The organism is Streptomyces sp. NPDC045967 (assembly GCF_056430495.1).
This window is the reverse complement of the sequence record NZ_JBWKLE010000008.1, coordinates 112,370-225,050: the sequence shown is the minus strand read 5'-3', so window position 1 is coordinate 225,050 and position 112,681 is coordinate 112,370. Positions and strand designations below refer to the sequence as shown.

Annotated in this window: 106 protein-coding genes, 7 tRNA genes and 1 pseudogene (1 of these 114 only partly in view); 85 read left to right on the top strand and 29 right to left on the bottom strand. The window is 73.0% G+C overall.

Annotated features, from left to right (window positions below):
• Positions 1-636: the 3' portion of an SseB family protein gene (locus tag AC07FY_RS18780; RefSeq protein ID WP_479007531.1), read on the top strand. 105 nt of this gene lie to the left of the window's left edge; only the last 636 of its 741 coding nucleotides appear in the window; its start codon lies off the left edge, out of view; it ends in the stop codon at positions 634-636.
• A gap of 79 nt (positions 637-715) precedes the next feature.
• Here the strand turns inward: AC07FY_RS18780 and AC07FY_RS18775 are convergent, their stop codons facing one another.
• Positions 716-1,102: a DUF1844 domain-containing protein gene (locus AC07FY_RS18775; protein WP_479007529.1), complete on the bottom strand. Its 387-nt coding sequence runs from the start codon at positions 1,100-1,102 to the stop codon at positions 716-718.
• A 355-nt stretch (positions 1,103-1,457) separates the two neighbouring features.
• Here AC07FY_RS18775 and infC point away from each other — a divergent pair, with 355 nt between their 5' ends.
• The 9 genes from infC to AC07FY_RS18730 all read left to right on the top strand — a co-directional run bounded on the left by infC (position 1,458) and on the right by AC07FY_RS18730 (position 11,461).
• On the top strand, positions 1,458-2,168 hold the full coding sequence (gene infC, locus AC07FY_RS18770; protein WP_479007527.1) for a translation initiation factor IF-3: 711 nt from the start codon (positions 1,458-1,460) through the stop codon (positions 2,166-2,168).
• Positions 2,169-2,272: 104 nt separating this feature from the next.
• Positions 2,273-2,467 carry a 50S ribosomal protein L35 gene (rpmI, locus tag AC07FY_RS18765; RefSeq protein ID WP_069919538.1) on the top strand — a complete coding sequence of 65 codons (195 nt, stop codon included), beginning with the start codon at positions 2,273-2,275 and terminating at the stop codon, positions 2,465-2,467.
• A 104-nt stretch (positions 2,468-2,571) separates the two neighbouring features.
• Entirely contained in the window at positions 2,572-2,958 is a 387-nt protein-coding gene (rplT, locus tag AC07FY_RS18760; protein WP_007263143.1) for a 50S ribosomal protein L20, read from the top strand.
• A 194-nt stretch (positions 2,959-3,152) separates the two neighbouring features.
• Complete coding sequence (locus AC07FY_RS18755) at positions 3,153-4,010, top strand: TrmH family RNA methyltransferase (protein ID WP_479007617.1); 858 nt, start codon at positions 3,153-3,155, stop codon at positions 4,008-4,010.
• A 55-nt stretch (positions 4,011-4,065) separates the two neighbouring features.
• Positions 4,066-5,340, top strand: a complete 1,275-nt coding sequence (locus AC07FY_RS18750; RefSeq protein ID WP_479007525.1) for a sensor histidine kinase — start codon at positions 4,066-4,068, stop codon at positions 5,338-5,340.
• 150 nt (positions 5,341-5,490) lie between these two features.
• Entirely contained in the window at positions 5,491-6,618 is a 1,128-nt protein-coding gene (gene pheS, locus AC07FY_RS18745; RefSeq protein WP_479007523.1) for a phenylalanine--tRNA ligase subunit alpha, read from the top strand.
• The gene (gene pheT / locus AC07FY_RS18740) at positions 6,618-9,146 is read left to right on the top strand and encodes a phenylalanine--tRNA ligase subunit beta (RefSeq protein WP_479007521.1); all 2,529 of its coding nucleotides are present in this window, start codon (positions 6,618-6,620) and stop codon (positions 9,144-9,146) included. The genes pheS and pheT overlap by 1 nt, the downstream gene beginning before the upstream one ends.
• Before the next feature lie 384 nt (positions 9,147-9,530).
• Positions 9,531-10,871 carry a transcriptional regulator gene (locus AC07FY_RS18735; RefSeq protein WP_479007519.1) on the top strand — a complete coding sequence of 447 codons (1,341 nt, stop codon included), beginning with the start codon at positions 9,531-9,533 and terminating at the stop codon, positions 10,869-10,871.
• 53 nt (positions 10,872-10,924) lie between these two features.
• Positions 10,925-11,461, top strand: coding sequence for an NUDIX hydrolase (locus AC07FY_RS18730; protein ID WP_479007517.1), 537 nt, complete (start codon positions 10,925-10,927; stop codon positions 11,459-11,461).
• 49 nt (positions 11,462-11,510) lie between these two features.
• Here the strand turns inward: AC07FY_RS18730 and AC07FY_RS18725 are convergent, their stop codons facing one another.
• Positions 11,511-12,413, bottom strand: coding sequence for a 3-hydroxybutyryl-CoA dehydrogenase (locus AC07FY_RS18725; RefSeq protein WP_479007515.1), 903 nt, complete (start codon positions 12,411-12,413; stop codon positions 11,511-11,513).
• A gap of 151 nt (positions 12,414-12,564) precedes the next feature.
• On the opposite strand from AC07FY_RS18725, the gene AC07FY_RS18720 reads away from it, so the two are divergent.
• Positions 12,565-13,806, top strand: coding sequence for a glycoside hydrolase family 10-like protein (locus tag AC07FY_RS18720; protein ID WP_479007513.1), 1,242 nt, complete (start codon positions 12,565-12,567; stop codon positions 13,804-13,806).
• Between the two features lies 1 nt (position 13,807).
• Here the strand turns inward: AC07FY_RS18720 and AC07FY_RS18715 are convergent, their stop codons facing one another.
• Positions 13,808-14,005 carry a DUF1918 domain-containing protein gene (locus AC07FY_RS18715; protein ID WP_479007511.1) on the bottom strand — a complete coding sequence of 66 codons (198 nt, stop codon included), beginning with the start codon at positions 14,003-14,005 and terminating at the stop codon, positions 13,808-13,810.
• A gap of 57 nt (positions 14,006-14,062) precedes the next feature.
• Positions 14,063-14,977, bottom strand: a complete 915-nt coding sequence (locus tag AC07FY_RS18710) for a DMT family transporter (RefSeq protein ID WP_479007509.1) — start codon at positions 14,975-14,977, stop codon at positions 14,063-14,065.
• Between AC07FY_RS18710 and AC07FY_RS18705 the strand changes: the two genes are divergently transcribed.
• From AC07FY_RS18705 to AC07FY_RS18675, 7 genes are all read left to right on the top strand, one after another.
• Entirely contained in the window at positions 14,976-16,403 is a 1,428-nt protein-coding gene (locus AC07FY_RS18705; RefSeq protein WP_479007507.1) for an aminotransferase-like domain-containing protein, read from the top strand. The two genes, AC07FY_RS18710 and AC07FY_RS18705, sit on opposite strands and share 2 nt — an antisense overlap.
• A 90-nt stretch (positions 16,404-16,493) precedes the next feature.
• Positions 16,494-17,069: a histidine phosphatase family protein gene (locus AC07FY_RS18700; protein WP_479007505.1), complete on the top strand. Its 576-nt coding sequence runs from the start codon at positions 16,494-16,496 to the stop codon at positions 17,067-17,069.
• Between the two features lie 90 nt (positions 17,070-17,159).
• Entirely contained in the window at positions 17,160-18,188 is a 1,029-nt protein-coding gene (argC, locus tag AC07FY_RS18695) for an N-acetyl-gamma-glutamyl-phosphate reductase (RefSeq protein WP_479007503.1), read from the top strand.
• Positions 18,185-19,342: a bifunctional glutamate N-acetyltransferase/amino-acid acetyltransferase ArgJ gene (gene argJ, locus AC07FY_RS18690; RefSeq protein WP_479007501.1), complete on the top strand. Its 1,158-nt coding sequence runs from the start codon at positions 18,185-18,187 to the stop codon at positions 19,340-19,342. The genes argC and argJ overlap by 4 nt, the downstream gene beginning before the upstream one ends.
• Positions 19,339-20,277: an acetylglutamate kinase gene (argB, locus tag AC07FY_RS18685; protein ID WP_479007499.1), complete on the top strand. Its 939-nt coding sequence runs from the start codon at positions 19,339-19,341 to the stop codon at positions 20,275-20,277. Before argJ ends, argB begins: the two co-directional genes overlap by 4 nt.
• A complete protein-coding gene (locus AC07FY_RS18680) occupies positions 20,274-21,473 on the top strand; it encodes an acetylornithine transaminase (protein ID WP_479007497.1) in 1,200 nt (399 codons plus the stop codon). Before argB ends, AC07FY_RS18680 begins: the two co-directional genes overlap by 4 nt.
• A gap of 7 nt (positions 21,474-21,480) precedes the next feature.
• Positions 21,481-22,017, top strand: coding sequence for an arginine repressor (locus tag AC07FY_RS18675; RefSeq protein WP_073920362.1), 537 nt, complete (start codon positions 21,481-21,483; stop codon positions 22,015-22,017).
• A gap of 13 nt (positions 22,018-22,030) precedes the next feature.
• Here the strand turns inward: AC07FY_RS18675 and AC07FY_RS18670 are convergent, their stop codons facing one another.
• From AC07FY_RS18670 to AC07FY_RS18660, 3 genes are read right to left on the bottom strand one after another with little or no spacing between them, the layout of a single operon-like run.
• Positions 22,031-22,726 (bottom strand): L,D-transpeptidase family protein, encoded by a 696-nt coding sequence (locus AC07FY_RS18670; protein ID WP_479007615.1) that lies wholly within the window; start codon positions 22,724-22,726, stop codon positions 22,031-22,033.
• Positions 22,727-22,732: 6 nt separating this feature from the next.
• The gene (locus AC07FY_RS18665; protein ID WP_479007495.1) at positions 22,733-23,314 is read right to left on the bottom strand and encodes a pyridoxamine 5'-phosphate oxidase family protein; all 582 of its coding nucleotides are present in this window, start codon (positions 23,312-23,314) and stop codon (positions 22,733-22,735) included.
• A gap of 5 nt (positions 23,315-23,319) precedes the next feature.
• Entirely contained in the window at positions 23,320-24,840 is a 1,521-nt protein-coding gene (locus tag AC07FY_RS18660) for a hypothetical protein (protein WP_479007493.1), read from the bottom strand.
• Between the two features lie 329 nt (positions 24,841-25,169).
• On the opposite strand from AC07FY_RS18660, the gene argH reads away from it, so the two are divergent.
• Both argH and bla read left to right on the top strand, forming a co-directional pair.
• The gene (gene argH, locus AC07FY_RS18655; protein ID WP_479007491.1) at positions 25,170-26,597 is read left to right on the top strand and encodes an argininosuccinate lyase; all 1,428 of its coding nucleotides are present in this window, start codon (positions 25,170-25,172) and stop codon (positions 26,595-26,597) included.
• 104 nt (positions 26,598-26,701) lie between these two features.
• Positions 26,702-27,628, top strand: a complete 927-nt coding sequence (bla, locus tag AC07FY_RS18650; protein ID WP_479007489.1) for a class A beta-lactamase — start codon at positions 26,702-26,704, stop codon at positions 27,626-27,628.
• A gap of 48 nt (positions 27,629-27,676) precedes the next feature.
• Here bla and AC07FY_RS18645 read toward each other — a convergent pair.
• Positions 27,677-28,180 (bottom strand): annotated as a pseudogene (locus AC07FY_RS18645) (HAD domain-containing protein); the annotation flags it as partial.
• A 149-nt stretch (positions 28,181-28,329) separates the two neighbouring features.
• Between AC07FY_RS18645 and AC07FY_RS18640 the strand changes: the two are divergent.
• The 4 genes from AC07FY_RS18640 (at position 28,330) to AC07FY_RS18625 (ending at position 33,417) form a co-directional block, all read left to right on the top strand.
• Positions 28,330-29,709: a phthiocerol/phthiodiolone dimycocerosyl transferase family protein gene (locus AC07FY_RS18640; protein ID WP_479007487.1), complete on the top strand. Its 1,380-nt coding sequence runs from the start codon at positions 28,330-28,332 to the stop codon at positions 29,707-29,709.
• 50 nt (positions 29,710-29,759) lie between these two features.
• Positions 29,760-30,311 carry a TetR/AcrR family transcriptional regulator gene (locus AC07FY_RS18635; RefSeq protein ID WP_479007485.1) on the top strand — a complete coding sequence of 184 codons (552 nt, stop codon included), beginning with the start codon at positions 29,760-29,762 and terminating at the stop codon, positions 30,309-30,311.
• Positions 30,308-31,852, top strand: coding sequence for an MFS transporter (locus AC07FY_RS18630; RefSeq protein WP_479007483.1), 1,545 nt, complete (start codon positions 30,308-30,310; stop codon positions 31,850-31,852). Before AC07FY_RS18635 ends, AC07FY_RS18630 begins: the two co-directional genes overlap by 4 nt.
• Positions 31,853-31,941: 89 nt before the next feature.
• Entirely contained in the window at positions 31,942-33,417 is a 1,476-nt protein-coding gene (locus AC07FY_RS18625; protein ID WP_479007481.1) for a membrane-associated oxidoreductase, read from the top strand.
• A 9-nt stretch (positions 33,418-33,426) separates the two neighbouring features.
• Here AC07FY_RS18625 and AC07FY_RS18620 read toward each other — a convergent pair whose 3' ends face one another.
• On the bottom strand, positions 33,427-34,194 hold the full coding sequence (locus AC07FY_RS18620; RefSeq protein ID WP_479007479.1) for a lysophospholipid acyltransferase family protein: 768 nt from the start codon (positions 34,192-34,194) through the stop codon (positions 33,427-33,429).
• 134 nt (positions 34,195-34,328) lie between these two features.
• Between AC07FY_RS18620 and AC07FY_RS18615 the strand changes: the two genes are divergently transcribed.
• The 3 genes from AC07FY_RS18615 to AC07FY_RS18605 all read left to right on the top strand — a co-directional run bounded on the left by AC07FY_RS18615 (position 34,329) and on the right by AC07FY_RS18605 (position 36,667).
• Complete coding sequence (locus AC07FY_RS18615) at positions 34,329-35,498, top strand: glycerophosphodiester phosphodiesterase (protein WP_479007477.1); 1,170 nt, start codon at positions 34,329-34,331, stop codon at positions 35,496-35,498.
• A 73-nt stretch (positions 35,499-35,571) separates the two neighbouring features.
• Positions 35,572-36,123, top strand: coding sequence for a sigma-70 family RNA polymerase sigma factor (locus tag AC07FY_RS18610; RefSeq protein WP_479007475.1), 552 nt, complete (start codon positions 35,572-35,574; stop codon positions 36,121-36,123).
• A 37-nt stretch (positions 36,124-36,160) separates the two neighbouring features.
• Positions 36,161-36,667 carry a GNAT family N-acetyltransferase gene (locus AC07FY_RS18605; protein ID WP_479007474.1) on the top strand — a complete coding sequence of 169 codons (507 nt, stop codon included), beginning with the start codon at positions 36,161-36,163 and terminating at the stop codon, positions 36,665-36,667.
• A 45-nt stretch (positions 36,668-36,712) separates the two neighbouring features.
• Here the strand turns inward: AC07FY_RS18605 and AC07FY_RS18600 are convergent, their stop codons facing one another.
• A complete protein-coding gene (locus AC07FY_RS18600) occupies positions 36,713-37,135 on the bottom strand; it encodes a hypothetical protein (protein ID WP_479007472.1) in 423 nt (140 codons plus the stop codon).
• The gene (locus AC07FY_RS18595) at positions 37,128-37,496 is read right to left on the bottom strand and encodes a hypothetical protein (RefSeq protein WP_479007470.1); all 369 of its coding nucleotides are present in this window, start codon (positions 37,494-37,496) and stop codon (positions 37,128-37,130) included. The genes AC07FY_RS18600 and AC07FY_RS18595 overlap by 8 nt, the downstream gene beginning before the upstream one ends.
• Positions 37,497-38,137: 641 nt before the next feature.
• Between AC07FY_RS18595 and AC07FY_RS18590 the strand changes: the two genes are divergently transcribed.
• The 8 genes from AC07FY_RS18590 to AC07FY_RS18555 all read left to right on the top strand — a co-directional run bounded on the left by AC07FY_RS18590 (position 38,138) and on the right by AC07FY_RS18555 (position 49,113).
• A complete protein-coding gene (locus AC07FY_RS18590) occupies positions 38,138-39,211 on the top strand; it encodes a methionine ABC transporter ATP-binding protein (RefSeq protein WP_479007468.1) in 1,074 nt (357 codons plus the stop codon).
• A complete protein-coding gene (locus AC07FY_RS18585; protein WP_479007466.1) occupies positions 39,208-39,876 on the top strand; it encodes a methionine ABC transporter permease in 669 nt (222 codons plus the stop codon). The genes AC07FY_RS18590 and AC07FY_RS18585 overlap by 4 nt, the downstream gene beginning before the upstream one ends.
• Positions 39,877-39,968: 92 nt before the next feature.
• Positions 39,969-40,832: a MetQ/NlpA family ABC transporter substrate-binding protein gene (locus tag AC07FY_RS18580; protein ID WP_479007464.1), complete on the top strand. Its 864-nt coding sequence runs from the start codon at positions 39,969-39,971 to the stop codon at positions 40,830-40,832.
• Positions 40,833-41,002: 170 nt separating this feature from the next.
• Positions 41,003-41,767, top strand: coding sequence for a GNAT family N-acetyltransferase (locus tag AC07FY_RS18575; protein WP_479007462.1), 765 nt, complete (start codon positions 41,003-41,005; stop codon positions 41,765-41,767).
• Positions 41,768-41,856: 89 nt separating this feature from the next.
• Positions 41,857-43,071, top strand: coding sequence for a precorrin-6y C5,15-methyltransferase (decarboxylating) subunit CbiE (cbiE, locus tag AC07FY_RS18570; protein WP_479007460.1), 1,215 nt, complete (start codon positions 41,857-41,859; stop codon positions 43,069-43,071).
• A gap of 274 nt (positions 43,072-43,345) precedes the next feature.
• Complete coding sequence (gene cobT, locus AC07FY_RS18565; RefSeq protein ID WP_479007458.1) at positions 43,346-46,594, top strand: nicotinate-nucleotide--dimethylbenzimidazole phosphoribosyltransferase; 3,249 nt, start codon at positions 43,346-43,348, stop codon at positions 46,592-46,594.
• A gap of 424 nt (positions 46,595-47,018) precedes the next feature.
• The gene (gene cobA, locus AC07FY_RS18560; protein ID WP_479007456.1) at positions 47,019-48,254 is read left to right on the top strand and encodes a uroporphyrinogen-III C-methyltransferase; all 1,236 of its coding nucleotides are present in this window, start codon (positions 47,019-47,021) and stop codon (positions 48,252-48,254) included.
• A gap of 40 nt (positions 48,255-48,294) precedes the next feature.
• The gene (locus AC07FY_RS18555) at positions 48,295-49,113 is read left to right on the top strand and encodes a TrmH family RNA methyltransferase (protein WP_479007454.1); all 819 of its coding nucleotides are present in this window, start codon (positions 48,295-48,297) and stop codon (positions 49,111-49,113) included.
• 41 nt (positions 49,114-49,154) lie between these two features.
• Here the strand turns inward: AC07FY_RS18555 and AC07FY_RS18550 are convergent, their stop codons facing one another.
• Complete coding sequence (locus AC07FY_RS18550) at positions 49,155-50,345, bottom strand: serine/threonine-protein kinase (protein ID WP_479007452.1); 1,191 nt, start codon at positions 50,343-50,345, stop codon at positions 49,155-49,157.
• Between the two features lie 550 nt (positions 50,346-50,895).
• On the opposite strand from AC07FY_RS18550, the gene AC07FY_RS18545 reads away from it, so the two are divergent.
• From AC07FY_RS18545 to AC07FY_RS18535, 3 genes are all read left to right on the top strand, one after another.
• On the top strand, positions 50,896-51,081 hold the full coding sequence (locus AC07FY_RS18545) for a hypothetical protein (protein WP_479007450.1): 186 nt from the start codon (positions 50,896-50,898) through the stop codon (positions 51,079-51,081).
• Positions 51,082-51,306: 225 nt separating this feature from the next.
• Positions 51,307-52,281 carry a phosphotransferase family protein gene (locus AC07FY_RS18540; RefSeq protein WP_479007448.1) on the top strand — a complete coding sequence of 325 codons (975 nt, stop codon included), beginning with the start codon at positions 51,307-51,309 and terminating at the stop codon, positions 52,279-52,281.
• Between the two features lie 64 nt (positions 52,282-52,345).
• Entirely contained in the window at positions 52,346-52,648 is a 303-nt protein-coding gene (locus AC07FY_RS18535; RefSeq protein ID WP_479007446.1) for a TFIIB-type zinc ribbon-containing protein, read from the top strand.
• 88 nt (positions 52,649-52,736) lie between these two features.
• Here the strand turns inward: AC07FY_RS18535 and AC07FY_RS18530 are convergent.
• The 5 genes from AC07FY_RS18530 to AC07FY_RS18510 form a co-directional block, all read right to left on the bottom strand.
• Positions 52,737-52,808, bottom strand: a tRNA-Val gene (locus AC07FY_RS18530).
• A gap of 50 nt (positions 52,809-52,858) precedes the next feature.
• A tRNA-Val gene (locus AC07FY_RS18525) sits at positions 52,859-52,930 on the bottom strand.
• Positions 52,931-52,949: 19 nt separating this feature from the next.
• A tRNA-Val gene (locus AC07FY_RS18520) sits at positions 52,950-53,021 on the bottom strand.
• Between the two features lies 1 nt (position 53,022).
• Positions 53,023-53,096, bottom strand: a tRNA-Cys gene (locus tag AC07FY_RS18515).
• Between the two features lie 41 nt (positions 53,097-53,137).
• A tRNA-Gly gene (locus tag AC07FY_RS18510) sits at positions 53,138-53,210 on the bottom strand.
• Between the two features lie 180 nt (positions 53,211-53,390).
• Here AC07FY_RS18510 and AC07FY_RS18505 point away from each other — a divergent pair.
• Genes AC07FY_RS18505 through AC07FY_RS18495 form a run of 3 tightly spaced genes read left to right on the top strand, consistent with a single transcriptional unit; the run spans position 53,391 to position 56,178 of the window.
• Complete coding sequence (locus AC07FY_RS18505; protein WP_479007444.1) at positions 53,391-54,443, top strand: chorismate-binding protein; 1,053 nt, start codon at positions 53,391-53,393, stop codon at positions 54,441-54,443.
• A 25-nt stretch (positions 54,444-54,468) separates the two neighbouring features.
• The gene (locus tag AC07FY_RS18500) at positions 54,469-55,290 is read left to right on the top strand and encodes an aminotransferase class IV (protein ID WP_479007443.1); all 822 of its coding nucleotides are present in this window, start codon (positions 54,469-54,471) and stop codon (positions 55,288-55,290) included.
• Positions 55,291-55,332: 42 nt separating this feature from the next.
• Positions 55,333-56,178, top strand: coding sequence for a GNAT family N-acetyltransferase (locus tag AC07FY_RS18495; protein WP_479007441.1), 846 nt, complete (start codon positions 55,333-55,335; stop codon positions 56,176-56,178).
• Positions 56,179-56,184: 6 nt separating this feature from the next.
• Here the strand turns inward: AC07FY_RS18495 and AC07FY_RS18490 are convergent, their stop codons facing one another.
• Positions 56,185-56,679, bottom strand: a complete 495-nt coding sequence (locus AC07FY_RS18490) for a DsbA family protein (RefSeq protein WP_479007439.1) — start codon at positions 56,677-56,679, stop codon at positions 56,185-56,187.
• Positions 56,680-56,856: 177 nt separating this feature from the next.
• Here AC07FY_RS18490 and AC07FY_RS18485 point away from each other — a divergent pair, with 177 nt between their 5' ends.
• Both AC07FY_RS18485 and AC07FY_RS18480 read left to right on the top strand, forming a co-directional pair.
• Positions 56,857-57,306 carry a hypothetical protein gene (locus tag AC07FY_RS18485; protein ID WP_479007437.1) on the top strand — a complete coding sequence of 150 codons (450 nt, stop codon included), beginning with the start codon at positions 56,857-56,859 and terminating at the stop codon, positions 57,304-57,306.
• A 132-nt stretch (positions 57,307-57,438) separates the two neighbouring features.
• The gene (locus AC07FY_RS18480; protein WP_479007435.1) at positions 57,439-57,612 is read left to right on the top strand and encodes a hypothetical protein; all 174 of its coding nucleotides are present in this window, start codon (positions 57,439-57,441) and stop codon (positions 57,610-57,612) included.
• Here AC07FY_RS18480 and AC07FY_RS18475 read toward each other — a convergent pair.
• Both AC07FY_RS18475 and AC07FY_RS18470 read right to left on the bottom strand, forming a co-directional pair.
• Entirely contained in the window at positions 57,577-58,173 is a 597-nt protein-coding gene (locus tag AC07FY_RS18475; RefSeq protein WP_479007433.1) for a CGNR zinc finger domain-containing protein, read from the bottom strand. The two genes, AC07FY_RS18480 and AC07FY_RS18475, sit on opposite strands and share 36 nt — an antisense overlap.
• 212 nt (positions 58,174-58,385) lie before the next feature.
• Complete coding sequence (locus tag AC07FY_RS18470; protein ID WP_030011909.1) at positions 58,386-58,799, bottom strand: SsgA family sporulation/cell division regulator; 414 nt, start codon at positions 58,797-58,799, stop codon at positions 58,386-58,388.
• A gap of 177 nt (positions 58,800-58,976) precedes the next feature.
• Here AC07FY_RS18470 and AC07FY_RS18465 point away from each other — a divergent pair, with 177 nt between their 5' ends.
• Positions 58,977-59,411 (top strand): TIGR02611 family protein, encoded by a 435-nt coding sequence (locus AC07FY_RS18465; protein WP_479007431.1) that lies wholly within the window; start codon positions 58,977-58,979, stop codon positions 59,409-59,411.
• A gap of 69 nt (positions 59,412-59,480) precedes the next feature.
• Positions 59,481-59,552: transfer RNA gene (locus AC07FY_RS18460), tRNA-Val, on the top strand.
• Between the two features lie 91 nt (positions 59,553-59,643).
• Here the strand turns inward: AC07FY_RS18460 and AC07FY_RS18455 are convergent.
• Positions 59,644-61,980, bottom strand: a complete 2,337-nt coding sequence (locus AC07FY_RS18455) for an SCO7613 C-terminal domain-containing membrane protein (protein WP_479007429.1) — start codon at positions 61,978-61,980, stop codon at positions 59,644-59,646.
• Positions 61,981-62,127: 147 nt separating this feature from the next.
• Between AC07FY_RS18455 and AC07FY_RS18450 the strand changes: the two genes are divergently transcribed.
• Both AC07FY_RS18450 and AC07FY_RS18445 read left to right on the top strand, forming a co-directional pair.
• A complete protein-coding gene (locus AC07FY_RS18450; RefSeq protein WP_479007427.1) occupies positions 62,128-62,616 on the top strand; it encodes an SRPBCC family protein in 489 nt (162 codons plus the stop codon).
• Positions 62,617-62,654: 38 nt separating this feature from the next.
• Positions 62,655-62,726 (top strand) — tRNA-Val (locus tag AC07FY_RS18445).
• A gap of 253 nt (positions 62,727-62,979) precedes the next feature.
• On the opposite strand, the gene AC07FY_RS18440 is transcribed toward AC07FY_RS18445, so the two are convergent.
• The gene (locus AC07FY_RS18440) at positions 62,980-63,705 is read right to left on the bottom strand and encodes an exonuclease domain-containing protein (RefSeq protein ID WP_479007425.1); all 726 of its coding nucleotides are present in this window, start codon (positions 63,703-63,705) and stop codon (positions 62,980-62,982) included.
• Between the two features lie 206 nt (positions 63,706-63,911).
• Here AC07FY_RS18440 and AC07FY_RS18435 point away from each other — a divergent pair, with 206 nt between their 5' ends.
• Both AC07FY_RS18435 and AC07FY_RS18430 read left to right on the top strand, forming a co-directional pair.
• Positions 63,912-64,514 carry a DUF4365 domain-containing protein gene (locus tag AC07FY_RS18435; RefSeq protein ID WP_479007423.1) on the top strand — a complete coding sequence of 201 codons (603 nt, stop codon included), beginning with the start codon at positions 63,912-63,914 and terminating at the stop codon, positions 64,512-64,514.
• Complete coding sequence (locus AC07FY_RS18430) at positions 64,514-65,734, top strand: hypothetical protein (protein ID WP_479007421.1); 1,221 nt, start codon at positions 64,514-64,516, stop codon at positions 65,732-65,734. Before AC07FY_RS18435 ends, AC07FY_RS18430 begins: the two co-directional genes overlap by 1 nt.
• Positions 65,735-65,791: 57 nt before the next feature.
• Here the strand turns inward: AC07FY_RS18430 and AC07FY_RS18425 are convergent, their stop codons facing one another.
• Positions 65,792-66,271, bottom strand: a complete 480-nt coding sequence (locus AC07FY_RS18425; RefSeq protein WP_479007419.1) for a GNAT family N-acetyltransferase — start codon at positions 66,269-66,271, stop codon at positions 65,792-65,794.
• Between the two features lie 174 nt (positions 66,272-66,445).
• Between AC07FY_RS18425 and thrS the strand changes: the two genes are divergently transcribed.
• The gene (gene thrS / locus AC07FY_RS18420) at positions 66,446-68,422 is read left to right on the top strand and encodes a threonine--tRNA ligase (protein ID WP_479007417.1); all 1,977 of its coding nucleotides are present in this window, start codon (positions 66,446-66,448) and stop codon (positions 68,420-68,422) included.
• Positions 68,423-68,521: 99 nt separating this feature from the next.
• Positions 68,522-69,082 (top strand): HIT family protein, encoded by a 561-nt coding sequence (locus AC07FY_RS18415; protein ID WP_479007415.1) that lies wholly within the window; start codon positions 68,522-68,524, stop codon positions 69,080-69,082.
• A gap of 39 nt (positions 69,083-69,121) precedes the next feature.
• Here AC07FY_RS18415 and AC07FY_RS18410 read toward each other — a convergent pair whose 3' ends face one another.
• Both AC07FY_RS18410 and AC07FY_RS18405 read right to left on the bottom strand, forming a co-directional pair.
• On the bottom strand, positions 69,122-70,789 hold the full coding sequence (locus AC07FY_RS18410; RefSeq protein ID WP_479007413.1) for a hypothetical protein: 1,668 nt from the start codon (positions 70,787-70,789) through the stop codon (positions 69,122-69,124).
• A gap of 140 nt (positions 70,790-70,929) precedes the next feature.
• The gene (locus tag AC07FY_RS18405; RefSeq protein WP_479007411.1) at positions 70,930-73,125 is read right to left on the bottom strand and encodes an elongation factor G-like protein EF-G2; all 2,196 of its coding nucleotides are present in this window, start codon (positions 73,123-73,125) and stop codon (positions 70,930-70,932) included.
• A gap of 373 nt (positions 73,126-73,498) precedes the next feature.
• On the opposite strand from AC07FY_RS18405, the gene pgsA reads away from it, so the two are divergent.
• The 15 genes from pgsA to AC07FY_RS18330 all read left to right on the top strand — a co-directional run bounded on the left by pgsA (position 73,499) and on the right by AC07FY_RS18330 (position 88,840).
• Positions 73,499-74,164, top strand: coding sequence for a phosphatidylinositol phosphate synthase (gene pgsA / locus AC07FY_RS18400; RefSeq protein WP_479007410.1), 666 nt, complete (start codon positions 73,499-73,501; stop codon positions 74,162-74,164).
• Positions 74,164-75,075 (top strand): phosphatidylinositol mannoside acyltransferase, encoded by a 912-nt coding sequence (locus tag AC07FY_RS18395; RefSeq protein ID WP_479007408.1) that lies wholly within the window; start codon positions 74,164-74,166, stop codon positions 75,073-75,075. The genes pgsA and AC07FY_RS18395 overlap by 1 nt, the downstream gene beginning before the upstream one ends.
• Entirely contained in the window at positions 75,075-76,244 is a 1,170-nt protein-coding gene (locus AC07FY_RS18390; protein WP_479007406.1) for a glycosyltransferase family 4 protein, read from the top strand. Before AC07FY_RS18395 ends, AC07FY_RS18390 begins: the two co-directional genes overlap by 1 nt.
• Positions 76,245-76,378: 134 nt before the next feature.
• On the top strand, positions 76,379-76,921 hold the full coding sequence (locus AC07FY_RS18385) for a LemA family protein (RefSeq protein ID WP_479007404.1): 543 nt from the start codon (positions 76,379-76,381) through the stop codon (positions 76,919-76,921).
• Between the two features lie 155 nt (positions 76,922-77,076).
• A complete protein-coding gene (gene pdxS / locus AC07FY_RS18380; protein WP_030706266.1) occupies positions 77,077-77,994 on the top strand; it encodes a pyridoxal 5'-phosphate synthase lyase subunit PdxS in 918 nt (305 codons plus the stop codon).
• Between the two features lie 8 nt (positions 77,995-78,002).
• Positions 78,003-78,593 carry a pyridoxal 5'-phosphate synthase glutaminase subunit PdxT gene (gene pdxT / locus AC07FY_RS18375; protein ID WP_479007402.1) on the top strand — a complete coding sequence of 197 codons (591 nt, stop codon included), beginning with the start codon at positions 78,003-78,005 and terminating at the stop codon, positions 78,591-78,593.
• Between the two features lie 57 nt (positions 78,594-78,650).
• Positions 78,651-79,403 (top strand): YebC/PmpR family DNA-binding transcriptional regulator, encoded by a 753-nt coding sequence (locus tag AC07FY_RS18370; protein WP_362297910.1) that lies wholly within the window; start codon positions 78,651-78,653, stop codon positions 79,401-79,403.
• Positions 79,404-79,533: 130 nt separating this feature from the next.
• Positions 79,534-80,070, top strand: a complete 537-nt coding sequence (ruvC, locus tag AC07FY_RS18365) for a crossover junction endodeoxyribonuclease RuvC (protein WP_479007401.1) — start codon at positions 79,534-79,536, stop codon at positions 80,068-80,070.
• A complete protein-coding gene (gene ruvA / locus AC07FY_RS18360) occupies positions 80,067-80,699 on the top strand; it encodes a Holliday junction branch migration protein RuvA (protein ID WP_479007400.1) in 633 nt (210 codons plus the stop codon). The genes ruvC and ruvA overlap by 4 nt, the downstream gene beginning before the upstream one ends.
• 185 nt (positions 80,700-80,884) lie before the next feature.
• A complete protein-coding gene (gene ruvB / locus AC07FY_RS18355) occupies positions 80,885-81,958 on the top strand; it encodes a Holliday junction branch migration DNA helicase RuvB (protein ID WP_479007399.1) in 1,074 nt (357 codons plus the stop codon).
• Between the two features lie 165 nt (positions 81,959-82,123).
• On the top strand, positions 82,124-82,585 hold the full coding sequence (yajC, locus tag AC07FY_RS18350; RefSeq protein ID WP_479007398.1) for a preprotein translocase subunit YajC: 462 nt from the start codon (positions 82,124-82,126) through the stop codon (positions 82,583-82,585).
• 156 nt (positions 82,586-82,741) lie between these two features.
• Positions 82,742-84,550: a protein translocase subunit SecD gene (secD, locus tag AC07FY_RS18345; protein ID WP_479007397.1), complete on the top strand. Its 1,809-nt coding sequence runs from the start codon at positions 82,742-82,744 to the stop codon at positions 84,548-84,550.
• Positions 84,551-84,553: 3 nt separating this feature from the next.
• A complete protein-coding gene (secF, locus tag AC07FY_RS18340; protein ID WP_479007396.1) occupies positions 84,554-85,609 on the top strand; it encodes a protein translocase subunit SecF in 1,056 nt (351 codons plus the stop codon).
• Complete coding sequence (locus tag AC07FY_RS18335) at positions 85,606-86,163, top strand: adenine phosphoribosyltransferase (protein WP_479007395.1); 558 nt, start codon at positions 85,606-85,608, stop codon at positions 86,161-86,163. Before secF ends, AC07FY_RS18335 begins: the two co-directional genes overlap by 4 nt.
• Before the next feature lie 253 nt (positions 86,164-86,416).
• Positions 86,417-88,840 carry a RelA/SpoT family protein gene (locus AC07FY_RS18330; protein WP_479007393.1) on the top strand — a complete coding sequence of 808 codons (2,424 nt, stop codon included), beginning with the start codon at positions 86,417-86,419 and terminating at the stop codon, positions 88,838-88,840.
• 72 nt (positions 88,841-88,912) lie between these two features.
• Here the strand turns inward: AC07FY_RS18330 and AC07FY_RS18325 are convergent, their stop codons facing one another.
• Both AC07FY_RS18325 and AC07FY_RS18320 read right to left on the bottom strand, forming a co-directional pair.
• Positions 88,913-90,142: a DUF349 domain-containing protein gene (locus tag AC07FY_RS18325; RefSeq protein ID WP_479007392.1), complete on the bottom strand. Its 1,230-nt coding sequence runs from the start codon at positions 90,140-90,142 to the stop codon at positions 88,913-88,915.
• A gap of 193 nt (positions 90,143-90,335) precedes the next feature.
• A complete protein-coding gene (locus AC07FY_RS18320; RefSeq protein ID WP_479007390.1) occupies positions 90,336-91,121 on the bottom strand; it encodes a peptidylprolyl isomerase in 786 nt (261 codons plus the stop codon).
• Between the two features lie 153 nt (positions 91,122-91,274).
• On the opposite strand from AC07FY_RS18320, the gene AC07FY_RS18315 reads away from it, so the two are divergent.
• The 4 genes from AC07FY_RS18315 (at position 91,275) to AC07FY_RS18300 (ending at position 95,476) form a co-directional block, all read left to right on the top strand.
• Entirely contained in the window at positions 91,275-91,988 is a 714-nt protein-coding gene (locus AC07FY_RS18315; protein ID WP_479007388.1) for an MBL fold metallo-hydrolase, read from the top strand.
• Positions 91,989-91,998: 10 nt separating this feature from the next.
• On the top strand, positions 91,999-93,258 hold the full coding sequence (gene hisS / locus AC07FY_RS18310; protein ID WP_479007386.1) for a histidine--tRNA ligase: 1,260 nt from the start codon (positions 91,999-92,001) through the stop codon (positions 93,256-93,258).
• Positions 93,259-93,451: 193 nt separating this feature from the next.
• Entirely contained in the window at positions 93,452-94,069 is a 618-nt protein-coding gene (locus AC07FY_RS18305) for a vitamin K epoxide reductase family protein (protein ID WP_479007384.1), read from the top strand.
• Between the two features lie 54 nt (positions 94,070-94,123).
• A complete protein-coding gene (locus AC07FY_RS18300) occupies positions 94,124-95,476 on the top strand; it encodes a replication-associated recombination protein A (RefSeq protein WP_479007382.1) in 1,353 nt (450 codons plus the stop codon).
• 48 nt (positions 95,477-95,524) lie between these two features.
• Here AC07FY_RS18300 and AC07FY_RS18295 read toward each other — a convergent pair whose 3' ends face one another.
• Positions 95,525-96,409 (bottom strand): DUF2470 domain-containing protein, encoded by an 885-nt coding sequence (locus AC07FY_RS18295; RefSeq protein WP_479007380.1) that lies wholly within the window; start codon positions 96,407-96,409, stop codon positions 95,525-95,527.
• A 55-nt stretch (positions 96,410-96,464) separates the two neighbouring features.
• On the opposite strand from AC07FY_RS18295, the gene rpsD reads away from it, so the two are divergent.
• Positions 96,465-97,076 (top strand): 30S ribosomal protein S4, encoded by a 612-nt coding sequence (rpsD, locus tag AC07FY_RS18290; RefSeq protein ID WP_384537663.1) that lies wholly within the window; start codon positions 96,465-96,467, stop codon positions 97,074-97,076.
• 13 nt (positions 97,077-97,089) lie between these two features.
• On the opposite strand, the gene AC07FY_RS18285 is transcribed toward rpsD, so the two are convergent.
• Complete coding sequence (locus AC07FY_RS18285; protein ID WP_479007378.1) at positions 97,090-99,279, bottom strand: ATP-binding protein; 2,190 nt, start codon at positions 99,277-99,279, stop codon at positions 97,090-97,092.
• 146 nt (positions 99,280-99,425) lie between these two features.
• Here AC07FY_RS18285 and AC07FY_RS18280 point away from each other — a divergent pair, with 146 nt between their 5' ends.
• From AC07FY_RS18280 to nusB, 14 genes are all read left to right on the top strand, one after another.
• Entirely contained in the window at positions 99,426-99,854 is a 429-nt protein-coding gene (locus AC07FY_RS18280) for a DUF948 domain-containing protein (RefSeq protein ID WP_479007376.1), read from the top strand.
• Positions 99,855-99,862: 8 nt separating this feature from the next.
• A complete protein-coding gene (locus tag AC07FY_RS18275) occupies positions 99,863-100,216 on the top strand; it encodes a hypothetical protein (protein ID WP_479007375.1) in 354 nt (117 codons plus the stop codon).
• The gene (gene alaS / locus AC07FY_RS18270) at positions 100,216-102,885 is read left to right on the top strand and encodes an alanine--tRNA ligase (RefSeq protein ID WP_479007373.1); all 2,670 of its coding nucleotides are present in this window, start codon (positions 100,216-100,218) and stop codon (positions 102,883-102,885) included. The genes AC07FY_RS18275 and alaS overlap by 1 nt, the downstream gene beginning before the upstream one ends.
• 2 nt (positions 102,886-102,887) lie before the next feature.
• Positions 102,888-103,358, top strand: a complete 471-nt coding sequence (gene ruvX / locus AC07FY_RS18265; RefSeq protein ID WP_479007371.1) for a Holliday junction resolvase RuvX — start codon at positions 102,888-102,890, stop codon at positions 103,356-103,358.
• A 78-nt stretch (positions 103,359-103,436) separates the two neighbouring features.
• Positions 103,437-105,191 carry an endolytic transglycosylase MltG gene (mltG, locus tag AC07FY_RS18260; RefSeq protein ID WP_479007369.1) on the top strand — a complete coding sequence of 585 codons (1,755 nt, stop codon included), beginning with the start codon at positions 103,437-103,439 and terminating at the stop codon, positions 105,189-105,191.
• A gap of 7 nt (positions 105,192-105,198) precedes the next feature.
• Entirely contained in the window at positions 105,199-106,023 is an 825-nt protein-coding gene (locus AC07FY_RS18255; protein WP_479007367.1) for a shikimate dehydrogenase, read from the top strand.
• A 212-nt stretch (positions 106,024-106,235) separates the two neighbouring features.
• The gene (gene aroC / locus AC07FY_RS18250; protein ID WP_479007366.1) at positions 106,236-107,420 is read left to right on the top strand and encodes a chorismate synthase; all 1,185 of its coding nucleotides are present in this window, start codon (positions 106,236-106,238) and stop codon (positions 107,418-107,420) included.
• A gap of 50 nt (positions 107,421-107,470) precedes the next feature.
• Complete coding sequence (locus AC07FY_RS18245) at positions 107,471-107,953, top strand: shikimate kinase (RefSeq protein ID WP_479007613.1); 483 nt, start codon at positions 107,471-107,473, stop codon at positions 107,951-107,953.
• Entirely contained in the window at positions 107,950-109,038 is a 1,089-nt protein-coding gene (gene aroB / locus AC07FY_RS18240; RefSeq protein ID WP_479007364.1) for a 3-dehydroquinate synthase, read from the top strand. Before AC07FY_RS18245 ends, aroB begins: the two co-directional genes overlap by 4 nt.
• The gene (gene aroQ, locus AC07FY_RS18235; RefSeq protein ID WP_479007362.1) at positions 109,035-109,481 is read left to right on the top strand and encodes a type II 3-dehydroquinate dehydratase; all 447 of its coding nucleotides are present in this window, start codon (positions 109,035-109,037) and stop codon (positions 109,479-109,481) included. The genes aroB and aroQ overlap by 4 nt, the downstream gene beginning before the upstream one ends.
• 42 nt (positions 109,482-109,523) lie before the next feature.
• On the top strand, positions 109,524-110,291 hold the full coding sequence (locus AC07FY_RS18230) for an AAA family ATPase (protein ID WP_479007360.1): 768 nt from the start codon (positions 109,524-109,526) through the stop codon (positions 110,289-110,291).
• 111 nt (positions 110,292-110,402) lie between these two features.
• On the top strand, positions 110,403-111,509 hold the full coding sequence (locus tag AC07FY_RS18225) for an aminopeptidase P family protein (RefSeq protein ID WP_479007358.1): 1,107 nt from the start codon (positions 110,403-110,405) through the stop codon (positions 111,507-111,509).
• Between the two features lie 57 nt (positions 111,510-111,566).
• Entirely contained in the window at positions 111,567-112,133 is a 567-nt protein-coding gene (gene efp / locus AC07FY_RS18220) for an elongation factor P (RefSeq protein WP_479007356.1), read from the top strand.
• Between the two features lie 2 nt (positions 112,134-112,135).
• Positions 112,136-112,564: a transcription antitermination factor NusB gene (gene nusB, locus AC07FY_RS18215; RefSeq protein WP_479007354.1), complete on the top strand. Its 429-nt coding sequence runs from the start codon at positions 112,136-112,138 to the stop codon at positions 112,562-112,564.
• Positions 112,565-112,681 lie beyond the last annotated feature (117 nt).

Below are 112,681 nucleotides of genomic sequence, written 5' to 3'. Positions count from 1 at the left end.
GAGCCGGAGGTGCTCGCGGCCCTGCGCGACGCCCGTCTGCTGGTCCCCGTCGTCGCCGTCCTCGGCGAGGTGGAGACCGACCCGCAGACGGGGCTGAAGCGGGAGAAGACCAGCGACATGGCCGTCCCGACGCTGCGCGCGGGCGACCGGCGGGCGCTGCCCGCCTTCACCTCCACCGCCTCGCTCGCGCTGTGGGACCCGGCGGCCCGGCCGGTGGCGGTGCCGCTGCACCAGGCGCTCGCGGCGGCCGCGCACGAGAAGGCCGACACCGTGGTCCTGGACCTGGCCGGCCCGGTCACCTACCAGCTGACCGGCTCCGCCCTGCTCGCGCTGGCCGAGGGCCGCACCCGGGCCGACCCGCTGTCCGACCCCGCCGTACGGGAGGCCGTACGGGCCGCCGTCGCGGCGGAGGAAGCCGTCCTGCGCGCCTACCTCGGTCCCGGCGGCGCCGACTCCGACGGCACCCTCGCGATCGTCCCGGCCGACGCCGGCCGGGCGCAGTCGGCGGCCCGCCGGGTCGCCGAGGCGCTGGCGGCGGACCCGACCCTGCGGGCCCGGCTGGTGCGCGGACTGGACCTGGCGCTGCTGCCGCCGGACGCCCCGGCCCCGCCGGGCGAGCCGCTGTTCACCCGCTGAACGGCCCGCCTGAACGGCGAAGGGGCGGGGCTCCGGGAACGCGTCCCGGAGCCCCGCCCCTTTCCCGTACGGCGGCGGCTCAGCCGAAGACGGGACCGGTGAACTTCTCGCCCGGCCCCTGGCCCGGCTCGTCCGGGACGAGCGAGGCCTCGCGGAAGGCGAGCTGGAGCGACTTCAGGCCGTCGCGCAGCGGGGCCGCGTGGAAGGAGCTGATCTCGGTGGCGCTCGCGGTGACCAGGCCGGCCAGGGCGGTGATCAGCTTGCGGGCCTCGTCCAGGTCCTTGTGCTCGGAATCGGGCTTGTCCAGGCCCAGGTTGACCGCCGCGGCGCTCAGCAGGTGCACGGCCACCGTGGTGATCACCTCGACGGCCGGGACGTCCGCGATGTCGCGGGTCATGGCGTCGTAGTCGGGCGATTCGGGTGCGGTGTCGGCAGCGTGGTCGGCGGGGAGGCTCGCGTCAGTCATGCTCCACACGATAAGCCGGGCGCGGCGGACGCCCGACCGGAGCACCGGGTGAGCGGCTCTGGCGCGGAATGCTATATTGGGCTACGACCGGCCGGAGACCTGTGTCCCCGGCCCACAAGTGGAGGCTCCGATTCTCCCACCCGACCACCCTCCGGGGCGGCGGGTCACCGGTCAGGCGGTATCCATCGTTCCGTACGGACGATGGAAAGCTGCCCGAGTTGCGCCCCGCGGTTCGCACGCGGCGGTGCTCCGGTCGTTTTGGAGCCCCTGCCTGTGCCCGGCGGGGCTTTTTTCATTCTCCCCGCCGCGGTCGGTCTGACGGAAATACACGTCAGCGGCTGCCTGCCAGGCAGTCGTGTGGTGCTACCGAGGAGGATCCATCAGCACCGAGCCCCGCATCAACGACCGGATTCGCGTTCCCGAGGTACGACTCGTCGGTCCCAGCGGCGAGCAGGTCGGCATCGTGCCGCTTGCCAAGGCGCTTGAGCTCGCGCAGGAGTACGACCTCGACCTGGTCGAGGTCGCGGCGTCCGCACGCCCGCCGGTCTGCAAGCTCATGGACTACGGCAAGTTCAAGTACGAGTCGGCCATGAAGGCCCGTGAGGCGCGCAAGAACCAGGCGCACACGGTCATCAAGGAAATGAAGCTCCGGCCGAAGATCGACCCGCACGACTATGACACCAAGAAGGGTCACGTCGTTCGGTTCCTCAAGCAGGGCGACAAGGTCAAGATCACGATCATGTTCCGTGGTCGCGAGCAGTCCAGGCCGGAACTCGGCTACCGACTGCTGCAGCGGCTGGCTTCGGACGTCGAGGACCTCGGGTTCATCGAGTCGAACCCGAAGCAGGACGGCCGAAACATGATCATGGTCCTCGGTCCGCACAAGAAGAAGACCGAGGCGATGGCCGAAGCCCGCGAGGCGCAGGCCGCCCGCAAGGCGGAGCGCCAGGGTGTGGCCGCCACCGACGAGGAGGCCCCCTCCGGGGAGACCGCCGAAGTCGAGGCGGGCGCCGAGGATGCCGACGTCACCGAGGCCGCCGCCGACGAGGCGAACGCCGAGGCCTGATTCCGAGGCAGCCCGCCTCGAATCACCGACACAACATGACGCTCCCGTCACCCGGTCCGCACCCGGACCGGGGGGAGCGCCACCGACGAGGAGATAACGGCGCTATGCCGAAGAACAAGACGCACAGCGGGACCAAGAAGCGCTTCAAGATCACCGGCTCCGGCAAGGTGCTCCGCGAGCGCGCCGGCAAGCGCCACCTGCTCGAGCACAAGTCGTCCCGCATCACCCGTCGCCTCACCGGCAACGCGGAGATGGCCCCGGGCGACGCCGCGAAGATCAAGAAGCTTCTCGGCAAGTGACGTTCTCCGCTCCCGCGCCGGGAGCGGATGAGCGTCAGGACCGGGATCCCATCGAATTCGGGCCGTGTGAAGACACCCGCGGCCCCGCTACAAGGAGTTAAAAAGTGGCACGCGTCAAGCGGGCAGTAAACGCCCACAAGAAGCGCCGGGCAATCCTCGAGGCGGCCTCCGGCTACCGCGGTCAGCGTTCGCGCCTGTACCGCAAGGCCAAGGAGCAGGTCACCCACTCGCTGGTCTACAACTTCAACGACCGCAAGAAGCGCAAGGGCGACTTCCGTCAGCTGTGGATCCAGCGCATCAACGCCGCTGCCCGCCAGAACGGCATGACGTACAACCGCCTCATCCAGGGTCTGAAGGCCGCCAACATCGAGGTGGACCGCAAGATCCTCGCCGAGCTGGCCGTCAACGACGCCAACGCGTTCGCCGCGCTGGTCGAGGTCGCCCAGAAGGCCCTCCCGGCCGACGTCAACGCCCCCAAGGCTGCTGCGTAAGGCCTGGCCGGCCGCGTGAGCGGTCGGCACCCTCGGACCCGCAGGCGATGCGCCTGCGGGTCCGAGTGCTTTCCCCGTCCGGCCGGGGCGGCCCGCGCACCGCACAGGACCGCCCGCCGCACCGCCCGCCGCCGCACCGTCCGCGCCCCGTGCGCCCGGACCCCCGAGAGAGAACCGCAGAGACCATGGCTGACCTGGGTCACCACGAGCTGATCTCCCCCCGATCCCCGCGGGTGGCCGCCGCCCGGCGACTGGCTCGGCGCAATTTCCGCACCAAGGAGCGCCGGTTCATCGCCGAAGGCCCGCAGGCGGTCCGCGAGGCCGTCGAGCACCGCGGGGCGGAGGGGGCCTCGACCCTGATCGAGCTGTTCGCCACCGTCGAGGCCGCCGAGCGCCACCCCGAGATCATCGCCGCCGCGCTGGCCGCCGGGGCCCGGGTCCACCACGCCTCCGACGAGGTGCTCGCCGAGGTCTCCCAGACCGTCACCCCGCAGGGCCTGGTCGGCGTCTGCCACTTCCTGGACTCCCCCTTCGAGGAGATCCTGGCGGCCCGGCCCCGGCTCGTCGCCGTGCTCGCGCACGTCCGCGACCCCGGCAACGCCGGTACGGTGCTGCGCTGCGCCGACGCCGCCGGCGCCGACGCGGTGGTGCTCACCGACGCTTCGGTGGACCTGTACAACCCCAAGTCCGTACGGGCCTCCGTGGGCTCCCTCTTCCACCTCCCGGTCGCGGTCGGCGTCCCGGTGGAGCAGGCCGTCGAGGGCCTGCGCGCGGCCGGCGTACGGATCCTCGCGGCCGACGGGGCCGGGGAGGACGACCTCGACGCCGAACTCGACGCGGGCACCATGGGCGGCCCCTCCGCCTGGGTCTTCGGCAACGAGGCATGGGGCCTGCCCGAGGAGACCCGGGCCCTCGCGGACGCCGTCGTACGGGTCCCGATCCACGGCAAGGCGGAGAGCCTGAACCTCGCCACCGCCGCCGCCGTGTGCCTCTACGCCTCCGCGCGAGCACAGCGGGCGCCCGGAGGGTGCCGCTGTGTGACCCCCAGCTAGTAATGTGGCGGCCCGGGGGCCCACTGCGCTACTCGGAGATGTGGGGTACGGGGACATGACCGTCGGTACGAACAGCTCACCGGGGGCCGCGGACGCGGCCGAGGAGCGGTTCCGGGGCGCCCCCGAAGCCCCCGCCCCGGCCCTCGCCGCCCACGGCCTGCGCGGCGTCCCCGGGCAGGCGGCCGGAAACGGGCGCGGCCCGCTGGCCGCCGGCCGCCCGGCCGGCCGGGCGCCCGAGCGGGAGGGCGGGGGATCCGGCGACGCCGGGTCCGAGGCCGACCCGGGCGCCGGTTTCGGCGTCGACGCCGACGACCTGCCCGACGGGCTCGTCGTCGCCGACGGCACCGGGCGCGTGATCTGCTTCAACGCGGCCGCCGCACGGCTCACCGCGCTCGCGGCGGACAAGGCGCTGGGCACCCCCATCGACCGCGCGCTGCCGCTGGAGGACCTCGAGGGCCGCCGCTGGTGGACGCTGACCGACCCCTACGGTGGCCTGGCCATCCGGCGCGGGCAGCCCGAGCGGAACCTGCTGCTCCCCGGCGGCCGCGAGGTGCTCGTCTCCGCGAGCTACATCCGCACCCGCCCCACCGGCCCCCTGCGCCGCCTCGTCGTCACCCTGCGCGGCACGGAAGCCCGGCGGCGCACCGAGCGCAGCCACGCCGAGCTGATCGCCACGGTGGCGCACGAGCTGCGTTCCCCGCTGACCTCCGTCAAGGGCTTCACCGCGACCCTGCTCGCCAAGTGGGAGCGGTTCACCGACGACCAGAAGCGGCTGATGCTGGAGACCGTCGACGCGGACGCCAACCGGGTCACCCGGCTCATCGCCGAGCTCCTCGACATCTCCCGCATCGACTCCGGCCGGCTGGAGGTCCGCCGCCAGCCCGTGGACATCGCCACCGCCGTCTGCCGCCACGTCCAGGCCCTCACCGCCAACGGCCAGGCCCCCGAGCGGTTCCTCGTACGGGTGAGCCGGCCCCTCCCCGATCTGTGGGCCGACCCGGACAAGATCGACCAGATCCTCGGCAACCTCCTGGAAAATGCGGTGCGCCACGGTGACGGAACGGTCACCATCGACGTGTCGCCGCACGAGAAGGGAACCGCCGTCACCGTGACCGACGAAGGCCCCGGGATCCCCGAGGAGTCGATGGGCCGCGTCTTCACCCGCTTCTGGCGGGGGAGCAAGCGCGGCGGAACCGGCCTGGGCCTGTACATCGTCAAGGGCATCGTCGAGGCCCACGGCGGCACCATCACGGTCGGCCGCGGCCCCGGCGGCGGCGCCGAGTTCCGATTTATCCTGCCCGTGAGCGCCCCGGCCTACCTCACGCAGTAGCCCTGCTGAGCGTCTTGCCGGGCGGCCCACGGGCTCCTCCACCCCCGGCGGCCTTTAGACTCGTCCTTTGGCACCTTTGTGTCTCTGTGTCGATCGGTCCGATCGTGCCGTACGGGGACCACCAGCCAGCCATCGGAAGTACGGGAAGAGATGTCGGCACCGAACAAGTCGTACGACCCTGTCGAGGTCGAGGCACTGAAACCGGAAGAGATCGAGCGCATGCGGGACGAGGCGCTCGCCGCCTTCGCGTCCGCCGGCGACCTCGACGCGCTGCGCGAGGCGAAGACCGCGCACATGGGCGACCGCTCGCCCCTGGCGCTCGCCAACCGCGAGATCGGCGCCCTGCCCCCGCAGGCCAAGGCCGAGGCGGGCAAGCGCGTGGGCCAGGCCCGCGGGGCCGTGAACAAGGCCTTCGGGGCCCGCACGGTCGCGCTCGAAGCCGAGCGGGACGAGCGGGTGCTGGTCGAGGAGGCGGTGGACGTCACCCTGCCCTACGACCGCGTCACCGCCGGCGCCCGGCATCCCCTGACCACGCTGATGGACCGCATCGCGGACATCTTCACGGCCATGGGGTACGAGGTCGCGGAGGGCCCCGAGGTCGAGGCGGAGTGGTTCAACTTCGACGCCCTCAACTTCACGCCCGACCACCCGGCGCGCCAGATGCAGGACACCTTCTTCGTCCGGGGGCCGGAAGGCACCGAGGGCGACGAGTCCGGTGTCGTGCTGCGCACCCACACCTCCCCGGTGCAGGCGCGCTCGCTGCTGGAGCGCAAGCCGCCCGTCTACATCGTCTGCCCGGGCCGCGTGTACCGCACCGACGAGCTCGACGCGACGCACACCCCGGTGTTCCACCAGGTCGAGCTGCTCGCCGTGGACGAGGGCCTGACCATGGCCGACCTCAAGGGCACCATGGACCACATGGTCCAGGAGCTGTTCGGGGAGGGCACGACCACGCGCCTGCGCCCGCACTTCTTCCCGTTCACCGAGCCGTCCGCCGAGATGGACATGCAGTGCTACGTGTGCCGGGGCGCATCGGTGGGCAACCCCGACCGCCCGTGCCGCACCTGCTCCAGCGAGGGCTGGATCGAGCTCGGCGGCTGCGGCATGGTCAACCCCAAGGTGCTCGTCGCCTGCGGCGTGGACCCCGAGAAGTACAGCGGGTTCGCCTTCGGCTTCGGCATCGAGCGGATGCTGATGTTCCGCCACAACGTAGAAGACATGCGAGACATGGTCGAGGGTGACGTCCGTTTCACCCGGCCGTTCGGGATGGAGATCTGATGCGGGTCCCGCTTTCCTGGCTGCGGGAGTACGTCGACCTCCCCGCGGGTACCACCGGCCGTGACGTGGCCGCCAAGCTGGTCGACGCCGGCCTCGAGGTCGAGACCGTCGAGCAGCTCGGCGGCGGGCTCAAGGGCCCGCTCGTCGTCGGCCAGGTGCTGACCATCGAGGAGCTCGAGGGCTTCCGCAAGCCGATCCGCTTCTGCACGGTCGACGTCGGCCGGGCCAACGGCACCGGCGAGCCGCAGGAGATCGTCTGCGGCGCCCGGAACTTCTCCGTCGGCGACAAGGTCGTCGTGGTCCTGCCCGGCGCCGTGCTGCCCGGCGACTTCGCCATCGCCTCGCGCAAGACGTACGGCAAGACCTCCCACGGCATGATCTGCTCCGGCGAGGAGCTGGGCATGGGCGACGACGGCACGCACGGCATCATCGTGCTGCCGCCGGAGCACGAGGTCGGCACCGACGCGATCGAGCTCCTCGAGCTCGTCGACGAGGTCCTCGACATCGACATCACCCCGGACCGCGGCTACTGCATGTCGCTGCGCGGCGTCGCCCGCGAGGCCGCCACCGCGTACGGCCTGCCGCTGCGCGACCCGGCGCTGCTCGACGTCCCGGCGCCGAACTCCTACGGCTACCCGGTCAAGGTCGACGACCCGGCCGGCTGCGACCGCTTCACCGCCCGCACGGTGAGCGGCCTCGACCCGGAGGCGCGCTCCCCGATCTGGCTGACCCGCCGCCTGCAGAAGGCGGGCATGCGCCCGATCTCGCTCGCCGTCGACATCACCAACTACGTGATGCTCGAGCTCGGCCAGCCGCTGCACGCCTACGACCGCTCGCGGATCGAGGGCGCCATCGGTGTCCGCCGTGCCGAGCAGGGCGAGAAGTTCACCACGCTCGACGGGGTCAAGCGGACGCTCGACGCCGAGGACCTGGTCATCACCGACAACAGCGGGCCGATCGGCCTGGCCGGTGTCATGGGAGGCGCCAACACCGAGATCGCCGACTCCGTCACCGACCCGGAGACGGGCGCCGTCACCGGCACGACCGCCGTGGTCATCGAGGCCGCGCACTTCGACTCCGTGTCGATCTCGCGGACCGCCCGGCGCCTGAAGCTCTCCTCGGAGGCTTCCAAGCGCTTCGAGCGGGGCGTCGACCCGCTGGCCGCCGCCGCGGCCGCGCAGCGCACCGTCGACCTGCTCGTGCTCCTCGCGGGCGGTACCGCCGAGGCGGGCGTCACCGAGTTCCTCGCCCCGGGCGCCCCGCGCACCATCGCGATGCGCGCGGACCACCCGGACCGGGTCGCGGGCATGGAGTACGGCCGCGAGACCGTCGTGCGCCGCCTCCAGGAGGTCGGCTGCGACGTCTACGGCCAGGACGAACTCGTCGTCACCGTCCCCTCGTGGCGGCCCGACCTCGCCGCGCCCAACGACCTCGCCGAAGAGGTCATCCGGCTGGAGGGCTACGGGAACCTTCCCTCGACCCTCCCGCAGGTGCCGTCCGGCCGCGGTCTGACCGCCCGGCAGCAGCTGCACCGCAGGGTCGGCCGCGCGCTGGCCGGCGCCGGCTACGTCGAGGCGTTGAGCTACCCGTTCCTCGGCGAGGCCGTCTTCGACCAGCTCCAGCTCCCCGCGGACGACGCGGCCCGCCGGGTCGTCAAGCTGGTCAACCCGATCTCCGACGAGGAGCCGGCGCTGCGCACCACGCTGCTGCCGGGTCTGCTCGGCGCGCTGCGCCGCAACGACAGCCGGGGCAGCCACGACCTCGCGCTCTTCGAGACCGGCTCGGTCTTCCTGGCCGCCGCGCAGCCGGGCGTCGCCGTCCGGCTGCCGGTCGACCGCCGTCCCACGGACGAGGAGATCGCCACCCTCGACGCGGCGCTGCCCGCGCAGCCGCGGTACGCCGCGGTCGTGCTGGCCGGTGCGCGCGAGCAGGCCGGCTGGTGGGGCAAGGGGCGCCCCGCCGACTGGGCGGACGCCGTCCAGGCCGCGCGGTCGCTGGCCGTCGAGGCCGGCGCCGAGCTCGTCGTCCGCCAGGGCCGGTACGGCCCCTGGCACCCGGGCCGCTGCGCCGAGCTCGTCGTCACCCTCGACGGCGCCGAGCAGGTCATCGGCCACGCCGGTGAACTGCACCCGCGCGTGGTCAAGGCGATGGGCCTGCCGGCCCGCACCAGCGCGATGGAGCTCGACCTCGACCGCCTCGCGGCGGCCGGCGGCGAGGCCCTCCAGGCGCCCCGGATCTCCTCCTTCCCGGTGGCGACCCAGGACGTCGCGCTGATCGTGGACGCGTCGGTCCCCGCCGCGGATGTGGAGGCCGCGCTGCGCCAGGGCGCGGGCGGACTCCTCGAATCGCTGCGGCTGTTCGACGTGTTCACCGGTGAGCAGGTCGGGGCGGGCAAGAAGTCCCTGGCGTACGCGCTGCGCTTCCGCGCGGCCGACCGCACGCTGACCGCGGAGGAGTCCACGGCCGCGCGCGACGCGGCGGTGGCGCTCGCGGGCGAGCGGACCGGGGCGGTGCTGCGCGGCGCCTAGGTCCTGCTGGTGACGGGGCCGTACGGCTGGTCGAGGGGCGCGTCCGGAGCACCGGGCGCGCCCTTCGCCGTCCGGTGCCACGGGCGCGGCCAGGCCGGTTCCGCCGGGGGCCCGGCGACCAACCGGGCGTCGGCGGAACCGGCACGCCGCCCGCCTGCCGTGGAGTGTCGGGCAGACAACAGGACGGGCGGCGCGGTGACGGGTCGTCGCACTGTTCGAGGGGGAGCCGACGACCCGGGCTGCCTCGTGGCGAGGCCCTTAAGTGAAGCGCTCCCGGGCCTCCCGGCGGCAGGGCGCGCATCGCATTTATGCGCGTACTCGGTTCACACCCCGTGTGAACGACGCAGCCACTAGCCTGGGTCCGACGAGCCCTGGGAGCGGCCCATGCAGCCCAATGTCCTGCTCGACGCCCTCCTCGCCGAGGCGGGCATGTCACACGCCGGACTCGCCGCGTACGTGAACCAGGCGGGCCGCACCCGCGGACTCGCCCTGCGCTACGAACACACCGCCGTGGCCCGGTGGTTGAAGGGCCAGCGCCCCCGCGGGCAGGTCCCCGACCTGATCTGCGAGGTACTGGGCGGCCGGCTGCGGCGGCCCCTCGGACTGGACGACATCGGTCTCGGCGTCCCGGGTCTGCCCGCCTCCCCGCACGCCTCCCCGCTGAGCGGGTTCGTGGACCGCGCCGCGGCCCTGTGGCGCGCCGACGGCCAGGCCCGGCCGCAGCTCCTCACGGCGCGGGCCGTCACCGGGACGCCCGCGGTGATCCCGGTCTGGGAGTGGGAGAACCCGCCCGAGGACGCCGACGTCTCGCGCGAGGGGCCGGACCGGATCGGGCCCGAGCACATCGAGATCCTGCGGGCCGCCCGCGCCCACTACGAGCTGATGTACCGCCGGGCCGGCGGGGTGGCCACCCGGGACCGGATCGTCCGCTTCCTCGGCACGCAGACGGCGCCCATGCTGCGGGGCGGCTATCCCGACACCGTCGGCCGCCCCCTGCACCGGGCCACCGGCTCGCTGGTGGCGGTGGCGGGGATCTGCGCGTACGACTCGGACGCCCACGGCCTCGCGCAGCGCTACTTCCACCAGGCCCTGCGCCTGGCCAAGGCGAGCGGCGACCGCGGCCTGGGGGCCTACGTCATCGCCCTGCTCGTCAACCAGTCCCTGCACCTGGGCGAGTACCGGCAGGCGGTCGCCTTCGCCGAGGCCGCCCTGCGCGCCGCGGGCCGGCACACCACCCCGGCCCTGACGGCCGACCTGTACGCGATGCAGGCCAAGGCCTATGCCCGGCTCGGCGACACCGGGGCCGCGTTGTCCTGCATCCGGCACGCCGAGGCGGCGGCCGAGCGGATCAGCCCGGGCGCCGAACCGGACGAGACGGACTACGTGCAGCCGGGTCTGGTCAACGTCCAGGTCGCCGAGGCGCTGCTCGGTCTGGGGGACCTCACCGCCGCGCACGAGCAGGCGGCCGCGGCCGTCGGCACCCCCGCTCACGACCGCGGCCGGGTGCACCGGCTGGCGATGCTGTGCGAGATCCAGCTGCGCCAGGGAGAGGTGGACCGGGCGGTGGTGGCCGCGGCCGAGATGGCCGAGCGGGCCAGGGGGATGGAGTCCCTGCGACTGCGCGACCGACTGCGCGCGGTCCGCGACCGGCTGCTGACCAGCGGTTGTTCGGACGCGCGGGAGACGGCCCAACTCATCGACGGGGCGCTGCGCGTTCCGCTGTGACGGCTTCAACTGCTGCCATGTTGCCACCGATCCGAACGGAAGGCGGCACAACCGTGCAGTGGACGAACCTGAGTGAGCAGACCGTGTACAAGAACCGCTGGTTCGATGTGAACCTCGCCGATGTGGAACTTCCCGACGGCCGGCATCTGGACCACTTCGTGATCCGGCTGCGCCCGGTCGCCGTCGCCACGGCCGTCAACGAGGCCAACGAGGTGCTCCTGCTGTGGCGGCACCGCTTCATCACCGACAGCTGGGGCTGGGAACTGCCCGCCGGGGTGGTCGAGGACGGGGAGTCCGTCGAGAGCGCGGCGGCGCGGGAGATGGAGGAGGAGTCGGGCTGGCGGCCCGGCCCGCTGCGGCACCTGATGACCGTGGAGCCCTCCAACGGGCTGACCGACGCCCGCCACCACCTGTACTGGTCCGAGGGGGCGACCTACACCGGCCACCCGCAGGACGGTTTCGAGTCCTCGCGCCGGGAGTGGGTCCCGCTCAAGCTGGTGCCCGATCTGATCGCGCGCGGGGAGGTCCCGGCCGCCAACACGGCGGCCGGGCTGCTCCTGCTGCACCACCTCAGGCTCGGGCAGTGCTGAGGCGCGGCGGCCGGATCCCGCCGGGCGGACGGCGGCCCCGGCCGGGGTGTCATCCGTACGGGTAGAAGCCCGAGCCGGTCTTGCGGCCGAGGCGGCCCGCGTCGACCATCCGCTGGAGCAGCGGGGGAGCGGCGTACAGCGGCTCCTTGTACTCCGCGTACATGCTGTCGGCCACCGAGGCCACGGTGTCCAGGCCGATGAGGTCCGCGAGCTTCAGCGGGCCCATCGGGTGGGCGCAGCCCAGCTCCATGCCGTTGTCGATGTCCTCGCGGCTGGCGATGCCGGACTCGAACATCCGGATCGCCGACAGCAGGTAGGGGATGAGCAGCGCGTTGACCACGAAGCCGGACCGGTCCTGGGCGCGGATCGCGTGCTTGCCCAGCACGTCGCGCACCAGGGCCTCGGAGCGCTTGACGGTCTCGTCGCCCGTGGTCAGTGCCGGGATCAGCTCGACGAGGTCCTGCACCGGGGCCGGGTTGAAGAAGTGGATGCCGATGACCTGGTCCGGGCGCGAGGTGGCGACGGCCAGCTTGACCAGCGGGATCGAGGAGGTGTTGGAGGCCAGGATCGCGTCCGGCCGGGTGATCACCTGGTCGAGGACCTGGAAGATCTCGGTCTTGACCTGCTCGTTCTCGACGACGGCCTCGATCACGAGGTCGCGGTCGGCGAACTCGCCGAGGTCGGTGGTGAAGCTGAGGCGGGCCAGGGTGGCGTCCCGCTCGTCCTCGCTGATCTTGCCGCGTTCGGCGGCCTTGGTCAGGGAGTTGTGCAGCCGGGTGCGACCGATCTCCAGGGCCTCGCCCGTGGTCTCGGCGACCTTCACCTCGAGGCCGCTGCGGGCGCACACCTCGGCGATGCCCGCGCCCATCTGGCCGCAGCCCACTACGCCGACGCGGGTGATGTCGGCCGGGAGGGTAGAGAGGTCCGTCACTTCGTGCCTTTCGCTGCTCATCCAAGCGGGTCCCCCGGGCCGCAGTGGTCACTGCTCTCCGGCGCCCGCCACGCCCCCCGACGTTACCCCCGAGCTTCACCCCGGTAGCGGGCCGGGGCGGGCATGCTGGGCGCACACAACGGAAAGTAACGAAACGGAACGGAGTCGTCACATGGCGCACATCGGGCGTCGGGGAGTGCTGGCGGGAGCCGCGTGGGCGCTGGCGGCGGCCACGGGCGCGGGGCCGGCCCGGGCGGCGGGCGGCCCGCCGTCCCGCCGTGCCGCGGCCGCGGAGTTCCGGGGCATGTGGATCGCGTCGGTGTCGAACGTGGACTGGCCCTCCCGCAGCGGGCTCTCGGCCGCCGAGCAGCGCAGGCAGCTGATCGGGCTTCTCGACGCCGCGGTGCGGCGGCGCCTGAACGCGGTAATCCTCCAGGTCCGGCCGGCGGCCGACGCGCTGTGGCCCTCGCCGCTGGAACCCTGGTCGCAGTGGCTGACGGGGCAGCAGGGGATGGATCCGGGCTGGGACCCGCTGGGCACGGCCGTCGCGGAGGCGCACGCCCGCGGGCTGGAGCTGCACGCCTGGTTCAACCCCTATCGCGTGGCCAACCACGCCGACCCCGACCGGCTCGTTCCCGGGCACCCCGCCCGCGTCAACCCCGAGTGGACGGTGGAGTACGGCGGCAAGCTCTTCTACAACCCCGGGCTGCCCGAGGTGCGGCTCTTCGTCCAGGAGGCGATGCTCGACGCCGTCGCCCGCTACCCGGTGGACGCCGTGCACTGGGACGACTACTTCTACCCCTACCCCGTGCCGGGGGAGGAGTTCGACGACGACGCGGCCTACGACGAGTACGGCGGGGAGTTCGCCTCCCGGGCCGACTGGCGCCGCCACAACACCGACACCCTGGTCCGGGAGATGTCGGAGCGGCTGCGGGAGGTCCGGCCGGCCGCCCGGTTCGGCGTCAGTCCCTTCGCGGTCTGGCGCAACTCCGACCGTGATCCGGCCGGTTCGCCGACGCGGGCGGGCGTGGCCACGTACGACGACCTGTACGCCGACACCCGCAAGTGGGTCACCGAGGGCTGGATCGACTACATCGCGCCGCAGGCCTACTGGCACATCGGGCACCCCACCGCGGACTACGCGGACGTCGTGCCGTGGTGGGCCCGGACGGTGGCGGGCACGGACGTGCAGCTGTACGTGGGGGAGGCGCTCTACCGCTGCGACGCGGACAGCGACACCGCGGCCTGGCGGGACCCGCGCGAACTGTCCCGCCACCTCACCTTCGCCCGCCGGTACCCGCAGGTCCGCGGGCACGCGTTCTTCTCCGCGAAGTACGTGGCCGCGGACCCCAACGGGGCGATGGCCCGGGTGGTCGCCGACCACTACGGGTCGGTGGCGCAGGTCCCGCGCTGAGTCAGTGCTCGGGCTCCTCGGGGTGGCGGACCACGCAGTCGGGACCGGGGGCCATCAGGGCCTCGTGCCCGTCCTGGAAGCGGACCCGGTAGGGAGGGGTCCCGTCGTCGCCCAGCACCTGGGTGATCTCGCCCACCTTGTCGTGCTGTCCGACGATCCTGCCGTGCTGCACCAGCTGGTCGCCCTTGGTCGCGCGCATAACTGACCTCCTCGGTGGCAGTCCGGTCCGGTGCTAGCAGTTTAGGTCGTTTCGCGGCTATTTGACCCGTTGGGTCACGGCAATGCAGACGAGCACCGCGCAGGCGGCCACCGGCGCGGCGGGCGTCAGCCGCTCGCCGAGCAGGGCCACCGACCACACCAGGGTCAGCAGTGGCTGGGCGAGCTGGAGCTGGCTCGCCCGGGGTGCGCCGATCTCGGCCATCCCGCGGTACCAGACGTACAGCCCGAGGAAGGTGGAGCCGGCCGCCGCCCAGACCAGCCCGGCCAGGCCGTGCCCGGTGAGGCGGACCGGTTCGTAAGCGAGCCCCAGGGCGGAGCCGGCCAGGCTGAGCGGCAGGCACAGCACCAGCGCCCAGCCGACCACCTGCCAGCCGGGCAGCGTCCGGGCCAGCCGGCCGCCCTCGGTGTAGCCGGCGGCGCACACCAGCAGGGCGCCGAACAGGTAGGCGTCCCCGGCCGACAGCGAACCGCCGCTCTGGGCCGCCGTGAACGCCAGGACCACGGCGGCGCCCGCCAGCGCCGCGGCCCAGAACCGGCGCGAGGGCCGGGCCCCGGTGCGCAGCGCGGACAGCGCGGCCGTGGTCAGCGGCAGCAGCCCGACCACCACGGCGGCGTGCGACGTCGTCGAGGTGGTCAGCGCGAGGGTGGTGAGCAGGGGGAACCCGACGACCACTCCGGCGGCCACCACGGCCAGTCCCGCCCAGTGCTCGCGGGCGGGCAGCGGCACTCGCCGGGCCAGCAGGAAGACGCCGGCGAGGGCGGCGGCCAGGACGCTGCGCAGGGCGACCAGGGACCACGGCCCGAAGCTCTCCAGTCCCCACGCGGTCGCGGGAAAGGTCAGCGAGAAGGCGACCACGCCCAGCGAGGCGAGCGCGGTACCGGTCGCAGCGCCGCGGGACGGGCCGGACACCGCTATCGTGGCGGGAAGGGTAGCGCTATTGTGTGCTGTCATGTATGAGCGTAGCAGCGTGGCGGAGCTGGCCGAATCCCTCCGGGGCGAACTGGACCGCTACTCGGTCGGTGGAAAGCTGCCGTCGAGTCGTGCCCTGGTCGAGCGCTACCGGGTCAGCCCGGTCACCGTCTCCCGGGCGCTCGCGCTGCTCGCCGCCGAGGGCCTGGTCGTCACCCGTCCCGGCGCGGGGGTCTTCCGCGCCCGGCCGCGGGCGACGGCCTCGGTGGTCGGGGACACCTCCTGGCAGGAGGTCGCCCTCAGCGCCGAGGGGGCCGGGGAGATCGTCCCGCGCTCCGTGGACGCCACCGGGGTGCTGAGCTCGCTGACCACCCCGCCGCCCGGCGTGATCGAGCTCAACGGCGGCTATCTGCACCCCTCCCTCCAGCCCGAGCGGGCCATGGGGGCCGCGCTGGCCCGGGCCGGCCGGCGGCCGGGGGCCTGGGCGAGGCCGCCCGTCGAAGGGCTGCCCGAGCTGCGGGACTGGTTCGCCCGGGAGATCGGCGGAGCCCTCGGGGCGGCCGACGTGCTCGTCACCGCGGGCGGGCAGAGCGCACTGGCCACCGCCCTTCGGGCGCTGGCCCCGCCCGGCGCCCCGATCCTGGTCGAGTCGCCCACCTACCCCGGACTGCTGGCCCTCGCCCGCGCCTCGGGCTGCCGGCCCGTGCCCGTCCCGGTCGACGCCGAGGGGGTACGCCCCGAACTGCTGGCCGCGGCCTTCGACGCCACGGGGGCGCGGGTGTTCGTATGCCAGCCGCTGTTCCAGAACCCGACCGGGGCGGTGCTGGCCGCCGGGCGCCGGGCCCAGGTGCTGCGGACCGCCCGCGCCGCGGGCGCCTTCGTCGTCGAGGACGACTACGCCCGGGCCCTGGCGCACGAGGACTGCGGGCCGCTGCCCGCCACGCTCGCCGCCGAGGACCCCGACGGGGTGGTGGTGCACGTCCGGTCCCTGACCAAGGCGACCTCACCCAGCCTGCGGGTGGGTGCCCTGGCCGCCCGGGGCCCGGTCGTGGACCGGCTGCGCGCCATCCAGGTCGTCGACAGCTTCTTCGTGCCCCGCCCGCTCCAGGAGGCCGCCCTGGAACTGGTCGGCGCGCCCGCCTGGCCGCGCCACCTGCGGACCGTGGCCGCCGAGCTGCGCCACCGGCGCGACGTGCTGGCCGGGGCGCTGCGCCGGGAACTGCCGGAGCTCGGGCTGCCGCACGTGCCGTCGGGCGGCTACCAGCTGTGGGTGCGGCCGGGCGGCGGCGGAGACGACGCCGGGTTCGCGGCGGCCGCCCTGCGGGCCGGGGTCGCGGTCGCTCCCGGCCGCCCCTACTTCTGTGCGGAGCCGCCCGGTCCGCACGTCCGGCTCAGCTTCGCCGGGGTGTCGGGTCCCGGAGAACTGCTCGAGGCCGTCCGGCGGCTGCGGGCGGGCCCGGCGCTGTGACCCGGGGGTCCGCCGGCCCGGCCGGGACACCGTCCGCCGTGCTCCGCCCGGACGCTTGACCCCGTGCGGCGCACGGCTCACCATCGCCGCATGCATGTTCGGGTTTCGCTCGTCGCCGCGGCCCGTAGTTGCCCGCTGCTCACCGAGCGCTTCGATGACGACCGCCCGCTGGACGGGGCCGGCCGGCACGCCCTGGAGTCCGCCGCTCCCGCTCTCGTCCCGCTCGGCGCCGCCGGGTTGCGCTACTGCTCGCCCACCCCGCGCAGCAGGGCCACCGGAGAGGCGCTCGGGTACGGGCCCCTCGCCCAGCCGGCGCTGCGCGAGTGCGACATGGGCCGCTGGCGCGGGCTGACCCTCGCGGAGGTGACCGCGCGCGAACCGGGCGCGGTGGACCTCTGGCTCACCGATCCGCGCGCGGCCCCGCACGGCGGCGAGTCGCTGCTCGCCTTCATCGGGCGGATCGGCGGCTGGCTCGACACCAGGCCCGCCGACGACGGGGGCGCCATCGTGGCGGTGGCGGAGCCGTCGGTGGTCCGGGCGGCCCTGGTCTACGCCCTGAAGGCGCCGCCGCTGACCTACTGGCACCTGGACGTGCGCCCGCTGTCCACGACGACCCTGACCGGCTGGTCGGGCCGCTGGTACCTCTCCTTGCAGGCACCGGTGTAGACCGCTCTGCCCCGCCCGCGCCCTGCCGTACATCGCATTGCATAAAACTGCGTAGCTACGTATAGTCATGCCATCGACGAGGAGGGTCCGATGGCGGTACGTGTAGCGGTGGCCGGAGCGAGCGGGTACGCGGGCGGTGAAGTCCTGCGCCTGCTGCTGTCGCACCCCGAGGTCGAGATCGGCGCGCTGACCGGCCACTCCAACGCCGGGGAGTCCTTCGCCACCCTGCAACCGCACCTCGTGCCGCTCGCCGGGCGGACACTGGAGGCGACCACCCCCGAGGTCCTGGCCGGCCACGACGTCGTCTTCCTCGCGCTCCCGCACGGCCAGTCCGCCGCCGTCGCGGCCCGGCTCGGCGAGGACGTGCTCGTGGTCGACATGGGCGCCGACCACCGGCTGCGGGACGCGGCCGACTGGGACCGGTTCTACGGCGCCCCGCACGCGGGCACCTGGCCGTACGGACTGCCCGAGCTGCCCGGCGGGCGCGCCGCGCTCGAAGGGGCCCGGCGCATCGCCGTCCCCGGCTGCTTCCCCACCGCCGTCTCCCTCGCGCTGTTCCCGGCCTACCAGGCCCAGCTGGCCGAGCCGGAGGCCGTGGTCGTCGCCGCCACCGGAACCTCCGGCGCGGGCAAGGCGCTCAAGGCGCACCTGCTCGGCGCCGAGGTGATGGGCAGCGTCACCCCGTACGGCGTGGGCGGATCCCACCGGCACACGCCCGAGATGGTGCAGAACCTGTCCCCGCTCGCGGGCACCCGGGTCTCGGTCTCCTTCACCCCGACCCTCGTCCCGATGGCGCGCGGCATCCTCGCCACCTGCTCCGCCAAAGCCCTGCCCGGCACCACCGCCGAGTCGCTGCGCGCCGCCTACGAGAAGGCGTACGCCGACGAGCCCTTCGTGCACCTGCTGCCCGAGGGCCGGTGGCCGTCCACCAAGTCCGTGCACGGCTCCAACGCCGTCCACGTCCAGGTCGCCCACGACGAGTCCGCCCAGCGCGTCATCGCCGTCAGCGCCATCGACAACCTGACCAAGGGCACCGCCGGCGGCGCGGTGCAGAGCATGAACATCGCCCTCGGCCTTGCCGAGGGAACGGGTCTTTCCACGATCGGAGTCGCACCGTGAGCGTCACGGCAGCACAGGGATTCACGGCGGCGGGCGTCGCCGCCGGGATCAAGGCGAACGGCAACCCGGACCTGGCCCTCGTGGTCAACCGCGGACCGCGCCTCGCGGCGGCGGGCGTCTTCACCTCCAACCGCGTCAAGGCCGCGCCCGTGCACTGGTCCGAGCAGGTCCTGCGCGGCGGCCTCGTCAGCGCGGTCGTGCTGAACTCCGGCGGCGCCAACGCCTGCACCGGCCCCAAGGGCTTCCAGGACACCCACGCCACCGCCGAGAAGGTCGCGGAGGTCCTGGGCGGGGAGTTCAACGCCGGTGAGATCGCCGTCGCCTCCACCGGCCTGATCGGCGTCCCGCTCCCCATGGACAAGCTGCTGCCGGGCATCGAGACCGCCGCCGCGGCCCTGTCCGAGGACGGCGGCGAGGCCGCGGCCGTCGCCATCAAGACCACCGACACCGTGCACAAGACGGCCGCGGTCACGCACGACGGCTGGACCGTGGGCGGCATGGCCAAGGGCGCGGGCATGCTCGCCCCGGGCCTGGCCACCATGCTCGTCGTCCTCACCACCGACGCCGACGTGGACGCCGCGACCCTCGACCGGGCGCTGCGCGCCGCCACCCGCACCACCTTCGACCGGGTCGACTCCGACGGCTGCATGTCCACCAACGACACCGTGCTGCTGCTGGCCTCCGGCGCCTCCGGGGAGGTGCCCGCGTACGAGCCGTTCGCCGAGGCCGTGCGGACCGTCTGCGACGACCTGGCCCGCCAGCTGATCGGCGACGCCGAGGGCGCAAGCAAGGACATCCGCATCGAGGTCGTCGGCGCGGCCAGCGAGGACGACGCGGTCGAGGTCGGCCGCTCCATCGCCCGCAACAACCTGCTCAAGTGCGCCATCCACGGCGAGGACCCCAACTGGGGCCGGGTGCTCTCCGCCATCGGCACCACCCGGGCGGCCTTCGACCCGGACCGGCTGAACGTGGCCATCAACGGGGTCTGGGTCTGCAAGAACGGCTCCGTCGGCGAGGACCGCGACCTGGTGAGCATGAAGGACCGCGAGGTCCGCATCACCGCCGACCTGTCCACGGGCGGGGAGTCGGCCGTCATCTGGGCCAACGACCTGACCGCCGAGTACGTCCACGAGAACAGCGCCTACAGCTCATGAGCGACGCGAAGGCCGGGCAGCCCGGCACCGGAACGGCGCGCAAGCACACCGCGCTGCCCAAGGCGCAGATCCTCATCGAGGCCCTGCCCTGGCTCACCCGCCACAACGGCAAGATCGTCGTCATCAAGTTCGGCGGCAACGCCATGGTCGACGAGGACCTCAAGGCCGCCTTCGCCCAGGACGTCGTCTTCCTGCGGCAGGCCGGCCTCAAGCCGGTCGTGGTGCACGGCGGCGGCCCCCAGATCAACGCCCAGCTCGACAAGCAGGGCCTGGTCAGCGAGTTCAAGGCGGGCCTGCGCGTCACCACTCCGGAGGCCATGGACGTCGTACGGATGGTCCTCGCGGGCCAGGTCCAGCGCGAGCTGGTCGGGCTGCTCAACCAGCACGGGCCGCTCGCGGTGGGCATGACCGGCGAGGACGCCCACACCATCACCGCCACCAAGCACACCCCCGAGATCGCGGGCGAACTCGTCGACATCGGGAGGGTCGGCGAGATCACCTCCATCGACACCGGCGCGATCGAGGCGCTGCTGGCGGACGGCCGGATCCCGGTGATCTCCTCCATCGCGCGCAGCTCCGACGACCACCACGTGTACAACGTGAACGCCGACACCGCGGCGGCGGCGCTCGCCGCCGCGCTGGGCGCCGAGACCCTGATGGTCCTCACCGACGTCGAGGGCCTCTACGCGGACTGGCCGCACAGCGACGAGGTCATCAGCCGGCTCACCGTAAGCCAGCTGGAGAAGCTGCTGCCCGAGCTGTCCAGCGGCATGGTGCCCAAGATGGAGGGCTGCCTGCACGCCGTGCGCGGCGGGGTCACCACCGCCCGCGTGATCGACGGCCGGGTCCCGCACTCGATCCTGCTCGAGATCTTCACGGACGAGGGAATCGGCACGATGGTCGTGCCCGACGCACAGGGAGGGGAGCCCCGGTGAGCACCGGCAACGAGCAGTACCGCACCCGGTGGAAGGGTGCGCTGACCGACAACTACGGCACCCCCGCACTGGCGCTCGTACGCGGCGAGGGCGCGCAGGTCTGGGACGCGGACGGCAAGCGGTACACGGACTTCGTCGGCGGCATCGCGGTCAACGCACTCGGCCACGCGCACCCGGCGGTCGTCGCGGCCGTCACCGGCCAGATCCAGACCCTGGGCCACGTCTCCAACTTCTACGCCTCCGAACCGGTCATCGCGCTCGGGGAGCGGCTGCTGCAGCTCTTCGGCCGCCCCGGCAAGGTGTTCTTCTGCAACTCGGGCGCGGAGGCCGTCGAAGCCGCCTTCAAGATCGGCCGGCTGACCGGGCGGACCCACATGGTCGCCACCACGGGCGGCTTCCACGGCCGGACCATGGGCGCCCTCGCCCTCACCGGCCAGCCGGCGAAGCAGGACCCCTTCCTGCCGCTGCCCGGCGACGTCACGCACGTGCCGTACGGGGACGTCGAGGCGCTGCGGGCCGCGGTCACCGACCGGACCGCGCTGGTGGTCCTCGAACCGGTGCAGGGCGAGAACGGCGTCGTCGTGCCGCCCGCCGGTTACCTGACGGCCGCCCGGGAGATCACCCGCGCCACCGGCACCCTGCTGGTCCTCGACGAGGTGCAGACCGGCATCGGCCGGTGCGGCCAGTGGTTCGAGCACCAGGCGCACGAAGGCGTCGAGCCGGACCTCGTCACGCTCGCCAAGGGCCTGGGCGGCGGGCTGCCCATCGGTGCCGTCGCCGCCTTCGGCGCGGCGGCCGACCTGCTCCGGCCCGGCCAGCACGGCACCACCTTCGGCGGGAACCCGGTCGCCTGCGCCGCCGGACTCGCCGTCATCGACACCATCCACACCGAGGGCCTGCTCGACCAGGTCAAGGCGCGGGGGGAGCGGCTGCGCTCCGGAATCGAAGCCTCCGGGCACCCGCTCGTCTCCCACGTCCGCGGTGCCGGGCTGCTGCTGGGTATCGTGCTGACCGAGCCCCTCGCACCCCGGGTGCAGCAGGCGGCTCAGGATGCCGGTTACCTGGTCAACGCGCCCGCCCCCGACGTCGTACGGCTCATGCCGCCGTACGTCCTGTCCCCGGAGGAGGCGGACGCGTTCCTCCGGGACCTCCCCGGCATCCTCGACGCGGCCCACGGGGACGGATCCGGAGAATGAGACGACGATGAGTCAGGCGCAGGACAACGAAAACGGGGGCCAGGCCGTCCCGCAGACCCGCACCGCCCGCCACCGCCGGATCGTGGACATCCTCAACCGGCAGCCGGTCCGCTCGCAGAGCCAGCTGGCCAAGCTGCTCGCCGACGACGGGCTGAGCGTCACCCAGGCGACGCTCTCCCGCGACCTGGACGAGCTGGGCGCGGTGAAGATCCGCAACACCGGCGGTGAGCTGATCTACGCGGTGCCCAGCGAGGGCGGTTTCCGCACCCCGCAGGCCCCGCTCGGCGAGTCGGCCAAGGAGGAGCGCATGCGGCGGCTCTCCGGGGAACTGCTCATCTCCGCGGAGGCCTCCGCCAACCTCGTGGTCCTGCGCACCCCGCCGGGTGCGGCGCAGTTCCTCGCCTCGGCCATCGACCAGGCCGAACTCCGGGAGATCCTCGGCACGATCGCGGGCGACGACACGCTGATGCTGATCAGCCGCGACCCGGCGGGCGGCCAGGCCCTGGCCGACCACCTGCTGCGCCTGGCGCAGAAGGAGGGCTAGACCCGGGCGCGGGCTAGTAGCGGGTGACCGCCAGGTCACCCGACTCGGTGCCGATCGCGATGTGGGGGCGGCGGGCCGGGTCGGCCCAGCGGAGGATCTCCCGCATCGCCCTCCGGGGCACGGACACGCAACCGGCCGTGGCGCCCTTGCCGTTGACGTGCAGGAAGATCCCGGCGCCCCGGCCGCGGACCGGCCGGGCGTAGTTGAAGCCGATGACCAGCGCGTGGGCGTACTGGGCCGCGTACGTCACCAGGTGCTCCGCCTCGCCCGGCGCGCAGTGCGCGGGCCGGGGCTCCACCCAGCGGTTGTAGTCGGGGGAGGCGTTGTCCTGGCACCACCACGCGTCGCGCGTCACCCGCCGGTATGCGTACTCCGTACCCGCCGGCGCCCGCCGGATCCCGAAGGCGAACGGGAGGTCGTAGAGCCCGGTCGGGGTGGTGTTCGTGCCCTGGGTTCGGGTCGCGCCCTCGGTCAGCCCCTTCGCCCCGAAGCGGGCCTGCGCGCTCCCGGCCGCGTACCAGCGCCCCGCCCGCCGGTCCCACCAGGTCAGGAGCCCGGTCGTGGAACCGGCGGCGGGAGCGACGGCCGTGATCAGCTGGCTTCCGCCGCCGGTGTCGGCGAGCCGGTCCGGCAGCGGGTCCCGGCCCTGGGAGCCCTGCGGCAGCAGGCTGGTGACGATCAGTGAGGCGAGGACGAGAGCGGTACGCAGCACATGTCAGACGGTACGGGGCGGAAGGGGCAGGGGCAGCGCAGGCAGGCCGTCGAGGCTCGTCCCGATGTGGTCCTTCCTCTCGCAGTACGCGGCGAACTCCTCGTCGGTCTTGCGGCCGAAGTACTCCGCGTGGAGGGTGCGCTCGCCCTCGTACCCCATGAACGGCACGGCGTACCCGCACGTGTCGGAGATCCGGCGGGCGCGGACGAGGATGACCGCCCGCGCCGACGGCCCGTCCGCGTCGCCGAACAGGCCGATCAGCTCGCCCCAGCGCGGGTCGTCGCGGAAGACCGCCTCGCCGTCGCCGTGCACCCGCACGATGTTCGGCGGTCCGCTGAAGGCACACCACATCAGGGTGATCCGGCCGTTCTCACGGACGTGCGCGATGGTCTCGGCGCCGCTGCCGCCGAAGTCGAGGTAGGCCAGCGTCTGCTCGTCGATGACGACGAGGGTCCCGGCGCGGCCCTTGGGGGACAGGTTGACGTGACCGTCGCCCGCGAGCGGTGCGGTGGCCGTGAAGAAGACCGGCTGCTCCTCGATGAAGGCGCGCAGCCGGCCGTCTATGCGTGTGTAGAGCTTTCCCATGCGGATCATTGTCCGTTGGGGCCGGACGACCCCGGGGCGATTCCGAGCCGCGCGCGCATCCGCCGGATGACGTGGTCGCTGAAGAGTCCGGTGCAGCGGTCCAGCAGCGCGCCGACCTCCGGGTCGCGCAGCGGCAGCGGGGGCGGGCGTTCGGGGGACCACAGGCTCTGCACGCGCTGGGCGGCGAGCCGCCGCAGCGCCGGATCGGGGTCGCCGAGCAGTTCCACGGAGGCCCGCAGCCCGTCGATCCCGCCGCGCGCGTGCAGCACCCGGTACGCGGCCCGGCGCGTGTGCGCGGGCAGCCCGGGCGCGATCCGGGACAGCAGCCACGCGGCGGGCAGCCCGGCCGCGAGGGGGACCAGACCCAGCGACGCCTCGCGGGCGACCGCGGGGGAGGGGTCGTCGAGCAGCGGCCGCAGCAGGTCCGCGTCGGCGGCGTCGAGCGTGCGCAGCCCCGCGACGGCTGCCGCCCGTACGGCGTCGCCGCCGCGTCCGGGCCGCTCCACCAGCGCGCGCAGCAGCGGTGCGTCCGCCCGCGGGGCGCACTCGGCGAAGCCGGTCACGGCGTGCGGGGACACCCCGGCAGGGTCCTCGACCAGCCTGCGGCAGAGGGCGTACGGATCCCCGCCGTCCTGCCGGACCAGCCACCGGGCGCAGGCCCGGACCAGCCCGGAGCGGTCGGCCAGGTGAGTCACGGCCTCGGCGGCGCGCCCGGCCCGGCGCAGGGCGGTGACCCCGCCGGCGCGCACCGTCGGGACGTGCCCGCGCAGGAGGTCGTCGATCGCCTCGTCGTCCGGCCCGTCGGCGGCGAGAGCCGCCAGGGCGGCCTCGCCCCAGAGCAGCGCGGTGGCCGGATCCCGCTCCACACGGGCCCGGCGGGCGAGCTCCCGCACGCCGAACACTCCGGAGTCGAGGGTGAGCCGGGTGGCGAACCGCCGGGTCGGCAGGTCGCCGCTGCGGCGGAGCCAGGCCAGGACGGTGTCGGGCTCCTCTCCGGTCATGGTGCGCGCGGCGCGCGCCGGGCGCCACCACCGCCCGGGACGCGCGGGGCGCCACCAGGGCGCCGGCACCGGATCCGCAGCACGCAGGGCGTCCTCGAACAGGTCGCGGGCCCAGGCGCCGCGCTCGCGCCCGGCCAGCCGGAGGACGAGTGGGGTCAGTTCGACCAGGGTGGGGGCCGGGTCGGCCGTCAGGGCCGCGGAGAGCACCTGCCGGGCGCGCTCGGCCACCGCCGGGACCCAGTCGGCGCACCGGATGGCGACGAGCGGCAGCGGCGCACCCGGAGCGTCGAGCGCCGCCGCGCGGACCCGGCCGTCGGGGTGGCAGAGGCGGATCTCGATGCGGTCGACGGCGGGGGAGCCCAGGTGCCAGGAGGAGTGGGCCCGGCGGACCTCCGCGTCGAAGGCGATCCAGGACAGCGGCAGGGTGGGGCGGTGTGCACCGGCCCACCCGGGGCGCCCGCCGCGCAGCAGGGCCGCGGCCGCCGCCCTGCCCTCCGCTGCCTGCCGCCGCGTCTCCGCTCCCATGCCTGCTCCCCGTCCTCTGCGTTCGCCGCGACGCCGCGACCGCCGCGACCGCCGCGACCGTTCCGTTCTCGGTGTTCTCCGCGTTCTCCCGTCCGGCGCGGACTGCCGATCGTAGGCTCGGGCGACGCCCCGGCGCCGCTGATATTCGCCCTGGTCGGCGGGACGGGGCAGGAGATCGATTGACGAAACATACGAGAGAGTGCATAGTTATGCCATTGCGGCGCCTCGCTCGGGGCCTCGCGCCCAGCCGAACGGACCGCCTCCCGCCACCTCCGCGACCGGGAGCCGGTTGCACCATCCACCCCGTGCAGTCTTGAGGAGCAGCAGCTGTGAGCAGCAACAACGGTGACGTCCGGCTCTGGGGCGGCCGCTTCGCCGACGGGCCCGCCGAGGCCCTCGCGAAGCTGTCCGCGTCGGTCCACTTCGACTGGCGCCTCGCGCCGTACGACATCGCCGGCTCCCGCGCCCACGCCCGGGTGCTGCACAAGGCCGGGCTCCTCACGGCCGACGAACTCGAGCGCATGATCGCGGGGCTCGACCACCTCGAAGCCGACGTGGCCGCGGGCACCTTCACCGGCACCATCGCCGACGAGGACGTGCACACCGCACTGGAGCGCGGCCTGCTCGAGCGGCTCGGTGCCGACCTCGGCGGCAAGCTGCGGGCCGGCCGGTCCCGCAACGACCAGGTCGCCACGCTCTTCAGGATGTACCTGCGCGACCACGCCCGGATCATCGGCGGTCTCGTCGCCGACCTCCAGGACGCGCTGATCGGTCTCGCCGAGACGCACGCGGACGTGGCGATGCCCGGCCGGACCCACCTCCAGCACGCCCAGCCGGTGCTCTTCGCCCACCACGTGCTGGCCCACGTGCAGGCGCTGTCCCGGGACGCGGAGCGGCTGCGGCAGTGGGACACCCGGACCGCGGTCTCCCCCTACGGCTCGGGGGCGCTGGCCGGCTCCTCCCTCGGCCTGGACCCGGAGGCGGTGGCCGCCGAACTGGGCTTCGAGCGCGGTTCCGTCGGCAACTCCATCGACGGCACGGCCTCGCGCGACTTCGTCGCCGAGTTCGCCTTCGTCACCGCGATGATCGGGATCAACCTGTCCCGGATCGCGGAGGAGATCATCATCTGGAACACGAAGGAGTTCTCCTTCGTCACCCTGCACGACGCCTTCTCCACCGGGTCGTCGATCATGCCGCAGAAGAAGAACCCCGACATCGCGGAGCTGGCGCGCGGCAAGTCGGGCCGCCTCATCGGCAACCTGACCGGCCTCCTCGCGACGCTCAAGGCGCTGCCGCTGGCCTACAACCGCGACCTCCAGGAGGACAAGGAGCCGGTCTTCGACTCCTGCGACACCCTCGAGGTCCTGCTCCCGGCGTTCACCGGCATGATGGCCACCCTCACGGTCAACCGGGAGCGGATGGAGGAGCTCGCTCCGGCCGGTTTCTCCCTCGCCACCGACATCGCCGAGTGGCTGGTCAAGCAGGGCGTGCCGTTCCGCGTCGCCCACGAGGTGGCCGGCGAGTGCGTCAAGGAGTGCGAGGCGCTCGGCATCGAACTGGACGGGCTCACGGACGAGCAGTTCGCCAAGATCTCGGAGCACCTGACCCCCGAGGTCCGCTCGGTCCTCAACGTGCCCGGCGCCCTGGCCTCGCGGAGCGGCCGCGGCGGCACCGCGCCGTCGGCGGTCGCCGTCCAGCTGACCGAGCTGAAGGCCGACCTGGTCATCCAGCACGCCTGGGCCGTGCACAAGCGGTAGCGGTTCGGCGCTTCCGCTCCGCGGCCTCGCGCCAGGAGGGAACCGTCCGGCCCGCGCGGCGCGTGTCGGACAGTGTCCCGATCATGTGAGGCGAGGAGACGACGGTGGATGTCCAAGGAGCCGGGCCGTCCCGGCGCGCCCTGCTGGCCCTCGGTACGGGGACCGCGCTGCTGACCGGCCTCGCCGCGGCGGCCGGGAGCCCGGCGCACGCAGCGGAGCGGGCGGGTTCGGTGACCCGGCGGCTGAGGGAGCTGGAGCGGGAGCACGCGGCCCGGTTGGGGGTGTTCGCCCGGCACACGGCCACCGGCAGGACGGTGGTGCACCGGGCGGACGAGCTGTTCCCGATGTGCTCGGTCTTCAAGGGGCTCGCGGCCGCGGCCGTGCTGCGCGACCTCGATGAGGACGGCGAGTTCCTCGCCCGGCGGATCCGCTACACGCCGGAGTACGTCGAGAAGGCGGGCTACGGCCCGGAGACCGGCAAGCCGGAGAACGTGGCCGGCGGCATGACGGTCGAGGCGCTGTGCTCCGCCTCGGTCGCCCAGAGCGACAACGCGGCCGCCAACCTGCTCCTCGAAGCACTCGGCGGCCCCACCGCGATCACCCGCTTCTGCCGCTCGCTGGGGGACCGGACCACCCGGCTGGACCGCTGGGAACCCGAACTGAACTCGGCGGAGCCCGGCCGGGTCACCGACACCACCAGTCCCCGGGCCATCGGGAGGACCTACGCGCGCCTGCTCCTCGGGGACGCGCTGCCGTCCCGGGACCGCGCGCGGCTCACCGGCTGGCTGGTCGCCAACACGACCAACACCGGCCGCTTCCGGGCCGGGCTCCCCGCCGACTGGATCCTCGCGGACAAGACCGGCGGCGGGAACGAGTACGGCGTGGCCAACGACGTGGGCGTGGTCTGGCCGCCGGACGGTGCGCCGATCGTCATGGCCGTGCTCACGACCAAGCCGGGCTCACCGGCCGGCCCCAGGGACGACGAACTGGTCGCGAAGACGGCCCGCCTGCTGGCCGCGGCCCTCACGTGACGCCGCACCCGCCCGGGGCCGGCGGGACTCTGACGACAGGGTTGAGGGCGCCCAGTCGCGCAGTGCGTCGAAATCGGCCCGTGTCAGCCCGACCCGCTCGTCGACGCGCATCAGGAGTGCGTGCCGGGGATGGTGCCGGGCGACGTACTCGCGGTCCAGGTCCGTGATGTCGTCGTCGATCCATGCGAACGGCCGGGCTGCCGCGTATTCGAGGATGTACTGGGTCTTCCAGAAGGTCCCGCGCGGCGCCCGGCCGTGCATCACCGGCCAGTCGATGAACGGCAGCCTGGGCAGGCCCAGATGCGGGCCGATCCAGTCGTTCGCCTCGTCCTTCCAGGTGGTGGCCCAGACCAGCTCGTAGGCCCCCGCCAGCGCGAGCAGCTCCGCACCGTGGCCGTGGTTCAGCCAGACCCGCAGGGGTTTCGCGCTCTCGGCGCCCGTCCATCCCGTCGGGCGCATGCGGTGGGTGGTGTAGCCCTCGGGGCGGCGCTGCGCCTTCGCGGCGTAGGGGTTGAGCGGGCCGTCGACGTCGATCAGCAGCAGGGGCTTCATGGGTGCAGGATTCCTCTCCGGCTGCCGGAGGGCAGCTCGTTTTCCGGGGGGACGGGACTCGACGGCCGCTCGGGGCCGCTTGCCCCGGCGCGCGCCGAGCAGGTTTGATCTCCCGTTCGCACGCCGTGCGCCCAGGGAAGGGGAGCTCCATGACCAGGTCCGCGGTGATCCGCCCGCTGGCCCCGAGCGAGGTGACGTTCGCGCGAGCGGGCGTGTACATGGGCTATGCGGTCCGGGTGTCCGGCGCCTTGGACCCGGCGGCGCTCGCCGCGGCCTACGAAGCCGTTGTCCGCGCGTGGCCGGTGCTCGGCGCGCGGCTGGAGCCGGGGGCCGACGGCGGCTTCGACCTCGTCGCCGGTACGGCGGGCGCGGCGACCGCCTCGGTGGTGGACGGCGACCCCGACGGACCGGTCCGCGGCCTGGAGTTGGATCAGCGTACGGTGCTCAGCCGGGTGTCCGTCGTGCGCGACGGCGACACCGCCGGCGTGACGCTGTTCACCCATCACGGCATCGCGGACGCCTACCACTCGCTGGCCGTCCTGGACGAACTGTGGTCCTGCTACACCGACGTGGTGTCGGGGCGTTCGCCCGAGCGCGAGGTGCGCCCGTACCCGGTGTCGGTCGAGGACGCGCTCGCGGCACGCGGCATCGAGAAGGGGCCGGACCCATGGGCGGTGCGGCCGGAGGGCGACGCCGAACCGGCGGCCGGTGAACCGACGGCGGTCGAATCCGCGGCTCCCGCTCCGACTGCTGCCGAGCCCGCGGCGCCCGCTCCGACTGCCGCCGGTCCCGCGGCGCCCGCCTCCGCCGCCGTCGAGCCCGCGGCGGCCGGCCCCACCGCCGCCGAAGCCGCGGCAGCCGCACCTGCCGTCCCCGGTCCGCGTACCGCCCCGCTGGTCGCGCGGCGCCGCCTGTCGGCCTCCGAGACCGCCGCCCTGGTCGAGCTCGGGCACCGGGAGGGCGTCACCGTCAACGGTCTGGTGTCGGCCGCGCTGCTGCTCGCCGACGCCGAGCTCCGCGGGCTTGCGCTGACCGAGATGACGTACCTCTACCCGGTCGACCTGCGCACGCGCCTCACGCCGCAGCTCGGCAGGACCGACGGCACCAACCTGCTCGGCTCCGCCCGCTACCGGCCGGGAACGGAGGCGCCCGGGCTCGTCGAGCTGGCCCGCGGCATCTGCACCTCGCTCGCGGCGGACATCGCAGACGGGGTCGTGCAGCAGTCACCGCTGCACGACCCGCGCAGCGGCCCGGCCGCGGCGCCGCCCCCGGGCCTGCTGGTCGCCACCAACTGGGGCCGGGTGGCGGCGCCGCGGCTGCCGGAGGGGCTGCGGATCACCGACTTCCGCTCCGTCCTGGTCTCGGCGCCGGGCCCGCACCACCCGAGCGGCGGCGCGTGCGTCATCAGCACCTTCGGCGGCCGCCTGGGCATCGAGATCCACCACGCCGCAGCGGTCGCCGAGGAGCAGCGCCGCCGCGCCGACGGCATCGCGGCCCGCCTCCGCGCGGCCGCCGCCCTCCCCGCGTGAGACGGCCCCCGAGTGAGACATGCCCGTCTCATTCGGGGTATGCTTGTCTCATGGCCATGGATCGTGACCAGGTGCTCCGCGACGCGGCGGCCCTGCTCTCCCGCAAATCGACCGCCACGATGGACGAGGTCGCCCGCGCCGCAGGCATCGGCCGCGCGACCCTCCACCGGCACTTCGCCGGTCGCGACGCCCTCGTACGGGCCCTGGAGGAACTCGGCATCCGCGAGTTCGAGGTGGCCTTCGACCGCGCCCGCCCCGAGGAGGGCACGGCCGTCGATGCCCTGAAACGGCTCGTCGCCGAGATCGAGCCCAACGCCCAGTTGCTGGCCTTCCTCGTCACCGAGAACCAGCTCTTCGAGGGCGACCAGGTCAACGAGGGCTGGGCCCGCCTCGACGCCCGCGTCGGAGCGCTTTTCCGCCGCGGCCAGGCCGAGGGCGACATCCGGATCGACCTCAGCCCCGCCTGGCTCACCGAGGCCCTCTACGGCCTCATCGGCACCTGCGCCTGGGCCGTCATGGACGGCCGGGTCGCGGGCAAGGACTTCCAGTACATGATCACCGAGCTGCTGCTCGGCGGCGCCCGACGGAGTGTGGAGAAATGACCGGAACCAAGCAGCTGGGCCCGACGGCGGAGGCGGAGGTCAAGAGCCCCGGGCGCTGGCTCGCGCTGTCCGTGCTCGTCCTGGCCGTGCTGCTGGTGGCGGTGGACGCCACCGTGCTCGGTCTGGCCACGCCCGCCCTCAGCGAGGACCTCAAGCCCTCCGGCACCCAGCTGCTGTGGATCGGCGACATCTACTCCTTCGTGATCGCCGGACTGCTCGTCTCCATGGGCTCCCTCGGCGACCGCATAGGCCGCAAGAAGCTGCTGCTGGTCGGCGCCACCGCGTTCGGCGCGATGTCCGTCCTCAACGCCTACGCGACCAGCCCCGAGATGATGATCGTCGCCCGCGCCCTGCTCGGCGTGGCCGGCGCGACCCTGATGCCGTCCACCCTCGCGCTGATCCGCAACATCTTCCACGACCCCAGGGAGCGCAGCCTCGCCATCGGCATCTGGGGCGCCACCGCCTCGGCCGGCGCGGCCGTCGGCCCCGTCGTCGGCGGAGCCCTGCTCCAGCACTTCTACTGGGGCTCGGTCTTCCTCATCAACCTCCCCGTGATGCTCGTCCTGGTCGTCGTCGGCATCAAGCTGCTGCCCGAGTCCAAGAACCCGGTGGCCGGCCCCTGGGACCTGTTCAGCGTCGCCCTCTCGCTCGTGGGCGTCATCGGCGTCGTCTACGCCGTCAAGGAAGTCGCCACCCACGGCATGACCTGGTGGGTGTGGGCCGCCGCCGTCCTCGGCGCGGGTGCCCTCCACGCCTTCGTACGCCGCCAGTTCAGCCTGCCGTCCCCGCTGCTCGACATGCGGCTCTTCCAGCACCGCGGCTTCTCCGGCGCGGTCCTCGCCGACCTGCTCACCGTCTTCGGGCTCTCCGGACTGGTCTTCTTCCTCTCCCAGTTCCTCCAGCTCGTCCAGGGCCGCGACCCCCTGGAGGCGGGTCTGGCCGAACTGCCCGCCGCCATCGGCGCGGTGGTTACCGGACTGGTCGCGGGCCGGTACGCCCGCCGGTACTCCGTGCGCTCGATCGTCGCCGGCGGCCTGGCCGCCATCGGCCTCGCCCTCGCCGTGCTCACCGTCATCCACAAGGAGACCGGCTACCCGCTGCTCGGTGCGGCCCTGCTCGTCGTCGGCCTCGGCGCCGGGTTCTCCTTCACCGTCACCGCCGACGTGATCCTCTCCAGCGTGCCCAAGGAGCAGGCCGGTTCGGCCTCGGCCGTCTCCGAGACGGCGTACGAACTGGGCGCCGCCCTCGGGATCGCCCTGCTCGGCTCCGTCGTGACCGGCGTCTACCAGGGCTTCACCGCCCCCGCCTCGGTCCCCGCGCCCGTGGCCGACGCCGCGCACGAATCCCTCGGCGGGGCCGTCGAGGCCGCCAGGACGCTGGACCCGCAGACGGCCGGGCACCTGGTGGGAGCCGCGCAGGAGGCGTTCGTGGACGGGCTGCGGCTGGCCTCCGGTGTCGGCGCCGCCGTCCTGCTGGCGACGGCCGCGGCCGCCTGGTTCCTGCTGAAGGGCCAGAAACTCCAGGACGGCGTCGAGCACTGACGTCCCGCCCCAAGGCGCCCGTGCCCGCCGACGCGGCCGGGATCCGGCCGAGTTGACAGCCCGTCGAGCCGCGGGACACGATCCCGGCGATGGAGATCAACGACCTGACCCCGGCCGAACGCCGCATCTGGCACGCGTTCCCGCGCGGTGACGGCGTCGACTTCCGGCAGCACCCCGAGGACAGCTCCGTGGACGGGGCCGAGTGGGGGCCGGAGCGCACGGTGCGCGCCGAGGTGCTGCGGGCCCTCCTGCTCGGCGCGGCTCCGGCGATGGAGGGCCGGGTCGCGGGGCTCAAGATCAAGGGCGCGAAGATCGTCGGCAAGCTCGACCTGCGCTACGCGGCCGTCGACCATCCGATACGGATGCGCGACTGCTGGTTCGAGCGGAAACCCCTGCTGTACGGCGCCCAGCTGAAAGCCCTCGTCCTCGGCTACTCCACGCTGCCCGGCCTGACCGCGGCCACCCTGCGCGTGGACGTGGTCCTGCGGCTCTCCTGCTGCCGGATCACCGGGCCCGTTCGCCTGCAGGGCGCCAGGATCGCCGGCGGGATCTTCCTCCAGGGAGCCGTCATAGGGCCGCCCTCCGGGGAGGAGGCGGGAGAGGCCGCGCTCCAGCTCAACCACGCCGAGATCGGTACCGACGTCATCGCCAACGACCTGACGGTCCACGGCCAACTACGGCTCAACGGCGCCACGGTGGGCGGACAGGTGCAGCTCGACGGGGCCCGACTGCTGAGCCCCGGCGGCATAGCCCTGCACGCCGAGACCCTGACCGTGGGCACCGACCTGCGCGCACACCGGTTGCAGGCCCGCGGCATGGTCAACCTCACCGGCTCGCGCATCCCCGGTCAGGCCATGTTCAGCCGCGCCGATCTCGCCCATCCCGGCGGAACGGCGCTGCGCGCCTCCAGCTGCGCCATAGGAGAGCTGTGGCTGCGCCGGTGCCCGACGATCCGGGGGGACGTGAACCTGCGCCGGTCCACCGTCGACCTGCTGCACATAGACCCCGCCGTCTGGCCCGACCGTATCGCCATCGACGGCCTGACCTACCGCACCCTCGCTCCGCACCTTCCGGCCGAGGAGCGGCTGCCCGCGCTGGAGCGGGAGGGCTCGGGGTACCTGCCGTACGCCTACGAACAGCTCGCGGCGGCCTACCGTACCGCCGGGGACGAGGTGGCGGCCCGGTCGGTACAGCTCGCCAAGCTGCGCCGGCACCGGCGTACCCGGCCCCGGCACGAGCAGGTCTGGGGCCTGGTCCAGGACGCCACCGTCGGGTACGGCTTCCGGCCGCTCCGGGCGACGGGCTGGCTGCTGGCCCTGCTGGTGACCGGAGCGGTCGCCTACGGAACACGGCCGCCCCGCCCGGTCAAGGCCGGAGAGGCCCCGGACTTCAACGCGGTGTTCTACACGATCGATCTGCTGGTGCCCATCATCAGCTTCGGGCAGGAGTCCGCCTACGCGCCGAGCGGCCGGTACCAGTGGCTGTCGTACCTGCTGATCGTCACCGGCTGGATCCTCGCCACCACGACGGCGGCGGGCATCAGCCGGTCCCTGCGCCGTCAGTGAGCACGTGTCCTAGGCGGCCTTCGCCTTGGTCGCGTACATGTCCACGTACTCCTGGCCCGACAGCCGCATGACCTCGGCCATCACCGAGTCCGTCACCGCGCGCAGCACGTACCGGTCGCGGTCCATGCCCTCGTAGCGGGAGAACTCCATCGGCTCGCCGAAGCGCACGGTGACCCGGCCCGGGCGCGGCATCCCCGCGCCGCCCGGCTGGAGCTTGTCGGTGCCGATCATCGCGAACGGGACCACCGGGGCGCCCGTCATCAGGGTCAGGCGGGCGATGCCGGTGCGGCCGCGGTAGAGGCGGCCGTCGGGGGAGCGGGTGCCCTCCGGGTAGATGCCGAAGATCTTGCCCTCTTCGAGGATCCTGCGGCCGGTCATCAGCGCCGCGACCCCGCCGTTCGCCCCGTCCCGGTCGACCGGGATCATGCCGGAGCCGGTGAAGAACCAGGCCATGGCGCGGCCCTTGAGCCCCTTGCCCGTCACGTACTCGTCCTTGCCGATGAAGTGGACCGTCCGGTCGCACACCAGCGGAAGGATCATGGAGTCGATGAACGTGAGGTGGTTTCCCGCCAGAATCACGGCTCCGGTACCGGGGATGTTCTCGAGGCCCTCCACGCGGGTGCGGAACATCAGGCGCATGACCGGTCCGACAGTGGCTTTGATGAGGCGCGTACGGAACAACGTGGGCCCTCCGGCATCGAAAAGCGGTTCTCGCACCCACCACACGGCGGTAGTGCAGGTGAGGACGATACTCGCGGGTCGGCTCTGATCGCACATCGGGTTCACGGAGCGGATACGCGTTGTTGACGTACGTTTCCGCCGTGTTCCGACATGACACCCTTGCCGGATACCCCCTCCCGCCTACCATCGGCACGCCGATTCGGGCAATTTCGCGAGGGGGAGTGGCATCCATGGCACAGGGCGGGGCAGCACGGCGCACGGTCATCGGCGCGGCGGTACTGGCGGCCGGCACGGGCATCACCGCACTCGGGGCGGGACCCGCCGCGGCCTCCGCCGCGGGCGGCGGGCACGGCGGGGGAGGGTTCCGGGACCTCCCCCACCCGACGGTGATCGGCCACCGCGGAGCCAGCGGCTACCGGCCCGAGCACACGCTCGGCTCCTACCAGCTCGCGCTCGACCTGGGCGCCGACGTCATCGAGCAGGACCTCGTCCCGACCCGGGACGGGCACCTGGTGTGCCGTCACGAGAACGAGATCGGCGGCACCACGGACGTCGCCGACCACCCGCAGTTCGCGGCGCGCCGGACCACCAGGTCCGTCGACGGGGTGCCCGTCACGGGCTGGTTCACCGAGGACTTCACCCTCGCCGAGCTGAAGACGCTGCGCGCGAAGGAACGCATCCCCGCCGTCCGCCAGCGCAACACCCTCTACGACGGCCGGTGGGAGGTGCCCACCTTCGAGGAGGTCCTGCGCTGGGCCGACCGGGAGGGCCGCCGACGCGGCAAGCGGGTCTGGCTGCACGTGGAGACCAAGCACCCCAGCCACTTCCGTGCGCTCGGCCTGGGGCTGGAGGAGCCGCTGGCCAGGCTGCTGCGCCGGTACGGACGCGACCGCCGCGACTCGGCCGTCTTCCTCCAGTCCTTCGAACCCTCCAGCATCCAGCGGCTCTCCCGGCTGGTCTCGGTGCCCCGCGTCGTCCTGCTCTCCGCGGCCGGAACCCGCCCCTGGGACTTCGAACTGGCCAAGGACCCGCGCACGGTCGCGGACCTGGTCACACCGGAGGGCCTGCGGTGGCTGGCCGGCTTCGCCCAGGGCATCGGCCCGACCATGGACCTGATCCTCCCGCGCGACGCGGCCGGCAGGCTCGGCACGCCGACCACCCTGGTCCGGGACGCCCACGCCCAAGGGCTGCTGCTGCACCCCTACACCGCGCGGAACGAGAACAGCTTCCTGCCGGCCGAGTTCCGCAAGGGCGCCGATCCGGCCGCGTACGGCGACGCCTTCGGCGCCTTCCGTGCGTACTTCGAACAGGGCATCGACGGCATCTTCACCGACAACCCGGACACCGGACTCCTCGCGGCCGAGACCTTCCGTCCGGGCCGACGCCCCGTCAACAGCTGAACACGGCTTCCCGTACGGGTGGGACGCGTCCGGCGGCGAAACCGCCGGGCGCGCACCGCTCGTCCCGCCCGGCATGGACCTGCTGAAGGCTGACCTCTTCGAGAAGCTCCGCCCACTGCTCTCCGCCGAGGCGGCGGCGGAGGCCCCGGGTGCCGGAGTCGAGGCGGCCGACCTGGAACAAGCCGTCTGGGTCAGGCTGCTGGAGAGCGGCCCGCGCGCCCCCGGCCCCACCGGCCGCGCGCGCTGGCTGCGCCGGGCGGTGCGCGCCGAGGCCCGGCTCGCCCGGAGGCGGGCGCGCCGGGAGATCCCCTACGACCACCGCCGGCACTCCGCGGACGAGCGCCGACCCCACCCGGTGGACGCGGGCGGCGCACCGGAGGAGGTCCTCATGAACGGCGAGGAGACCCGGGCGCTGCGGTCGGCGGTCGCCCGACTGCCCGGACGCTGCCCGGAGCTCATGCAGGCGCTTCTTTCGCCCAGAGACCTCACCTACCGTGAAATCGCAGGAGAGTTGGGTATCTCACAAGGAAGTTTGGGGCCCGTGCGTTCCCGTTGCCTGGGATGTCTGCGCAGAATGCTGGCTGCAGAGGTTGCGGCTCCTCGCCCGCGGGGAAAGGAGCGGTAGACCTACGGGCTACCAGGTGAGCGGGAGGCATGCGCACATGGGCATGAGCGTGACGATTTCGGCGGCGGCTGCCGAGGATGCCGAGCAGATCTTCAAACTCCAGTACCTGGCCTTCCAGCGCGAGGCCGAGCTCTACGGCAACTACCTCATCCAGCCCCTCACCCAGTCCCTGGACTCCCTCAAGGCGGAGCTGGCGGCGGACACCGTGCTGGTGGCCCGGCTCGGCGACGAGGTCGTCGGCACCGTCCGCGGGAGCGTCGACGCCGACGGCACCGGGAAGATCGCCAAGCTGTGCGTCCACCCGCGACTGCAGGGCCACGGACTCGGCGCCCGGCTGCTGCGCGCCGTCGAGGAGGCCCTCGCGGGGCAGGGCGCGACCACCCGCTTCCGCCTGCACACCGGCCACAAGAGCGAGTCCAACCTGCGGCTCTACCGCAAGGCCGGCTACACCCAGGTCGGCGGCCGCACGGCCTCGGACGGCGTACGTCTGGTGATCCTGGAGAAGGAGTCGAAGGACGCCACCGACTTCGCGGTCAGCGCCTAGCGCTCACTCCGCACGCTGCCGGCCGTCGCCTCACGCCTCCAGCCCTCACGCCGCACGCTTCGCGCGGAGCCAGAGCATCCCGGTGATCGGCAGGATCACCGGGATGAACAGGTAGCCCATCCCGAACTGCGACCACACGGTGGCGTCGGGGAAGGAGTCGGGCCGCAGCAGTGTCCACGTGCCGACGGTCAGTACGCCGACCAGCTCGGCGGCGCAGCACAGCAGCGCCGCCTTGCGCGCCCGCTCGCCGCCGCGCACCAGCGAGTACGTGATGAAGGCGTAGGCCAGGGCGGCCGCGGCGGACAGGGTGTAGGCCAGCGGTGCCCGGTCGAACTCGGTGGAGATCTGGTAGGCCGACCGCGACACCGCCCCGACCACCATCACCCCGTACAGCCACACCAGGAGCAGCCCCGGCCCCGAGACGAGCCGGGTGCGCCCGGCGGGTGTGTCGGTCGTCGCGTCAGGCACCGGTGGTTCCCCAGATGTCGTAGAGCCGTACTTCGAGGACGGCGAGGACGACCGCGCCGGCGGCCACCGTCACCGAACCCCACTTGGTCCGCTCGGTCAGCGAGAGCATCCCGGCGGCCGGTACCGCCGCGAAGGCGCCCAGCAGGTACGCCACGAAGATCACCCCGCCCTCGTCGGGCTTCTCGCCCCGGGCCAGCATGACCAGGCCGATCACCAGCTGCGCCAGGACCAGTACGGTCACCACGGCCATGCCGATGAAGTGCCAGTCCTTGGTCGGCTGGTCCCGCCATGCGGCGTGGCCGCACCAGGCGGCGAGGGCGAGTGCGGCCACACCGATGGCGACCGTCAGGGCGTCGAGCATGCTGCGAGGGTATTACGGGCCGAAAGACCCGATGCGCTCACCCCTGGGCGGTGCTCTGCTCGCCGCCCGGCCTTCCCGATGCGGACCCGGTCCGCTGTGGTCTGCGAGGACGCGGCCATGGGACCGGCGGCGGGCGCGGCCGGTGTGCGGACCGTGGCCTTGACCACACCGCACCCCGCCGCGGACGCCGTGCGGACGGGGTCGTACGGGACCTCTCGGCCGTGTCGGTGCAGGTCGGGGAGACGGCTCCGGCCCTCGGGACCGACGGCTGGGGACGACCGGAGTCGTCCGGTATGTGGCTGCTTTCCGTCCGCTATGCGGACATCTTTGATCGGTAAAGCGACATGTCTGGTTTACTGGGGCCCATGACCACGACGAGCAGCCGCACCCTTGCGACCGAGGCGACGATGACGCCCGGTGCTCGTTGTATGTGTCGAATGCGCGCCTTCTGAGGGCCCCTTCCGCACGCCTCGCGCCCCGAAGCGAGACCGGCCGAGCCCGTCCGACCCCGGACCGCTCCTGCCCCGCGCACGCGTCGACGCCATCCCCTTCGTGACGGTTCGACCCGTAGCGCGCGTCCCCAGATGTTTGCCCCGTGCCCGGCTCCCGCACGCCGTGCACTCGACAGCGACGGAAATCCTGTGATCACCACATCGGGCCTCACGAAGGTCTACCAGTCCCGTGGCCGAGAGGTCACCGCCCTCAACGGCGTGGACCTCCACGTCCGCGAGGGCGAGGTCTACGGAGTCATCGGCCAGAGCGGCGCCGGCAAGTCCTCCCTGATCCGCTGCGTGAACCTGCTCGAGCGCCCCACCGCGGGCACCGTGCACGTCGACGGCACCGACCTCACGGCGCTCGCCGGCCGCGGCCGGCGCGCCGGCCGGGAGCTGCGCGAGGCGCGCAGCCGCATCGGCATGGTCTTCCAGCACTTCAACCTGCTGTCCTCGCGCACCGTCCAGGGCAATGTCGAGCTGCCCCTGGAGATCCTCGGCGTCTCCGGTCGCGAGCGCTCCCGCAAGGCCCTGGAACTCCTCGACCTGGTCGGCCTCGCCGACAAGGCCAGGGCCTACCCCGTCCAGCTCTCCGGCGGCCAGAAGCAGCGCGTCGGCATCGCCCGCGCCCTGGCCGGCGACCCCAAGGTGCTGCTGTCCGACGAGGCCACCAGCGCCCTGGACCCCGAGACCACCCGCTCCATCCTGAAGCTGCTGCGCGACCTCAACCAGCAGCTCGGCCTCACCGTGCTGCTCATCACGCACGAGATGGACGTGGTCAAGTCCGTCTGCGACTCGGCCGCCCTGATGCAGCGCGGCAAGATCGTGGAGTCCGGTACCGTCGCCCAGCTGCTCGCCACCCCCGGCTCCGCCCTCGCTGACGCGCTCTTCCCCGTCACCGGCGGGGCGACCGGCCCCGACCGCACGGTCGTGGACGTCACCTTCCACGGCGAAGCAGCCGCCCAGCCGGTCGTCTCGCAGCTCTCGCGCACGTACAACATCGACATCTCGATCCTCGGCGCCGCGATGGACACCGTCGCCGGACGCCAGATCGGCCGCATGCGCATCGAGCTCCCCGGCCGCTTCGAGGACAACGTCGTCCCCGTGGGCTTCCTGCGCGAGCAGGGCCTCCAGGTCGACGTCGTCGACGGGGCCGGCCCGGGCGACGACGTCGAGGCGATGGACGACGAACTGGCCGCGCTGGTCAAGGATGGTGCGAAGTGACCTGGTCCGAGATGCAGCCCCTGCTCACCCAGGGCACCTACGACACCCTCTACATGGTGCTGTGGTCCACCCTGGTGACCGTCCTGGGCGGACTGCCCGTCGGCCTCCTGCTGGTCCTCACCGACAAGGGCGGCCTCCTGCAGAACCGGCCGGTCAACAAGGTGCTCGGCGTGATCGTGAACATAGGCCGCTCGCTGCCGTTCATCATCCTGCTGATCTTCCTGATCCCGGTCACCACCGCCGTCGTGGGCACCTTCATCGGCCCCACCGCCATGATCGTCCCGCTCGCCATCGGCGCCATCCCCTTCTTCGCGCGGCTCGTCGAGACCGCCGTCCGCGAGGTGGACCACGGACTGGTCGAGGCCGTGGAGTCCATGGGCGGCGGCCTGCCCACGCTGGTCGGCAAGGTGCTCCTGCCGCAGGCCCTGCCCTCCCTGGTCGCCGCCGTCACCACCACCGTCATCACCCTGGTCGGCTACTCCGCCATGGCCGGCGCCGTCGGCGGCGAAGGGCTCGGATCCAAGGCCATCACCTACGGCTTCCAGCGCTTCGAGACCGGGTTCATGGTCGCCACGGTCGTCGTCCTGATCGCCGTCGTCACGGTGATCCAGCTGATCGGAGACGGCGTGGTCCGCCTCCTGGCCCGCCGCGGCCGAACAGCCTGAGCAATCCGGGCCGTCACGACTTTCCCACCCCCCAAGAGCCCGCACTTGTCGTGCTTGGGCCGTCACCGCACCATGCAAGAAAGGCACTCTTCGTGCGCAAGAACATCAAGCTCACCGCCCTCACCGCCACCGCCGGCGCGCTCGCCCTCGGCCTCACCGCCTGCGGCAGCTCCTCGGACCCGTCCTCCGCCAAGGCCGACGGCGGCAAGGCCGACGAGAGCAAGCCCCTCGTCATCGCGGCCTCCCCGAGCCCGCACGCCGACATCCTGAACTTCGTCAGGGACGAGCTCGCGGCCAAGGAGGGCCTGAAGCTCGAGGTGAAGGAGTTCACGGACTACGTCCTGCCGAACACCGCCACCGAGCAGGGCCAGGTCGACGGCAACTACTTCCAGCACAAGCCGTACCTCGACGACTTCAACAAGAAGAACGGCACGCACGTCGTGCCCGTCGTGAACGTGCACCTCGAGCCCCTCGGCCTCTACTCCAAGAAGGTCAAGAGCCTCGCGGACATCAAGGCCGGCCAGACCGTCGCCGTCCCCAACGACACCACCAACGAGGGCCGCGCGCTCCAGCTCCTCGCGGTGAACAACCTGATCACCCTCAAGGAGGGTGTCGGCACCAGCGCCAAGCTGTCCGACATCACCGACAAGAAGGGGCTGGAGTTCAAGGAGCTGGAGGCCGCCACCGTCCCCCGCGCCCTGAACGACGTCGACGCCGCCGTCATCAACGGCAACTACGCCATCGAGGCCGACCTCTCGCCCGCCAAGGACGCGCTGGTCCTGGAGAAGGCTGACGGCAACCCGTACGCGAACTTCCTCGCCGTCAAGGAGGGCAGGCAGGACGACCCGCGCGTCCAGAAGCTCGCCAAGCTCCTGAACTCCGACGAGGTCAAGAAGTTCATCGAGGAGAAGTACCAGGGCTCGGTCGTCCCGGCCTTCGGAACCCCCGCCTCCTGAACCCGCCGATCAGGCATCTCGGCCCCGCACGCTCCTGACGGCGTGCGGGGCCGAGCCCTGCCCGCTTCCGGGCAGTCCCGGCCCTGCACTTCCCCCGGTCGATGCTGCATGCTGTGGCCTACGACCCGCACAAACGGTCCCGCACCACGGTCTCAGGCATGGAGCTGCGCATGACTACCACCTTCCCGGACGTCACCATCAGCACGGACCGGCTGGTGCTGCGCCCCTTCGAGGAGGAGGACGTCACCGCGCTCACCGAGATGATGAACGACGAGGGCGTCACCGCCTGGACCTCGGTACCGCACCCCTACACGCGGGCCGACGCCCGCGACTGGGCCACCCGCCTCTCCCACGCCGAACGCACCGAGGGCCGGGGCATCGTCTTCGCCGTCACCGAGTTCCTCACCCACCGCCTCGTCGGCATCGTGCACCTCCAGAACACCAACTGGCGCACCCGCGCGACCGAGGTCGGCTACGTCACCGCCCCTTGGGCCCGCGGCGAGGGCTACGCCAGCGAGTCCGTACTCGCCGTGACCCGCTGGCTCTTCCGCGACCAGGGCTTCGAACGCCTCGAACTGCGCACGCCCGCCGACAACACCGCCTCCCAGCAGGTGGCCCAGAAGATCGGCTGCATCAGCGAGGGCGTCCTGCGCAACGCCTGGATCGTGCGTACCCAGTCCGCGGACGGCAGCTGGAGCGACACCCGCACCGACCTCATCGTCTGGAGCCTCGTCCCCGAGGACCTCGACGACCCGGACGGCATGGACGGGTACGGCGACTACAACGGATACGACGGATACGACGGATACGACGCGTACTCCGTCGACAGGGCGGACAGAGCGGACAGAGCCCACAGCGCCGACGGGGTCGACAGAGCCGACAGGGTCGACAGCGCCGACAGGGTCGACGGCGCCGACCGGGAACTGACCCGATGAACGGGTAGTCTCACCGTGCCCGCCCCCCGACGAACTCCAGCCTCCCCCGCCCGCCTGGGGGTCCCTCCGACACCAGGAGACAGACGACGATGGCCGACCGGGTCACGGTGATCGGCTGGGACGGCTCGCCCCTGACCTCGGCCGCCCGGTCCGCACTCTCCGCCGCAACGCTGGTGGCCGGCGCCGCCCACCACCTCGAGCTCCCCGAGGTCCCGCCCGGCGCGGAGCGCATCCGCCTCGGCAGCCTCGGTCTCGCCGCCCGCCGCATCGCCGGCCACCGCGGCACGGCCGTCGTCTTCGCCGACGGCGACCCCGGCTTCTTCGGCGTCGTACGCACCCTGCGCGCCCCCGAGCACGGCCTGGAGGTCGAGGTCGTCCCGGCCGTCTCCTCCGTCGCCGCCGCCTTCGCCCGCGCCGGGATGCCCTGGGACGACGCCCAGGTCGTGGTCGCCCACCCCCGCACCCTGCGCCGCGCCGTCAACGTCATCCGTGCCCACGGCAAGGTCGCCGTCCTCACCTCGCCCGGCGCCGGCCCGGCCGAACTCGCCCTGCTCCTCGACGGAGTCCACCGCACATTCGTCATCTGCGAGGAACTGGGCACCGAACGGGAGCAGGTGAGCGTCCTCACCTCCGACAAGGCCGCCGACCACACCTGGCGCGACCCGAACGTCGTCATCGTCATCGGCGGCGGAGGCACCGGACAGGCCCTGGACGCCGAACCCGGCTGGCTGCTCGGCCAGAGCCCGGACCGCAACCGCTCCGGTGACCGCGGCTGGGCCCGCCCCCGGGCGGACACCGGGGAAGGGGAGTCCGCGCAGCTGCGCGCCGCACAGCTCGCCCGGCTCGGCCCCCGCTCCGGCGACCTCCTCTGGGACATCGGAACGGGCTCCGGCTGGGTCGCCGTGGACGCCGCGGCACTCGGCGCCGCCGTCATCGCCGTCGACGCCGACCCGCAGGCATGCGACCGGGCAACCGCCGCCGCCCGCACGCGCGGAGTGCAGCTCCAGGTCGTCGCCGGGCGCGCCCCGCACGTCCTGGAGAACCTGCCCGAGCCCGACGTCGTACGCGTGGGCGGCGGGGGAGCGGAGGTCGTCGCCGCCGTCGCCGACCGGCGTCCCGAACGGATCGTCAGCCACGCCTCCACGCGCGACGAAGCCGAGGCCATCGGCCGCGCCCTCACCGAACACGGGTACGCCGTCGAGTGCGCCCTCCTCCAGTCCGTGGGCCTGGACACCCGCACCTGGACCGAACAGGAGCGCTCCGTCGTCTTCCTGCTGGCAGCCGAGCGCCCCAGGACCCGCTGAGGTCGGGGCCGGGGTAGGCTGGCCGATCGTCGTACCGCCCGGGACGATCCGGGCATCACGGCACCGGACGGCGCGCGACGTGGCGCAGTCCACAGCGGACCGCGGCGGTTATGGCCGCCGCGGTGGCGAACGGGCGCGACAATGCTTAGTGGTTGTCGCGCAGGCGCACGTGCGGCAAGGGCGCCGCACGGCAACCCCGCACGGTCAACCGTCGGGGCGGCCTCGTGGGCGACCGGGCGATCGAAGAGGCAGAACCGATGGGCGAGGGGTACGCATGACTGACACCGGCCAGGTCCCGGGCGAGGGTCACCCGGACAACGCGGGCATGGTGGATCAGCAGGGCATCCCCGCTCCGGTCCAGCTGCCGCCGCCGCTGCCCGCCGGCTACGCCTTCCAGGACCTCGTGGACGATCCGGCCGCGGCCGAGGACGAGGAACTGCTGCTGATGCCCAGCGGCCAGGGTGCGTGGAGCGACCCGCAGGTCGTCCCGCCGGCCCCCGCCTTTCCCGTCGAGCCCTCCCCCTACGCGCAGGCGCCCTACGGCACCGAGCCGTCGTACCAGGAGGCCCCGGCCTACCACGAGCCGGCCGCGTACCCCGAGTTCCCCTCCTACGGCGCGGGCGCCCACGAGGCGGGCGGCCGCGACTCCGGCGCGCTCGACCTCGGCGGCCTCGTCCCCCCGCCCGCCGCCCCGGCGCAGGCCGCCGCCCAGGCCGCCCCGGTCCGGCGTCCGCTGCACATGGGCCCGCCCGTGCCCGAGGCCAACGGCGGAGTCGTGCGGTCCCTCGCGGACCGGGGTCCCGCCGCAGCGCCGGCCCCGATGCGCCGCTCCGGGCCGCCGACCGGGGGTCTGGAGTACCTGGACGCCCCCGCGCACGCCGCGCCGCAGCCGGGCGACATCCCGCCGCAGGCCGGCGCCCCGTGGAACCCCGAGCCGGTGGCCGAGCCGGCCCCCGCGGCCGCCGAGCCGGCCCCCGCGGCCGCCGAGCCGGCCCCCGCGGCCGCCGAGCCGGCCCCCGCGGCCGCCGAGCCCGAGAGCCCGGCCGAGCCCCACTCCCAGCCCGACCCGGAGCCGGTCGTGGCGGCCGTACCGGAGCCGGAGCCCGTGGTGGCGGACGTACCGGAGCCTGCGTCCGCGGCGGCGGTCGCCCCGGAGCCCGCGCCCGTGGTGGCAGCCGTACCGGAGCCCGAGCCCGCGCCCCTGCCCGAGCCGGAGTCCGTTCCGGCCGCCGCGCCGGGCGAGGCCCTCGCCGCGGAGCCGCAGCCCGAACCGGAGCCCGAAGCGGAGCCCGCGCCCGCCCCCGCGGACACGGCGGTCCAGGCCCAGGAGCGCGCCGAGCCCCTCGCCGAGTCCTTCGCCGGGCAGGAGCCCCTGCCGGCCCAGCCCCTGCCGGCCCAGGCCGAGCCGGCCGCCGCCGAGCCCCTCGCCTTCGCGGCCCCCGTCCCGGTACCGGCCCAGCCCGCCCAGGTGCCCGCCGACCCGGTCCCGGCCGAGCCCGTTCCGGCCGAGCCCGTCCCCGCCGAGCCGGTCGCGGTGGCCCCGCCCGTCCACGCGGAGCCCGTGCCGGCGGAGCCCGCCCCGGCGGAACCCGTCCGGCAGGAGCCCGCCCCGGCGGAGCCCGTTGCGGACGTGGCCGAGCCCCTCGCCGCCGAACCGGCCGCCGAGCCCGCCGCCGAACCGGCCGCCGCCGAGACCACCGCCGCCGAGCCGGCCGCCGCCGGGTCCGAGGCCCGGCCCGAGCCTGTCCCCGCCGACCTCGAGCCCGCCGGCCCCGCCGAGACCGCCCCGGGTGACCCGGCCCCCGCCTACGACGACGCCGAGCGCGAGGCCGTCCTGCGCGTCATGCGCGAGCGCCGCGACATCCGCAAGGGCTTCCGCACCGACCCCATCCCGCACGAGGTGCTGCTCCGCGTCCTGGAGGCGGCCCACACCGCCCCCAGTGTCGGCCACTCGCAGCCCTGGGACTTCGTCGTCATCCGCTCCGCCGAAACCCGCCGGACGATGCACGAGCTCGCCCAGCGCCAGCGCGAGGCCTACGCGAATTCCCTGCCCAAGGCCCGGGCGAAGCAGTTCAAGGAACTCAAGATCGAGGCCATCCTCGACACCCCGGTGAACATCGTCGTCACCGCCGACCCCACCCGCGGCGGCCGCCACACCCTCGGCCGGCACACCCAGCCGCAGATGGCCCCGTACTCCTCGGCCCTCGCCGTCGAGAACCTGTGGCTCGCCGCGCGCGCCGAGGGCCTCGGCGTCGGCTGGGTCAGCTTCTTCGACGAGCGCGAGATGGTCCGTGCGCTCGGCCTGCCGGAGCACTTGGAGGTCGTCGCCTACCTGTGCGTCGGCTACGTCGACGAGTTCCCCGAGGAGCCCGAACTCGCCCAGGCCGGCTGGTCGCAGCGCCGCCCGCTGTCCTGGGTCGTCCACGAGGAGACGTACGGGCGCCGCGCGCTGCCCGGCGAAGAGCCGCACGACCTGCTCTCCGAGACCGTCGCCGGTATCCGCCCGCTCGACGCGAAGGCCCTCGGCGAGGCGTGGGAGCGGCAGAAGCGCATGACCAAGCCCGCCGGGGCCCTGGGCATGCTCGAGATCATCTCGGCCCAGCTCAGCGGCCTCTCCCGGGTCTGCCCGCCGCCGATCCCGGAGCCCGCCGCCGTTGCGATCTTCGCCGGTGACCACGGCGTGCACGCGCAGGGCGTCACCCCCTGGCCGCAGGAGGTCACCACCCAGATGGTGGCCAACTTCCTGGGCGGCGGAGCGGTCTGCAACGCCTTCGCCAACCAGGTCGGCGCCGAGGTGTGCGTGATCGACGTGGGCGTCGCGGGCGACCTGCCCGCGACCCCCGGCCTGCTCCCGCGCAAGGTCCGGCCGGGCACCGCCGACCTCTCCACCGGTCCGGCGATGACCCGCGAGGAAGCCGTCGCGGCGATCGAGGTCGGCATCGAGACCGCCCGCGATCTGGTCGCGGCGGGCAACAAGGCCCTGCTCACCGGCGAGATGGGGATCGCGAACACCACGGTCTCCGCCGCGCTGATCTCGGTCTTCACCGGGGTCGACCCGGCCGAGGTGACCGGTCGGGGCACGGGCATCAACGACGAGACGCACGCCCGCAAGGTCGATGTCGTACGCCGCGCCCTGGACCTCCACCAGCCCGACCCGGCGGACCCGATCGGCGTCCTGGCCGCCATCGGCGGGCTGGAGCACGCCGCGATCGTCGGCCTCCTGCTCGGCGGGGCGTCCCTGCGCACCCCCGTCATCCTGGACGGCGTGAGCGCGGGCGCGGCCGCCCTGGTGGCCCGGGCCATCGCCCCCGAGGCCCTGTCGGCCTGCATCGCCGGCCACCGCAGCGCGGAGCCGGGCCACGTCGCGGCCCTGAACAAGCTCGGCCTGCGCCCCCTGGTCGACCTGGACCTCCGGCTCGGCGAGGGCACGGGCGCCCTGCTGGCCCTCCCGCTGGTGCAGAGCGCGGCCCGCGCGATGCACGAGGTCGCCACCTTCGACTCGGCGGGCGTCACCGAGAAGTAGCCGAACCCCTGCCGGACCTCCGCCGGGCCGCCCGCCGAACCTCAGCCGGGCCCTCGGCCGGGTGCCCGGCCCCCGTCCGGCGGGAGTCCGGCAGCGGGCCCGGGGCTGAAGGGCCTCCGGGTGGGGCGGTGCCCCGCCGGAGCACCGCCCCGGCTCGCGGACCCCGGCCGGACCGGCCCGCCGCCCGGGGCGGGTCCGTCCGACCTGCGGGGACGCCCCGGCAGGCCACCGCACCACGGCCCGCCCCACCGTCCTCCGCAGGGGCGGATCCCCGAGGGGCCGGGGCGCGGCCCCCGTCCGCACCCCGGGACGGCCCGCGCCGTATGGTGGATCCGCACCGGATCACCGCACGTCAGTACCCCGCCGCTCCAGCGCCGCAGCGGCACGCCACACAGACGACCGCCGCACCAGGAGCCGCACCGCCATGGCTGAACACCCCGCGTACCCCGTCGGCCTGAGACTCGCCGGCCGCCGCGTCGTCGTCATCGGCGGTGGCCAGGTCGCCCAGCGCCGCCTCCCGGCGCTCATCGCGGCCGGAGCCGAGATCGTCCTGGTCTCGCCCTCCGCGACCCCCTCCGTGGACGCCATGGCAGAGACCGGTGAGATCCGCTGGGAGCGCCGCCGCTACCAGGACGGCGACCTCGCCGGGGCCTGGTACGCGCTCATCGCCACCCAGAACCGCGACGCCAACGAGCTGGCCTCCGCCGAGGCGGAGCGCGAGCGCGTCTGGTGCGTGCGCGCCGACGACGCCTCCGCGGCCACCGCGTGGACCCCGGCCACGGGGCGCGTCGAGGGCGTCACCGTCGCCGTGCTGACGGGCAACGACCCGCGCCGCTCCGCCGCCGTCCGCGACGCCGTCGTCGAGGGCCTGCGCGACGGCAGCCTCGCCGCCCCCGGCCACCGCCAGCGGTCCACCCCCGGGGTCTCCCTCGTCGGAGGCGGCCCGGGCGACCCGGACCTGATCACCGTGCGCGGCCGCCGCCTGCTCGCCGAGGCCGACGTCGTCATCGCCGACCGGCTCGGGCCCCGCGACCTGCTCGACGAACTCCCCCCGCACGTCGAGGTCATCGACGCCGCGAAGATCCCCTACGGCCGCTACATGGCCCAGGAGGCCATCAACAACGCCCTGATCGAGCACGCCAAGGCCGGCAAGGCCGTGGTCCGCCTGAAGGGCGGGGACCCGTACGTCTTCGGCCGCGGCATGGAGGAGCTCCAGGCGCTGGCCGAGGAGGGGATCCCCTGCACCGTGGTGCCCGGCATCTCCAGCTCCATCTCGGTGCCCGGCGCCGTCGGCATCCCGGTCACCCACCGGGGCGTCGCCCACGAGTTCACCGTGGTCAGCGGCCACGTCGGACCCGACGACCCGCGTTCCCTCGTCGACTGGGCCTCCCTCGCCAAGCTCACCGGCACGCTCGTCGTCCTGATGGGGGTCGACAAGATCGGCTCGATCGCCGAGGCCCTCGTGCGGCACGGAAAGCCCGCCGGCACCCCGGTCGCCGTGATCCAGGAGGGCACCACCGCGACCCAGCGCCGGGTGGACGCCACCCTCGCCACCGTCGGCGAAAGGGTCCGCGCCGAGGAGGTCCGCCCGCCCGCCGTCATCGTCATCGGCGAGGTCGTCACCGTCCTCGCCCCCGGCGCCCTCCCCGCAGACCGCTAAGGCCGTTGGCACCGCACCCAGGACAAGGCAGTATCACCCTGTGGCTGATCTCATCACCATCGAGGACCCCGACGACCCGCGCCTGCGCGACTACACGGGCCTGACCGACGTCGAACTCCGGCGCCGCCGCGAGCCCGCGGAAGGCCTGTTCATCGCCGAGGGCGAGAAGGTCATCAGACGGGCCAAGGACGCCGGGTACGAGATGCGCTCGATGCTGCTCTCCGCCAAGTGGGTCGACGTCATGCGCGACGTCATCGACGAACTCCCCGCCCCGGTCTACGCCGTCAGCCCGGAGCTCGCCGAACGCGTCACCGGCTACCACGTGCACCGCGGCGCCCTCGCCTCCATGCAGCGCAAGCAACTGCCCACGGCCGAGGAGATCCTCACCACCACCCGCCGCGTCGTCATCATGGAAGCGGTCAACGACCACACCAACATCGGGGCCATCTTCCGCAGCGCCGCCGCCCTCGGCATGGACGCGGTGCTGCTGTCGCCCGACTGCGCGGACCCGCTCTACCGCCGGTCGGTCAAGGTGTCGATGGGCGCGGTGTTCTCCGTCCCCTACGCCCGCCTGGACGCCTGGCCCAAGGGGCTGGACTCGGTCCGCGAAGCCGGCTTCAAACTGCTGGCCCTCACCCCGCACCAGAAGGCCTCGCCCATCGACGTGGCCGCGCCCCAGTCCCTGGAGCGGGTCGCGCTGATGCTCGGCGCCGAGGGGGACGGCCTGTCCACGCAGGCGCTGGTCGCCGCCGACGAATGGGTGCGCATCCCCATGGCGCACGGCGTGGACTCGCTGAACGTGGGAGCCGCCGCCGCGGTGGCCTTCTACGCGGTGGCCCAGGGCCGCGACGGCGCGTAGCCGCTTGTGGCCTCCGGGTACCGCGGTGCGGGCCCCGGAGGTCAGAACTGCTGGGCGGCGGCGATGCCCAGGGCCACGATGAGCGTGACCACCACGAACACGATCAGCCGCTGGCGCATCAGCTTCGGGTCCGGCCGCGCCGGCCGCCGGCCCGTCCCCGTGGTCCGGGGACCGGGACGGCCCCCCGTGCGCCCCGACGACGGCCGGGAGGACGGGTCGCCGCCCGTGCGCGGATTGCGGGAGGACGAGGGCCGCGAGTGCGGCCCGCTCTGCGGCGCCCCCTGCGCCCGCGGCGTGCTCGAGCCGCCGGTACGACGCTCCGTGCGCTGGTCGGCGTACTCGTCCGCGAGCCGGCCGGTCGGCCGCTCGACGCGGGCGCGCTGCCCGGGCGGGCGCCCGTCGGACAGGCCCTGCGCCTCGCGGGCCGCGATCTCCTTGAGCCGCATCGACAGCTGGAGCGTGCTGGGCCGCTCCTCGGGGTCCTTCGCCAGGCAGGCCCGTACCAGGGGCGCGAGCGCGTCCGGGACCCCGACGAGATGCGGTTCCTCGTGCACCACCCGGTACAGCATGACCTCGGAACTGCCGTGCCCGAAGGGCGAGTCCGCCGTCGCCGCGTAGGCGAGGGTGGCGCCGAGGGCGAAGACGTCGGTGGCCGGTGTGACGGTGGCGCCGCGCACCTGTTCGGGCGCGAGGAAGCCGGGGGACCCGACGGCCGTCCCCACGTGGGTGAGGGTGCTCGCCCCGGTGGCCCAGGCGATCCCGAAGTCGATGATCCGCGGGCCCTTGGGAGAAAGGAGGATGTTCGACGGCTTGAGGTCGCGGTGGACGACCCCGGCCTCGTGCACGGCGACCAGGCCCTCGGCGAGCGCGGCGCCGACGGCGGCGATCTGCGCGGCCGTCAGGGGTCCCTCCTCGGCCACCTTGTCGTGCAGGGAGGGCCCCGGCACGTACTGAGTGGCGAACCACGGCCGCTCGGCCTCGAGATCCGCCGCCACCAGGCGTGCGGTGCAGCCGCCCCGGATGCGGCGGGCCGCGGACACCTCGCGGGCGAACCGGGAGCGGAACTCCTGGTCCTCGGCCAGGTCCGGCCGGATGACCTTCAGCGCGACGCGCTGTCCGCGCCGGTCCGAGCCCAGGTAGACCACGCCCATGCCGCCGGCGCCGAGCCGTCGGTGCAGTCTGAACGAGCCGACGACACGCGGGTCCTCGCGCCGGAGCCGCATCATCGCCATGTCCACCCCGCTGACCGGTCGTCCTGTTGACGTGGCACAGCTTACGGACCATCCGGCACGCGCGCTCAGAGGCCGCGCCCTCGCCGGGGGATTCGATTGTCAGTGCCCCGCAGCACACTTGAGGGTCCCTCAACGATCCACGCCCGTCCGGGGGACCGTACCGTGCGGATGATCAAGGGGGGCCGGGGGCAAGGGCGTTGGGCGATCACCGCCGCACGCACCCGGGTCGCGCTCGTCCGTACGGCGCACACCGGCGGGCCGGTCGCGTCCCGGGGCCCACCGGCGCACGGGCGAAAGCGGGGAGTCACGCGAGTGAGCGAAGTCACCACCCTGCGCCGACCCCTCCGGGAAGACCCCGACAGCGGGGGAGCGGTCTCCACCCAGGGGAGTACACCGACCGCGGCCCGTCATCCTCCTGGAGGCCCGGGAAGGGGTACGAGGGCATGAGGACCGGAGGTCCGCACGCACCTAGTGTTGAGGACAAGCGGCGGGTGGAGCACTCGTCCCCCGAGGTCACAAGCCCGCCGCTGCCAACGACAGGGAGAGGACCATGGCGGACGTCGCCCGGCAGGGACGCAAGGCCTTCGCGTTCAACGGCCACGAGTCCGGTAGGCGGCACCCGTTGGTGGCCGCCGCGATGGTCCTCCCCCTGGCCGCCCTCCTGCTCTTCCTCTTCGGAGGGTTCGAGCAGGTGGCGGCGCAGGCGTCGTCCGTGGGCGCGATGCTGGGGCGCTGAACGGCGCCGCGGCCCCGGGAGAGCGGCCCGGGATTCGGCCCGTCACACCCCGTGGGGACGGGGGCGTGACGACGGACGGCAGGTGAAGGGTGCTGTCCGTACGACTGGGGAGTCGTACGGACAGCACCCTTTTTCGCACCCTCGGGGCCGGAGCCGTACCCTCCTCCTCGGCAGCAGCGCGGCGGGCCGGCCGCCGCGCCCGCCGCGCACCGACGGCGAGGAGGCATGGTTCCCCTGGAGCGACGAACCGCGCGGCCCGCGGGCCCTCCCGGCCTGCCCGCCGCCCTCGCGGCCTGGGCCTCGGACGGGACCCCCGGGACGTACGAACTCCTCGCCGAGCGGCCCGACGGGACCGTGGTGCGCTGCGGAGGTGCCGTGGCCAAGGCCCACGCGGAGGACGCCGACCGCGCGGCCCTCGCCGTGCGCCTTCGGATCGCCGCGCATCCGGCCCTGGCCGGGGTGCTGCTGCCGCCCCTGCTCCCCGGGGCCGGGTCCGTGCACGGCAGGCCCGCGTCCCTGTGGCCCCACGGCGCCCCGGTCGACCCCGAGCGTCCCGCCGAAGCGCCCTGGGAGGAGGCCGGGCGCCTCCTGGCCGCCTTGCACCGGACGCCGGTCGCCGGGCTCCCCGGTCCCGTCCCGCCGATGCGGGGACCGGCCAAGCTCGCCCGCGCCCTGGACCGCCTGGCGCGGGCGGAGCCGGTGGGGACCGAGCCCGCCGCCACCCGGGCCGTACGCGCCGCCGCCCGCTCCCTGCCCGCCTGGGCGCGCGGTCAGGCGCCCCCGCCCGGCGGCACCCTGTGCCACGGGGACGTGCACCTGGGGCAGTTGGTGCGCCATCCCGCCCCGGCGGGCCCTTGGCTGCTCATCGACGTGGACGACCTCGGCCTCGGCCTCCCCGCCTGGGATCTGGGCCGCCCGGCCGCCTGGTACGCCGCAGGGCTGCTCGACACCGCCACCTGGCTGCGCTTCCTCGACGCGTACCGGGACGCCTCGGGCCCGGCGGCGGGCCCGCCCGGCAGCGACCCCTGGCCGGAACTCGACCTGGCCGCGCGGGCGCTCACGGTGCAGACGGCGGCCCTGGCCCTGGCCAAGGCCGCGGAAGACGGCCGCCGACTCGACGCCGGAGAGCGCCTGGTGGTGGACGCCTGCACCCGAATCGCGGCCCTCCCGGCGGACTTGGACTCCGGGCCTCCGCCGTAGGGTGGGTCTTCCGTCATCGGGCATGATCCGATGGTGACGTCCACGGCGAGGAGTTGATCCGGTCATGCAGTGTCCGAAGTGTCACGCGATGATGCACACCTACAACCGCAACGGTGTCCAGATAGAGCAGTGCAGCGGCTGCCGCGGCATCTTCCTCGACTACGGCGAGCTGGAGGCGCTGACCCGCCTGGAGTCCCAGTACACCGCCCAGCAGTACGGCCAGGTGCCGCCGCCCGCCGCACCCCCGGCCCCCTATCCGGCCCCGCACGCCGCCCCCGCCCCGGCCTGGGGCGCCCCGCACCACGGCGGACACGGCCACCACGGCCACCACAAGGGCGGCTTCGGCCGGATGCTCTTCTCCTCCTGACACGGGCCCCCTCCCGGCACCGGAGGAACTCCGGCACCGGAGGAACGCGAAAGCCCCGACCGTCGAGACGGTCGGGGCTTTCGGCCGGTGCGCGATACTGGGATTGAACCAGTGACCTCTTCCGTGTCAGGGAAGCGCTCTCCCGCTGAGCTAATCGCGCGGGACGCGGTACGAAACCGCAGGTGATGCAGGGTGATGCAGGATACTGCGTGCGCGATACTGGGATTGAACCAGTGACCTCTTCCGTGTCAGGGAAGCGCTCTCCCGCTGAGCTAATCGCGCGGGGATCCTCGCGGACCAGTGGACGATACTGGGATTGAACCAGTGACCTCTTCCGTGTCAGGGAAGCGCTCTCCCGCTGAGCTAATCGTCCTTGGAGGTGGAGACGGGATTTGAACCCGTGTAGACGGCTTTGCAGGCCGTTGCCTCGCCTCTCGGCCACTCCACCATGGAGCTGCGGGGGTTCTCGGGAAGAAAGCCCCCACTTCGAGCGGACGACGAGACTCGAACTCGCGACATCCACCTTGGCAAGGTGGTGCTCTACCAACTGAGCTACGTCCGCAGGTCACCGTGTTCGCTCCGGGGGTTCACCCCTTCGCTCCCTGGCGACGTGTTGAACTCTAGCGGATTCCGGGGCCAGCTCAAAAACGCGTTTCCGCAGCGTGCTGCCGCTCGATCACCGGCGGTCACCCCGCTGTCACCCCACCGGCGCCCCCGCGTCACCGGTCATAGACTCGCAGCCGTGCACGACCTGCCTCCCATGGCCCGCTTCGGCGGCCTCCTCGCGACCGACCTCCGGGACGTGACCAGCGATCCCGCCGCCCTGGACTCCACCGGCTTCTGGGCGGTGACCGCCGACTTCGAAGGCCGGCTCGTCTGCGCGCGCTTCGGAGACATACGCCCCGACTCCGTGCCCGCGCCGCGACCCGGCGCCTGGCGGGGCCCCGAGGCCGACCAGTGGACCAGCTCGCTCGACCGCGCCGCCTACGTCGCCGGCGTCCGCCGCATCCGCGAGCACATCGCCGCGGGCGAGGTCTACCAGGCCAACCTGTGCCGGGTGATGTCGGCGCCGCTGCCCGATCCGGCCGGCGCGGACGTCGACGCCCTCACCGCGCTGCTCGCCCGCGGCAACCCGGCGCCCTATGCAGGAACGATTCGGCTCCGGGCCCACGGCGTCGAGATCGCCACCGCCTCCCCAGAGCTCTTCCTGCGCCGCACCGGCCGCCGCATCGAGTCCGGACCGATCAAGGGCACCGGCCGCACCGTCGCCGACCTGCTCCCCAAGGACCACGCCGAGAACGTGATGATCGTGGACCTGGTGCGCAACGACCTGGGCCGGGTCTGCGCCACCGGCTCGGTCACCGTCCCCGAGCTGTGCGCCGTCGAGGAGCACCCGGGCCTGGTCCACCTCGTCTCCACCGTCAGCGGCGAGCTCGCCGACGGCGCCGGCTGGCCCGAGCTGCTGGCGGCCACCTTCCCGCCGGGCTCCGTAACCGGGGCGCCCAAGTCCTCCGCCCTGCGGATCATCGAAGCCCTGGAGACCGCCCCCCGCGGCCCGTACTGCGGCGGCATCGGCTGGGTCGACGCCGACCGGGGCGCCGCGGAGCTCGCCGTCGGCATCCGCACCTTCTGGATCGACCGGGCGGCCCCCGGCGGCCCCCGCCTGCTGTTCGGCACCGGCGCGGGCATCACCTGGGGATCCGACCCCGACCGGGAATGGGCGGAGACCGAACTCAAGGCCGCCCGTCTGCTGCGGGTAGCGTCAGGGGCGTACCAGGCAGGACGAACGGGATGACCCGGGCTGTGAGAGGAGCCGTACGGTGAGGATCTGGCTCGACGGAGCGCTGCGTGACGTGGACGACGCCAAGGTGTCGGTCTTCGACCACGGGCTGACCGTGGGTGACGGCGTGTTCGAGACCCTGAAGGCGGAGCGCGGGCGGGCCTTCGCGCTCACCCGCCACCTGGAGCGGCTGACCCGCTCGGCGCGCGGTCTCGGCCTGCCGGATCCCGACCTCGACGAGGTGCGCCGCGCGTGCGCGGCCGTACTCGAAGCCAACCCGATGCCCTTCGGACGGCTGCGCGTGACCTACACCGGGGGACTCTCCCCGCTCGGCTCCGATCGCGGGGACGCGGCGCCCACCCTGGTGGCCGCCGTCGCGGAGTCCGTCCGCCGCCCGGACACCACCGCCGTCCACCGGGTGGACTGGGTGCGCAACGAGCGCTCCGCCGTGGCCGGCCTGAAGACCACCTCGTACGCCGAGAACGTCGTCGCCCTCGCCGCCGCCCACCGGGCCGGGGCTTCGGAGGCCCTGCTGGCGAACACGGTGGGACGGCTCTGCGAGGGCACCGGCTCCAACGTCTTCGTCGTGCTCGACGGGGAACTGCACACCCCGCCCCTCGCCTCGGGCTGCCTGGCGGGCATCACCCGGGCCCTGGTCGTGGAGTGGGCCGGGGCGAAGGAGACCGACCTGCCCTTCGAGGTGCTGGAACAGGCCGAGGAGGTCTTCCTGACCTCCTCGCTGCGCGACGTCCAGGCGGTCCTGCGGATCGACGGCCGCGAGCTCGCCGCCGCACCCGGCCCGATCACCGCCGCGGCCATGCGGACCTTCGACGCGAAGGCCGGGGCGGACCTCGATCCGTGACCCGGGTGTACGCGGGGCCGCCGGGCAGGTACAACACGGGTGATGACCACCACTCTGCGGCCCGCGCAGCCGCTCCAGCAGCACAGTGACGGAACCCGCTCCCGCGCGTACGCGGTGCGGGTCAACAGCCGGCGCGTCGGCGGCCTCGAACTGGCCACCCGCTCCGCCGCCCAGCCCCAGGTCGGTGTGATCCGCGGGCTGTGGATCGACGAACCGGACCGCGGGCGCGGCCGCGGCACGGTCGCCGCGCTCGCCGCCGAGGAGGTGCTGCGCACCTGGCGCTGCACCAGCATCGCCGTCTCGGTGCCCGCCGACGCGGCGCGGGCCCTGCGGCTGGCGACGGCCCTCGGCTACCAGGTGACCGGCCGGGTCATGGCCAAGGACCTGCCGGCCGAGCCGCCCGCCCTCCCCGCGGACACCGTGAGCCGCCCGATGACCCAGGAGGAGTTCCACGCCTGGCTGGAGCCGGGGATCGTGGAGTACGGGCAGCGCCTGACGGCCCCCGGCATGACCGCCGAGCAGGGCGTCGCCGCCTCCCGCGCCGAGCACGCGCGGATGCTGCCGGCCGGCCGGGACACCCCCGGGATGGCCTTCCTCGTCCTGGAGGCGGCGGCGGGCGGCGACAGGCTGGGCACGCTGTGGCTGGGCGAGCGCGATCTGCCCGGCCTCGGACCCGTCCCGTACGTCTGGGACGTCGAGGTCCGGGCCGAGCACCGCGGACGGGGGCACGGCCGCACCCTCATGCGGCTGGCCGAGCGCACGGCGCCGGCCACCGGAGCCGGCGCCCTCGCCCTGCACGTGGCCGAAGGCAACACCCCGGCCCGGCGGCTCTACGAGTCGCTCGGCTACCGGGACATCGCCGTCAACGCGATCAAGGCACTCGTCTGACCGGGGTCAGGAGGCGAGCAGCCCGTCCGCGATCTCCTCGATGCGGGCGCGCAGGCCCTCCTGGCTCTTGCCGCCGTCCAGGCGCTCGCCGCCGATGACGTAGGTCGGGGTGCCGGTGACACCGATCGCCTTGCCCTCGGCCTGGTCCGCGTCGACGATCAGGATGTGCCGCCCGTCGATCAGAGCGGTGTCGAACTCCTCGACGTCCAGGCCGAGTTCACGCGCCACGTCCAGCAGGACCGGCTCGCCGCGCTCGGTCAGCTCAGCGGTGCGCGCCAGCAGGGCCTCCGCGTACGGCCAGGCCCGGCCCTGCTCCGCGGCCTCCTCGGCGGCCTGCGCCGCGGCGAAGGCGTGCTTGTGCTTCTCCAGCGGGAAGTGGCGCAGCCGGATGTCCAGCCGGTCGCCGTAGCGGGCCCGCAGGGCGCGTACGTCGTCCAGTGCGCTGTGGCAGTCGGGACACTGGAGCTCGCACCAGACGTCCAGGATCACGGAATCGGTCATGTGCACAGTGTCCCAGCCCCCGCGCACCGTGCCCGACCCGGCCGCACGGGCCCCGGGGAGGAGGTGCGACCCGGAGATGTCCCCGAGATCCGTCCGGCGCAGGCCCGGCGCCTGGCCCGCGGCACCGCGGGCGGGGCAGGATGGAGGGGGACAGACCGTCCACGTCTGGAGGACCGCATGCTCGCCGAGACCATTTGCGCCGCGGTGTCCGCGGCGGGCCTGGGGATCGCCGCGCTGGCCGCGTACCGCCGGCGGTTCCTGGCCGCCGCGCGGATCGCTGCCTACGCGCTGGTGCCGATCGGCCTGGTGCTGACCGGTGCCGTGGAGTGGGTGTCCCACATGGTGTTCGATCCGACCGTCTGGGTGGGCTTCGGCCTGCTGGGCCTGGCCTGGCTGCTCCTGGTGGCCACCCGCGCGGTCGAGCGCCGCAGGCTCGCCGCCGCGGGCGGACCGGCCGCGTCCGCCCCGGGGAGGCCGGCCCCGGGGGCCGTCGCCCCGGCCGCCTCCGCGCCCCCGCTCGGTTCCGGCGCCGGCCGGCGGGCCACCGCCCGGGGGAACCAGCGGGCCGACGAGCCGGCGGACGACTTCTCCGACATCGAGGCCATCCTCAAGAAGCACGGGATCTGACCCGCCCGTACACGCCCCGGACGCCCGACCGGCCCCCCGGCGGCCGCAGTCCACGAGATCGGGCGAACTCCCGGGCGGAAAATCGCGTGTTGACGGACGGAGGGCGGCGGGCTGCGCCATCATCGCCCCGACATGCTCGAAACACCGCACAGTGAGCCCTCGGTGCCCGCGCCGGTACCCGCCCCCGTCGCCGAGGAGCCGCGAGGATGCCTCTTCGCACTCTCCCAGCCACCCTTGATGATCTTCCTGGGCGTGATCGGGGTCCTGCTGCTACTGGCCGCCGTGCACGATCTCTTCCTGCTCTGAGGGGGCCGCGTCGGCCTCCTTGCGCCGGGCCCGGTACGCCGCCACGTGCAGCCGGTTCCCGCAGGTCCGGCTGTCGCAGTAGCGCCGCGAGCGGTTCCGGGAGAGGTCCACGAAGGCGCGCCGGCAGTCCGGGGCCTCGCAGCGCCGCAGCCGCTCGTGCTCCCCGGAGACCACGATGAACGCCAGCGCCATGCCGCCGTCGGCCGCGAGGTGGTCGCCCACCGAGGCGCCCGGCGCGAAGTAGTGCACGTGCCAGTCGTAGCCGTCGTGGTCCGTGAGCTGCGGGGTGGTGCCGGCGGTGGCCACCAGCTCGTTGATCAGCACGGACGCCGCACGGGGGTTCGGTGCCGCGAAGACCTGGGCGAACTTGCCGCGGACCGTGCGGACCCCGGCGAGGTCGCGGGCGCCGAGCTCGCCGACATCGCTGATCGCGTACTCCTGGACGAAGCCGCGCAGGGCGCCGATGTCCGCGAGTCCGTCGGGCTGGTCCGCCTCGGCCGCGGTGTTCACCAGCGCGACGACGACGTCGAGCGCGCGACGGGTGTCGTGGGGGATCTGCACGGGGTCTCCCTCAAGGGCGGGCCTGCGGCGACGGACCCTTGCCGCCGCTGGGGGCCGACTCTAGCGGGTGCTCGCCCGAGCGGCCCCTGAACGCACACCGGCGCCGTCCGCGCGGATGGCTCCCGCGTGGACAGCGTCGGTCTCGCGTATGTGGTTGTCCGACACACACCGTCGCCCCGAGTCGGACGGTGTCGCGCGGTGGTGGGCCTGGCTCAGCTTTCGGCCAGGATGTGGGAGAGCTCCTTGTCGAGGTCGAAGTGCCGGTGCTCGGTCCCGGGCGGGACCGCGGCGTCCGTCCGCTTGAGGAACGACTCGAGTGCTCGGGCGGGTGCTTCGAGCAGTGCTTCTCCCTCCGGTGAGCTCAGGGCGATGCAGACGACGCCCTGACCGTGGCTGCGGGACGGCCAGACGCGGACGTCGCCGGTACCGGTGGGCCGGTGCAGACCCTCTGCCAGGAGGTCGCGGGCGAACACCCATTCGACCGTCTCCTCGGCGCCGGTGTGGAAGGTGGCGTGCACGGCGTAGGGATCGGCCGTGTCATACCGCAGGCCCGCGGGAACAGGCAGTGAGGACTCGCTCGACACAACGAGGCGCAGGTGCAGCTCGCAGCTGACCGTGGTGTTCATAAGCGCCAGGGCCTTTCGCTCAGTGTGCGCTCGGGGATTCGCACGTCGGCGAAATCGACATGCCACCTACGGTGCCGTTGTAAACCCCTCTGACCGTTTTGCGGACCTCTGGGTCCCTCGGACGGCGGATCCAAACCAGCGATGGCGTGTGCTTCCGGCTCGGGTAGATTCGATCCCATGAATACGGGGAGTGACCGCGAGGCCAACGAGCCCGCGAAGGGTGAGCCGGCCACCGAAGAGGAGCACGTCTCGAAGGCGCCCGCCTTCATCAAGGCCCGCCGGAGCCTGCACCTGAGCTGGCAGGTCGGCGTCTTCGTCGTCGGCCTGGCGGTCATCGGGGCCGGCGTGGCCATGCTCGTCTTGCCCGGGCCGGGCTGGGTCGCGATCTTCGCGGGCCTGGCGATCTGGGCGACCGAGTTCGCCTGGGCGCACCTCGTGCTGCGCTGGACCAAGCGGAAGGTGACCGAGGCGGCCCAGAAGGCGCTCGACCCCCGCGTACGCCGCCGCAACCTCATCCTGACCACGGTGGGCCTGGTGACGGCGGCCGTGCTGGTGGGCTTCTACCTGTGGAAGTACGGGCTCGTGCTGCCCTGGAACCTCAAGGATCAGTGAGGGCCCCGACGCGGTCGGGGCGATGGTGTGGGAGCACCGCTGACATGCGGTAATGTTTGCGGTGCGTCCGGGCGATTAGCTCAGTGGGAGAGCACTTCGTTCACACCGAAGGGGTCACTGGTTCGAACCCAGTATCGCCCACCCGGACCAGGGGCCCGGAGACTTCACCGTCTCCGGGCCCCTGGCGTTTGCGCGGCCCAGAATCCCTCACCCGGTCCCGCGCGTCACCCGTTCATCCCAGTCGCCCGATCGCGTCCTTCAGGCGCCGGGCGTCGCGCAGCCGCCTCTCGTACGTCGCCCCCACCGCCAGCAGCAGCAGACCCGCCAGGGCCGGCGCCACCCAGCGCGGCAGGAGCCCCGCGAGCTGCACCACGTACGGGGCCAGCTCGTGCAGCCCCACCGCCGCCAGCACCCCGCCGCCCAGCAGCAGCGGAGCCTGGAGGCGCGTCCGGGCGCCCAGCAGGGTCACCGCCAGGGCGGCCAGCCCCAGCAGCAGCGGGCGCAGCCAGCTCGCCGTCCCCGACGGGGAGCCGCCGACGACGGCCAGCAGGCTCGGCAGCAGAGTCGCGGCCAGCCCCGGCCCGTACGCCGTCCAGGAGGACGCCGCCGGGTCCTTGCGGCGCCGCAGGAAGCCCAGCAGCAGAGCGGGCACCGTCACCGGCAGCGTGTACGCCTCCGGAGCCGTCACCCCGGCGTCCGCCAGCCGTACCCAGCTCGCGGCCGCGAACAGGGCGCCCGCCGCCCAGCCCAGCACCCGCCGGTCCGGCCGCACCGCCGCGCCCGAGCAGATGACCGCGGCCAGGGCGAGGACCAGCGCCAGCGTGCCGGCGCGGCCCGCCGACAGGGCGAGCGCCAGGGCGCCCGCCGCACCCGCCGCGACCTCGGCCGGCACCCGCGCAATCCCCAGCCCCGGGCCGAGCGCCAGCACGGCCGCCGGGACGGCGAGCACCGGCAGGGCCCACCAGACCACCGGCAGCTCCGCCACGGCGGCGGCCGCCGCGAGCAGGCCCGTCGCGTACCCGACGGCGCACACGGCCGCCCCCGCCCGCAGCTCCCGCGCGGCGGGCCCGTACCCCGCTCCAGCCGCGCAGCCCGCACCCAGCAGGCCCCAGACCGCGAAGGTGGCCGCCCGGCCGTCCAGCGCCCCCACGGACAGGCTCACGGCCCCGGCCAGCGCGCATCCGGCGGCCGTGACGGCGGCCGCGCGTCCGGGGGAGCGCAGGGCGAACAGGCCCGCCGCCCCCGTCACCACGGTCTGGACGGCGAAGACCGCCGCCACCGGCAGGCCGAGCTGCTCCGGAGCCGCCAGCAGGCCCGCCCAGGCCAGCGCCACCGCCACCGCTCCCGGGCCGGTCCGGGCCGGCACCCGGGACAGCCACCAGGCGGCACCCGCCGCCACCAGCAGCGTCACCGGCACCGCCGCGCCCGGCCGGAACGAGATCCGCGCCGGCTCCGTCGCCGCCCACACCTCCTCCAGCACCCGCAGCCGCGCCGGCAGGGCCGCGGCCGCGGCGGTGACGGCCGCGGCGGAGGCCAGGCCGGCCGTCACCACCCCGGCCAGGGCCGCCCCGCGGCGTACCGGCGCCGGGAGCGCGCGGACCCGTACGGCCGCCAGCAGCGGGAGGGCCACCAGCAGGTGCGCGAAAACCGCCCACGCGGGATCGAGGCCAGGACGCGCCACCCCGCCGACCGCGACCACCGCCGCGAGGCCGCCCGCCAGTGCGGCGGGCCACGCCCGCGGCTCGCGCCACGCCGCCGCCGTCCCCAGGGCCGCGACCGCCAGCAGCAGTCCCGCCGGGGCCAGCGCGCCGACCGCCGAGGCGGCCGACCAGGACTCGGCCGCACCGATCAGTGCCGCACCCGCCCCCAGCACCGCCGCCGCCGGCACCGCCACCGGCAGGGCGGCCGCCCGCACCCGCCGCGCCAGGGCCGCGTCCAGTGCCGCCGTCGCGAGCAGCGCGCAGCCGAGGCCGAGGGGTTCGCCCTGCGCGGCCAGTGCGGCCAGCGGCAGGGCGAATTGCGCCGCCAGCACGGCCGCGGGCCGCGGGAGCCGCAGGCCGCGCAGGGCCGCGCCGTAACCGGCCCACACCGCCGCCAGTACCGCCGCCGCCCCGGCCGTGTACGCCGTGCCGTCCGTGCCGGGCAGGCCGACCGCGTACAGCGCGTACGCGTCCAGCAGGGTCAGCAGCAGCCCGACCGCCGCCACCGACTCCGCCGTCGAGACCAGCCCGCGGCGCAGCAGCACCACCGGCGCGCCCAGCGCGCCCGCCGTCACCGCGGCGAGCACCGCCGAGCGCCCGGCGATCCCGAGGGAGCCCCAGCTGAGCAGCGTGAAGGCCAGCGCGGCGACCGCCAGGAGCACCGCGCCCAGGGTGAGCAGTACGTTCTGGGCGCTGGGGGCCGAGGTCTCCTTCGGCCGGACGGCCGTCGCCGGGGCCCACACCGGCGGCGCCGGCAGCCGCAGCAGCCAGTCCCGGCGACCCAGCAAGTACAGGCGTCGGGCATCGAGTCGAGCCAGCTCACGGTCGATGAGCGCCAGCTCTTCGGCCGGCGGCAGAGGCGTGTTCATGGTGGGCAGTGTGGCCCGAGTCACGCGGCCGGGTCATGGGTGCGCGTACTCAATTCCGCCCTGAGTACGCGCGGTCGGGCGGGACGGCCGGCGCGCGATGCGGCCGAACCGGGCGTACCGGAGCCCGTGCCCGGCCAGACTGGATCCATGGACCTCAGTCACCGCGACCGCTGGAGCCGCTACCGCTTCCGCAGCGTGTGGGACCTCGACGCCCCGCCCGCACGTGTCTACGCCGCACTGGAGCAGCCGGAGGAGTACCCCCGGTGGTGGCCCCAGATCCGCCGGGTCGAGCCGGTCGACGACCGGACCGCCGCCGTGACCGCCCGCTCGGTCCTCCCGTACGCCCTCCGCTTCACCGCGGGCGAACTGCTGCGGGACCCCGCCCACGGGGTGCTGGAGGTGTCCCTGCGCGGTGATCTCGAAGGGTGGGCCCGGTGGACCGTCCGGCCCCGCGCCGGAGCCGGCTCCGCGGGGACCCGTGCGCTCTACGAGCAGGAGGTGGAGGTGCGCCGGCCGCTGATGCGGCGCCTCGCGCTGCCCGGACGGCCCGTGTTCCGGCTCAACCACGCCCTGATGATGCGGGCCGGCCGGCGCGGTCTCGCGGCCCGGCTGGCCGCTCCGGCGGAAGCGGTTTGAACCAGCCCCGGGGCTTCTGTATTGTTCAGTGCGTTCCCGGGCGATTAGCTCAGCGGGAGAGCACTTCGTTCACACCGAAGGGGTCACTGGTTCGATCCCAGTATCGCCCACCGGGAGAGGCCGGTCCGTCATCAGACGGGCCGGCCTTCCGCATGTCCGGCGCCATAGCGGCGGGTTGCCCGGTACGGGACGACAGGACCTAGGCCCTGTCGTAAAAGTCGCGCCTGGCCCGCGGCGCCCGGCACCGCACCTCGCCGCGTTGTCGGGGCGCCCGAGTACGTCCAGTACACGGCCGCCCCTCCGCCTTGCGATGCACGGCACCGGACGCCGCGGGCCCGACCGGCGCCACTTTGACGACAGGACCTAGGCCGCGGTCGACAGGCCGGGCCGCAGTGGCCAGTGCGGGTCCACCGCCTCCGGCGTCCCCTGCCGGGCGAACCACGCCTGCAGTCCCCGCGCCTGGGCCGCGTGCCACACCGCCTGCAGCGTGTGCAGCTCGGCCGGCGAGAGCCGCTCCAGCCGCGCCGCGAACCGCCGCCCCACAGCCCGCACCAGCTCCAGGGAGGCCAGCGCGTCCGCCGCCGCGTCGTGCGCGCCCTCCAGCTCTATCCCGTAATGCGCGCACAGGTCCGTCAGTGTCCGGCGGCCCTTGCGGTACCGGTCCAGGTGCTTGTCCAGCACCCGCGGATCCAGCACCGTGAGCGGCCGGTTGTCCAGGTACCGCGCCAGCGACGACGCCCGGTGCCGGCGCAACTCCCGGTCCAGCAGCGTCAGGTCGAACGGCGCGTTCATCACCACCACCGGCCGGCCGGCCACCTGCTGCTCCGCCAGCGCCCGGGCTATCTCCTCCACCACCGGCGCCGGCCACCGCCCGTGGCGCTGCAGGTGCTCGTCGGTCAGTCCGTGCACGTCCGTCGCGCCCGCGGGCACCGGGACACCGGGATTGACCAGCCAGCGCGTGGTGCGCACCCGGCCGCCCGCGCACTCCTGCACGACGAGCGCGGCCGACACGATGCGGTCCTCCTCGACGTCAACTCCGGTCGTCTCCGTGTCGAATGCGGCCAGCGGGCCCTCGTACCAGCGTGTCATGGCGAACTCCTCGTCCCCGGTCGGCAGATGGGGCGCACCCGGACACGCCACCCTTGCCCGCTTCGGTGATACCCGGGCTGTTTGCCCCGTACGCCGTTTGCGGGGACCCGGGTGCGGAGACAACAACCTTGGGGGGCCGTGCACATGACCGGTCGTCACCCCGTCCACCACCCACGGCAGAGCCCGCAAGGCATGGGGAGCCGGCCATGGCGCTCGCGCAGCCCGAACAGGGCGGGGTGCTGGCGGGGCGGATCGATCCGCGCACCGGCACGCCGGACGGGGCGCGGAGCGGACCGCTGCGCGGCACACTCGCCACCACCGCCTGCATGGAGACCCTCCAGGTGGGATACCTGCACGCCGTCGCCGCCGCGGCCGGCTGCTCGCTGTCCCAGCCCTTCCCGGACAACGGCATCGACTGGCACGTCAGCCACGGGGCCGCCGAGCACGTCGTCGACGACGAGGTCACCATCAAGGTGCAGTTGAAGGCGACCTACCAGATACCGCCGCGGCCCGCCGGGCCTAGCTTCGGCTTCACGTTGGACAACGAGCACCTGGTGAAGCTGGCCCGCACCCCGGTCGCCGTCCACAAGATCCTCGTCGTGATGCTCCTCCCGCGGGAGCGCGACCAGTGGCTCGCCGCCGGACACGACCGGCTGGACCTGCGGCACTGCTGCTACTGGACCAACCTCGCCGGACACCCCGTGACCGGTCGGCGCCGGACCACCGTGCGGATCCCGACCTCGCGGATCTTCGACGACCGTGCGCTGTGCGAGATCATGACCCGGGTCGGGTCGGGAGGGACGCCCTGATGAACTGGCACGCACCGCACCTCGAACCGCTCCCGCCCCCGGAGTCGGTCTCCGGCGCGCCGGACCCCGCGCAGGTGGACCCGGCCGTGCTGGGCGCGCTGCTGCACCGGCACGGCTGGCTGCGCCGCGGCGGGGCCGCCGGACGCTACGGGCGCTGGACACCGCCCGCCGCCCACGCGCCGTCCGGCGGGGGCGCCAGTCTGCTCGTGCCCGAGAGCCGTGCCTTCCCCGACTGCGCGGACCTGCTGGAGGAGGCGCTGACCGCACTCGCGCGCTGCCCGCTGCCGTCGGCCCGGGAGGTGCTGTACGGGCTGAGCCTGCCGAGCGACGAGGTCCGCTGGGAGCGGGAGATCGGCGAAGGGGCGTACGGGCTCCGGGGCGAGGCCGACTGGACGGTGCAGGAACAGCTGCGCACGGCCGCCCGCCGGCTGCTGCTGGCCGGGGCGCTGGCCGACCGCGAACGGGCCGGCTACTACGGGGCCCGGCACCGGGCGCAGGCCGAACGGGCCCTGGACGGAGTGCTGGTGGGGCCGTGCCCCGGCGGGCGGCGGCTCACCGCGTTCGTGCCGGTGGACCGCGGGCGCGGGACCGTGACCCGGCTGCACCACGCGCTGCACGCGGCCCGCGAGGCGGTGGACTACCGGCGGGCGACCGGTGGCATGGAGGCCTTCGACGCGGCGGTACGGGCCGGGGTGAGCCGCGAGCTCGCCGATGCGCTGATCGCGCTGGTCCGCGGCTCCGAGGGCGCCCGCGTCGCACTGGCCTGGGCTCCGGCGGCGGGGGTCCCGACGGGTTGCGCGGCCCGTCCGGAGCCGGTGGAGTTCTCGCCCGGCGACCTGCCGGCGCTGCGCGAGGCGGCCGCCCGCTACACCCGGGCCGAGCCCGCCGTACCCGTCCGCATCGCCGGCGCGGTCGTCCGGATGCGGCGCTCGGCGGCGGGCGGCGGGGGCACGGTCCGGCTGAGGGTCCTGGCGGGGGCGGACATCCCGTACGTGCGGGTCGCGCTGGACGAGGAGGCGTACCGGGTGGCGGGCCACGCGCACCTGGTGGGCCTGCCGGTCCGGGTCAGCGGTCGGCTCCAGCGGCGGGGCGGGTTCCGGCGGCTCACGGACGCGGTGGACGTGGCGCCGGTGCCGCTGGACGAGGTCGAACGGGACCGGTTGATGAAGTCGCTGGACGATGCGTTCGACGCGGCGGACGTACTGCCGTCGGACGACTGACGAGGCGGCTGACCGGCCGGCCACGGCCGAGGCGCCTGGCCGGACGGCCGACCACGGCTAAGGGGTGTCGCCGCCGATGGTGAAGGAGGCCATCGTCAGGCCCGGGGCGGGGGAGAAGTCCGGGCCGCGGGTGAAGCCCAGCCGCTGGTAGAGGCAGAGCGCGGGAGTGTTGGCGGCTCCTGTGGTGACCGTGACGGGGCGGCCCGGGAAGAGCTCCGTCAGGCCGTGGCGCAGCAGCCGGGAGGCGATGCCCCGGCGGAACCAGGCCGGGGCCACGCAGAGCCGGTCGACGCGGACGCCGCCACCAAGCTCCTGCTCCCAGGCGAGGAAGCCGGCGAGTTCCCCGCTCTCCGGGACCGAGCCCACCCAGTGCAGGGGACGCGCCCGCAGCTGGGCGAGGCTCTCGCCCAGTGCCGGGATGCCGTCGAAGCCGATCAGCTCCGCCTCCACCGCGTACGCCGCCCGCCCGATCCGGTGGACGGCCCGCGCGGTGGTGTCGTCGGTCAGGTCCAGCGGGCGGATCGAGGGGTTCGGCATGCGCCCAGGATACCGAGGCGGGGCGGGGACCCCGCCCCACCTGGCGGGTCCGGGCCGCCTGTGCCGGGCGGCTGCCGGCGCCGGGCGGTAACCGTTTAGCGGCCGGGCCGCCGCGCTCGGTACGATTCAGGCGCGCAGTGTTCGCTCGCGCACCCCCTGAGTCAGGAGAGACCGGTGTCAGACGTCCGTGTGATCATCCAACGCGATTCCGAGCGGGACGAGCGCGTGGTGGCCACGGGCACTACGGCGGCGGAGCTCTTCGCCGGCGAGCGCACCATCGTCGCCGCGCGCATCGCGGGGGAGCTCAAGGACCTCGGCTACGAAGTGCGGGACGGCGAGACCGTCGAGCCGGTGGAGATCTCCTCCGAGGACGGCCTGAACATCCTGCGGCACTCGACCGCGCACGTGATGGCGCAGGCCGTGCAGGAGCTGTTCCCCGAGGCCAAGCTGGGCATCGGCCCGCCGGTCCAGAACGGCTTCTACTACGACTTCGACGTGGCCAGGCCCTTCACCCCCGAAGACCTCAAGGCCATCGAGAAGAAGATGCAGGAGATCCAGAAGCGCGGGCAGCGGTTCGCCCGCCGTGTGGTCACCGACGAGGCGGCGCGCGAGGAGCTCGCGGAGGAGCCGTACAAGCTCGAGCTCATCGGCATCAAGGGCGCCGCCTCCACCGACGACGGGGCGAACGTCGAGGTGGGCGGCGGCGAGCTGACCATCTACGACAACCTCGACGCGAAGACCGGCGAGCTGTGCTGGAAGGACCTCTGCCGCGGTCCCCACCTGCCCACCACCCGCGCCATCCCCGCGTTCAAGCTGATGCGCAACGCGGCCGCCTACTGGCGCGGCAGCGAGAAGAACCCGATGCTCCAGCGCATCTACGGCACCGCCTGGCCGTCGAAGGACGAGCTGAAGGCGCACCTGGACTTCCTGGCCGAGGCCGAGAAGCGCGACCACCGCAAGCTCGGCAACGAGCTGGACCTGTTCTCCATCCCGGACGAGATCGGCTCGGGCCTCGCCGTCTTCCACCCGCGCGGCGGCATCATCCGCCGGGTGATGGAGGACTACTCGCGCCGCCGGCACGAGGAGGAGGGCTACGAGTTCGTCTACTCGCCGCACGCCACCAAGGGCGCCCTCTTCGAGAAGAGCGGCCACCTGGACTGGTACGCGGAGGGCATGTACCCCCCCATGCAGCTCGACGGTGGTACCGACTACTACCTCAAGCCCATGAACTGCCCGATGCACAACCTGATCTTCGACGCGCGCGGCCGCTCCTACCGCGAACTGCCGCTGCGCCTGTTCGAGTTCGGCACCGTGTACCGGTACGAGAAGTCGGGCGTCGTGCACGGCCTGACCCGCGCCCGGGGCTTCACCCAGGACGACGCGCACATCTACTGCACCCGCGAGCAGATGGCGGAGGAGCTCGACCGCACGCTGACCTTCGTGCTGAACCTGCTGCGCGACTACGGTCTGACCGACTTCTACCTGGAGCTGTCCACCAAGGACCCGGAGAAGTTCGTCGGCTCGGACGAGGTGTGGGAGGAGGCGACCGCCGTCCTGCAGCAGGTCGCGGAGAAGCAGGGCCTGCCCCTGACCCCCGACCCGGGCGGCGCGGCCTTCTACGGCCCGAAGATCTCGGTGCAGGCGCGGGACGCCATCGGCCGCACCTGGCAGATGTCGACCGTCCAGCTCGACTTCAACCTGCCGGAGCGGTTCAACCTGGAGTACACCGCCCCGGACGGCTCGCGTCAGCGCCCGGTCATGATCCACCGCGCCCTGTTCGGCTCGATCGAGCGGTTCTTCGCCGTGCTGCTGGAGCACTACGCGGGCGCCATGCCGCCGTGGCTGGCCCCCGTCCAGGCGGTCGGCATCCCGATCGGCGACGGGCACGTCGAGTACCTGCAGGGCTTCGCCGCCGAGGCGAAGAAGCAGGGCCTGCGGGTCGAGGTGGACGCGTCCTCGGACCGCATGCAGAAGAAGATCCGCAACCACCAGAAGCTGAAGGTCCCGTTCATGATCATCGTCGGTGACGAGGACATGGCCGCGGGCACCGTCTCCTTCCGTTACCGCGACGGCTCGCAGGAGAACGGCGTCCCCAAGGACGAGGCGCTGGCCAAGCTGGCCAAGGTCGTCGCGGACCGCGTCCAGGTCTGACGAGGCCGCGCACCGCGTCGGGTCTGACCTCCCCACGCGTCGGCCCCCGGAAAGTGATCACTTTCCGGGGGCCTTCCTCGTGCGCGCGGGCGAGGTCATATGCTTGCCGCCATGACGACTGAGCCGGAGCAGCAGATCGGTGTGGGCACGCAGGACGCGTTCCAGCGTCTGTGGACGCCCCACCGGATGGCCTACATCCAGGGGGAGAACAAGCCGACCGGCCCCGAGGCCGGGGATGGCTGTCCCTTCTGCGGGATTCCGGAGATGTCGGACGCGGACGGCCTGATCGTGGCCCGCGGCAAGCACGTCTACGCGGTGCTGAACCTGTACCCGTACAACGGCGGGCACCTGATGGTCGTCCCCTACCGGCACGTCGCCGACTACACCGAGCTCGACGGGCCCGAGACCGCCGAACTGGCCGATCTCACCAAGCGGGCCATGGCGGCGCTGCGCAAGGCATCGGGAGCACACGGCTTCAACATCGGCATGAACCAGGGCGCGGCCGCCGGCGCCGGCATCGCCGCGCACCTGCACCAGCACATCGTGCCCCGCTGGGGCGGGGACACGAACTTCATGCCGGTCGTCGGACACACCAAGGTGCTGCCCCAACTCCTCGCGGACACCCGCCAGATGCTCGCCGAGGCCTGGATCGCCGACTGACCGGGCCGCGGGGGCCCGGTCCGATCCGAAAGACCCGCCCTATACGTCGTACACGTCCGCCTTGCGCGGTGCCGGTTCCTGGACGAGACCGCTCATGATCGAGGAACGGTTGGTGAAGCGGTCGGTGTCGACGCCGTTCTCCTCCAGCACCTTGAACGTCGCGGCGTGGACGGACCGCAGGACCGGGGCCACGGTGCGGATGGCGTCGTCGGCCATGAACCGGTGGCGCCACATCGAGCCCGCCCACACGTGCCGCAGGCCGAAGGGCTCGGGCAGGACCAGCTTGCCGCCGAGGAAGTCGAGGACGGGCGGGTACCAGGTGAGCGGGGCCCGTACGGCCAGCCGTACGACCTCCTGCGCGTCCACCAGGGGCAGCGGCCGCTCCACGGTCTCCCAGAAGCGGATGCTCTTGGGCACCTCCACCACCGGGGCCTTCGACTTCGTCGTGAACAGGCCGTGTACGGGGCCCAGGGCGTGCGCGGTGACGTCCACGCGCAGCGTCTTGTAGAGCACGGTGACGGTCACCAGCATGGTGATGACGAGCTGGCCGTCCCACAGGGGGTACTGGATGCCCAGGTAGTGCCGGTTTCCGGCGCTGAACTGCTGCTCGTTGCAGATCCGGGTGATCTCGTGCGGCTTGATGAGGAAGGTGTCCACGTTCTCACCGCTCGGGCGGGCCACCTCGGCGGCGCCCTCGCCGATGGGGGTGACGATCCAGTGCTGTATCGCCGCGGTCGGGAAGCCGCCGGTGTGCAGGGGACCGCGCTCGAGCTTGCGGAGCTGGGCGTCGATCGCGCGTATGACGTCCCAGCTGCGGAAGGGGTGGATCTCCGCGCCCTCGGACTTCGGCGTGAGCTCCTCGGCCATCTGCCAGCTGCCCCAGCGGGTGCCCATGCCGAGGATCCCCTTGGGGCCCGCGTAGAAGACGTGGTTGCTGCGGTCCTCCGCGGTGAGCTTGGCCAGCTGGTGGCGCAGGTCCTCGCGGGCCTTCTCGTCGGGGTTGCCCGGCACCGCCTCCGGGATCTTCGCGGCGACCCCGCCCCCGTCCAGCAGCCCGTCCCAGCGCGAGCGCAGGTCGGCGGCGGTGGCCTCGCACAGCCGGCGGGCCAGGAACCAGCCCGCGACCGGGGCGATGAGCATGGCGCGCAGGTATATGCCCAGGAAACCGGTGAGCGGCAGCTTGAACATCAGCAGGGCCACCACGATCGCCACGCCGACCAGCAGCGTGGTGCCGATCCACGACCCGCTCTTGCCCTCACCCGAGGACAGGCTCTTGCGGAGCTGGAACAGGCCCAGCCACAGCAGCAGGCCGGGGAGGAACAGCAGGCCGCAGACGAGCACGATCAGGCGGAGCTTGCGGTCGCGCTCCTTGCGGATGCGGGAGGCCGCCAGGCAGTGCTCGACCACGGTCTGCGGGTCCGCGCCGAAGGACTGGATCAGCGGCTTGCGGCCCGGAGCCAGGGTGCGGGCCTCGACGGCCCGGCAGAAGGCCTCGCCGAGGCTGGGCTCGAAGAGGGAGATCTTCGGAGGCTTGACCGAGGCGGGGTGGTTCTCGCTGTTGGCCTCCAGGAGGAGGGCCAAGCGGCTGTCCTTCGCGCCGTCCCGGTAGGCCGCGGAGGCCAGGGCGCCGGTCGCGGCCGTCTGCCCCCCGCCGCCCTGGAGGGGGATCTGCGCCCCGGGCCTGAAGTCGAATCCGTCGTCCGCCACCGCTGCCCCCATCGCTGTGCGTTCGTGCTCTTTGGTGCGCCGATGAGCCTATCGGGCGATGTCACCCCATGGTCATGGGACAGGGAAATGCCGCCCGGCGCAACAGGGTTGGCCGGGCGGCGTCTGCGACCCCATGCCGACTACGTTCCCTTCTCCAGTTGTTCGCGCACCTTGTCGGCGATCTGGGGCGGCATCGGTTCGTGGCGGGCGTAACTGCGGGCGAAGCGGCCCGTGCCGTGCGAGACGGAGCGCAGCTCGACGGCGTAGCGGCCGATCTCGATCTCGGGGATCTCGGCGCGGACCAGGGTGCGCCCCTCGCCCGCCTGTTCAGAGCCGACGACCCGGCCCCGGCGGCCCGCGAGGTCGCTCATCACCGGGCCGACGTACTCGTCGGGGACCGTCACGGCCAGTTCGGCGACGGGTTCCAGGAGGTGGATGCGGGCTTCGGCGGCGGCTTCGCGCAGGGCGAGGGCCCCGGCCGTCTGGAAGGCGGCGTCGGAGGAGTCCACCGAGTGCGCCTTGCCGTCGACGAGGGTGACGCGTACGTCGACCAGCGGATACCCGGCGGCGACCCCGCGGGCGGCCTGGGTGCGCACGCCCTTCTCCACCGATGGGATGAACTGGCGCGGCACGGCTCCGCCGACGACCTTGTCGACGAACTCGATGCCGCTGCCCGGCGGCAGGGGCTCCACCTCGATCTCGCAGATGGCGAACTGGCCGTGGCCGCCGGACTGCTTGACGTGCCGGCCGCGGCCCGCCGCCTTCGCCCCGAAGGTCTCGCGCAGGCTCACCTTGTGGGGCACGGCGTCGACCTGCACGCCGTAGCGCGTGCGCAGCCGCTCCAGGGCGACGTCCTGGTGGGCCTCGCCCAGGCACCACAGGACGACCTGGCGGGTGTGCGGGTTCTGCTCCAGCCGCATGGTCGGATCCTCGGCGACGAGGCGGGCCAGCCCTTGCGAGAGCTTGTCCTCGTCGGCCTTGCTGTGCGCCTCGATGGCGAGGGGGAGCAGCGGGTCGGGCATGGCCCACGGCTCGAGGAGCAGCGGATCGTCCTTGGCGGAGAGGGTGTCGCCGGTCTCGGCCCGGGTCAGCTTGGCCACGCAGGCCAGGTCGCCCGCGATGCACCGGGGCAGGCTGCGCTGCTGTTTGCCGAAGGGCGCGCTGAGGGCGCCGATCCGCTCGTCCACGTCGTGGTCCTCGTGTCCGCGGTCGGCGAGGCCGTGGCCGGAGACGTGGACCGTCGCCTCGGGCAGCAGGGTGCCGGAGAACACGCGGACGAGGGAGACCCGGCCGACGTAGGGATCGGAGGAGGTCTTGACGACCTCGGCGAGGAGGGGGCCGTCCGGGTCGCAGGTGACGGCGGGGCGCGGGGAGCCGTCCGGGGCGGTGACGGGGAGCGCGGCCCGTTCCAGGGGAGTGGGGAAGCCGCCCGTGATCAGTTCGAGGAGTTCCACGGTCCCCAGGCCCTGCCGGGCGCCCTCGGGGGCGGGCGCCGCCATCAGGACGGGGTGGAAGGTGCCGCGGGCCACGGCGCGCTCCAGGTCGTCCACGAGGGTCTTGACGTCGATGTCCTCGCCGCCGAGGTACCGGTCCATCAGGCCCTCGTCCTCGCTCTCGGCGATGATCCCCTCGATGAGGCGGGAGCGGGCGCCGGAGATGAGGGCGAGCTCGGCGGGGTCCGGATCGCGTTCGACGCGCTCGCCGGAGGAGTACTCGTACACGCGCTGGGAGAGCAGGCCGAGCAGGCCGGTCACGGGGGCGTGGCCGTCGGGGCCGGCGGGGGCGTGCAGCGGGAGGTAGAGCGGGATGACGGCGTCGGGGTCGTCGGCGCCGAAGATCTCGCCGCAGATGTTCGCCATCTGCGCGTAGTCGGCGCGGGCGGCCTCCAGGTGCGTGACGACGATGGCGCGCGGCATGCCGACCGCCGCGCATTCGTCCCAGACCATGCGGGTGGCGCCGTCGATGCCGTCGGAGGCCGAGACGACGAAGAGGGCCGCGTCCGCGGCGCGCAGACCGGCCCTGAGCTCTCCGACGAAGTCGGCGTATCCGGGGGTGTCCAGCAGGTTGATCTTGATTCCGCCCCAAGCGACGGGGACGAGGGACAGCTGGACGGACCGCTGCCGGCGGTGTTCGATCTCGTCGTAGTCGGAGACCGTGGCACCGTCCTCGACCCGGCCCGCCCGGTTGACCGCTCCGGCGGTCAGGGCGAGCGCTTCGACCAGGGTGGTCTTGCCGGATCCGCTGTGGCCGACCAGCACGACGTTCCGTACGGAGGAGGGGCGGTCGGCCGTCAGCGCCCTGCCGGCGGCTCCGGATTGGTGTGAGGTGGCTCCCATGATTCTCGTGCCTCCCGGTCGTGACGGTGAGGAGGATGGATTCCTGCGAGAAGGGCTGCTCCCCGGGCCCCGGCTTTCGTCGACCTCCCGCGTTTCCTCCGGGGACGGAAAAAAGGGGGCCCTTCGAGCTTTGCACCGGTGCCACACCGCGTCCATACGTCGTACCGGGCAGGTCGCGGGGGGCGCACGGGCGGCGTACCGGGGGCGCCGGGCGGCCGGACCCGGCCGGTACCGGAGCCGGTCCGGGACGCGACCTGCGCCTGACGCGGCGCGAACCGGTGGGTGCGCGGCGTGCGGGGGGCGGCGTCCTGGCTACGATGGGCCAGCCGGTGGCCGTGGTGGCCGTGCGGCCCAGCGACCCTCCGGGAAGGCCATGCTGAACAAGTACGCGCGTGCATTCTTCACGCGTGTTCTCACGCCATTCGCCGCTTTTCTGCTCCGGCGGGGGGTGAGCCCGGACGCGGTCACCCTGATCGGCACGGCCGGAGTGGTGGCCGGAGCGCTGGTCTTCTTCCCCCGGGGCGAGTTCTTCTGGGGCACGATCACCATCACCCTCTTCGTCTTCTCCGACCTGGTGGACGGGAACATGGCCCGCCAGGCCGGCGTCTCCAGCCGGTGGGGCGCCTTCCTCGACTCCACCCTCGACCGGGTGGCGGACGCGGCGATCTTCGGCGGCCTCGCCCTCTGGTACGCGGGCTCCGGCCACGACAACGTGCTGTGCGCGGTGGCCATTTTCTGCCTCGCCAGTGGCCAGGTGGTCTCCTACACCAAGGCGCGCGGCGAGTCGATCGGCCTGCCGGTCGCCGTCAACGGCCTCATCGAGCGCGCCGAGCGACTGGTGATCTCGCTGGTCGCCGCGGGCCTGTCCGGGCTCCTGATCTTCGGCGCGCCGTCCTGGATGGGCGTACTGCTGCCGGCCGCCCTGTGGATCGTGGCGGTCGGCTCGCTCGTCACGCTGGTGCAGCGCGTGGTCACCGTACGCCGCGAGGCGGCCGAGGCGGACGCCGCGGCGTCCGCCGCCGAGGGGGGCGCGGCCTGATGGGCACCGCGAAGGACAAGCTGGTCGACGGGCTGTACGGACTCGGCTGGGCGGGGGTCAAGAAGCTGCCCGAACCCGCCGCCGTGGCGCTGGGCCGGCGGATCGCGGACGTCGCGTGGAAGCGGCGCGGCAAGAGCGTGCTCCAGCTGGAGTCGAACCTGGCGCGCGTGGTGCCCGGCGCCGGACCCGAGCGGCTGCGCGAACTGACCAAGGCCGGCATGCGCTCCTACATGCGGTACTGGATGGAGTCCTTCCGGCTGCCGGCCATGGACCCGAAACGGTTCGGCACGGACGTCGAGATGAAGGACGAGCACATCCTGCGCGAGGCACTCGCCTCCGGCCGCGGGGTCGTGGTCGCCCTGCCGCACCTCGCCAACTGGGACCTCGGCGGAGCCTGGGCCATCGGCCACATCGGGGTGCCCTTCACCACCGTCGCCGAACGGCTCAAGCCCGAGTCCCTCTACGACCGCTTCGTCGCCTACCGCGAGAGCCTGGGCATGGAGGTGCTGCCGCACAGCAGCGGCTCCGCCTTCGGCACCCTCGCCCGCCGGCTGCGCGCCGGCGGCCTGGTCTGCCTGGTCGCGGACCGGGACCTGTCGTCCTCCGGGATCGGGGTGGACTTCTTCGGCGCCACGGCGCGCATGCCGGCCGGGCCGGCGCTGCTGGCCCAGCAGACCGGCGCGGTCCTGCTCCCGGCCACCCTGTACTACGGCGAATCCCCGAAGATGTACGGCCGGATCCACCCCGAGGTGGCGGTGCCCGAGAACGGCACCCGACTGGAGAAGACCGCCGCCATGACCCAGGCGGTCGCGGACGCCTTCGCGCTCGGGATCGCCGAGCACCCGGAGGACTGGCACATGCTGCAGCGGCTGTGGCAGGACGATCTGACCGACCAGGGGGAGCGCCCGTAGTGAAGATCGGCATCGTGTGCCCGTATTCGTGGGACGTGCCGGGCGGCGTCCAGTTCCACATCCGGGACCTCGCCGAGCACCTCATCGGCCTCGGCCACGACGTGTCGGTCCTGGCGCCGGCGGACGACGAGACCCCGCTGCCGCCGTACGTGGTCTCGGCGGGCCGCGCCGTGCCGGTGCCCTACAACGGCTCCGTCGCCCGCCTCAACTTCGGCTTCCTCTCCGCCGCCCGGGTGCGCCGCTGGCTGCACGACGGCACCTTCGACGTCATCCACATCCACGAGCCGGCCTCGCCCTCGCTGGGACTGCTGTCCTGCTGGGCGGCGCAGGGCCCGATCGTGGCCACTTTCCACACCTCGAACCCGCGTTCGCGGGCGATGATCGCGGCGTACCCGATCCTCCAGCCGGCCCTGGAGAAGATCAGCGCGCGGATCGCGGTCAGCGAGTACGCCCGGCGCACGCTCGTGGAGCACCTCGGCGGCGACGCGGTCGTCATCCCCAACGGCGTCGACGTGGACTTCTTCGCCAAGGCGGACCCGAACCCCGAGTGGTCCGGCCGCACCCTGGGCTTCATCGGCCGCATCGACGAGCCGCGCAAGGGCCTGCCGGTGCTGATGGCTGCCTTCCCCGCGATCGCGGCGGCCTTCCCCGACGTACGGCTCCTCGTCGCGGGCCGCGGCGACGAGGAGGAGGCGGTGGCCTCCCTCCCGGCCGAGCTCCGCTCCCGGGTCGAGTTCCTCGGCATGGTCTCGGACGAGGACAAGGCCCGGCTGCTGCGCAGCGTCGACGTGTACGTGGCGCCGAACACCGGCGGCGAGAGCTTCGGCATCATCCTGGTCGAGGCCCTCTCGGCGGGCGCGACGGTGCTGGCGTCCGACCTGGACGCCTTCGCGCAGGTCCTGGACCAGGGCGGGGCGGGCGAGCTCTTCTCGAACGAGAACGCCGACGCCCTCGCGGCCGGCGCGATCGGCCTCCTGGGCGACCCGGCCCGACGCGCGGAACTGAGTGCACGGGGCTCGGCGCACGTACGCCGCTTCGACTGGGCCACGGTCGGCGCGGACATCCTCGCCGTCTACGAGACGGTGACGGACGGCGCGGCGGCGGTGGCCGCCGACGAACGCGTCTCCTTGCGCACCCGCCTCGGCTTCTCCCGGGACACCTCGGCCTGAGCGGCGGGCGCCGGGCCGGCGGGTGGCGGGGCGTCGGGCACGGGACCGGCGGGTGAGGGAGCCTCCGGCACGGGACCGGCGGGTGAGGGGCCGGGCGGGCAACCGGGCCGGCCGGAAGGGTAGTGTCGCCGCCCGTGATCGAAACCCTTGTCTGGATTGCCCTGGCGCTCGCGGTCGTCGGGGTCTACCTCAGCTGGACCGCCGGCCGGCTCGACCGGCTGCACTCGCGGATGGACGCCGCGCGGGCCGCGCTGGACGCCCAGCTGGTGCGGCGGGCCTCCGTGGTGGTGGAGGTGGCCACCTCCGGTGTGCTCGACCCCGCGTCCTCCCTCGTGCTGTACGAGTCCGCGCACGCCGCGCGGCAGGCGGAGGAGGAGCAACGGGAGGTCGCCGAGAGCGAGCTCAGCCAGGCGCTGCGCGCGGTGTTCGCCGACGCCGACCAGGTCGAGGTGCTGAAGGCCGCGCCGGGCGGTGCGGAGGCCACCGAGGAGTTGGCGGCGGCGGTGCGCCGGGTACCCATGGCGCGCCGGTTCCACAACGACGCCGTACGGGCCGCGCGGGCCCTGCGCAGGCACCGCAAGGTCCGCTGGTTCCGCCTGGCCGGGCACGCGCCCTTCCCGCTGGCGTTCGAAATGGACGACGAGCCTCCGGCGGACCTGGCCGAAAGGCCGGTCTGAGCCGCACGGGCGGGGTCCAGGGCCGCCGCGGACAAGTGGAGGGGGCCACTGGCTCCACATTGGCCCTTGTAGTGGACTGGTCCGTGAGGTTTGCTCGGCTGAGTAGGACCAGTAGCACCCGTAGCACCCGTCTTCCTTTCGAGTGAGGTCAATCCGTGAGCACGCTTCCCACCTCCCCCCAGTCCGCTGAGTCGGCCATCGGCACCTCGCGCGTCAAGCGCGGCATGGCCGAGCAGCTCAAGGGCGGCGTGATCATGGACGTGGTCAACGCCGAGCAGGCGAAGATCGCCGAGGACGCCGGCGCCGTGGCCGTCATGGCCCTGGAGCGGGTCCCCGCCGACATCCGCAAGGACGGCGGCGTCGCGCGCATGTCGGACCCGAACATGATCGAGGAGATCATCGAGGCCGTCTCGATCCCCGTCATGGCCAAGTCCCGCATCGGCCACTTCGTCGAGGCCCAGGTCCTGCAGTCCCTCGGCGTCGACTACATCGACGAGTCCGAGGTCCTGACCCCGGCCGACGAGGTCAACCACTCCGACAAGTGGGCCTTCACCACCCCCTTCGTCTGCGGCGCCACCAACCTGGGCGAGGCCCTGCGCCGCATCGCCGAGGGCGCGGCCATGATCCGCTCGAAGGGCGAGGCCGGCACCGGCAACGTCGTCGAGGCCGTCCGCCACCTGCGCCAGATCAAGAACGAGATCGCCCGCCTGCGCGGCTACGACAACAACGAGCTGTTCGCCGCCGCCAAGGAGCTGCGCGCCCCGTACGAGCTCGTCAAGGAGGTCGCCGAGCTCGGCAAGCTCCCGGTCGTGCTGTTCTCCGCCGGCGGTGTCGCCACTCCGGCCGACGCCGCCCTGATGCGCCAGCTCGGCGCCGAGGGCGTCTTCGTCGGCTCCGGCATCTTCAAGTCGGGCGACCCGGCCAAGCGCGCCGCCGCCATCGTGAAGGCCACCACCTTCTACGACGACCCGAAGATCATCGCGGACGCGTCCCGCAACCTCGGCGAGGCCATGGTCGGCATCAACTGCGACACCCTGCCCGAGGCCGAGCGCTACGCCAACCGCGGCTGGTAGTCACTGCCATGACCACCCCCGTGATTGGTGTCCTGGCCCTCCAGGGCGACGTACGGGAGCACCTGATCGCCCTGGCCGCGGCGGACGCCGTGGCCAGGCCGGTCCGGCGCCCCGAGGAACTCGCCGAGGTCGACGCCCTGGTGATCCCCGGCGGCGAGTCCACGACCATGTCGAAGCTCGCCGTGCTGTTCGGCATGCTGGAGCCGCTGCGCGCGCGCGTGGCCGCGGGCATGCCGGTGTACGGCACCTGCGCCGGCATGATCATGCTGGCCGGCAAGCTCCTGGACGGCCGTGAGGACCAGGAGACCCTGGGCGGCATCGACATGATCGTGCGCCGCAACGCCTTCGGCCGCCAGAACGAGTCGTTCGAGGCGGAGATCGACTTCGCGGGCGTCGAGGGCGGCCCGGTCCAGGGCGTCTTCATCCGCGCCCCGTGGGTCGAGTCCGTCGGCGCCGCCGCCGAGGTGCTCGCCACGTACGACGGCCACACGGTCGCCGTCCGGCAGGGCAACGTCCTCGCGACGTCGTTCCACCCCGAGTTGACCGGTGACGACCGGGTCCACGCCTACTTCGTCGACATGGTGCGCGCGGGGCTGTGACCGGCTCCCGGTAGGATCGGAGACGAACACTGTTGGTGACGCGAAGGAGACAGGCGGATGTCCGGCCACTCTAAATGGGCTACGACGAAGCACAAGAAGGCCGTGATCGATGCCAAGCGCGGCAAGCTCTTCGCGAAGCTGATCAAGAACATCGAGGTCGCGGCCCGGATGGGCGGCGCGGACATCGACGGCAACCCGACGCTCTTCGACGCCATCCAGAAGGCCAAGAAGAGCTCGGTGCCGAACAAGAACATCGACTCCGCGGTCAAGCGCGGCGGCGGTCTCGAGGCCGGCGGCGCCGACTACGAGACGATCATGTACGAAGGCTACGGCCCGAACGGTGTCGCGGTGCTCATCGAGTGCCTCACCGACAACCGCAACCGCGCCGCCTCCGACGTGCGGGTCGCCATGACCCGCAACGGCGGCTCCATGGCCGACCCCGGCTCGGTGTCGTACCTGTTCAACCGCAAGGGCGTCGTGGTGCTGCCCAAGGGCGAGCTGTCCGAGGACGACGTCCTGGAGTCGGTGCTCGAGGCCGGCGCCGAGGAGGTCAACGACATCGGCGAGTCCTTCGAGGTGATCAGCGAGGCCACCGACCTGGTCGCGGTCCGCACCGCCCTGCAGGAGGCCGGCATCGACTACGACTCGGCCGAGGCCAGCTTCGTCCCCTCGATGCAGGTCGAGCTGGACGAAGAGGGCGCACGCAAGATCTTCAAGCTGATCGACGCGCTGGAGGACAGCGACGACGTGCAGAACGTCTTCGCCAACTTCGACGTCTCGGACGAGGTCATGGAGAAGGTCGACGCCTGAGCAGGGCACCGATCCGACGACGGGCCGACAGGACACACCCTGTCGGCCCGTCGCTTTGGCTGCTTTGTCAGTGGGCCCCGCTACCCTGCACGAACACGGACGGGTGATCGAGGGCGGGGGCGGGGGCGGAATGCGGGTACTGGGTGTGGACCCGGGGCTGACGCGGTGCGGCATCGGCGTCGTGGAAGGTGTCGCCGGACGCCCCCTGGCCATGCTCGGGGTGGGAGTCGTGCGGACGCCCGTCGAGGCGGAGCTGGGCCTGCGGCTCGTCGCGATCGAGCGGGGCATCGAGGAGTGGCTCGACGCGCACCGGCCCGAAGTCGTCGCCGTGGAACGGGTGTTCAGCCAGCACAACGTGAGCACCGTGATGGGCACCGCGCAGGCGAGCGCCGTCGCCATGCTGTGCGCGGCCCGGCGCGGAATCCCGGTCGCCCTGCACACGCCGAGCGAGGTCAAGGCCGCCGTCACCGGCAGCGGCCGCGCCGACAAGGCCCAGGTCGGGGCCATGGTGACCCGCCTGCTCAGGCTGGCCGCACCGCCGAAGCCGGCCGACGCCGCCGACGCCCTCGCCCTCGCCATCTGCCACATCTGGCGGGCCCCCGCCCAGAACCGCCTCCAGCAGGCGGTCGCCCTGCACGCCCCAGGCTCGAAAGGCCGTACCCGATGATCGCCTTCGTCAGCGGCCCCGTCGCCGCGCTCGCCCCCACCCTGGCCGTCGTCGAGGTCGGGGGAGTGGGCATGGCCGTGCAGTGCACGCCGAACACCATCGCCGGTCTGCGCATCGGGGAACAGGCCCGGCTGGCCACCTCGTTGGTCGTCCGGGAGGACTCCCTCACGCTCTACGGCTTCGCCGACGACGACGAGCGGCAGGTCTTCGAACTGCTCCAGACCGCGAGCGGGGTCGGGCCCCGGCTGGCACAGGCGATGCTCGGGGTGCACAGCCCGGACGCGTTGCGCACGGCCGTCTCGACGGGTGACGAGAAGGCGCTGACGGCCGTCCCCGGAATCGGCAAGAAGGGCGCGCAGAAGCTGCTGCTGGAGCTGAAGGACAAGCTGGGGGCCCCGCTCGGGTCGAGCGGCCTGGTCGGCGCGCAGCGGGCCGCGGCCACCGGCCCGGCGCCCTGGACCGAGCAGCTGGCCGCGGCCCTGATCGGCCTGGGCTACTCCTCCCGGGAGGCCGAGGAGGCCGTCGCCGTGGTGACGCCGCAGGCCGAGGCCGCCGTCGCCGCCGGTGGTTCGGCCCCCGTGCCCCAGCTCCTGCGAGCCGCCCTCCAGTCCCTGAACCGGGCCCGCTAGTGCTGGGCGCCGCGACGCGGTGAACCCTTCCGGGCACGCCCTGGGCCCGGTGCGGCCGGACCGCACTTTGACGCCGGCCACGTCCGGCCCCGTCGGCGTTCGAGGCGCGGGGCCCGGGGCCGAGCCCCAGCAGCGGCGCCGCACCCGACGCCGCACCGTACGAACCGAGAAGGCAGACTGACACCGTGAACTGGGACGACGACACCACCGCCGAGGACGAGGCCCGCATCGTCGCCGCGGCCGCCGACGGTGAGGACACGGCCGTCGAGGCGGCGCTGCGCCCCAAGGACCTCGACGAGTTCGTCGGCCAGGAGAAGGTCCGCCAGCAGCTGGACCTCGTCCTGAAGGCGGCCCGGCAGCGCGGCGCCACCGCCGACCACGTCCTGCTCTCCGGCGCCCCCGGCCTCGGCAAGACCACCCTGTCCATGATCATCGCGGCCGAGATGGGCGCGCCCATCCGCATCACCTCCGGCCCCGCCATCCAGCACGCCGGCGACCTCGCCGCCATCCTCTCCTCCCTCCAGGAGGGCGAGGTCCTCTTCCTCGACGAGATCCACCGCATGTCCCGGCCCGCCGAGGAGATGCTCTACATGGCCATGGAGGACTTCCGCGTCGACGTGATCGTCGGCAAGGGGCCCGGGGCCACCGCCATCCCGCTGGAACTGCCGCCCTTCACCCTGGTCGGGGCGACCACGCGGGCCGGCCTGCTGCCGCCCCCGCTGCGCGACCGCTTCGGCTTCACCGGGCACATGGAGTTCTACGCCCCCGAGGAGCTGGAGCGCGTCATCCACCGCTCCGCCCGCCTCCTCGACGTCGAGATCGACGCCGACGGGGCCGCCGAGATCGCCGGCCGCTCCCGCGGCACCCCCCGCATCGCCAACCGCCTGCTGCGCCGCGTCCGCGACTACGCCCAGGTCCGCGCCGACGGTGTGATCAACCGCGAGGTGGCCGGTACCGCCCTCCAGGTGTACGAAGTGGACGCGCGCGGGCTCGACCGGCTGGACCGGGCCGTCCTGGAGGCGCTGCTCAAGCTGTTCGGCGGCGGGCCCGTGGGCCTGTCCACGCTCGCCGTCGCCGTCGGCGAGGAGCGGGAGACCGTCGAGGAGGTCGCCGAGCCCTTCCTGGTCCGGGAGGGGCTGCTCGCACGCACCCCCAGGGGGCGGGTCGCCACCCCCGCCGCCTGGTCCCACCTGGGGCTCGTGCCGCCGCGGCAGCACGGGAGCGGATCAAGCGGACAACCGGGCTTGTTCGGGGCCTGACGGCGCGGAGGTTGGCACCCTCAGGAACCACGGTGCCATGCTGGGCGTTGTTCCATCGGTGCGGACTCGCCTAGACTCCGCCGATGCCGACCTTTCGGGTCGGCATGCCCACCCCCGTAGAAATGGCCGCCGTCCGCGTGCGGTCGTGCGAAGGATCTCCGTCCCGTGAATCTCGTGACACTCCTCCCGTTCATCGTGCTCATCGGGGCGATGTTCCTGATGACCCGCTCCGCGAAGAAGAAGCAGCAGGCGGCCGCGCAGATGCGCGACCAGATCACGCCCGGCACCGGGGTCCGCACCATCGGCGGCATGTACGCCACGGTGAAGGAGATCGGCGACGACACCGTCACCCTCGAGGTGGCTCCCGGCGTCCACGCGATCTACGCGAAGAACTCCATCGGCGCCGTCCTGGAGGACGCGGAGTACAACCGCATCGTCCACGGCGCCACCGATGATCTGACCATCGACACGCCGGTCGTCCCCGACGACGCCTCCTCCCTCACGGGGAAGGACCAGGACGCGGCGCCCAAGCTCGACCTCGGCAAGAAGGACGAGCCGAAGGACGCCGAGCCCAAGGGCGACGAGCCCGAGGACGGCACGGCGGACGGCGGGCCCGGCGCGAAGTAGCGCACGGGCCGGGGACCGCGGGGGCGCCTGACCGGCGGCCGTCGCGGTCCCGGTCAGCGACCCACTTCTGCGGGGGGCAGGGGTCCCCACCACACATTTCGTGGCCGTCCGCGCGCTGACCCGGCGCGGGGCGGTTGGACAGGGAGAAACGACAAGGTGGCAGCACCGAAGAAGGGCCGGCGGCCCACGGGGGCTCAGGGGAGGCCGGGGCGCGCCCTGGCGTTCATCCTGATCGCGATGGTGGCGCTCACCGCGGGGATGTTCCTCTCGAAGCAGACGACTCCCCGGCTGGGCATCGACCTCGCCGGCGGCACGAGCATCACGCTCAAGGCCAAGAGCGAGCCCGGCAAGCCGGACGCGATCAACGAGACCAACATGAACACGGCGGTCGGCATCATCGAGCGCCGCGTCAACGGTCTCGGCGTGTCGGAGGCCGAGGTCCAGACCCAGGGCCGCGACCACATCATCGTGAACATCCCCAAGGGGACGAACGAGCAGCAGGCGCGCGAGCAGGTCGGTACCACCGCCCAGCTGTACTTCCGCCCGGTCCTCGCCTTCGCCGACGGCGCCCCCGCCCCGCCCGAGGGCGCCCCGAGCCCGAGCCCGTCCGCGAGCGGCTCCGGCGCTCCCAAGGCCGAGGACGGCAAGTCCCCCTCGGCCACCCCGTCGTCCAGCGCCACTTCCCAGGGCCGTGCGCTCAGCGAGGCCCTCAAGGCCCCGAACGCCCCCACTCCCACCCCTTCGGGCGGCGAGTCGAAGAAGGCAGACGACAACAAGGCCGCCCCGACCCCGTCGGGCTCGGCATCGGGCGCACCCTCGCCCTCCACGCCGCCGACGGCCGAGGAGACGGCCGCCGCGGGCCTGCAGGCGGCCTTCGCCAAGCTGGACTGCACCAACGAGGAGCAGCGCGCGGCCGCCGGCAAGGGCGTCAAGCCCGAGGACCCGATGGTCGCCTGCGGTCAGCGCGGCGACGTCTGGGGTAAGTGGATCCTGGGCCCGGCCCAGGTCGACGGCAAGGACGTCAAGGACGCCAAGGGCATCATCGACCCGCAGCGCGGCATGTGGATCGTCACGATGCAGTTCACCGACAAGGGCGCCGACAAGTTCGCCAAGATCACCGGTGAGCTCGCCACCAAGCAGGCCCCGCAGAACCAGTTCGCGATCGTGCTCGACGGCGAGGTCATCTCCGACCCGTCCGTCAGCCAGGCGCTGACCGGCGGCAACGCCGAGATCTCCGGCGGCTTCACCCAGCAGTCCGCCCAGGACCTGGGCAACATGCTCTCGTACGGCGCCCTGCCGCTGTCCTTCAGCGAGGACAGCGTCACCACCGTCACCGCCGCGCTCGGCGGTGAGCAGCTGAAGGCCGGCCTGATCGCCGGCGCCATCGGCCTGCTGCTCGTCGTGATCTACCTGCTCGTCTACTACCGGGGCCTGGCGTTCGTCGCCATCATCAGCCTGCTGGTCTCCGCGATCCTGACCTACACGATCATGGCGCTGCTCGGAAAGGGCATCGGCTTCGCGCTGAACCTGCCCGCCGTCTGCGGTGCGATCGTGGCGATCGGCATCACGGCGGACTCGTTCATCGTGTACTTCGAACGCATCCGCGACGAGATCCGCGAGGGCCGCACCCTGCGTCCGGCCGTCGAGCGCGCCTGGCCGCGCGCCCGGCGCACCATCCTGGTCTCCGACTTCGTGTCGTTCCTGGCCGCCGCGGTGCTGTTCATCGTCACCGTCGGCAAGGTGCAGGGCTTCGCCTTCACCCTCGGTCTGACCACCCTGCTCGACGTGGTCGTGGTGTTCCTCTTCACCAAGCCGGTCATGACCCTGCTGGCGCGTACGAAGTTCTTCGCCGGCGGCCACCCGTGGTCCGGGCTGGACCCGCAGCGGCTCGGCGCCAAGCCGCCGCTGCGCCGGTCTCGCCGCACGGCCCCCGCACCCGCCCCCGTCGACGCAAAGGAGGCGTGAGAGATGTCGAAGCTGGGAGATCTCGGCGCCAGGCTGTACCGCGGTGAGGTCGGCTACGACTTCGTCGGCAAGCGCTTCATCTGGTACGGCGTTTCCATCCTGATCACCATCACGGCGATCGCGGCCCTGGCGATCCAGGGCCTCAACATGGGCATCGAGTTCAAGGGCGGTGCCGTCTTCACCACACCGAAGACGGCCGTCTCCGTCGCCCGGGCGACCGAGGACGCGGAGAAGGCCTCGGGCCACGACGCGATCGTCCAGGAGCTCGGCACGGGCGGCCTGCGCATCCAGATCTCCGGTCTGGACACCGACGCCGCGACCGACGTCAAGAAGCAGCTCGCCACCGACCTGAAGGTCACCGAGGCCGACATCAACGCGGATCTGGTCGGCCCCAGCTGGGGCGAGCAGATCGCCAACAAGGCGTGGACCGGCCTCGGGATCTTCATGATCCTCGTGGTGATCTATCTGGCCATCGCCTTCGAGTGGCGGATGGCGGTCGCGGCGCTGATCGCCCTGATCCACGACCTCACGATCACCGTCGGCATCTACGCGCTGGTCGGTTTCGAGGTGACCCCGGGAACGGTCATCGGCCTGCTGACGATCCTCGGTTACTCGCTCTACGACACCGTCGTCGTCTTCGACGGTCTCAAGGAGGGGTCGAAGGACATCACCAAGCAGACCCGCTACACCTACAGCGAGGTCGCCAACCGCAGCATCAACGGCACGCTGGTCCGTTCGATCAACACCACCGTCGTCGCGCTCCTGCCGGTCGCGGCCCTGCTGTTCATCGGCGGCGGCCTGCTGGACGCCGGCATGCTGAACGACATCTCGCTGTCGCTGTTCGTCGGCCTCGCGGCCGGTGCGTACTCCTCGATCTTCATCGCCACCCCGCTCGTCGTGGACCTCAAGGAACGCGAGCCGGCGATGAAGGCCCTGAAGAAGCGGGTGCTCGCCAAGCGGGCGGCCGCGGCGGCGAAGGGCGACTTCTCGGAGGGCGAGGGCTACGCCGAGGACGAGCCGCAGGTCGTGGCGCAGGGCCGGCCGGGACGGCGCCGGTGACGGCCCCGGCGCTCTCCGCGGACGTGCGCGAGCTGCTGCTCGGCCGCATCAAGGACGTGGCGGACTACCCGAAGCCGGGGGTCGTGTTCAAGGACATCACCCCGCTGCTGGCGGACGCGAAGGCGTTCGCCGCACTGACGGACGCGCTGGTGGAGCTGGCCGGCCGGTACGGGGCGACGAAGATCGTCGGGCTGGAGGCGCGCGGGTTCATCCTCGCGGCTCCGGTCGCCGTGCAGGCCGGGATCGGCTTCGTCCCCGTGCGCAAGGCCGGGAAGCTGCCGGGGGCGACCCTGGCGCAGTCCTACGAGCTGGAGTACGGAACGGCGGAGATCGAGGTCCACGCCGAGGACCTGTCGGCCGGTGACCGGGTCATGGTCATCGACGACGTCCTGGCCACCGGCGGCACCGCCGAGGCCTCGCTCTCGCTGATCCGGCGGGCCGGGGCCGAGGTCGCCGGGGTGGCCGTCCTGATGGAGCTGTCGTTCCTTCCCGGCCGCGCCAGGCTGGCCGGTGCGCTGGGCGGGGCTCCGCTGGACGCCCTGATCGTGGTCTGACCTCCACACGCGCCGAGCGGCGGGCATCCGGATCCTCCGGGTGCCCGCCGCTCGTGCGTGCGGCGCCGCCCCGGGGGCTCCGAGGCGGGCGGGCCCGGCTGGGGAACCGGAGCGCGGCGGTCCAGGGGGGAGGCTCGGCGAACGAGGTGGCCGAACCCTCGCTACGATGGGTTATCCGGACCGGACACGGGCACCGGATCACACCGGATCCTCCCCCGGACTCGCGTCCAGGGGACCCCCGTGAGGAGCGCTCTTGCCAGACGAGGTCCAGCCACTCTCCGCCGCGCAGCCCGACCCGCAGGCCGAGCAGGTCCCGGCGGCCCCCGCCACGCCCCCGCCGGCCCCGCCGGTCAAGCCCGCGTCGGCGAAGTCGGCCGGGTCCTCCAACCGGGTGCGCGCCCGGCTCGCCCGGCTGGGCGTCCAGCGTTCCAACCCGTACAACCCGGTCCTGGAGCCCTTGCTCCGCATAGTCCGCAGCAACGATCCGAAGATCGAGACGGCGACGCTGCGCCAGCTGGAGCAGGCCTACCAGGTCGCCGAGCGCTGGCACCGCGGCCAGAAGCGCAAGAGCGGCGACCCGTACATCACCCACCCGCTCGCGGTCACCACCATCCTCGCCGAGCTCGGCATGGATCCGGCCACCCTGATGGCCGGGCTGCTCCACGACACCGTCGAGGACACCGAGTACGGGCTGGAGGACCTGCGCCGCGACTTCGGCGACGCGGTGGCCCTGCTCGTCGACGGCGTCACCAAGCTCGACCGGGTCAAGTTCGGCGAGGCCGCGCAGGCCGAGACCGTCCGCAAGATGGTCGTGGCGATGGCCAAGGACCCGCGCGTCCTGGTGATCAAGCTCGCCGACCGCCTGCACAACATGCGCACCATGCGCTACCTCAAGCGGGAGAAGCAGGAGAAGAAGGCCCGCGAGACCCTCGAGATCTACGCCCCGCTGGCCCACCGGCTGGGCATGAACACGATCAAGTGGGAGCTCGAAGACCTCTCCTTCGCGATCCTCTACCCGAAGATGTACGACGAGATCGTGCGCCTGGTCGCCGAGCGCGCGCCCAAGCGCGACGAGTACCTGGCCGTCGTCACCGACGAGGTGCAGACCGACCTGCGGGCCGCCCGCATCAAGGCCACCGTCACCGGCCGGCCCAAGCACTACTACAGCGTCTACCAGAAGATGATCGTCCGCGGCCGTGACTTCGCGGAGATCTACGACCTGGTGGGCATCCGCGTCCTCGTGGACACCGTGCGGGACTGCTACGCGGCCCTCGGCACCGTGCACGCGCGCTGGAACCCGGTCCCCGGCCGGTTCAAGGACTACATCGCGATGCCCAAGTTCAACATGTACCAGTCGCTCCACACGACGGTCATCGGGCCCAGCGGCAAGCCGGTCGAGCTCCAGATCCGCACCTTCGACATGCACCGCCGGGCCGAGTACGGCATCGCCGCCCACTGGAAGTACAAGCAGCAGACCGTCGCAGGCACCTCCAAGGTCCGCACCGACGTCCCGCAGGCCGCCAAGGGCAGTGCCGGGCAGGACACGGTCAACGACATGGCCTGGCTGCGCCAGCTGCTCGACTGGCAGAAGGAGACCGAGGACCCGGGCGAGTTCCTCGACTCGCTGCGCTTCGACCTCTCCCGCAACGAGGTCTTCGTCTTCACGCCCAAGGGCGACGTCATAGCGCTGCCTGCCGGGGCCACGCCCGTGGACTTCGCCTACGCCGTCCACACAGAGGTCGGTCACCGGACCATAGGGGCCCGGGTCAACGGCCGCCTCGTGCCGCTGGAGTCCACCCTCGACAACGGCGACCTGGTCGAGGTCTTCACCTCCAAGGCCGAGGGCGCGGGCCCGTCCCGCGACTGGCTGGGCTTCGTCAAGTCCCCGCGGGCCCGCAACAAGATCCGGGCCTGGTTCTCCAAGGAGCGCCGCGACGAGGCCATCGAGCACGGCAAGGACGCCATCGCGCGGGCCATGCGCAAGCAGAACCTGCCGATCCAGCGCATCCTGACCGGCGACTCCCTGGTCACCCTCGCGCACGAGATGCGCTACCCCGACATCTCCTCCCTGTACGCGGCGATCGGCGAGGGCCACGTGGCCGCGCAGGGCGTCGTGCAGAAGCTGGTGCAGGCCCTCGGCGGCGAGGACGCCGCCAACGAGGACATCGAGGAGCCGATCCCGCCGGCGCGCTCCCGCAACAAGCGGCGCAGCAACGCCGACCCGGGTGTCGTCGTCAAGGGCGTCGACGACGTGTGGGTCAAGCTGGCCCGCTGCTGCACCCCCGTGCCGGGCGACCCGATCATCGGGTTCGTCACCCGCGGCAGCGGCGTATCGGTTCACCGCGCGGACTGCGTGAACGTCGATTCGCTCTCCCAGCAGCCCGAGCGGATGCTGGAGGTCGAATGGGCGCCCACCCAGTCCTCGGTCTTCCTGGTCGCCATCCAGGTCGAGGCCCTGGACCGCTCCCGCCTGCTGTCGGACGTCACCCGCGTCCTGTCGGACCAGCACGTCAACATCCTCTCCGCGGCCGTCCAGACCTCCCGCGACCGCGTCGCCACCTCGCGCTTCACCTTCGAGATGGGCGACCCCAAGCACCTGGGCCACGTCCTGAAGGCCGTACGGGGTGTGGAGGGCGTGTACGACGTCTACCGCGTGACCTCGGCCCGCCGGCCGTAGCCGCACGCGCAAGGGCCCCGGTACGGATCGTCCGTACCGGGGCCCTTGCCACAGGCCAGGGGGAAACCGGGGTCAGCCCCCGAACTCCTCCAGGCCCTTCAGCGCCTGGTCCAGCAGGGCCTGGCGGCCCTCCAGCTCGCGGGAGAGCTTGTCGGCCTTCGCGTTGTTGCCCGCCGCGCGCGCCGCGTCGATCTGCTCACGCAGCTTGTCGACGGCCGCCTGGAGCTGGCCCGTCAGGCCCGCCGCGCGCGCCCGCGCCTCCGGGTTCGTACGCCGCCACTCGCCCTCCTCGGCCTCCTGGATGGCCCGCTCCACGGCGTGCATCCGGCCCTCGACCTTCGGCCGGGCGTCGCGCGGCACGTGGCCGACGGCCTCCCAGCGCTCGTTGAGGGAGCGGAACGCGGCGCGGGCCGCCTTCAGGTCCGTGATCGGGACGAGCTTCTCGGCCTCGGCGGCCAGCTCCTCCTTCACCTTCAGGTTCTCCACCTGCTCGGCGTCGCGCTCCGCGAAGACCTCGCTGCGGGCCGCGAAGAACACGTCCTGCGCACCGCGGAAGCGGTTCCACAGGTCGTCCTCGGCCTCCCGCTGCGCCCGGCCGGCCGCTTTCCAGTCCGCCATCAGCTCGCGGTAGCGGGCGGCCGTCGGACCCCAGTCGGTCGACTTCGACAGCGCCTCGGCCTCGGCGACCAGCTTCTCCTTGACCTTGCGCGCGTCCTCGCGCTGCGCGTCCAGCGAGGCGAAGTGCGCCTTGCGGCGCTTGGAGAACGCGGAGCGGGCGTGCGAGAAGCGGTGCCACAGCTCGTCGTCCGACTTGCGGTCCAGCCGCGGCAGGCCCTTCCAGATGTCCACCAGGGCACGCAGCCGCTCGCCGGCACTGCGCCACTGGTCGCTCTGCGCCAGCTCCTCGGCCTCGACGACCAGCGCCTCCTTGGCCGCGCGCGCCTCATCGGTCTGCTTGGCCTTCTGCGCCTTGCGCTCCTCGCGCCGGGACTCGACGGTCTCGACCAGCTTGTCCAGCCGTACGCGCAGCGCGTCGAGGTCGCCCACGGCGTGGTGCTCGTCGACCTGCGTGCGCAGGTGGTCGATGGCCGTCTGCGCGTCCTTGGCGGACAGATCGGTGGTCCGCACCCGCTTCTCGAGGAGGCCGATCTCGACCACCAGGCCCTCGTACTTGCGCTCGAAGTAGGCCAGGGCCTCCTCGGGGGTGCCCGCCTGCCACGAACCGACGACCTTCTCGCCATCGGCAGTACGCACGTACACGGTGCCCGTCTCGTCGACTCGGCCCCACGGGTCGCTGCTCACAGCGCCTCCTCCACCTGATGCCCCGCGAGGGGTTCACCCCCTGGGCATCGTCCACAGTTTCCTGGGGCGGGCCGCGCCCGCCCTGCACAACGCCAACATAGGCGACCGCCGGGCCGGCTGTCCGCATCCCGCACGACGGAATATCGGCGTACGGGCGGTACGGGGACCGCCGGGCCCGCGGCAGCGCTCCGGGTCAGTTCTGGGTGACGGTGCCCTTCTCGATCTTGACCTCGTTCTTCGGGGCGCCGTCCTGGCCGCCGTCGGCCGTTCCCGCCTTCGCGATCTCCTCCAGCACCTTCATGCCGGCCGCGTCGATCGTGCCGAAGGGCGTGTACGAGGGCGGCAGCGGGCTGTCCTTGTAGACCAGGAAGAACTGGCTGCCGCCCGAGCCGGGCTGGCCGGTGTTGGCCATCGCAACGGTGCCGGCCCGGTAGACGACCTTGCCCTGCTCGTCGGGCTTGCCCAGCGAGTCCAGGTTCTCGTCCGGGATGGTGTAGCCGGGGCCGCCCATGCCGGTGCCCTCGGGGTCGCCGCACTGGAGCACGAAGATCCCGCCCGACGTCAGCCGGTGGCACTTGGTGTTGTCGAAGTAGCCCTTGTCGGCGAGCGACTTGAACGAGTTGACCGTCTGCGGAGTCTTCGCCGCGTCCATCACGAAGCCGATGGCGCCCGCGTTCGTCTTCAGGGCGAAGGTGTACTTCGCCTTCTGGTCGACGGCCATCTCGGGCGAGGGGGACTGCTTCGGCGAGGGCGCGGCCGAGGGACTGGCCGCCGGGTCGGCAGCCTGGTCCTTGGTGTCCTTGCCGTCGAAGACACCGCCGACGATGAGGCCGACCAGCGTCGCGACCACCACGGCCACCGCCGCGCCGACCACCGCGGCCCGCCGGCGCGCCTTCTGCCGCGCCTCGGCCCGCCGCTTCTGCTGGCGCTCGTACTTCTCCCTGGCGAGCTGTCGCCGCCGCTGATCGCTCGTGACCACCGGGTCGTCTCCTTGTGCGTCTCTGGTACCGCTGTCCGGGCTGGGTTAGGCCGTACCGTATATGGGTTCGCTGTGTGATGAGCGGCGCCGGTAGGCTCTGAGCAGCAGCATTCCGATCTGCAGCCTCCCGCCGGACGACGATTGAGGACGAACGTGCTGATTGCCGGGTTCCCCGCCGGGGCTTGGGGCACCAACTGCTACCTGGTCGCACCCGCCGCCGGTGAGGAGTGCGTGATCATCGACCCGGGCCACCAGGCCGTGCAAGGGGTCGAGGAGACGCTGAAGAAGCACCGGCTCAAGCCCGTCGCCGTCGTGCTGACCCACGGCCACATCGATCATGTGGCCTCGGTCGTCCCGGTGTGCGGAGCACACGACGTACCGGCCTGGATCCACCCCGAGGACCGCTACATGATGAGCGACCCGGAAAAGGCCCTCGGCCGCTCCATCGGGATGCCGCTCATGGGCGAGCTGACCGTGGGGGAGCCCGACGACGTCCGGGAGCTGACCGACGGGGCCGCCCTGCGGCTCGCCGGGATGGACTTCTCCGTGGCGCACGCGCCGGGGCATACCAAGGGGTCGGTGACCTTCCGGATGCCGGAGACCCCGGACGTGCCGTCCGTGTTCTTCTCCGGTGACCTGCTCTTCGCCGGCTCCATCGGACGCACCGACCTGCCCGGCGGCTCCCACGCCGAGATGCTCGAGTCGCTGGGCCGCGTGTGCCTGCCGCTCGAGGACTCGACCGTGGTGCTGTCCGGCCACGGCCCCCAGACCACCATCGGCCGCGAGCGCGCGACCAACCCGTACCTGCGGGAGGTCGCGGCCGGCCTGGCAGCGGACCCGACAGCCGCTCCACGACGAGGAATGTGACGAGAGCCCCGTGAGCACCTTCAAGGCCCCCAAGGGCACGTACGACCTGATCCCGCCGGTCTCCGTGAAGTACCTGGCCGTGCGCGAGGCCATCTCGGCCCCCCTGCGCAACTCCGGCTACGGCTACATCGAGACCCCCGGCTTCGAGGACGTCGGCCTCTTCGCCCGCGGTGTGGGCGAGTCCACCGACATCGTCTCCAAGGAGATGTACGCCTTCGAGACCAAGGGCGGCGACCAGCTGGCCCTGCGCCCCGAGGGCACGGCGTCGGTGCTGCGCGCGGCGCTGGAGGCGAGCCTGCACAAGCAGGGCAACCTCCCGGTCAAGCTCTGGTACTCGGGCTCGTACTACCGCTACGAGCGCCCGCAGAAGGGCCGCTACCGCCACTTCTCGCAGGTCGGCGCCGAGGCCATCGGCTCCGAGGACCCGGCCCTGGACGCCGAGCTGATCATCCTGGCCGACGAGGCCTACCGCTCGCTGGGCCTGCGCGACTTCCGGATCCTGCTGAACTCGCTGGGCGACAAGGAGTGCCGCCCGGTGTACCGGGAGGCGCTGCAGAACTTCCTGCGCGGCCTCGACCTGGACGCGGAGACGGTCCGCCGGGCGGAGATCAACCCGCTGCGCGTCCTCGACGACAAGCGGGCCGACGTACAGAAGCAGCTGGTCGGCGCGCCGGTGCTGCGCGACTACCTGTGCGACGCGTGCAAGGCGTACCACGAGGAGGTGCGGGCGCTGATCACGGCGGCCGGCGTCGCCTTCGAGGACGACGAGAAGCTGGTGCGCGGCCTCGACTACTACACGCGGACCACCTTCGAGTTCGTCCACGACGGCCTCGGCTCGCAGTCCGCGGTCGGCGGCGGCGGGCGCTACGACGGCCTGTCCGAGATGATCGGCGGCCCGGCGCTGCCGTCCGTGGGCTGGGCCCTCGGCGTCGACCGCACGGTGCTGGCGCTCGAAGCAGAGGGCGTGGAGCTGGACATCCCGGCGGCGACCTCCGTGTTCGCCGTGGCCCTGGGCGAGGCCAAGCCGGCCGTGTTCGGGCTCGTGACCCGACTGCGGAAGGCCGGGATCGCCGCGGACATGTCCTACGGCGGCAAGGGCCTCAAGGGCGCGATGAAGGACGCGAACCGCAGCGGTGCGCGGTTCGCGGTCGTCGCGGGCGACCGCGACCTGGCCGACGGCGTCGTCCAGCTGAAGGACATGGAGAGCGGCGAGCAGTCCCCGGTCGCCCTCGGCGAGCTCGTCGAGGTGGTCCGGGGCAAGCTCGGCTGACCTCGGCCGCCCGCGGACAGGGGGCGGGGCGGGGGAGTGCGCGGTGCGCTGCGCCGCTCCCACCGCCCCGCCCCCTGCGCGCCTCGGCCCCCGGCCCCGTCGCGCGTCCTTATCCCCGTCGAACGGTGGCCGGCCGGTCACGTACGGCACAATGGCCGGTGCTTGTCGACCTTGCAGATGCGGAGCGGGCGGTATGACGACACGAGCCACGGACGCGGACACCGCCCCGGAGAACCTCGTCGGGGGCAGCCGCGCGCTGGCCCTGCTGCTGGTGATCACGGGGGTCGCGGGTCTGATCGCCGCCTGGGTGATCACGATCGACAAGTTCAAGCTGCTGGAAGACCCGGACTTCGTCCCGGGCTGCAGCCTGAACCCGATCGTCTCCTGCGGCAACATCATGAAGAGCGACCAGGCCGCCGTCTTCGGGTTCCCCAACCCCATGCTCGGTCTGGTCGCCTACGGCATCGTGGTCTGCGTCGGGGCGAGCCTGCTCGCCGGGGCCCGGTTCCGCCCCTGGTACTGGCTGACGCTGAACGCGGGCACCCTCTTCGGCGTCGTGTTCTGCGCGTGGCTGACCTACCAGTCGCTCTACAACATCAGCTCGCTCTGCCTGTGGTGCTGCCTGGCATGGGTCGCCACGATCCTGATGTTCTGGTACGTCACCTCGCACAACGTGCGCAAGGGCCTGCTGCCCGCGCCGGGCTGGCTCAGGCGGTTCTTCGACGAGTTCACCTGGGTGCTCCCCGTCCTGCACATCGGGATCATCGGCATGCTGATCCTGACGCGCTGGTGGGACTTCTGGACCTCCTGACCCCTCCTGACCGCGCACGACCGGAGTGTCGGTGGCCTCGCATAGGCTTCCTGTGTGGAACCAGACCTCTTCACCGCCGCCGCCGAAGACCGCCGGGAGAAGGACCCCTCGACCTCTCCGCTCGCCGTCCGGATGCGCCCGCGCACCCTGGACGAGGTCGTCGGCCAGCAGCATCTGCTGAAGCCCGGCTCGCCGCTGCGGCGGCTGGTCGGCGAGGGGGCGGGCGGTCCGGCCGGCGCCTCGTCGGTGATCCTGTGGGGCCCGCCCGGCATCGGGAAGACGACCCTGGCCTATGTGGTCAGCCAGGCCACGCAGAAGCGGTTCGTGGAGCTGTCCGCGATCACGGCCGGCGTCAAGGAGGTACGGGCGGTCATCGAGGGCGCCAAGCGCGCGGCCGGCGGCTACGGCAAGGACACCGTCCTGTTCCTCGACGAGATCCACCGCTTCAGCAAGGCGCAGCAGGACTCGCTGCTCCCCGCCGTCGAGAACCGCTGGGTGACGCTGATCGCGGCCACCACCGAAAACCCGTATTTCTCGATCATCTCCCCGCTGCTGTCTCGCTCCCTGCTGCTGACGCTGGAGCCGCTGACGGACGAGGACCTGAGCGCGCTGATGCGGCGGGCGCTGACGGAGGAGCGGGGCCTCGGCGGGGCGGTCACGCTGCCCGCGGACGCCGAGGCGCACCTGCTGCGGATCGCCGGCGGCGACGCCCGGCGGGCGCTCACCGCGCTGGAGGCGGGGGCCGGCGCGGCCATCGCCAAGGGCGAGGAGGAGATCAGCCTCCAGACGGTGGAGGAGGCGGTCGACCGCGCCGCGGTGCGCTACGACCGGGACGGCGACCAGCACTACGACGTGGCGAGCGCGCTGATCAAGTCGATCCGCGGTTCGGACGTGGACGCGGCGCTGCACTACCTGGCCCGGATGATCGAGGCGGGGGAGGACCCGCGGTTCATCGCGCGGCGCCTGATGATCTCCGCGAGCGAGGACATCGGCCTGGCCGACCCGACGGCCCTGCCGCTCGCCGTGGCCGCGGCCCAGGCGGTCGCGATGATCGGTTTCCCGGAGGCCGCGCTGACCCTCTCGCACGCCACGATCGCGCTGGCCCTGGCACCGAAGTCGAACACCGCCACGACCGCGATCGGCGCGGCGCTGGCGGACGTGCGGGCCGGGCTCGCCGGATCCGTGCCGGCGCACTTGAGGGACGGGCACTACAAGGGCGCGGCGAAGCTCGGCCACGCGGTGGGGTACGTATACCCGCACGACGTGCCGGGCGGCATCGCCGCCCAGCAGTACGCGCCGGACGAGGTGCACGGCAAGCGGTACTACGAGCCGACGCGCTACGGGGCGGAGGCGCGCTACGCGGACGTGGTGGAGAAGGTGCGCGAGCGGCTGCGCGGCGGTTCCTGACCCGCGGCCCGCCCCGCCCGCCCCGCAGGCCGGCGGTGGGTGCCGGCCTCAGTGGCCCGCCGCGGCGAAGAGGGTCCGCATGGCGCGGCGCAGACCGCACACGTCCGCCACCGGCTCGGGGAAGTCGAAGCGGGCGTCGAAGGAACCGGCCGCGCCGCCCCGGAAGCGCACCCGCAGGCCGAGGCGGTCCAGGGCGAGCGGGGTCGCGGTCATGCCGTCGCCCTCCCGCGGGCCCAGCAGGCCGCACAGTTCGCCGATCCGGTCGGGGTGCGCGGAGGCCAGGTGCTGGAGGATCTCCGCCTCGTGGGCGTGCAGCGGGTCGGGCTCCGCGGCGGCCATCTCCTCCGGGTCCACGTGCTCGGCGCCCCACAGGTCGTCCAGCGAGATCTCGCCGACCTCCAGCCGGAGCAGCACGTATGCGGGACGGCCCGCCGTCCCCAGCAGCTCGCCCACCGGCCGGCGCTCCGCGAGCAGCGCCGCGCAGGCGGCGCGCTCCGCCCCGCGCACCGCCGTCAGCCAGCCCGCCAGCCACGCGCGGCCTCGGATACGATGGGGCACGGACACCGGCGCCACGTCCGTGATCTCGATCACGGCCGTGAGGTCGTCGTCCTGGGCGTGAGCGGCTGCCCTGGCAGCCGCGGACTCCGCGGTGACAAGGAGAATCACGTCCCCGTCCGGGGTGACGGTCCGAGCGACCGGCATTCCCATCCCGAACTCGTCGGGCCCGTGACTGTCACGAGCACCCGGCAGCGTGAGGGATACTGAGGCGTTGGACTCTACGAGGGTTCGTACGCGTTCGGCTCCGGTGAGCTGCCGAACGCCTTCCCTGGGACGCGGCTGACCTTGCTTATCGTCGGCGTAAGCGGATTCTGTTTCGTTTGAATCCGGACTGCGCTGCGCACTGGGCAGGGGGATCCCATGTGGTCGAGACATTACGTCCTCCTCGCTAAGGTAAGCCTCACCTAACTTACATGGAGGTAGGTTCCACGTGAACCAGAAGCGACCCAAGGTCAAGAAGTCTCGTGCTCTCGGCATCGCCCTGACGCCGAAGGCCGTCAAGTACTTCGAGGCCCGCCCCTACCCGCCGGGCGAGCACGGCCGTGGCCGCAAGCAGAACTCGGACTACAAGGTCCGTCTGCTGGAGAAGCAGCGCCTGCGCGCGCAGTACGACATCTCCGAGCGCCAGATGGCGCGCGCGTACGACCGCGCCAAGAAGGCCGAGGGCAAGACGGGCGAGGCGCTGGTCGTCGAGCTCGAGCGCCGCCTCGACGCCCTGGTCCTGCGTTCGGGCATCGCCCGCACCATCTACCAGGCCCGCCAGATGGTCGTGCACGGCCACATCGAGGTCAACGGTGACAAGGTCGACAAGCCGTCGTTCCGTGTCCGCCCGGACGACGTCGTCACCGTGCGCGAGCGCAGCCGCGAGAAGGTCCCGTTCCAGGTTGCCCGCGAGGGTGGCTACGCAGGCGAGGGCGAGACCCCGCGCTACCTGCAGGTCAACCTGAAGGCCCTGGCCTTCCGCCTGGACCGCGACCCGAACCGCAAGGAAATCCCGGTCATCTGCGACGAGCAGCTCGTCGTCGAGTACTACGCCCGCTGACGCAGGCCACGTCTCACAGGCTGGTGGAAACCCGCCGTCCCCTCCGGGGGCGGCGGGTTTTTCCGTCCTCCCGGCCGCCGGGCCCCCACTGGGCCCGCACGACCACGGCCTCCCGGCTCAGCCCCCGCCCCTCGGCCGCGTACGCCGCGTACCGCTCGGCGCCCAGCAGCTCGCCCGCCCGCTCCTGGCACAGCAGCCGCGGCGCGTTGAAGTACCCCGAGCCGAACAGGCGCAGCCCCACCCCGCCCCACATGGGCTCCGCCGCGCCCTGGAGCACCGCCGCCTCAGCCGGATCGCCCTCCGCGACCGCGACCAGCGCCAGCAGCTCCAGCGCCAGGACCAGCCCCACCAGATCGTGGAAGGCGTGGTTGACGGCCACGCACTCGGTCAGCAGCCGCCGCGCCTCGTCCGTCGAGCCCTCGTCGAGCGCCGCGTACGCGAGGACGTACAGGGCGTACGCCTTCGTCCAGCGCTCCCCCCGCTCCTCGCAGATCTCCCGAACCTCCTCGCACAGCGAGAGCGCCCCCGCCGTCTTCCCCTGGAAGGCCAGTGCCATGGCCAGCTCCACCTGGCACATCAGCACGTTGCTGTTCAGCTCCCCGGCGTCCCGGTAGCGCTCCAGCGCCTGCCCCAGCAGCTCCGCGGCCCGCCCCATGTCGTCCGAGACCAGGGCCAGGCAGCCCAGCCGGTGCTCCGCGTACGCCGCCGCCACCGGGTTCGCGCAGCGCGCCGCCGCGTCCCTGCACTCGTGCAGCGCGCCCATGGCGGCCACCGCGTCCCCCTGCAGCGCGGCGACGTACCCGAGCACCCACAGCGCCTTCAGCCACGACGTCTCGTACTCCTCGGGCCGCTCCGCGCCCGCCAGGGACCGGTCCAGCCAGTGCCGCCCCTCCGTCAGCCGGCCGCAGCCCGCCCAGTAGAACCACAGCGTTCCCGCGAGGTACTGGCCCAGGTGGATCTCGTCCGAATCGTCCAAGGAGCACTCCATCGCCAGGCGCAGGTTCGGCAGCTCCGTCTCCACCAGCGCCGCCACCTCCGCCTGGCGCGGACCGAACCAGTCCAGCTCGCACCAGGTCGCCAGGCCCACGTACCAGTCCCGGTGCCGGCGCCGCAGCCGGCCCGCGTCCCCCAGCGACTCCAGCCAGCCCGCCCCGTACGCCCGGACGGTCTCCAGCATCCGGTAGCGCACGCCGGCCGGCGTCTCCTCCCGGAACAGGACCGACTGCGCGAGGAGTTCCCCGACCAGGTCCAGCACACGGTCCACCGGCAGGTCCGGCCCGGCGCACACGTACTCGACGGCGTCGAGGTCGAACGGCCCGGCGAACACCGACAGCCGTGCCCACAGCAGCCGCTCGGCGGGCGTGCACAGCTCGTGGCTCCAGCCGATCGCCGTACGCAGCGCCCGGTGCCGGGGGAGAGCCCCGCGCGAGCCGCCCGTCAGCAGCGCGAAGCGGTCCTCCAGGCGGGCCAGCAGCTGCCCGGGGGACAGCGTGCGCAGCCGGCCCGCCGCCAGCTCCAGGGCGAGCGGGATCCCGTCGAGACGGGCGCACAGCTCGGCCAGTTCGGCCCGGTTCGCCTCGGTGACCGCGAAGCCCGGGTCGGCGGCGCGGACCCGGGCCGCGAGCAGCTCCAGCGCCTCGTCGGGAGGCGGCGGCGCGAGCGGGAGGACCACCTCGCCGTCCACGTCCAGAGGCCGCCGGCCCGCCGCGAGCACCCGCAGGCCGGGGCAGCCGCGCAGCAGTTCCCGTACCAGCCCGGCCGCTTCCTCGACCAGCTGCTCGAAGCCGTCCAGGACCAGCAGCAGCCGCCGCCCGGACAGGTGCTTGGCCAGGACGGTCCGGGGCGGCCGGGTGGTGTGGTCGGTCAGCCCGAGGGCCTGCGAGACGGTGACCTCCAGCAGGCCCGGATCCCGCACCGCCGCCAGTTCGACCAGCCATACGCCGTCGCAGTAGCGTTCCTGCGCGTCGTCCGCCCGGGCCGGGTCTGCCTCGGGGCCGCCGGTCTCCGCGCGGTCCGCCCGGGCCCGGTCCGCCTGGCCGCGGGCCGCGGCGAGCACCAGACGGGACTTGCCCACGCCGCCCGCTCCGGTCACCGTCACCAGCCGTGAGGACTCCAGGAGCCGCCCCAGCCCGGCGAGTTCGGCACCCCGCCCGACGAAGCCGCTCAGCTCCGAGGGAAGATTGCCGTAGGTCCTCTGTCGCATGGGACACGGAGGGTACTGCTCCGGACGCACTGCGTACAAGGCGAGCGCCCCGGCCGCGGAATTCGGGTACGGCGGCGGACGCCCGGCGCGATAGGGTCGGGGGATACTTTTCTTCGTGGATTCCTAGGCTCAGGGAGCGGTGCATCGTGTCCGGTGGAGAGGTGGCCGGGATCCTCGTGGCCGTCTTCTGGGCCATCCTGGTCTCCTTCCTCGCCGTGGCGCTGGCGAGGCTGGCGCAGGTGCTCAAGGCGACCACCAAGCTGGTGGCCGACGTGACCGAGCAGGCCGTCCCGCTGCTGGCGGACGCCTCCACGACCGTGCGCTCCGCGCGGACCCAGCTGGACCGGGTCGACGCGATCGCGAGCGACGTCCAGGAGGTCACCTCCAACGCCTCCGCGCTGTCCTCCACCGTGGCCTCCACCTTCGGAGGACCGCTGGTCAAGGTCGCGGCGTTCGGCTACGGCGTCCGCCGGGCGCTGGGCCGTAACCACGAGGCGAAGGCCGGGACCACCAGGCGCACCGTGATCGTCGGCCGGACCGTCCCCGGGGCCCGCCGCCGGAAGCAGAAGGGCTGAGACCTCAGATGTTCCGCCGAGCCTTCTGGTTCACCGCCGGCGCCGCCGCCGGCGTGTGGGCCACCACCAAGGTCAACCGTCAGCTCAAGAAGCTGACGCCGGAGAGCCTCGCGGCCCAGGCCGCCGACAAGGCCGTGGAGGCGGGCCACCGCCTCAAGGACTTCGCCCTCGACGTCAAGTCCGCGATGACGCAGCGCGAGGACGAGCTGAACGACGCACTGGGGCTCACCAGCGACCCCGACCGGCCCGCCGGCGTCACGGCCCTCCCCGGGCCCCGGCGGCTGCGGGCCCTCGAGCACGACCAGACCACCCACCGTTCGAACAAATCGACGGTCACGCACAACCGGAATGAGGACCACTGATGGAGTCGGCTGAAATCCGCCGCCGCTGGCTGAGCTTCTTCGAGGAGCGCGGTCACGCCGTTGTCCCTTCGGCGTCGCTCATCGCGGACGACCCGACTCTGCTGCTGGTCAACGCGGGCATGGTCCCCTTCAAGCCGTACTTCCTCGGTGAGACCAAGCCCCCGGCCCCCCGCGCCACCAGCGTGCAGAAGTGCGTCCGTACGCCGGACATCGAAGAGGTCGGCAAGACCACCCGCCACGGCACGTTCTTCCAGATGTGCGGCAACTTCTCCTTCGGTGACTACTTCAAGGAAGGCGCCATCGAGTACGCCTGGGAGCTGCTGACCAGCTCCGTGGCGGACGGCGGCTACGGCCTGGAGCCGGAGAAGCTCTGGATCACGGTCTACCTCGACGACGACGAGGCCGAGCGGATCTGGCGCGACAAGATCGGCGTGCCCGCCGAGCGCATCCAGCGCCTGGGCAAGAAGGACAACTTCTGGTCCATGGGCGTCCCCGGACCCTGCGGCCCGTGCTCGGAGATCAACTACGACCGCGGCCCGGAGTTCGGCGTCGAGGGCGGCCCGGCCGTCAACGACGAGCGCTACGTGGAGATCTGGAACCTGGTCTTCATGCAGTACGAGCGCGGGGCCGGTGACGGCAAGGAGGACTTCCCGATCCTCGGCGACCTGCCGTCGAAGAACATCGACACCGGTCTCGGCCTCGAGCGCCTCGCCATGATCCTGCAGGGCGTGCAGAACATGTACGAGACCGACACCCTGCGCGTGGTGATGGACAAGGCCACCGAGCTGACCGGCGTACGGTACGGCGCCGCCAAGAACACCGACGTGTCCATGCGCGTGGTCGCCGACCACATCCGCACCTCCGTCATGCTCATCGGCGACGGCGTCACCCCCGGCAACGAGGGCCGCGGCTACGTGCTGCGCCGCATCATGCGCCGGGCCATCCGCAACATGCGCCTCATGGGCGCCACGGGACCCGTCGTCCAGGATCTCGTCGACGTCGTGATCGACACGATGGGGCAGCAGTACCCGGAGCTGGTCACCGACCGCAAGCGCATCGAGACCGTCGCGCTCGCCGAAGAGGCCGCCTTCCTCAAGGCCGTCAAGGGCGGTACGAACATCCTCGACACCGCCGTGACCGAGACCAAGGCCGCCGGCGGCACGGTCCTCTCCGGCGACAAGGCGTTCCTGCTCCACGACACCTGGGGCTTCCCGATCGACCTCACCCTGGAGATGGCCGCCGAGCAGGGCCTGTCCGTGGACGAGCCCGGCTTCCGCCGCCTGATGCAGGAGCAGCGCGACCGGGCCAAGGCCGACGCCAAGGCCAAGAAGACCGGCCACGCGGACATGTCCGCCTACCGGGACATCGCCGACAACGCCGGCGCCACCGAGTTCATCGGCTACGCCACCAACCAGGGCGAGTCCACCATCGTGGGTCTGCTCGTGAACGGCGTCTCCGCGCCCGCCGCCTCCGAGGGCGACGAGGTCGAGGTCGTCCTGGACCGCACCCCCTTCTACGCCGAGGGTGGCGGCCAGCTCGCCGACCAGGGCCGGATCAAGCTCGACTCCGGAGCCGTGATCGTCGTCCGCGACGTCCAGCAGCCGGTGCCCGGCGTCTCCGTGCACAAGGGCTCCGTCCAGGTCGGCGAGGTGACGGTGGGCGCCTCCGCCTACGCCGCCATCGACGGCCACCGCCGCCGGGCCATCGCCCGTGCCCACTCCGCCACGCACCTGACCCACCAGGCGCTGCGCGACGCCCTCGGCCCGACGGCCGCCCAGGCCGGTTCCGAGAACAGCCCCGGCCGCTTCCGCTTCGACTTCGGTTCGCCGAACGCCGTTCCCGGCTCGGTCCTCACCGACGTCGAGCAGAAGATCAACGACGTGCTGGCCCGCGAGCTGGACGTCACCGCCGAGATCATGAGCATCGACGAGGCGAAGAAGCAGGGTGCCATCGCCGAGTTCGGCGAGAAGTACGGCGAGCGCGTCCGCGTGGTCACCATCGGCGACTTCTCCAAGGAGCTGTGCGGCGGCACGCACGTCGGCAACACCTCCCAGCTGGGACTGGTCAAGCTGCTCGGCGAGTCCTCCATCGGCTCCGGCGTGCGCCGCGTCGAGGCTCTCGTCGGCGTGGACGCCTACAACTTCCTCGCCAAGGAGCACACGGTCGTCGCCCAGCTCCAGGAGCTGGTCAAGGGTCGTCCGGAGGAACTGCCGGAGAAGATCGCGACCATGCTCGGCAAGCTGAAGGACGCCGAGAAGGAGATCGAGAAGTTCCGCGCGGAGAAGGTCCTGCAGGCCGCCGCCGGGCTCGCCAAGAACGCCCAGGACATCCGCGGCGTCGCCCTCGTCGTCGGCCAGGTGCCCGACGGCACGGGCGCCGACGACCTGCGCAAGCTGGTCCTGGACGTGCGCGGCCGCATCCCCGGCGACCGCCCGGCCGTCGTGGCCCTCTTCACCGTGGCGAACGACCGTCCGCTGACCGTCATCGCCACCAACGAGGCCGCCCGCGAGCGGGGTCTCAAGGCCGGCGACCTGGTCCGCACGGCCGCCAAGACCCTCGGTGGCGGCGGTGGCGGCAAGCCGGACGTGGCCCAGGGCGGCGGCCAGAACGCGGCCGCCGTCCCGGAGGCCATCAGCGCCGTCGAGCGCCTCGTCGCAGAGACGGCCTGACGATGACACTGCGCCGCGGCCGCCGGCTGGCGATCGATGTGGGGGAGGCCCGGATCGGGGTCGCCTCGTGCGACCCCGACGGGGTCCTGGCCACCCCGGTGGAGACCGTTCCCGGCCGGGACGTCCCCTCCGCCCACCGGCGGCTGCGGCAGCTCGTCGAGGAGTACGAGCCCCTCGAAGTCGTGGTCGGCCTGCCCCGCTCGCTCAGCGGGCGGGAGGGGCCGGCCGCGGCCAAGGTGCGCGTCTTCGCGCGCGAACTGGCCAAGGGCATCAAGCCGGTGACGGTCCGTCTCGTGGACGAGCGGATGACCACGGTCACCGCCGCCCAGGGTCTGCGGGCCTCCGGGAAGAACGCGAAGAAGGGCAGATCGGTCATCGACCAGGCGGCCGCTGTGGTGATCCTTCAGAACGCTCTTGAGACCGAACGGGTATCAGGTAATCCGCCCGGTGAGTGCGTCGAAGTGGTTGTCTGATCGCGATACGGTAACGTTCCGCGCGATGAGACGGCATTCGAACAGCCGTCGCCCTCGTCTCGCGGCTCTAGGGGACCGATGACTGAGTATGGCCGGGGCCGTGGCCCCGAACCGTGGCACCCGGAGGACCCGCTGTACGGGGACCAGGGGTGGACCGGGCACCAGACCCAGCAGGGCCAGGCGCCGTACGCCGACCAGCAGCAGGGGTACCCGCAGCAGTACCAGCAGGAGTACCCCGAGCAGCAGCAGTACGCGCAGCAGCCGCGGTACGAGCAGTACGAGCAGTACCCCCAGCAGGGGCAGCACCCGGAGCAGCAGCAGTACGAGCAGCCGGGGCAGCAGCGGTACGAGCAGCAGGGGCAGCACCAGCAGTACGCCCCGCAGCAGGCTTATGCCCCGCAGGCGCCGCAGACGCCCCAGCAGCCCGTGTACGACTTCCAGGGCTGGGACACCGGCCAGGGGCAGTACGCGGACCCCGCCCCGGCCGACCCGTACGCGGGTGCCGAGCCGTACGCCCAGCAGGCTGTCGCGGGCTACCCGGGCGAGGCGCCCGACCTGTACGCCACCCCCGATGCCTACCCGCCGCCGAAGCCCCCGGGCCGGCGGCAGGCGGAGCCGGAGCAGGCGGAGCCGGAGGACGAGGCGGCGGACGACGCGTCCCTCGCCGACGGCGGCCGTGGCGGTGGCGAGCCGTCCGGCGGCGGCCGCCGGGGTGGCCGCTCCAAGGGCGGCAAGGGCGGCAAGGCCAAGGAGCGCAGCGGCGCCGCCTGCCTGGTCGCCTCCCTGGTCATCGTGGCGGTGCTCGGCGGTGGCGGCTACTACGGCTACACCTATCTCAAGGACCGGTTCGCCACGGCCGAGGACTACGCCGGCGAGGGTGTCGGCGAGACGGTCGACGTGGAGATCCCCAAGGGGTCCACGCTGGCCCAGATGGGCAACATCCTCAAGAAGCACGGCATCGTGGCGAGCGTGGAGGCGTTCACCACCGCCGCGGGGGTCAACCCCAGGGGCAAGACGATCCAGGCGGGCACCTACCCGCTGAAGAAGAAGATGTCGGCCGCGGCCGCCGTCGCCCTGATGACCGACCCCTCGAAGCTCAACGTGATCACGGTGCCCGAGGGCAAGCGGAACGTCGAGGTCTACAAGGCCATCGACACCCGGCTCGGCAAGCCCGCCGGCACCACCGAGGAGATCGCCAAGCGCGAGGCCAAGAACCTCGGCCTGCCGGCCTGGGCCGGCAACAACCCCAAGCTCATCGACCCGCTCGAGGGCTTCCTCTATCCGGCGCGCTACGACATCGGCAAGGACAGCACGCCCGAGTCCCTGCTCAAGCAGATGGTCAAGAACGCGTCGGACAAGTACTCCGAGCTGGGCCTCGAGGCCAAGGCCAAGGAACTGGGCCTGGAGAACCCGCTCCAGGTGGTCACGGTCGCCAGCCTCGTCAACGCCGAGGGCAAGAACCACGAGGACTTCCGCAAGATGTCCGAGGTCGTCTACAACCGCCTGAAGAAGACCAACGACGTCACCAACCAGAAGCTCGAATTCGATTCGACCTTCAACTACATCAAGGGCACCAGCGACATCAACTTCTCCATGAAGGAGGCGAGGTCGCTCGACAACCCCTACAACACGCACTTCGTCAGGGGGCTGCCTCCCGGCCCGATCGGGAACCCGGGTGCCGACGCCCTGAGCGCTACGCTCAACCCCGACCACGGCGGCTGGATGTTCTTCGTGTCGGTCGACGGCGTCACGACGACCTTCACCCAGACCTACGAAGAGCACCAGACGCTCGTCGCGGAATTCCTCGAGCGGCAGAAGAAGAACGGCGGTTAGGCAAGGCATGTCACGCACAAGGGCCGCGGTGCTGGGTTCGCCCATCGAGCACTCCCTCTCACCGGTGCTGCACCGCGCCGCCTACCAGGAGCTCGGTCTCGCCGACTGGTCGTACGACCGCTTCGAGGTCGACGAGGCCGCGCTCCCGGGCTTCCTCGGCGGACTCGGCCCCGAATGGGCCGGGCTGTCGCTGACGATGCCGCTGAAGCGGGCGGTGATCCCGCTGCTCGACGCCGTCAGCGACACCGCGGCCTCCGTCGAGGCCGTCAACACGGTCGTCTTCACCGAGGACGGCCGCCGGGTCGGCGACAACACCGACATCCCGGGCATCGTCGCCGCGCTCCACGAGCGCGGCATCGAGAAGGTGGCCTCGGCCGCCATCCTCGGCGCCGGAGCCACCGCCTCCTCGGCCCTGGCCGCCCTGTCCAGGATCTGCACCGGCGAGGTCACCGCGTACGTCCGCTCGTCCGCCCGCGCCGACGAGATGCGGCAGTGGGGCGAGCGGCTCGGCGTCCCGGTCCGTACGGCCGACTGGTCCCGGGCCGCCGCGTCGCTGACCGCGCCGCTCGTCATCGCGACCACCCCGGCCGGGGCCACCGACGCACTGGCCGCCGCCGTGCCCGAGAGCCCGGGCACCCTCTTCGACGTCCTCTACGATCCGTGGCCGACCGCGCTGGCGGCGTCCTGGTCGCAGCGGGGCGGCACCGTCCTCGGCGGCCTGGACCTGCTGGTCCACCAGGCCGTGCTCCAGGTCGAGCAGATGACCGGATACCCACGGGGACCGCTCGCCGCCATCCGCGCCGCTGCCGAACGGGCCCTCGCCGCGCGCTAGTGCCAAGCCCGTCTCCCGGTTCTCCCGACCGCCCGCCGGGCGCTCGCGCGGCTCCCCGAACGGCCTCGCGGGGTCAACTGACGGACAAGCCGTCCGATAGCTGGACTCGAGGCCGGTATCCCCGTCCGGACGTGGGAGGATCAGGTGAGGCGGGTCCGGGCCGCGCACCAGGGCTCGCCGTGCTGTACCAGGCGCGAGCATGAGGAGCATCGTTGAGCAGGTTGCGTTGGCTGACCGCCGGGGAGTCCCACGGACCGGCACTGGTGGCGACGCTGGAGGGGCTTCCCGCCGGCGTTCCGGTCACCACCGAGCTGGTGGCCGACCACCTGGCCCGGCGCCGGCTCGGCTATGGCCGCGGTGCCCGGATGAAGTTCGAGCAGGACGAGATCACCTTCCTCGGCGGCGTCCGGCACGGGCTCTCGCTGGGTTCCCCCGTCGCGGTCATGATCGGGAACACCGAGTGGCCCAAGTGGGAGACCGTCATGTCGGCCGACCCGGTCGACCCCGCGCTGCTCAAGGACACCGGCCGCAACGCGCCGCTGACCCGGCCCCGCCCGGGCCACGCCGACCTCGCCGGCATGCAGAAGTACGGCTTCGACGAGGCCCGCCCGATTCTGGAGCGCGCCAGCGCACGCGAGACGGCCGCCCGCGTGGCCCTCGGGGCCATCGCCCGGTCCTTCCTCAAGGAGACCGCCGGCATCGAGATCGTCTCGCACGTGGTCGAACTGGCCGGGGCCAAGGCGCCGTACGGCAGCCACCCCACCCCCGCCGACGTGGACAAGCTCGACGCCGACCCCGTGCGCTGCCTCGACGCCGACGCGAGCAAGGCGATGGTCGCGGAGATCGACCAGGCCCACAAGGACGGCGACACCCTGGGCGGCGTCGTCGAGGTGCTCGCCTACGGGGTCCCGGTCGGCCTCGGCTCGCACGTCCACTGGGACCGCCGTCTCGACGCCCGCCTCGCCGCCGCGCTCATGGGCATCCAGGCCATCAAGGGCGTCGAGGTCGGCGACGGCTTCGAGCTGGCCCGCGTGCCCGGTTCGAAGGCCCACGACGAGATCGTCTCCACCCCCGAGGGCCTCAAGCGCACCTCCGGCCGTTCCGGCGGCACTGAGGGCGGCCTGACCACCGGTGAGCTGCTGCGCGTACGGGCCGCCATGAAGCCCATCGCCACCGTGCCGCGCGCCCTGGCGACCGTGGACGTGGCCACCGGTGAGGCGACGGTGGCCCACCACCAGCGCTCCGACGTGTGCGCCGTCCCGGCCGCCGGCATCGTCGCCGAGGCCATGGTCGCCCTGGTGCTGGCCGACGCCGTGGTCGAGAAGTTCGGCGGCGACTCCGTGCCGGAGACGCGCCGCAACGTCCGGTCCTACCTCGACCACCTGCAGATCCGGTGACGGGCGCAACCGGCACCCCGGGCGGGCCGGCCGTCGTCCTCGTGGGACCCATGGGGTCCGGCAAGTCCACGGTGGGTGCGCTCCTCGCCGAGCGGCTCGGCGTCGCCTACCGCGACACCGACGCGGACATCGTGGCGGCGCAGGGCCGGGAGATCTCGGACATCTTCGTCGACGAGGGCGAGCCCTACTTCCGTGAGCTGGAGCGGCAGGCGGTCGCGGCCGCCCTCGCCCAGCACACCGGAGTCCTCGCCCTCGGCGGCGGCGCGGTCCTCGACGGGAGCACCCGCGCGCTGCTGGCCGGGCTTCCCGTCGCCTACCTGTCGATGGAGGTCGAGGCTGCCGTGCGGCGCGCGGGCCTCGGCGCCGCCCGCCCGCTGCTGGCCGTCAACCCCCGCCGCCAGTGGCGCGAGCTGATGGACGCCCGCCGCCCCCTGTACACCGAAGTCGCGCGCGTCGTGGTGGCCACCGACGACCGCACCCCCGAAGAGGTCGCCCAGGCGGTCCTCGACGCTCTGGAGTTGAAGGACGTATGACGGACCAGGTGACGCGGATCCAGGTCGGCGGCGACGCCGGCCACGACGCGTACGAGGTGCTGGTCGGGCACCAACTGCTCGGCGAACTGGCCAGCATGATCGGCAGGGCCCAGCGGGTCGCCGTGATCCACCCCGAGGCCCTGGCCTCCACGGGTGAGGCGCTGCGCTACGACCTCGCCGAGCAGGGCTACGAGGCGATCGCCATCCAGGTGCCGAACGCCGAGGAGGCCAAGACGGCCGAGGTGGCGGCGTACTGCTGGAAGGCCCTGGGCCAGTCCGGCTTCACCCGCACCGACGTGGTCGTCGGCGTCGGCGGGGGGTCCACCACCGACCTCGCGGGCTTCGTCGCGGCCACCTGGCTGCGCGGCGTGCGCTGGATCGCCGTACCGACCACCGTCCTGGCCATGGTGGACGCGGCCGTCGGCGGCAAGACCGGCATCAACACGGCGGAGGGCAAGAACCTCGTCGGATCCTTCCACCCGCCCGCCGGCGTGCTGTGCGACCTGGCCGCGCTGGACTCGCTGCCGGTCAACGACTACGTCAGCGGCCTCGCCGAGGTCATCAAGGCCGGATTCATCTCCGACCCGGTGATCCTCGACCTGATCGAGGCGGACCCGCAGGCGGCCCGTACGCCCACCGGCCCGCACACCACCGAGCTGATCGTGCGGTCGATCCGGGTCAAGGCCGAGGTGGTCTCCAGCGACCTCAAGGAGACCGGGCTCCGCGAGTTCCTCAACTACGGCCACACCCTCGGGCACGCCATCGAGAAGAACGAGCGCTACAAGTGGCGGCACGGCGCCGCCGTCTCCGTCGGCATGGTCTTCGCGGCCGAACTCGGCCGGCTCGCGGGCCGCCTCGACGACGCCACGGCCGACCGGCACCGCTCGGTGCTCGCGTCGGTGGGCCTGCCGCTGAGCTACCGCGGCGACCAGTGGCCCAAGCTGCTCCAGACCATGCAGCTCGACAAGAAGTCCCGCGGCAACCTGCTGCGCTTCATCGTCCTCGACGGCCTCGGCAAGCCGACCGTCCTGGAGGGCCCCGACCCGGCGCACCTGATCGCCGCCTACGGCGAGGTCTCCGCGTGAGCCGGCGCGTGCTCGTGCTGAACGGCCCGAACCTGGGCCGGCTCGGCTCGCGCGAGCCCGACGTCTACGGGGCGACCTCCTACGCCGGCCTGGTGGAGAGCTGCCGCGAGCTGGGCGCGGAGCTCGGCTTCGACGTCGAGGTCCGCGAGACCAACGACGAGGGGCAGCTCGTGCGGTGGCTGCACGAGGCGGCCGACGGGAAGATCCCCGTGGTCATCAACCCGGGTGCCTTCACGCACTACTCGTACGCCATGCGGGACGCCGCGGCGCAGCGCACGGCGCCGCTGATCGAGGTGCACATCTCCAACCCGTACGCGCGGGAGGAGTTCCGGCACACCTCGGTCATCGCCTCCGTGGCCACCGGGACCGTCGCGGGCTTCGGCATCGGCTCCTACCGGCTGGCGCTGCGGGCGCTGGCGGACGAGGTCTCCGGGGTCATATAACGTTCTCGCATCAGTCGCCGGAACGAGACGGAGTTGCACCGGATGCAGCAAGGAGTGGGGAGCGGGGGCGCGGGCTGGGGGCAGTCGGGACAGCACCCGGCAGCGCCCCCGCAGCCGCCGATACCCCCTGCGCAGGGCTGGCCGGGCACCCCGCCTCCGCCGCCCCGGCCGGCACACCAGGCGCCCGCGGCGCACCCGGTGGGGCTGCCGCCGGGCGCGGAGGCCACCGGGCACGTCCCGCTGCCGCCCGCGGCCGCGGGAACCGGAGCGAGTACGCTCGCGGTCCTGCTGATCGGGCCGGCCGGGGCCGGTAAGACCACCGTGGCCCGGCACTGGGCGAGCACCCGGCCCGTGGCCACCGCCCACATCAGCCTGGACGACGTCCGGGAGTGGGTCTGCTCGGGCTTCGCGGACCCGCAGACGGGCTGGAACGAGCACTCCGAGGCCCAGTACCGCCTGGCCCGCCGCACCTGCGGGTTCGCGGCCCGCAACTACCTGGCCAACGGGATCTCCTGCATCCTCGACGACGCCGTCTTCCCGGACCGGCCGGTCGTGGGTCTCGGCGGCTGGAAGCGGCACGTGGGCCCGGCACTGCTGCCGGTCGTGCTGCTGCCGGGGCTGGAGATCGTCCTGGAGCGCAACGCGGCCCGCTCGGGCAACCGCCGGCTCTCCGACGAGGAGGTCGCGCGGATCCACGGCCGGATGGCGGGCTGGTACGGCTCCGGCCTGCCGATCATCGACAACTCCCACCTCGACGTGGAGGGCACCGCCCGGGCCCTCGACGAAGCCCTGGCGCGCGCGCTGACCTAGCGGTTCCTTCCGGACCAGGCCGGGCCGGGCAGGGGTCGCGGAGGCGCGGGCGGCGCACGTCCGGACGCGCTCGCCGGGCCGCGGACGCCCGGCGCTCGTACGCTCGAAGACATGTCAGACGTGTACGCCGCCCGCCGGGGCACACTTCGCGACCGCTGCGCCGCCGCGGGGAACGCCGCCGCACTGATCACGCGTCCGGCCAATGTCCGCTACCTCTCCGGGGCGTATCCGCAGGGCGCCGTACTCCTGGTCGGGCCGACCGAGGACGTGCTGTTCTGCGTCAACGCGCCCACCGGTGAGGCCGACGAGGGACGCCTGGACGAACACCTGAAGGTGTCCGTGCTGGCGCGCCCGGGCGCGGACCCGGCCGTCGCGGCCGGCGACCTGGCCGCGGCCGTCCGCGCCGATTCGCTGGCCGTGGAGGAGCACCACCTCACCGTGGCCAGGCACCGGGCCCTGCGGTCCGTGGCGCCGCGGCTGCGCCTCGGCGACCTCGGCAAGGCCGTGGAGCAGCAGCGCCTGGTCAAGGACGAGGAGGAGATCGCCTGCCTGCGGATCGCCGCCGAGATCGCCGACCAGGCCCTGGGGGAGCTGCTGGAGTCCATCCTGGTGGGCCGAACCGAACGCCACCTCGCCCTGGAGCTGGAGCGGCGGCTCGTCGACCACGGGGCGGACGGACCCGCCTTCCCCACGTCCGTCGGGACCGGCCCGCACTCCGGCCGCTCCCGGCACCGGCCCTCGGACCGGCGGGTGGAGGAGGGCGACTTCCTCACCGTCTGCCTCGGCGCCGGCTACCGCGGCTACCGCTGCGAGATCGGGCGCACCTTCGTGATCGGCACCACCCCGGCGGACTGGCAGATCCAGCTGTACGACCTGGTCTTCGCCGCCCAGCGGGCCGGGCGCGAGGCGCTGGTGCCGGGCGCGGCCTACCGGGACGTGGACCACGCGGCCCGCTCGGTGCTGGACTCCGCGGGGCACGGGGTGACGCTGGCTCCGTCCACGGGACACGGAGTCGGTCTCGAAATCGACGAGGACCCGCAGCTTGCACCTACGGCCATGGGTAAACTGGACGCTTGCGTGCCGGTCACCGTCGAACCGGGGGTTCACCTCCCGGGCCGGGGAGGTGTCCGGATCGATGACACGCTCGTCGTGCGCCCCGAGGCGGACGGCGGTCCCGAGCTACTCACCATTACGACCAAGGAGCTGCTCGCGCTCTAGCCCGTCGCCGGGCTGGGCGCGCACCCGTGGTCTTCCAGTGCAGGAGATTCCGCAACCGTGGCTTCCACGAACGACCTCAAGAACGGCATGGTGCTCAAGCTCGACGGTGACCAGCTCTGGTCCGTCGTCGAGTTCCAGCACGTCAAGCCCGGCAAGGGCCCGGCCTTCGTGCGCACCAAGCTCAAGCACGTGCTCTCCGGCAAGGTCGTGGACAAGACCTTCAACGCCGGCACGAAGGTCGAGACCGCCACGATCGACCGGCGTGACATGCAGTTCTCGTACATGGACGGCGAGTACTTCGTCTTCATGGACATGCAGACCTACGACCAGCTGATGGTCGACAAGAAGGCCGTCGGCGACGCCGCCAACTTCCTGATCGAGGGCTTCACCGCCTCCGTGGCCCAGCACGAGGGCGAGGTGCTCTACGTCGAGCTCCCGGCGGCCGTCGAGCTGGTCATCGAGCACACCGACCCGGGCGTCCAGGGCGACCGCTCCACCGGTGGCACCAAGCCCGCCAGGCTGGAGACCGGCCACGAGATCCAGGTCCCCCTCTTCGTCAACATCGGCGAGAAGGTCAAGGTCGACACCCGCACCAGCGACTACCTCGGCCGGGTGAACAGCTAACCGTGGCTGCCCGGAGCAACGCGCGCAAGCGCGCTTTCCAGATCCTGTTCGAGGCCGACCAGCGCGCGGTGCCCGTGCGCGAGGTCCTCGCGGACTGGATCCGCCACGCCCGTTCGGACGACCGGCAGCCGCCGGTCAGCGCCTTCACGATGGACCTCGTGGAGGGGTACGCCGACAAGGTGAACCGCATCGACGACCTGATCGTCACCTACGCCGTGGACTGGGACCTCGACCGCATGCCGGTCGTGGACCGCAACATCCTCCGGCTCGGTGCGTACGAGCTGATCTGGGTGGACGACACCCCGGACGCCGTGGCGATCGACGAGGCCGTCCAGCTGGCCAAGGAGTTCTCGACGGACGAGTCCCCGTCGTTCGTGAACGGCCTGCTGGCCCGCTTCAAGGAACTGAAGCCGAACCTGCGCCGCCAGTAGTCGGCGGCGGATTCGGTCGAGGGGAGGGGGGGGGGGGGGGGGGGGGGGGCCCCCCCCCCCCCTGGTGGGAACAGAAACAAGAGAGACGGGCAGCACCCCCCGAAAAGGGAGGGGGTA

Excerpts from the sequence above, each read along its gene's own strand:
- AC07FY_RS18775 (WP_479007529.1), bottom strand. The coding sequence starts at position 1,102 with ATGACTGACGCGAGCCTCCCCGCCGACCACGCTGCCGACACCGCACCC.
- rpmI (WP_069919538.1), top strand. The coding sequence starts at position 2,273 with ATGCCGAAGAACAAGACGCACAGCGGGACCAAGAAGCGCTTCAAGATC.
- AC07FY_RS18750 (WP_479007525.1), top strand. The coding sequence starts at position 4,066 with ATGACCGTCGGTACGAACAGCTCACCGGGGGCCGCGGACGCGGCCGAG.
- pheS (WP_479007523.1), top strand. The coding sequence starts at position 5,491 with ATGTCGGCACCGAACAAGTCGTACGACCCTGTCGAGGTCGAGGCACTG.
- pheT (WP_479007521.1), top strand. The coding sequence starts at position 6,618 with ATGCGGGTCCCGCTTTCCTGGCTGCGGGAGTACGTCGACCTCCCCGCG.
- AC07FY_RS18735 (WP_479007519.1), top strand. The coding sequence starts at position 9,531 with ATGCAGCCCAATGTCCTGCTCGACGCCCTCCTCGCCGAGGCGGGCATG.
- AC07FY_RS18725 (WP_479007515.1), bottom strand. The coding sequence starts at position 12,413 with ATGAGCAGCGAAAGGCACGAAGTGACGGACCTCTCTACCCTCCCGGCC.
- AC07FY_RS18720 (WP_479007513.1), top strand. The coding sequence starts at position 12,565 with ATGGCGCACATCGGGCGTCGGGGAGTGCTGGCGGGAGCCGCGTGGGCG.
- AC07FY_RS18715 (WP_479007511.1), bottom strand. The coding sequence starts at position 14,005 with ATGCGCGCGACCAAGGGCGACCAGCTGGTGCAGCACGGCAGGATCGTC.
- AC07FY_RS18705 (WP_479007507.1), top strand. The coding sequence starts at position 14,976 with ATGTATGAGCGTAGCAGCGTGGCGGAGCTGGCCGAATCCCTCCGGGGC.
- AC07FY_RS18710 (WP_479007509.1), bottom strand. The coding sequence starts at position 14,977 with ATGACAGCACACAATAGCGCTACCCTTCCCGCCACGATAGCGGTGTCC.
- AC07FY_RS18700 (WP_479007505.1), top strand. The coding sequence starts at position 16,494 with ATGCATGTTCGGGTTTCGCTCGTCGCCGCGGCCCGTAGTTGCCCGCTG.
- argC (WP_479007503.1), top strand. The coding sequence starts at position 17,160 with ATGGCGGTACGTGTAGCGGTGGCCGGAGCGAGCGGGTACGCGGGCGGT.
- argB (WP_479007499.1), top strand. The coding sequence starts at position 19,339 with ATGAGCGACGCGAAGGCCGGGCAGCCCGGCACCGGAACGGCGCGCAAG.
- AC07FY_RS18675 (WP_073920362.1), top strand. The coding sequence starts at position 21,481 with ATGAGTCAGGCGCAGGACAACGAAAACGGGGGCCAGGCCGTCCCGCAG.
- AC07FY_RS18665 (WP_479007495.1), bottom strand. The coding sequence starts at position 23,314 with ATGGGAAAGCTCTACACACGCATAGACGGCCGGCTGCGCGCCTTCATC.
- AC07FY_RS18660 (WP_479007493.1), bottom strand. The coding sequence starts at position 24,840 with ATGGGAGCGGAGACGCGGCGGCAGGCAGCGGAGGGCAGGGCGGCGGCC.
- AC07FY_RS18640 (WP_479007487.1), top strand. The coding sequence starts at position 28,330 with ATGACCAGGTCCGCGGTGATCCGCCCGCTGGCCCCGAGCGAGGTGACG.
- AC07FY_RS18635 (WP_479007485.1), top strand. The coding sequence starts at position 29,760 with ATGGCCATGGATCGTGACCAGGTGCTCCGCGACGCGGCGGCCCTGCTC.
- AC07FY_RS18630 (WP_479007483.1), top strand. The coding sequence starts at position 30,308 with ATGACCGGAACCAAGCAGCTGGGCCCGACGGCGGAGGCGGAGGTCAAG.
- AC07FY_RS18625 (WP_479007481.1), top strand. The coding sequence starts at position 31,942 with ATGGAGATCAACGACCTGACCCCGGCCGAACGCCGCATCTGGCACGCG.
- AC07FY_RS18620 (WP_479007479.1), bottom strand. The coding sequence starts at position 34,194 with ATGTGCGATCAGAGCCGACCCGCGAGTATCGTCCTCACCTGCACTACC.
- AC07FY_RS18615 (WP_479007477.1), top strand. The coding sequence starts at position 34,329 with ATGGCACAGGGCGGGGCAGCACGGCGCACGGTCATCGGCGCGGCGGTA.
- AC07FY_RS18610 (WP_479007475.1), top strand. The coding sequence starts at position 35,572 with ATGGACCTGCTGAAGGCTGACCTCTTCGAGAAGCTCCGCCCACTGCTC.
- AC07FY_RS18605 (WP_479007474.1), top strand. The coding sequence starts at position 36,161 with ATGGGCATGAGCGTGACGATTTCGGCGGCGGCTGCCGAGGATGCCGAG.
- AC07FY_RS18595 (WP_479007470.1), bottom strand. The coding sequence starts at position 37,496 with ATGCTCGACGCCCTGACGGTCGCCATCGGTGTGGCCGCACTCGCCCTC.
- AC07FY_RS18575 (WP_479007462.1), top strand. The coding sequence starts at position 41,003 with ATGACTACCACCTTCCCGGACGTCACCATCAGCACGGACCGGCTGGTG.
- cbiE (WP_479007460.1), top strand. The coding sequence starts at position 41,857 with ATGGCCGACCGGGTCACGGTGATCGGCTGGGACGGCTCGCCCCTGACC.
- cobT (WP_479007458.1), top strand. The coding sequence starts at position 43,346 with ATGACTGACACCGGCCAGGTCCCGGGCGAGGGTCACCCGGACAACGCG.
- cobA (WP_479007456.1), top strand. The coding sequence starts at position 47,019 with ATGGCTGAACACCCCGCGTACCCCGTCGGCCTGAGACTCGCCGGCCGC.
- AC07FY_RS18550 (WP_479007452.1), bottom strand. The coding sequence starts at position 50,345 with ATGGCGATGATGCGGCTCCGGCGCGAGGACCCGCGTGTCGTCGGCTCG.
- AC07FY_RS18545 (WP_479007450.1), top strand. The coding sequence starts at position 50,896 with ATGGCGGACGTCGCCCGGCAGGGACGCAAGGCCTTCGCGTTCAACGGC.
- AC07FY_RS18540 (WP_479007448.1), top strand. The coding sequence starts at position 51,307 with ATGGTTCCCCTGGAGCGACGAACCGCGCGGCCCGCGGGCCCTCCCGGC.
- AC07FY_RS18535 (WP_479007446.1), top strand. The coding sequence starts at position 52,346 with ATGCAGTGTCCGAAGTGTCACGCGATGATGCACACCTACAACCGCAAC.
- AC07FY_RS18495 (WP_479007441.1), top strand. The coding sequence starts at position 55,333 with ATGACCACCACTCTGCGGCCCGCGCAGCCGCTCCAGCAGCACAGTGAC.
- AC07FY_RS18490 (WP_479007439.1), bottom strand. The coding sequence starts at position 56,679 with ATGACCGATTCCGTGATCCTGGACGTCTGGTGCGAGCTCCAGTGTCCC.
- AC07FY_RS18485 (WP_479007437.1), top strand. The coding sequence starts at position 56,857 with ATGCTCGCCGAGACCATTTGCGCCGCGGTGTCCGCGGCGGGCCTGGGG.
- AC07FY_RS18480 (WP_479007435.1), top strand. The coding sequence starts at position 57,439 with ATGCTCGAAACACCGCACAGTGAGCCCTCGGTGCCCGCGCCGGTACCC.
- AC07FY_RS18470 (WP_030011909.1), bottom strand. The coding sequence starts at position 58,799 with ATGAACACCACGGTCAGCTGCGAGCTGCACCTGCGCCTCGTTGTGTCG.
- AC07FY_RS18465 (WP_479007431.1), top strand. The coding sequence starts at position 58,977 with ATGAATACGGGGAGTGACCGCGAGGCCAACGAGCCCGCGAAGGGTGAG.
- AC07FY_RS18455 (WP_479007429.1), bottom strand. The coding sequence starts at position 61,980 with ATGAACACGCCTCTGCCGCCGGCCGAAGAGCTGGCGCTCATCGACCGT.
- AC07FY_RS18450 (WP_479007427.1), top strand. The coding sequence starts at position 62,128 with ATGGACCTCAGTCACCGCGACCGCTGGAGCCGCTACCGCTTCCGCAGC.
- AC07FY_RS18440 (WP_479007425.1), bottom strand. The coding sequence starts at position 63,705 with ATGACACGCTGGTACGAGGGCCCGCTGGCCGCATTCGACACGGAGACG.
- AC07FY_RS18435 (WP_479007423.1), top strand. The coding sequence starts at position 63,912 with ATGGCGCTCGCGCAGCCCGAACAGGGCGGGGTGCTGGCGGGGCGGATC.
- AC07FY_RS18430 (WP_479007421.1), top strand. The coding sequence starts at position 64,514 with ATGAACTGGCACGCACCGCACCTCGAACCGCTCCCGCCCCCGGAGTCG.
- AC07FY_RS18425 (WP_479007419.1), bottom strand. The coding sequence starts at position 66,271 with ATGCCGAACCCCTCGATCCGCCCGCTGGACCTGACCGACGACACCACC.
- AC07FY_RS18415 (WP_479007415.1), top strand. The coding sequence starts at position 68,522 with ATGCTTGCCGCCATGACGACTGAGCCGGAGCAGCAGATCGGTGTGGGC.
- AC07FY_RS18405 (WP_479007411.1), bottom strand. The coding sequence starts at position 73,125 with ATGGGAGCCACCTCACACCAATCCGGAGCCGCCGGCAGGGCGCTGACG.
- pgsA (WP_479007410.1), top strand. The coding sequence starts at position 73,499 with ATGCTGAACAAGTACGCGCGTGCATTCTTCACGCGTGTTCTCACGCCA.
- AC07FY_RS18395 (WP_479007408.1), top strand. The coding sequence starts at position 74,164 with ATGGGCACCGCGAAGGACAAGCTGGTCGACGGGCTGTACGGACTCGGC.
- pdxT (WP_479007402.1), top strand. The coding sequence starts at position 78,003 with ATGACCACCCCCGTGATTGGTGTCCTGGCCCTCCAGGGCGACGTACGG.
- AC07FY_RS18370 (WP_362297910.1), top strand. The coding sequence starts at position 78,651 with ATGTCCGGCCACTCTAAATGGGCTACGACGAAGCACAAGAAGGCCGTG.
- ruvC (WP_479007401.1), top strand. The coding sequence starts at position 79,534 with ATGCGGGTACTGGGTGTGGACCCGGGGCTGACGCGGTGCGGCATCGGC.
- ruvA (WP_479007400.1), top strand. The coding sequence starts at position 80,067 with ATGATCGCCTTCGTCAGCGGCCCCGTCGCCGCGCTCGCCCCCACCCTG.
- secF (WP_479007396.1), top strand. The coding sequence starts at position 84,554 with ATGTCGAAGCTGGGAGATCTCGGCGCCAGGCTGTACCGCGGTGAGGTC.
- AC07FY_RS18305 (WP_479007384.1), top strand. The coding sequence starts at position 93,452 with ATGACGACACGAGCCACGGACGCGGACACCGCCCCGGAGAACCTCGTC.
- AC07FY_RS18295 (WP_479007380.1), bottom strand. The coding sequence starts at position 96,409 with ATGTCTCGACCACATGGGATCCCCCTGCCCAGTGCGCAGCGCAGTCCG.
- AC07FY_RS18285 (WP_479007378.1), bottom strand. The coding sequence starts at position 99,279 with ATGCGACAGAGGACCTACGGCAATCTTCCCTCGGAGCTGAGCGGCTTC.
- AC07FY_RS18275 (WP_479007375.1), top strand. The coding sequence starts at position 99,863 with ATGTTCCGCCGAGCCTTCTGGTTCACCGCCGGCGCCGCCGCCGGCGTG.
- alaS (WP_479007373.1), top strand. The coding sequence starts at position 100,216 with ATGGAGTCGGCTGAAATCCGCCGCCGCTGGCTGAGCTTCTTCGAGGAG.
- ruvX (WP_479007371.1), top strand. The coding sequence starts at position 102,888 with ATGACACTGCGCCGCGGCCGCCGGCTGGCGATCGATGTGGGGGAGGCC.
- mltG (WP_479007369.1), top strand. The coding sequence starts at position 103,437 with ATGACTGAGTATGGCCGGGGCCGTGGCCCCGAACCGTGGCACCCGGAG.
- AC07FY_RS18255 (WP_479007367.1), top strand. The coding sequence starts at position 105,199 with ATGTCACGCACAAGGGCCGCGGTGCTGGGTTCGCCCATCGAGCACTCC.
- AC07FY_RS18245 (WP_479007613.1), top strand. The coding sequence starts at position 107,471 with ATGGGGTCCGGCAAGTCCACGGTGGGTGCGCTCCTCGCCGAGCGGCTC.
- aroB (WP_479007364.1), top strand. The coding sequence starts at position 107,950 with ATGACGGACCAGGTGACGCGGATCCAGGTCGGCGGCGACGCCGGCCAC.
- AC07FY_RS18230 (WP_479007360.1), top strand. The coding sequence starts at position 109,524 with ATGCAGCAAGGAGTGGGGAGCGGGGGCGCGGGCTGGGGGCAGTCGGGA.
- AC07FY_RS18225 (WP_479007358.1), top strand. The coding sequence starts at position 110,403 with ATGTCAGACGTGTACGCCGCCCGCCGGGGCACACTTCGCGACCGCTGC.